Source organism: Saccharopolyspora endophytica, assembly GCF_018070075.1.
GTDB lineage: Bacteria > Actinomycetota > Actinomycetes > Mycobacteriales > Pseudonocardiaceae > Saccharopolyspora > Saccharopolyspora endophytica.
The window spans coordinates 112,629-227,971 of the sequence record NZ_JAGPXE010000011.1; the positions used below are offsets into that span (position 1 = coordinate 112,629).

At 70.6% G+C, this 115,343-nt stretch carries 75 protein-coding genes (2 of these 75 cut by a window edge); 45 read left to right on the forward strand and 30 right to left on the reverse strand.

The window, feature by feature from the left end; genetic code table 11:
* Positions 1 to 37, reverse strand: partial view of an ectoine synthase gene (locus KBO27_RS23980; RefSeq protein ID WP_210972146.1) — the 5' end (the start) only. Its footprint begins 353 nt before the window's first position; only the first 37 of its 390 coding nucleotides appear in the window; it begins with the start codon at positions 35 to 37; the stop codon falls past the left edge of the window.
* 170 nt (positions 38 to 207) lie between these two features.
* Here KBO27_RS23980 and KBO27_RS34685 point away from each other — a divergent pair, with 170 nt between their 5' ends.
* Together KBO27_RS34685 and KBO27_RS23990 are read left to right on the forward strand one after the other, a co-directional pair.
* Positions 208 to 420, forward strand: coding sequence for a DUF2188 domain-containing protein (locus tag KBO27_RS34685; RefSeq protein ID WP_132673554.1), 213 nt, complete (start codon positions 208 to 210; stop codon positions 418 to 420).
* 163 nt (positions 421 to 583) lie between these two features.
* Positions 584 to 796, forward strand: a complete 213-nt coding sequence (locus tag KBO27_RS23990) for a hypothetical protein (protein ID WP_210972147.1) — start codon at positions 584 to 586, stop codon at positions 794 to 796.
* Positions 797 to 918: 122 nt separating this feature from the next.
* Here KBO27_RS23990 and KBO27_RS23995 read toward each other — a convergent pair whose 3' ends face one another.
* Positions 919 to 2,019: a glycoside hydrolase family 172 protein gene (locus KBO27_RS23995; RefSeq protein ID WP_307870583.1), complete on the reverse strand. Its 1,101-nt coding sequence runs from the start codon at positions 2,017 to 2,019 to the stop codon at positions 919 to 921.
* 251 nt (positions 2,020 to 2,270) lie between these two features.
* Between KBO27_RS23995 and KBO27_RS24000 the strand changes: the two genes are divergently transcribed.
* The 5 genes from KBO27_RS24000 to KBO27_RS24020 all read left to right on the forward strand — a co-directional run bounded on the left by KBO27_RS24000 (position 2,271) and on the right by KBO27_RS24020 (position 6,726).
* On the forward strand, positions 2,271 to 2,504 hold the full coding sequence (locus KBO27_RS24000; protein WP_210972148.1) for a hypothetical protein: 234 nt from the start codon (positions 2,271 to 2,273) through the stop codon (positions 2,502 to 2,504).
* A 10-nt stretch (positions 2,505 to 2,514) separates the two neighbouring features.
* Complete coding sequence (locus KBO27_RS24005; protein WP_210972149.1) at positions 2,515 to 3,315, forward strand: MBL fold metallo-hydrolase; 801 nt, start codon at positions 2,515 to 2,517, stop codon at positions 3,313 to 3,315.
* 109 nt (positions 3,316 to 3,424) lie between these two features.
* Positions 3,425 to 3,709, forward strand: coding sequence for a hypothetical protein (locus KBO27_RS24010; protein ID WP_210972150.1), 285 nt, complete (start codon positions 3,425 to 3,427; stop codon positions 3,707 to 3,709).
* Positions 3,710 to 3,862: 153 nt separating this feature from the next.
* Positions 3,863 to 6,247 carry a molybdopterin oxidoreductase family protein gene (locus KBO27_RS24015; protein WP_210972151.1) on the forward strand — a complete coding sequence of 795 codons (2,385 nt, stop codon included), beginning with the start codon at positions 3,863 to 3,865 and terminating at the stop codon, positions 6,245 to 6,247.
* Positions 6,244 to 6,726: a hypothetical protein gene (locus KBO27_RS24020; RefSeq protein WP_210972152.1), complete on the forward strand. Its 483-nt coding sequence runs from the start codon at positions 6,244 to 6,246 to the stop codon at positions 6,724 to 6,726. The genes KBO27_RS24015 and KBO27_RS24020 overlap by 4 nt, the downstream gene beginning before the upstream one ends.
* Before the next feature lie 5 nt (positions 6,727 to 6,731).
* On the opposite strand, the gene KBO27_RS24025 is transcribed toward KBO27_RS24020, so the two are convergent.
* A complete protein-coding gene (locus tag KBO27_RS24025; protein WP_210972153.1) occupies positions 6,732 to 7,607 on the reverse strand; it encodes a Rieske (2Fe-2S) protein in 876 nt (291 codons plus the stop codon).
* Between the two features lie 340 nt (positions 7,608 to 7,947).
* Between KBO27_RS24025 and KBO27_RS24030 the strand changes: the two genes are divergently transcribed.
* Positions 7,948 to 8,376, forward strand: coding sequence for an OsmC family protein (locus tag KBO27_RS24030; RefSeq protein ID WP_210972154.1), 429 nt, complete (start codon positions 7,948 to 7,950; stop codon positions 8,374 to 8,376).
* Between the two features lie 303 nt (positions 8,377 to 8,679).
* Here KBO27_RS24030 and KBO27_RS24035 read toward each other — a convergent pair whose 3' ends face one another.
* Positions 8,680 to 9,147, reverse strand: a complete 468-nt coding sequence (locus KBO27_RS24035) for an Lrp/AsnC family transcriptional regulator (RefSeq protein ID WP_210972245.1) — start codon at positions 9,145 to 9,147, stop codon at positions 8,680 to 8,682.
* Positions 9,148 to 9,324: 177 nt separating this feature from the next.
* On the opposite strand from KBO27_RS24035, the gene KBO27_RS24040 reads away from it, so the two are divergent.
* The 4 genes from KBO27_RS24040 to KBO27_RS24055 all read left to right on the forward strand — a co-directional run bounded on the left by KBO27_RS24040 (position 9,325) and on the right by KBO27_RS24055 (position 14,356).
* The gene (locus KBO27_RS24040) at positions 9,325 to 10,365 is read left to right on the forward strand and encodes a DMT family transporter (protein ID WP_210972155.1); all 1,041 of its coding nucleotides are present in this window, start codon (positions 9,325 to 9,327) and stop codon (positions 10,363 to 10,365) included.
* A 32-nt stretch (positions 10,366 to 10,397) separates the two neighbouring features.
* Positions 10,398 to 11,657 (forward strand): RsbRD N-terminal domain-containing protein, encoded by a 1,260-nt coding sequence (locus KBO27_RS24045; protein ID WP_210972156.1) that lies wholly within the window; start codon positions 10,398 to 10,400, stop codon positions 11,655 to 11,657.
* A gap of 87 nt (positions 11,658 to 11,744) precedes the next feature.
* Positions 11,745 to 13,733 carry a fatty acid desaturase gene (locus KBO27_RS24050; RefSeq protein WP_210972157.1) on the forward strand — a complete coding sequence of 663 codons (1,989 nt, stop codon included), beginning with the start codon at positions 11,745 to 11,747 and terminating at the stop codon, positions 13,731 to 13,733.
* A gap of 158 nt (positions 13,734 to 13,891) precedes the next feature.
* Entirely contained in the window at positions 13,892 to 14,356 is a 465-nt protein-coding gene (locus KBO27_RS24055; protein WP_210972158.1) for a VOC family protein, read from the forward strand.
* Between the two features lie 160 nt (positions 14,357 to 14,516).
* Here the strand turns inward: KBO27_RS24055 and KBO27_RS24060 are convergent, their stop codons facing one another.
* Both KBO27_RS24060 and KBO27_RS24065 read right to left on the reverse strand, forming a co-directional pair.
* Positions 14,517 to 15,266: a GAF and ANTAR domain-containing protein gene (locus KBO27_RS24060; protein ID WP_210972159.1), complete on the reverse strand. Its 750-nt coding sequence runs from the start codon at positions 15,264 to 15,266 to the stop codon at positions 14,517 to 14,519.
* 43 nt (positions 15,267 to 15,309) lie between these two features.
* Positions 15,310 to 16,020, reverse strand: a complete 711-nt coding sequence (locus KBO27_RS24065; protein ID WP_210972160.1) for a GAF and ANTAR domain-containing protein — start codon at positions 16,018 to 16,020, stop codon at positions 15,310 to 15,312.
* 303 nt (positions 16,021 to 16,323) lie between these two features.
* On the opposite strand from KBO27_RS24065, the gene KBO27_RS24070 reads away from it, so the two are divergent.
* From KBO27_RS24070 to ilvD, 3 genes are all read left to right on the forward strand, one after another.
* Positions 16,324 to 16,962 carry an alpha-ketoglutarate-dependent dioxygenase AlkB family protein gene (locus KBO27_RS24070; RefSeq protein ID WP_246537903.1) on the forward strand — a complete coding sequence of 213 codons (639 nt, stop codon included), beginning with the start codon at positions 16,324 to 16,326 and terminating at the stop codon, positions 16,960 to 16,962.
* A gap of 295 nt (positions 16,963 to 17,257) precedes the next feature.
* Entirely contained in the window at positions 17,258 to 18,049 is a 792-nt protein-coding gene (locus tag KBO27_RS24075) for an acetoin reductase (protein WP_210972162.1), read from the forward strand.
* Between the two features lie 213 nt (positions 18,050 to 18,262).
* The gene (gene ilvD / locus KBO27_RS24080) at positions 18,263 to 19,933 is read left to right on the forward strand and encodes a dihydroxy-acid dehydratase (RefSeq protein ID WP_210972163.1); all 1,671 of its coding nucleotides are present in this window, start codon (positions 18,263 to 18,265) and stop codon (positions 19,931 to 19,933) included.
* 126 nt (positions 19,934 to 20,059) lie between these two features.
* On the opposite strand, the gene KBO27_RS24085 is transcribed toward ilvD, so the two are convergent.
* Positions 20,060 to 21,664, reverse strand: coding sequence for a BCCT family transporter (locus KBO27_RS24085; protein WP_281420855.1), 1,605 nt, complete (start codon positions 21,662 to 21,664; stop codon positions 20,060 to 20,062).
* A 467-nt stretch (positions 21,665 to 22,131) separates the two neighbouring features.
* On the opposite strand from KBO27_RS24085, the gene KBO27_RS24090 reads away from it, so the two are divergent.
* The 4 genes from KBO27_RS24090 to KBO27_RS24105 all read left to right on the forward strand — a co-directional run bounded on the left by KBO27_RS24090 (position 22,132) and on the right by KBO27_RS24105 (position 27,410).
* Positions 22,132 to 23,439 carry a hypothetical protein gene (locus KBO27_RS24090; protein WP_307870584.1) on the forward strand — a complete coding sequence of 436 codons (1,308 nt, stop codon included), beginning with the start codon at positions 22,132 to 22,134 and terminating at the stop codon, positions 23,437 to 23,439.
* Between the two features lie 259 nt (positions 23,440 to 23,698).
* Complete coding sequence (locus KBO27_RS24095; protein WP_210972165.1) at positions 23,699 to 24,853, forward strand: alkaline phosphatase PhoX; 1,155 nt, start codon at positions 23,699 to 23,701, stop codon at positions 24,851 to 24,853.
* A gap of 394 nt (positions 24,854 to 25,247) precedes the next feature.
* Positions 25,248 to 26,150: an AurF N-oxygenase family protein gene (locus KBO27_RS24100; RefSeq protein ID WP_210972166.1), complete on the forward strand. Its 903-nt coding sequence runs from the start codon at positions 25,248 to 25,250 to the stop codon at positions 26,148 to 26,150.
* A 303-nt stretch (positions 26,151 to 26,453) separates the two neighbouring features.
* Positions 26,454 to 27,410 carry a DUF6454 family protein gene (locus KBO27_RS24105; protein WP_210972167.1) on the forward strand — a complete coding sequence of 319 codons (957 nt, stop codon included), beginning with the start codon at positions 26,454 to 26,456 and terminating at the stop codon, positions 27,408 to 27,410.
* A 283-nt stretch (positions 27,411 to 27,693) separates the two neighbouring features.
* Here the strand turns inward: KBO27_RS24105 and KBO27_RS24110 are convergent, their stop codons facing one another.
* Positions 27,694 to 28,278, reverse strand: coding sequence for a PadR family transcriptional regulator (locus KBO27_RS24110; protein WP_210972168.1), 585 nt, complete (start codon positions 28,276 to 28,278; stop codon positions 27,694 to 27,696).
* Positions 28,279 to 28,388: 110 nt separating this feature from the next.
* On the opposite strand from KBO27_RS24110, the gene KBO27_RS24115 reads away from it, so the two are divergent.
* The 3 genes from KBO27_RS24115 to KBO27_RS24125 are packed head-to-tail and all read left to right on the forward strand — an operon-like array spanning position 28,389 to position 31,895.
* On the forward strand, positions 28,389 to 29,522 hold the full coding sequence (locus tag KBO27_RS24115) for an aromatic ring-hydroxylating dioxygenase subunit alpha (protein ID WP_210972169.1): 1,134 nt from the start codon (positions 28,389 to 28,391) through the stop codon (positions 29,520 to 29,522).
* On the forward strand, positions 29,522 to 30,523 hold the full coding sequence (locus KBO27_RS24120) for a PDR/VanB family oxidoreductase (protein WP_210972170.1): 1,002 nt from the start codon (positions 29,522 to 29,524) through the stop codon (positions 30,521 to 30,523). Before KBO27_RS24115 ends, KBO27_RS24120 begins: the two co-directional genes overlap by 1 nt.
* A gap of 37 nt (positions 30,524 to 30,560) precedes the next feature.
* Positions 30,561 to 31,895, forward strand: coding sequence for an MFS transporter (locus KBO27_RS24125; RefSeq protein WP_210972171.1), 1,335 nt, complete (start codon positions 30,561 to 30,563; stop codon positions 31,893 to 31,895).
* Between the two features lie 209 nt (positions 31,896 to 32,104).
* On the opposite strand, the gene KBO27_RS24130 is transcribed toward KBO27_RS24125, so the two are convergent.
* The 3 genes from KBO27_RS24130 to KBO27_RS24140 form a co-directional block, all read right to left on the reverse strand.
* Positions 32,105 to 32,518, reverse strand: coding sequence for an arsenate reductase ArsC (locus KBO27_RS24130; protein WP_210972172.1), 414 nt, complete (start codon positions 32,516 to 32,518; stop codon positions 32,105 to 32,107).
* A gap of 319 nt (positions 32,519 to 32,837) precedes the next feature.
* Complete coding sequence (arsB, locus tag KBO27_RS24135) at positions 32,838 to 33,932, reverse strand: ACR3 family arsenite efflux transporter (RefSeq protein ID WP_246537904.1); 1,095 nt, start codon at positions 33,930 to 33,932, stop codon at positions 32,838 to 32,840.
* Complete coding sequence (locus tag KBO27_RS24140) at positions 33,929 to 34,306, reverse strand: ArsR/SmtB family transcription factor (protein ID WP_210972173.1); 378 nt, start codon at positions 34,304 to 34,306, stop codon at positions 33,929 to 33,931. The genes arsB and KBO27_RS24140 overlap by 4 nt, the downstream gene beginning before the upstream one ends.
* Before the next feature lie 100 nt (positions 34,307 to 34,406).
* Between KBO27_RS24140 and KBO27_RS24145 the strand changes: the two genes are divergently transcribed.
* Positions 34,407 to 35,498, forward strand: coding sequence for an ArsO family NAD(P)H-dependent flavin-containing monooxygenase (locus KBO27_RS24145; RefSeq protein ID WP_307870585.1), 1,092 nt, complete (start codon positions 34,407 to 34,409; stop codon positions 35,496 to 35,498).
* Between the two features lie 4 nt (positions 35,499 to 35,502).
* Here KBO27_RS24145 and KBO27_RS24150 read toward each other — a convergent pair whose 3' ends face one another.
* Together KBO27_RS24150 and KBO27_RS24155 are read right to left on the reverse strand one after the other, a co-directional pair.
* On the reverse strand, positions 35,503 to 36,711 hold the full coding sequence (locus KBO27_RS24150; RefSeq protein ID WP_210972174.1) for an MFS transporter: 1,209 nt from the start codon (positions 36,709 to 36,711) through the stop codon (positions 35,503 to 35,505).
* Between the two features lie 4 nt (positions 36,712 to 36,715).
* Positions 36,716 to 38,050: an FAD-dependent oxidoreductase gene (locus tag KBO27_RS24155; RefSeq protein WP_210972175.1), complete on the reverse strand. Its 1,335-nt coding sequence runs from the start codon at positions 38,048 to 38,050 to the stop codon at positions 36,716 to 36,718.
* A gap of 176 nt (positions 38,051 to 38,226) precedes the next feature.
* Between KBO27_RS24155 and arsM the strand changes: the two genes are divergently transcribed.
* The gene (gene arsM, locus KBO27_RS24160; RefSeq protein WP_210972176.1) at positions 38,227 to 39,111 is read left to right on the forward strand and encodes an arsenite methyltransferase; all 885 of its coding nucleotides are present in this window, start codon (positions 38,227 to 38,229) and stop codon (positions 39,109 to 39,111) included.
* 109 nt (positions 39,112 to 39,220) lie between these two features.
* Positions 39,221 to 40,060, forward strand: a complete 840-nt coding sequence (locus KBO27_RS24165; protein WP_210972177.1) for a helix-turn-helix domain-containing GNAT family N-acetyltransferase — start codon at positions 39,221 to 39,223, stop codon at positions 40,058 to 40,060.
* Positions 40,061 to 40,125: 65 nt separating this feature from the next.
* On the opposite strand, the gene KBO27_RS24170 is transcribed toward KBO27_RS24165, so the two are convergent.
* Both KBO27_RS24170 and KBO27_RS24175 read right to left on the reverse strand, forming a co-directional pair.
* On the reverse strand, positions 40,126 to 41,565 hold the full coding sequence (locus tag KBO27_RS24170; RefSeq protein ID WP_210972178.1) for a carboxylesterase/lipase family protein: 1,440 nt from the start codon (positions 41,563 to 41,565) through the stop codon (positions 40,126 to 40,128).
* The gene (locus KBO27_RS24175) at positions 41,558 to 42,481 is read right to left on the reverse strand and encodes an MBL fold metallo-hydrolase (protein WP_210972179.1); all 924 of its coding nucleotides are present in this window, start codon (positions 42,479 to 42,481) and stop codon (positions 41,558 to 41,560) included. Before KBO27_RS24175 ends, KBO27_RS24170 begins: the two co-directional genes overlap by 8 nt.
* Before the next feature lie 125 nt (positions 42,482 to 42,606).
* Between KBO27_RS24175 and KBO27_RS24180 the strand changes: the two genes are divergently transcribed.
* The 19 genes from KBO27_RS24180 to KBO27_RS24270 all read left to right on the forward strand — a co-directional run bounded on the left by KBO27_RS24180 (position 42,607) and on the right by KBO27_RS24270 (position 64,059).
* Positions 42,607 to 43,515 (forward strand): helix-turn-helix transcriptional regulator, encoded by a 909-nt coding sequence (locus KBO27_RS24180; protein ID WP_210972180.1) that lies wholly within the window; start codon positions 42,607 to 42,609, stop codon positions 43,513 to 43,515.
* A 287-nt stretch (positions 43,516 to 43,802) separates the two neighbouring features.
* Positions 43,803 to 44,867: an esterase-like activity of phytase family protein gene (locus KBO27_RS24185; protein ID WP_210972181.1), complete on the forward strand. Its 1,065-nt coding sequence runs from the start codon at positions 43,803 to 43,805 to the stop codon at positions 44,865 to 44,867.
* Between the two features lie 355 nt (positions 44,868 to 45,222).
* Complete coding sequence (locus tag KBO27_RS24190; protein ID WP_210972182.1) at positions 45,223 to 45,633, forward strand: MmcQ/YjbR family DNA-binding protein; 411 nt, start codon at positions 45,223 to 45,225, stop codon at positions 45,631 to 45,633.
* A gap of 417 nt (positions 45,634 to 46,050) precedes the next feature.
* Positions 46,051 to 47,235 carry an ROK family transcriptional regulator gene (locus tag KBO27_RS24195; RefSeq protein WP_210972183.1) on the forward strand — a complete coding sequence of 395 codons (1,185 nt, stop codon included), beginning with the start codon at positions 46,051 to 46,053 and terminating at the stop codon, positions 47,233 to 47,235.
* Positions 47,236 to 47,293: 58 nt separating this feature from the next.
* Complete coding sequence (locus tag KBO27_RS24200) at positions 47,294 to 48,445, forward strand: Gfo/Idh/MocA family protein (RefSeq protein WP_210972184.1); 1,152 nt, start codon at positions 47,294 to 47,296, stop codon at positions 48,443 to 48,445.
* Positions 48,442 to 49,947 (forward strand): sugar ABC transporter ATP-binding protein, encoded by a 1,506-nt coding sequence (locus tag KBO27_RS24205; RefSeq protein ID WP_210972185.1) that lies wholly within the window; start codon positions 48,442 to 48,444, stop codon positions 49,945 to 49,947. Before KBO27_RS24200 ends, KBO27_RS24205 begins: the two co-directional genes overlap by 4 nt.
* The gene (locus tag KBO27_RS24210) at positions 49,944 to 50,945 is read left to right on the forward strand and encodes an ABC transporter permease (protein ID WP_210972186.1); all 1,002 of its coding nucleotides are present in this window, start codon (positions 49,944 to 49,946) and stop codon (positions 50,943 to 50,945) included. Before KBO27_RS24205 ends, KBO27_RS24210 begins: the two co-directional genes overlap by 4 nt.
* A 34-nt stretch (positions 50,946 to 50,979) precedes the next feature.
* The gene (locus KBO27_RS24215) at positions 50,980 to 52,032 is read left to right on the forward strand and encodes a substrate-binding domain-containing protein (protein ID WP_210972187.1); all 1,053 of its coding nucleotides are present in this window, start codon (positions 50,980 to 50,982) and stop codon (positions 52,030 to 52,032) included.
* 17 nt (positions 52,033 to 52,049) lie between these two features.
* Complete coding sequence (locus KBO27_RS24220; RefSeq protein ID WP_210972188.1) at positions 52,050 to 52,808, forward strand: ThuA domain-containing protein; 759 nt, start codon at positions 52,050 to 52,052, stop codon at positions 52,806 to 52,808.
* Between the two features lie 27 nt (positions 52,809 to 52,835).
* On the forward strand, positions 52,836 to 53,846 hold the full coding sequence (locus KBO27_RS24225) for a sugar phosphate isomerase/epimerase family protein (RefSeq protein ID WP_210972189.1): 1,011 nt from the start codon (positions 52,836 to 52,838) through the stop codon (positions 53,844 to 53,846).
* 76 nt (positions 53,847 to 53,922) lie between these two features.
* Positions 53,923 to 54,816 (forward strand): sugar phosphate isomerase/epimerase family protein, encoded by an 894-nt coding sequence (locus tag KBO27_RS24230; RefSeq protein WP_210972190.1) that lies wholly within the window; start codon positions 53,923 to 53,925, stop codon positions 54,814 to 54,816.
* A gap of 153 nt (positions 54,817 to 54,969) precedes the next feature.
* Positions 54,970 to 57,036: a PQQ-dependent sugar dehydrogenase gene (locus tag KBO27_RS24235; RefSeq protein ID WP_307870586.1), complete on the forward strand. Its 2,067-nt coding sequence runs from the start codon at positions 54,970 to 54,972 to the stop codon at positions 57,034 to 57,036.
* An 85-nt stretch (positions 57,037 to 57,121) separates the two neighbouring features.
* Positions 57,122 to 58,282 (forward strand): inositol-3-phosphate synthase, encoded by a 1,161-nt coding sequence (locus tag KBO27_RS24240; protein WP_210972192.1) that lies wholly within the window; start codon positions 57,122 to 57,124, stop codon positions 58,280 to 58,282.
* Positions 58,279 to 59,133: an SCO3242 family prenyltransferase gene (locus KBO27_RS24245; protein ID WP_210972193.1), complete on the forward strand. Its 855-nt coding sequence runs from the start codon at positions 58,279 to 58,281 to the stop codon at positions 59,131 to 59,133. The genes KBO27_RS24240 and KBO27_RS24245 overlap by 4 nt, the downstream gene beginning before the upstream one ends.
* A complete protein-coding gene (locus KBO27_RS24250) occupies positions 59,130 to 59,996 on the forward strand; it encodes a sugar phosphate isomerase/epimerase family protein (RefSeq protein ID WP_210972194.1) in 867 nt (288 codons plus the stop codon). The genes KBO27_RS24245 and KBO27_RS24250 overlap by 4 nt, the downstream gene beginning before the upstream one ends.
* Positions 59,993 to 60,640, forward strand: a complete 648-nt coding sequence (locus KBO27_RS24255; RefSeq protein WP_210972195.1) for an EboA domain-containing protein — start codon at positions 59,993 to 59,995, stop codon at positions 60,638 to 60,640. Before KBO27_RS24250 ends, KBO27_RS24255 begins: the two co-directional genes overlap by 4 nt.
* Entirely contained in the window at positions 60,640 to 61,500 is an 861-nt protein-coding gene (locus KBO27_RS24260) for a TatD family hydrolase (protein ID WP_210972196.1), read from the forward strand. The genes KBO27_RS24255 and KBO27_RS24260 overlap by 1 nt, the downstream gene beginning before the upstream one ends.
* 19 nt (positions 61,501 to 61,519) lie before the next feature.
* The gene (eboE, locus tag KBO27_RS24265; RefSeq protein ID WP_210972197.1) at positions 61,520 to 62,686 is read left to right on the forward strand and encodes a metabolite traffic protein EboE; all 1,167 of its coding nucleotides are present in this window, start codon (positions 61,520 to 61,522) and stop codon (positions 62,684 to 62,686) included.
* Entirely contained in the window at positions 62,683 to 64,059 is a 1,377-nt protein-coding gene (locus KBO27_RS24270; RefSeq protein ID WP_210972198.1) for an alkaline phosphatase family protein, read from the forward strand. Before eboE ends, KBO27_RS24270 begins: the two co-directional genes overlap by 4 nt.
* An 86-nt stretch (positions 64,060 to 64,145) precedes the next feature.
* Here KBO27_RS24270 and KBO27_RS24275 read toward each other — a convergent pair whose 3' ends face one another.
* The 3 genes from KBO27_RS24275 to KBO27_RS24285 all read right to left on the reverse strand — a co-directional run bounded on the left by KBO27_RS24275 (position 64,146) and on the right by KBO27_RS24285 (position 66,634).
* Entirely contained in the window at positions 64,146 to 64,475 is a 330-nt protein-coding gene (locus tag KBO27_RS24275; RefSeq protein WP_210972199.1) for a carboxymuconolactone decarboxylase family protein, read from the reverse strand.
* Positions 64,476 to 64,670: 195 nt separating this feature from the next.
* Positions 64,671 to 65,708 (reverse strand): LCP family protein, encoded by a 1,038-nt coding sequence (locus tag KBO27_RS24280; protein ID WP_210972200.1) that lies wholly within the window; start codon positions 65,706 to 65,708, stop codon positions 64,671 to 64,673.
* Between the two features lie 155 nt (positions 65,709 to 65,863).
* A complete protein-coding gene (locus KBO27_RS24285) occupies positions 65,864 to 66,634 on the reverse strand; it encodes an FkbM family methyltransferase (RefSeq protein ID WP_210972201.1) in 771 nt (256 codons plus the stop codon).
* A 110-nt stretch (positions 66,635 to 66,744) separates the two neighbouring features.
* Here KBO27_RS24285 and KBO27_RS24290 point away from each other — a divergent pair, with 110 nt between their 5' ends.
* Complete coding sequence (locus tag KBO27_RS24290) at positions 66,745 to 67,944, forward strand: macrolide family glycosyltransferase (protein WP_246537906.1); 1,200 nt, start codon at positions 66,745 to 66,747, stop codon at positions 67,942 to 67,944.
* A 181-nt stretch (positions 67,945 to 68,125) separates the two neighbouring features.
* On the opposite strand, the gene KBO27_RS34690 is transcribed toward KBO27_RS24290, so the two are convergent.
* The 12 genes from KBO27_RS34690 to KBO27_RS24380 all read right to left on the reverse strand — a co-directional run.
* Complete coding sequence (locus KBO27_RS34690) at positions 68,126 to 70,336, reverse strand: ATP-binding protein (protein WP_210972202.1); 2,211 nt, start codon at positions 70,334 to 70,336, stop codon at positions 68,126 to 68,128.
* Between the two features lie 709 nt (positions 70,337 to 71,045).
* Positions 71,046 to 71,840 carry an enoyl-CoA-hydratase DpgD gene (gene dpgD, locus KBO27_RS24300; protein WP_210972203.1) on the reverse strand — a complete coding sequence of 265 codons (795 nt, stop codon included), beginning with the start codon at positions 71,838 to 71,840 and terminating at the stop codon, positions 71,046 to 71,048.
* 84 nt (positions 71,841 to 71,924) lie between these two features.
* Positions 71,925 to 73,346, reverse strand: a complete 1,422-nt coding sequence (locus tag KBO27_RS24305) for an FAD-dependent oxidoreductase (RefSeq protein ID WP_210972204.1) — start codon at positions 73,344 to 73,346, stop codon at positions 71,925 to 71,927.
* On the reverse strand, positions 73,343 to 76,537 hold the full coding sequence (locus KBO27_RS24310; protein WP_210972205.1) for a non-ribosomal peptide synthetase: 3,195 nt from the start codon (positions 76,535 to 76,537) through the stop codon (positions 73,343 to 73,345). Before KBO27_RS24310 ends, KBO27_RS24305 begins: the two co-directional genes overlap by 4 nt.
* Before the next feature lie 46 nt (positions 76,538 to 76,583).
* A complete protein-coding gene (locus tag KBO27_RS24315; protein WP_210972206.1) occupies positions 76,584 to 95,186 on the reverse strand; it encodes a non-ribosomal peptide synthase/polyketide synthase in 18,603 nt (6,200 codons plus the stop codon).
* A 44-nt stretch (positions 95,187 to 95,230) separates the two neighbouring features.
* Positions 95,231 to 96,379 (reverse strand): glycine amidinotransferase, encoded by a 1,149-nt coding sequence (locus tag KBO27_RS24320; RefSeq protein ID WP_210972207.1) that lies wholly within the window; start codon positions 96,377 to 96,379, stop codon positions 95,231 to 95,233.
* A 43-nt stretch (positions 96,380 to 96,422) separates the two neighbouring features.
* Positions 96,423 to 97,730: an aminotransferase-like domain-containing protein gene (locus KBO27_RS24325; protein WP_210972208.1), complete on the reverse strand. Its 1,308-nt coding sequence runs from the start codon at positions 97,728 to 97,730 to the stop codon at positions 96,423 to 96,425.
* Positions 97,727 to 99,049, reverse strand: coding sequence for a (3,5-dihydroxyphenyl)acetyl-CoA 1,2-dioxygenase DpgC (dpgC, locus tag KBO27_RS24330; protein WP_210972209.1), 1,323 nt, complete (start codon positions 99,047 to 99,049; stop codon positions 97,727 to 97,729). Before dpgC ends, KBO27_RS24325 begins: the two co-directional genes overlap by 4 nt.
* Entirely contained in the window at positions 99,046 to 99,768 is a 723-nt protein-coding gene (gene dpgB, locus KBO27_RS24335) for an enoyl-CoA-hydratase DpgB (RefSeq protein WP_210972210.1), read from the reverse strand. The genes dpgC and dpgB overlap by 4 nt, the downstream gene beginning before the upstream one ends.
* A gap of 20 nt (positions 99,769 to 99,788) precedes the next feature.
* A complete protein-coding gene (dpgA, locus tag KBO27_RS24340) occupies positions 99,789 to 100,868 on the reverse strand; it encodes a 3,5-dihydroxyphenylacetyl-CoA synthase DpgA (RefSeq protein ID WP_307870587.1) in 1,080 nt (359 codons plus the stop codon).
* Between the two features lie 93 nt (positions 100,869 to 100,961).
* Positions 100,962 to 111,713, reverse strand: coding sequence for a type I polyketide synthase (locus KBO27_RS34925; protein ID WP_246537907.1), 10,752 nt, complete (start codon positions 111,711 to 111,713; stop codon positions 100,962 to 100,964).
* A gap of 39 nt (positions 111,714 to 111,752) precedes the next feature.
* On the reverse strand, positions 111,753 to 115,343 hold the 3' portion of the coding sequence (locus KBO27_RS24380; protein ID WP_281420862.1) for a type I polyketide synthase. 2,700 nt of this gene lie beyond the right edge of the window; 3,591 of the gene's 6,291 nt are visible here — the last part of the coding sequence; the start codon falls outside the window, past its right edge — the gene reads right to left on this strand; the stop codon is at positions 111,753 to 111,755.

Here is a 115,343-nt window from a genome sequence, read left to right on the forward strand (position 1 = left end):
CGGTGCCGGTGACGTCGTCCAGGTCGCGTACGAACACGTTCCCTCCCAGGCCGTCGGTCTTGCGCAGCACGGTTGTTACCCCGAACGCGCCGTCTCGAAACAGCAGCAGCTCACCGGCACCGCCGGTTCCGCGGCGGTGGGTTTGTGACGCGCCACGACCGGGAAACACGGCGGTGGAAGCTGACGCGATGTCGGGGAGCGAAAGTCGTGCCTGCAGGTCAACGCGAAACGGGTGAACGTCACGTGATTCCGGATCAGCGCGGAGGTGGCTGGAAGGTCACCGGTGACGGTGCTGAGTTCAACGTGCCGCGGCAATGCGACGCGATCGATGAGGCGTGCTCGCAGCTCCGCCACAACGGAGGGGGAGCTGTGATCATCCACGGCCTGTCCGGTCAGGTCCAGGACCGGCGAACCGTGTGAGAAGCGGACTGCTGCGCTGCCGGTGCTGCGGGTGGTTCGTCCCGCAGCACCGTGCGGGGTCCCCGAAGCGGTCACTCCCCGGGGTACGTCCCGGTCTCAAGCTCGTGCGGCGATGTGCCGATATCAGTGCACACCCACAGCACCGGGGCAGGACGGTGACACCATGGCTGAGGACTTCTGGGACGCTCTCGTGACCGGCGTCTGGTTCGCCGACCGCAGTCGACCCGGCGCGAACCCAGTGCTGGCCTCGATCTGGTTCGACGTCCTGGTGGCCGAGAACGGCCACCTCGCGGTCGGAGCCGTCCTGAGCGACACGGCTCCGCGCACCCGTTCCACTGGTGCGATCGCCACCCGCACCGGCCCACCCACGACGTGATCGCGCCGCGTCCACGCGCGACACCCGCAGGACGATCCGATTCGGACACGCGCTCCGGGACCACCGCGCGTTCTCCCCGGTCGGCGGAGAGCGGTCCTCGCTCCCCCGCCGCGGCGGGATGCCTACGCGCGGCGACCCAGGAGTTCCCGGATCCGAGCGGTCAGCCGTCGAGGGCCGGGCCCCTCGTTCTGCCGGGCGGGCAGCGGCGGGAACGGGGTGTGCGGTTCGGTCTGGTACCAGAACGCCGTCGTGGCGATGTCGGCGTCCACCAGCGGCAGGTACCGCCGGCCCGCCTTCCACCCGAGCGCCTGGACGGTGACCCGCAGATCGCGCTCGAAGCAGATCGGGTCGCGCAGGTGCCAGCGGTACATGCCGAACCGCTGGTGCGGCCGGTAGACCTCCTTCGGCGGCAGCACTTGGTGCAACCCCAGCTGCGCGGTCGAGAAGGTCCCGTAGCGACCGCCCACGTCGAAGTTCCAGGCGCCGCCGAAGTAGTCCTCCGTGCCGGTCCCGCAGATCGTCGGGTGCTCCCGATCACCGTCGAGGAAGAACTTGACCTCGCCCTCGCCCCACCAGCCCGGGGCACCCGGTCGGATGGCCAGGTAGGTCCCCACGTACCGGCCGGTGCCGCCGACGCCATCGAGGATCGTGTGCACCGCGGGATCGCCGAGCGGGTTGCTGCGGCGCCAGCTCGCGTGGAAGAAGCCGACCTGCTCCGGCAGGCCCGTCTCCTGGTAGGTCACCTGGTAGTAGACGGGAAAGCTGCGGCTCGTCGTGTTCTCCAGCGTGATCGTGGCGCGCCTGCGGAACGGCATCGGCCAGTAGCTGTTGAACCCTCCCGCAGGGGCGACGACCACGACCTCGGAGTCGACCGGCGCGAGTTCCGCCCACCCGTTGCAGAAGAAGTCGCCGAGCGGCACCTCGACGGACGGGTCTCCTTCGCCGTCCCAGTACATCCGCAGCACCAGCTGCCGCACGCCGGCCACGTCGGTGGTCAGCCAGATGTGCTGGATCACGCCGGGGCCGGCGACGTCGGCCAGCGTCTCGGTTCGTCCCGCGGCCAGCTCGATCGAGGGCGAGACCTTCCACCCGACGCCCAGCTCGCGGGCCGCCGAGGCACCGGTGCCCTCGACCGCCTGCGCTCCCCCGCCCTTCGCGCCGGTCGGGTTCTCCGGGGAGACCGACCGCGTGCGCATGTTCTGCAGCTTCCAGAGCTCGTCCACCACGCCTCCCGTCACGGCTCGTACAAGGCTGGCCGGGCGATCCGACCTTCGCACATCCAGATCGGGACCGAGCCGCTGAAGCTCGGTGGGCGTGCCCGCCGCGCCAGGTCATGACCTTGCGCGTGCTGCGGAGGTTCGCGCGCGGCGGACCGGGCTCGTCCTCGGCCGGGGAACTCACCACGCGCGAGCGGGATTGACCGGCCCGTGCGCGCGGGTAACCGGTGAGGACCAGAGACGAGGGTGGAGGAACGATGTCCAGCACTCCGCTGCTCGGCCGTTGGCGGGGAGACCCGGGAGAACCTGAGCAACCGGAAAAGCCCGCCAGCCCGGACAAGCCGACGGCACCGAGCAAGCCCAAGTTCCCGAACAAGCCGGAGAGCCCGGACGAACCGCAGGCACCCGACCCGGAGCAACCGGACGCCCCGGAGCTCCCGGACGCGCCCGAAGGCCCCGACGAGGACCGCATGCCCTCGCAGGTGGGGTGAGGGGGCCCGGATGCCTGGCGAATGCGCGGTCACGTTCGTGGGCACGGCGACCACGCTGCTCCGGCTCGGGCCGTTCACGCTCCTCACCGACCCGAACTTCGTGCGGCGAGGTCAGTGGATCCACATCGGGCACGGGATCGTCACCCGGCGCCGCACCGATCCGGCGATGACGATCGGGGAACTTCCCGAGTTGGACGCCGTGGTGCTCTCGCACCTGCACGGAGACCACTTCGACCGCGTCGCGGCGCGGGAGCTCGACCGCGCGTTGCCCCTGTTCACCACGCCCCACGCAGCGGGACGGCTGCGCAAGCGCGGTTTTGCCGAGTCGGTGCCGATGCCGCGGTGGAGCGAGCGGTCGACGACCAAGGACGGTGCCCGCCTCACGGTCACCTCGCTGCCGGCCCGGCACGCGCGCGGGCTGGTGGGAGCCGTCGCGCCACCGGTCATGGGGACGTTGCTGGACTACGAGCGAGCCGGGCACCGCCTCCGGTTGTACCTGAGCGGGGACACGGTCCTGCACGACGACCTCGCCGAGATCCGGCGTCGATGCCCGGACATCGACCTCGCCGTCGTGCACCTCGGAGGAACGCGGATCCTCGGCCACTTGATCAGCATGGACGGCCGGGAAGGCGCCGATCTCGTGGAGCTGCTGCGCCCGCTGCAGGCGCTCCCGGTCCACCACGATGATTACGGGTTGTTCACCTCGCCGCTCTCGGAGTTCCAGGTCGAAGTCGTCCGCCGCGGAATTCCGGGCGTGGAGTGCGTGGTCCCGGGCATGACGCTCGACGTTCCCACGCGCAAGACCGCTTGATGCCGGTCCCAGCTCGGAGCCTCGGGCTTTGCGGCCTGGAGCGTTTCCACGGCGCGGCGGACGGGTACCTCTCTCGGAGGCGATCGACGCTTTTCTGGAGGGATTTCCCATGGGCGCCGAAACCCGTACGACCTCGGACCACGACGAGATCCGCCGGTGGGTCGAAGAGCACGACGGCGTGCCGGCCACAGTGCGGGGAACCCACGACGGCAAGGACGCCGCAGGCGTGCTCCGGTTCGACTTTCCCGGTGGTGCGGGCGAGGACTCGTTGGAGCACATCAGTTGGGACGCGTGGTTCCTGAAGTTCGACGCCGAGGGGCTGCAACTGCTCTACCAGCTCGAGAAGTCCGACGGCGGGGACAGCACCTTCTTCAAGGTCGTCTCCCCGGACTGAACGCTCAACCCGGTTCGACAATCCCGATGCCCGGTGTCGGGCGGTGGGGCGGACCGCGATCGGTCGACGACCGCGTCGGCCGATCGCATCGCGAAGCGCCCGCCCGCGGCGGCACCGAGGGCGCAGCTGGTCACGCACACGAGGAGCACCCGCATGGCCGCACGAGATGGCGTATCGCAACCGTGGGGCGCTCGAACCCCCTACGCCGCGGGCGGCGCTTGGCCGTCCAGAGTGGACACCCATCTCGCGGCGGGCGTGGCCGAGGACGACGTCGACGACTGGGTACCGACAGCATCGGTCCTGCACTCCAACGGTGACGGCCTCGACATCGCCGTGCGCCGAGGCCGCATGGTGGGCGTGCGTGGGCGCGCCCACGATCGCGTCAACCGCGGAAGGCTGGACCCGAAGGACCTCTTCGGATGGCAAGCCAACCACCACCCCGACCGGCTCACCCGGCCGCTGGTCCGCGAAGGCGGGGAGCTCGTCGAAACGACCTGGGACGAGGCCATGAGCCGGATCGCCGAGCACGCCAGGCAGCTGCTCGATCGTCACGGACCCAGCGCGCTCGGCTTCTACACCAGCGGCCAGTTGTTCCTGGAGGAGTACTACACGCTGGCCACGATCGCGCGCGGTGCGATCGGCACGCACCACCTCGACGGCAACACCCGGCTGTGCACGTCCACCGCCGCCACGGCGTTGAAGGAATCATTCGGCAGCGATGGCCAGCCCGGCTCCTACACCGACATCGATCACGCGGACGTGATCGCCTTGTACGGCCACAACGTCGCCGAGACGCAGCCGGTGCTCTGGACGCGGATCCTCGACCGACTCGCCGGCACCGACCCGCCCGCCCTCGTCTGCGTCGATCCCCGGCGAACGCCCGTCGCCGAAGCGGCGACGGTGCACCTCGCACCGCTACCGGGGACCAACGTCGCCCTGGTCAACTCCCTGCTGCACGAGATCATCCGGAACGGGTGGGTCGACGAGCAGTGGATCAGCGAGCGAACGGTGGGCTATTCCGAGCTCGTGGAGCAGGTGCGCGATTGCACCCCGGCCTGGGCCGGACGGATCTGCGACGTGCCCCGGGAGGAGATCGAGGAGGCGGCCCGACTGATCGGCGGCTCCCGCCGGCTGGTCTCGACGGTGCTGCAGGGCTTCTACCAATCGCACCAAGCCACGGCCGCGTCGGTGCAGGTGAACAACATCCACCTCGTGCGGGGCATGATCGGCGAGCCCGGGGCCGGGGTCCTGCAGATGAACGGTCAGCCCACGGCGGAGAACACCAGGGAATGCGGCGCCGACGGCGATCTCACCGGTTTCCGCAACTGGGCCAACGAGAAGCACATCGAAGAACTGGCGTCGCAGTGGAACGTGTCGCCGACTCACATCCCCCACTACGCACCCCCGACCCATCTCATGCAGATCATGCGCTACGCCGAGCAAGGCAGTCTGCGCATGTTGTGGGTCAGCGCCACGAACCCCGCGGCGTCCCTCCCCGACCTCGCACGAATCCGATCGATCCTGTCCCAGCAGGGCCTCTTCCTCGTCGTGCAGGACATCTTCCCCACCGAGACGACCGAGCACGCTGACGTCGTGCTCCCCGCCGCCGCCTGGGGTGAGAAGCTCGGGACCTTCACCAACGCCGACCGCACCGTCCACCTGTCGGAGAAAGCGGTCGACCCACCCGGTGACGCGAGGCCCGATCTCGACATCTTCCTGGACTTCGCCAGGCGCATGGACTTCCGCGACCTCAGCGATCAACCACTGCCCGCGTGGAACGACGCCGAATCCGCCTTCGAAGCGTGGAAGCGCGCCAGCGCCGGCCGCCCGTGCGACTACAGCGGCATGAGCTACGCGCTGCTGCGGGAGTCCGGAGGGCTCCAGTGGCCGTGCACCGCCGAACACCCCACCGGCACCGAACGGCTCTACACCGACGGGAAGTTCTGGGCTCACCCGGACACCTGCGAGAGCTACGGCAAGGACCTGCTCACCGGTGCCCCGAACGAACCGGAGCAGTACAGGGCCATGAACCCCCACGGGAAGGCGCTCATCAAAGCAGCGGCCTACCTCCCGCCCCACGAGGTCCCGAGTCGCGAGCACCCGTGGTGGTTGATCACCGGCAGGACCCTCGTCCACTTCCACACGCGGACCAAGACAGCTCGCGCACCGCAGCTCCAGAACGCCGCACCCGAGGTGTGGGTGCAGGTCTCCGAGGCCGATGCCGCCGATCTCGGGATCTCCGAGGACGACGGGGTCGAGATCACCTCGCCCCGGGGCAGAGTGCTCGCCACGGCGCGGATCGGCGGGATCCGGGACGGCGTGGTGTTCCTGCCCTTCCACTACGGCAACTGGGACAGTCAGGACCCCCGGTCGGCGAACGAACTGACACCGACCGACTGGGACCCCGTCTCGAAGCAACCGCTGTTCAAGACCGGGATCGCGCTCGTCCGCCGGACCGATGCCGAAACCACCAGGGCCACCCGCGCAACGGTCGCGAGCAAGACGGTCGACGAGGAGATCGGCCGGGGGTCCCCATGACGTTCACACGCACGATGCGACGACTGCACCGAACCGAGGCCGCGTTCGCGCTCTCCCTCGAACAGCTCGCCGAGCGGCATCGAGCGGAGGCCGAGGTCCACCACGTGGCGAAGGACCTCGCACCGTGGTCGCGCCGGCACCTCCACGACCTGAGCTCCGATGCCCGGCGGCACGGGCTGCGCCTGGCCCGCCACCCCGGGCTGGCGGCCAGGGCACGAGTCCACCTCGCACGACTCGCTGCCGACGCGTCGGATCGTGGGCTCCCGGAGAGCGTGAAGCTCGTCGCCGACCTGCGTCGCGCGTACGTGCACGCCACCGAGGTCAACCTGTACTGGGAGATGGTGGGTCAACGCGCGCAGGCGATCGAGGACGCCGCTCTCGTCGACACCGCCGCGGTCACGCGAACCGAGGTGGTGCGCCAGCGCCAGTGGCTGGACTCGATGATCAAAATGCTCACCCCGCAGGCGCTCGCGAGCTGACGCGCTCAGGGCTCGACGCGTCGGATGGAGATCCGCCCGGCTTCCACGCGGGTCTCGTAGCGCGGCTGCGGGAAGACGGCGGGGCCGTCGACGACGTCGCCGGTCTCCATCTCGAAGCAGGAGCCGTGCCACGGGCACACCACCCGATCACCGTCCCGCTCGCCCTCCTCGAGCGGGCCACCGGCGTGACTGCACACCGCCGCGATGGCCATCGGCGCACCCGCGCGCGAGCGCGCGAGCAGCACGGACTCGCCCGCGACCTCCACTCGCCTCAGCTCGTCGGATCCGAGATCCGCCTCCGCGAGGACGTCGGTGAACTCCGCAGGTCCGGTGTGCGCCGCGTCCTGGTTGACCCGGACGCCCATGCCGTAGCTCAGCTCGCCTCCGATGTGGGCCGCGATCGAGGACAGCGCGAACGCCGCTCCGGAACTCGCCTTGGCGCATCGGCGACTGCCCCGCGCGCGTCCCACGACGGAGGCGATGTTCAGCACGAGGCCGCCCACGTTGAGCAAGGCGTGCGCACTGGCGACGCGCCTGGACTCACCCAGGAGGTCTCGCCAGTCGGAAGTGCCGGTGAGCGCCGCGGGCAGGGTCGCCAGCACCCCCACCGCCAGCGCGCCGTCCGCGGCCATGCCGCACCGTTGCGATCCCGACAGCGACTCCGCGGAGTCGAGGATGAGCGCCGTCGTCATCGCGCCCACCGGGATGTCGGTCAACGCGGGGTGCAGCGGAGCGCCCAGCCAGGTCCCGTCGAGGAAGTTCCGCAGCGGCATGGTCTTCCGGAGCGCGCTGCGCACCAGCGGTTGGAGCTTGTCCTCGACCGGGTCCAACCAGGTCAGTCGTCGCGCCAATCGTCGGCCGAGCATCTCCTGCTGTGGCATCGTTATCTCCTCGTTCGACATCCGCTCCGGGCTCCCACGTCGCCCACCCATGGTGGGCGCAGGGCCGCGTTCGAGCGAACCGATCGCGGTGCTGGTCAGGCGAACGAGGAGACCGTCACCGACACCACGACAGCCCCGGGTGCTCGGATCACCAGGACCAGAACGGAATTCACGATTCCGCGTTCGAGTTCACGAACCCCCTCGCCGAGCACGACCGAGCCGACCCGGTTCGGCGTTCAGCCCGCCCCGCGTTCTCGGCGTGCGGGCGTCAGATGTGATCGGATGCCGGGTGGCGCTCACCGACCGGAGCGCCTCACCGTTCGACGAGGAAGGAACCGGCATGGCCACAACACGCACCGCGCACACCGTCTGGCAGGGCACGCTGCTGGAGGGCACCGGCGAGGTGACCCTGGATTCGTCCGGCGTCGGGCAGTACCCGGTGTCCTGGCCGTCCCGCGCGGAGGACCCCAACGGCAAGACCAGCCCCGAGGAGCTGATCGCCGCCGCGCACTCCAGCTGCTTCTCCATGGCGCTCTCGAACGGGCTCAGCCAGGCCGGCACTCCGCCCACCAAGCTCGAAACGCACGCGGAGGTCACCTTCAAGCCCGGTGACGGCATCACCGGCATCCAGCTGACGGTGCGGGGCGAGGTGCCCGGAGTCGACGAGGCCGCCTTCGTCAAGGCCGCCGAGGACGCCAAGGCCAACTGCCCGGTGAGCCAGGCGCTGGCGGGCACGACGATCTCCCTCTCGGCTTCGCTGGCTTCCTGAGGCCGCGCTGCTGCCGCCGTCCGCGATCCGGGCGGCGGCAGCGCCGTCACTCCTCAGGCCGAGGGCGCCGTGAAGTCGAACGACACCCGCCCCGGATGGCCACTCCGACAGCGGACCAACTGGTTTCACAGTCCCCTTTGGACTGACTTCCCCCGGCTCGTGCGGGTCGACGGCCACCCGAATATTCTGGCGATCACGGTCTCGCCGCGTCCGACCTCGGCGACAATCACGCGCTCTCAGCAGGTTTCGATCGCCTCACTCCGAGCGACCGCACGCCTTCAGAACCGATGGGTCGGGCAGACGTCAACTCCCGCCCTGGTCGACGGGGAGGACCGTGGTGCTGCGGATGTGCTCGTAGACGATCGAGGTCCGCACGTCGGCGACCTCGGGCTTCCCCGTCAGCCGGTCGATGACGAAGGCGTAGAGGTGGTTGTTGTCCGGAACGGCGACGTGGATCAGGAAGTCCTCGCCGCCGCTGGTCACGAACACCCCCAGCACCTCGGGCAGGTCAGCGGCCCACTCCCTGAACCCCTCGATGTTGGCGCGCGTCGGCGGACGCACCCGCACCGCGACCAGCGCCTGCACGGGGCGGCCGATCTTGGCAAGGTCGACGTCCAGGCGAGCGCCGGTGATGATCCCGCGCTCCTTCAGCGACCTCGTTCGGTCGAGGGACGTGGTCGGTGCGACGCCGACCACGGCGGCGACATCTCGGTTGGTGCGCCGTGCGTCGTGCTGGAGTTCCCGCAGGATCGCCGTATCAAGTTCATCCAGGTCAGCCACACGAGCATCGTACCCGAATTAAGTACGAATTCGTATTCACATCACGTATCTGTCGATACGCTTGCGCTCATATCCCGTATTCCATTCGCGCTGAGAGGCGATTTCGGTATGAGTGACCAACCCGCGCTCGCAGGTGGATCGGATCGTCGGCGGGCTGGGATCGCTGCCGTGACCGACACCGCCGACGAGGCACCGACAACCCGCGCGGGCAACACGACCATCGGGGCCGCCGCCGTGCTGACCGCCGCGGCGCTGTGGGGCACCGTCGGCCCCGCCCAGGTCCTGGCCGCTTCCGCCGCCGACCCCGGCGCACTGGGAGTCGCGAGGTTGCTCCTGGGCGGGCTCGGGCTCGCGCTGTTCTGCCGGCGACCCGCTGCCTGGCGTGCTGTGATGCGCCGGGACGTGATCGGCTGGGTGTTCCTCGCGGCGCTGGCCACCGGGGTGTACCAGATCGCGTTCATGCACGCCGTCGACGAGCTCGGCGCGGCTCTCGGCACGACCATCGCGCTCGGCGTCGCACCGATCACCACCGGCCTGTGCGCGCACTGGTGGGCCCGTGAGCACCTCACCCTCGGCTGGACCCTCGGCACCGTCGCTGCGGTAGCCGGGTGCGTCGTCCTGCTCAACCCGTGGGGAGCCGAGCGGATCAGCGCCACCGGTGTCGGCATCGCGCTGATCTCCGGGAGCTGCTACGGCGTCTACACCGTCGCGGCGAAGCGATTCCTCCAAGCGGGCGCGCCCGCTCTTCCCGCCACCACCATCACCCTGCTCATCGCCGGCATCGCGCTGTCACCACTGCTGTGGCTGCACGGCGGCCACCTCACCGACGCCAACTCGTTGCTGCTCATCGCCTGGATCGCGCTCGCCGGCACCACGACCGCCTACGCGGCCTTCGTCCACGGCCTGCACCGCACCACCGCGCCCACCGCCGGAACCCTGAGCCTCGCCGAGCCGCTCCTGTCCGCAGTGCTCGGCGTGCTCGTCCTGCACGAACGGCTCTCGCTACCCGCAACCCTCGGATGCCTCATCCTCCTGGCCGGCCTGGCGACGGTCACCCTCGTCGATGCCCGACCTCGCAGCACCCGTGGCCGTGACACCGGCCGGCGAGCTGAACGCCGGATGGCGCAGGCGATGGTCGCGCGGAGCGGACCAGGTGCCCCGCCGCGCAGCACGAGCACCCGGATGCCCGAGGGACCTCCGAGCAGCTGACTTCCGCCGTGACCGCCCGATAGGCTCCCGGCATGGGCGTGAGCGCGGGCGGGTCGGCAGGCGTTCCCGAGCCCGTGGCGACCGAGATGCGCCGCACCGCCGCCGAACTGCTGGGACACGTCTCGTCGTACGCCGACGACATGCTCGACTACATCCTCGAACGCATTCCGGAAGCCGGGGCTGACGACGATCTCCTCGGGCTGACGCTCGGGTCCTGCTCGTCGAACCTGGAGGCCGCGCTATCCATGGTGCGCCACGGGATCGACGTGAGCGCCGCGACCGCGCCGGTCACCGCCCTCGAGCACGCGCGGGCGATGGCCGCGCGCGGCTACAGCGTCGACGTGATGCTGCGCTTCTACCGGACCGGTCACGCCTACTTCAGCGAGCGCGTCCTGGCCGGGCTGTCCGATCTCGTGAGCGACCCGGCTCTCGCGCTCGCGGTGGTGGCCGGCCTGCAGCGCTACGCGTTCGCCTACATCGACCGCATCTCCAGCGAGGTCGCCGCCGAGTACGTCGCCGAGCTCGAGCGGATGCAGAACCGGGCGCGCGCGGCCCGGACCGATGCGGTGCGCGGGTTGATCGCCGGCGATCACCTCGACCTCCGGCGCGCCGAGCTGACCTTGTCCCACCGGCTCACCGGGTGGCAGACCGCGTTCCTCTGCTGGACCGATCGCGAGGACGCCGACCTCGTGGGTCTCGGCACGGCGATCGGCAAACACCTCGGTTCACCTCATCCCCTGCTCGTCCCGGACGGCGCGCAGGCGCTGTGGGGCTGGGTGTCCACCACGCGCGCTCCCGAGGTGACGGCCGAGGAGATCGCGCGGCTGTCCGAGCGGGTCCCCGAGACCGTCCGGATCACCATCGGGACGCCGGCGCAGGGCGCTCAGGGCTTTCGCAGCTCCCACGCCCAGGCGCAGCGGGGCCGTCGGATCGTCGAACTCGCCGACCGGGCCTCTCCGGTGACCTCGTACCCCGACATCGCGTTGGTCGACACGATGAGCGGCGATCTGGACCTCGCCCGCGGGTTCGTCGCGGCCGAGCTCGGCGCCTTGGCCGTCCTGGGGCAGCGGGAGGACGAGGAACGACGGGCGATGCTGGCGGTGCTCGACGCGCAGGGAGGACTCGCGGCGGCAGCCGAGGAGCTGGGGGTGCATCGCAACACCGTGCTCCAGCGCGTCCGGCGAGCCGAGGAACGGCGCGGGCGTGCTGCGAACGAGCGCGTTGCCGAGCTGCACGCTGCGTTGCGCCTCGTGCACGCGCTCGGCCCGGTGGTGCTGGTGCCGAAGGCCTAGCGGACTGAACGGCGATGTGCTGCGCGCACATCGGCATGGGCTCGGCACCCCTCGCGGGGCGGGTTCGCGGTTCGTACGTTTCGGTCCATGCCAGTGATCACGGAGAAACCCGCAGCCGTCCCTCACTCGCTCCCCGACCCGGGCGAGAAGGTCCCGACGATCTCGTGGCCCATCGTCGCGATCTTCTCCGGTGCGATCGCGGTGTTCGCCTTCTCCACGTGGGCGGCGCTGGGCGGCAGGCTGCCCGTCCCGGTCACGGTCCTGCTCAGCGCGATCGCGATCTTCGTGCTCTTCACCGTGCTGCACGACGCCGCGCACTACTCGGTGAGCACCCGCCGCTGGGTCAACGTGGCCTTCGGCCGGGTCGCGATGCTCTTCGTCTCGCCGCTCATCTCGTTCAAGTCGTTCGCGTTCATCCACATCGAGCACCACCGCAACACCAACGACGACGAGAACGACCCCGACCACTTCGTCAGCGGTGCTCCGCTGTGGCAGGTGCCGGTGCGGTTCGCGCTCATGGACGTGCCGTACCTGTCCTTCCTGGTGCGCAACGTGCGCCGCCGTCCTCGGGCGGAGGTGCTGGAGACGTCGTTCCTGCTCGCGGTGAGCGCCGGTGTCATCGTCGCGTGCGCTCTCACCGGTGATCTGTGGACGCTGGCGGTGCTGTACCTCATCCCCGAGCGCGTCGCGATGTTCGTCCTGGCCTGGTGGTTCGACTGGTTGCCGCACCACGACCTGCAGGACACCCAGCAGCAGAACCGCTACCGCGCCACGCGCAACCGCGTCGGTTCGGAGTGGATCCTCACGCCGTTGCTGCTCTCGCAGAACTACCACCTCGTCCACCACCTGCACCCCTCGATCCCCTTCCACCGCTACGTCGCCGCGTGGCGACGCAACGAGGAGGCGTACCTGGAGCGAGAGGCGGCCATCGGCACCGTGTTCGGCCGGCAGTTCGCCCCGGACGAGTACCGCGAGTGGAAGCGGTTGAACGGCAAGCTGACTCGCCTCCTCCCCGTCCGCGCGCCGAAGCGCTCGACGGCCGGTGCCGCCGAGTTCCACACGCTCCGGGTCGCCCGCGTCGACCGGCTGACCGAGGACAGCGTGCTGGTCGGGTTCGACGTGCCCGACAACCTGCGCGACCGGTTCTCCTTCGAGCCCGGGCAGCACATCACCCTCCGCGCCGAGCTCGGTGGGGAGACCGTGCGGCGCAACTACTCCCTCTGCTCGGCGGCCACCTCCGACGCCCTGGAGATCGCCGTCAAGCACGTCCCCGGCGGCGCGTTCTCCAGCTTCGCGACCGAACAGCTCCAGGCCGGCGACACCCTCGAGGTGATGACACCGACCGGCTCCTTCGGCACGGAGCTCGACCCGATCGCCAGGAAGAGCTACGTGGCGATCGCTGCCGGGAGCGGGATCACCCCGGTGCTCTCGATCCTGCGGACGACGCTCGCCGTCGAACCCGAGAGCGAGTTCACGCTGGTCTACGGCAACCGCGACGCAGCAGGCACGATGTTCCGCCACGAGCTGGACGACCTGGAGACCCGCTACGCGGACCGGCTCGCAGTCGTCCACGTCCGCTCCCGCGATCCCCGGCACCCGGAACACCTGCGCGGTCGCATCGATCGCACGAAGCTCGAGTCCTGGCTACCCGACGCGGTCGATGACTGGTTCCTGTGCGGACCGGTCGAGATGGTGACCGGCCTGCACCAGCTGCTCCTCGAGCGCGGCGCAGATCCGCAGCGCGTCCACCTGGAGCTCTTCCACGGCCACCGCGAGCACGGAATCGCCGATGGGTTCGGGCCGGCGAAGGTCGACCTCACCCTGCGCGGCCGTCAGCACCACGTCCCGCTCGCAGCCGGCGACACCGTCCTGGAGGCGGCGCTCAAGGCCGACGTGGAAGCGCCGTACGCCTGCCTCGGCGGAGCCTGCGGCACCTGCAAGGCCAAGGTGCTGACGGGGTCGGTCCAGATGGAGCAGAACTTCGCCCTGCCGGCCGCCGACCTCGAAGCCGGCTACGTGCTCACCTGCCAGTCCCACCCGACCGGCGACGAGGTCCACATCGACTACGACGCCTGAACAGCAGGCCGATTTCGGGTCACCGCAGTGATTCCGGGTCGGCGGCAACCGGCGGCGATGTCGACCGGAGAGCAGGCCTCGTCTGAGCGGCGTAGCCTCGCACTCGGCGCCCCCGAAGCGCCCAGCGCGGGGCCACGCCGCTCAGACGAGGGGGAACCATGACGGATGTTCAACCGATCCCGCAGGATTTTCCGCGGGTCACGCCTTACCTGTTCGTCGACGACGCCAATGCCGCGATCGATTTCTACTGCCGGGTGCTCGGCGCGACCGAACGCATGCGGATGCCGATGCAGAGCGGCAAGATCGCGCACGCGGAGATCGCCATCGGCGACGCGGTGATCATGCTCGCCGACGAAGCGCCTGACATGGGCGCCCGCAGTCCGAAGTCCGTCGGCGGGACGCCGGTCCTGCTCTACGCGTACGTCGAAGACGTCGACCGGGTGTTCAACGACGCCGTCCAGTCCGGGGCGACGGTGCTCAACTCGGTGGAGGACAAGTTCTACGGCGATCGAAGCGGCGAGTTCGAAGACCCCTTCGGGCACTGCTGGAGCATCGCCACGCACGTCGAGGACGTGTCCGACGAGGAGATGTCTCGGCGCATGACCCAAGCCATGAGCGGTTGAGCCGCTCCTGAGCGCACCGCGACCGGCGAAGCTGCACCGCGACCCGACGCCTTCTCAGCTACCGCCGCTGATCACAGCGCGCCGGTTTACGCGGATGCGGCGAGCCGGGGTCTCGATGCCCGGCCACGTCGGCCGCACCGGGGAAGCGAACGTTCTCCGTTCAACCAGACCTGCGTCGCAGAACATCGGCCGCCACAGCCCGGTCAACCCCGACGCTGCGCGCGACATCGCCGAGCCTCATCCGGTGATGCCGAGCGTAGTCACGCAGCAGCACGAACGCCGCATCGATATCGATGCCGCCTCGCTCCGCCAGCACGCCCTTGGCCTGCTCGATCGTCACCCGGCTGTTGAGAGCCCCTTGGAGCTGCTCTATCACGGTTTCGCTGCGTGCCAGCGCGCGCTGCTGCAGGATGCCGATGGTGGCCACATCGGCCAGCGCCTGCCCCAGCCTCCGGTCATCCTCGGTCAGCGATGTGATGTCGTTGCTGAACAGGCTCAGTGCCCCGACGGTCTCGGTCCTCAGCCGCAACGGCAGCACGTGAACCGCCCGGATTCCCTGTCGCCGCGCCTCGAAGGCGAACGCGGGCCAACGCCCACCGTTGCTCTCCAGATCATCGACCAGGACGGGGTGGCCCGTGTGGAACGCCTCCAGACACGGCCCAGGTTGATCGGTTTCGAGCTGGTACAGCTCCAGCAGCCGGGCCTGCTCGTTGGACGAGGCCAGCATGCGCAGATCGCCGTGCTCATCGATGAGCAGCAGGCCTGCCGCAGCCACGGGCAGCAGATCCACGCAGTGCGAAGCCAGCCTGTGGCTGAGATCGACGACGTCGTAATCGGCCACCAACGTGTCTGCCATCTCCACGAGCGCCTCGGTCAGCGCCCGCTCGCGCCGCGGGGGGCTGGTATTCATGGCCACTCTCCTTGATGCGATGCGAACGTGGTGAGCCCGGCTCTTACTGCGGCACGTCGGTGAAGCGCAGCCTGCGCGCGACGACATCTGCGCCGACTTCGTCCAGCGACCGATCGTGCCGATAGGCGTACGCACGCAGCCGCACGAACGCCTCCTCGATGCTGATGTCCAGTTGCACCGAGACCATGCCAGTGGCCTGGTGCACAGCCGCATGGTGCCCGACAGCCATGTCGGCCAATCCGCGCCGGTCCCCGTGCGCCTGCGCGTGCAACAGCGCCAGCGTCACCGCCTCGGCGACGACGAGCGCCTCGGTCACCTCGTGCAACGGGCCGGGCCGAGTCCGATAGCAGTCCATCGCGCCGATGCTGATCGCGCCGATTTGCAGCGGGAAGGCGAACAGGGCCCGCGCTCGAGTCGTTTCCGCCTCGTGGATGAACATCGGCCACCGCCCCTTGGCGTCGCCATCACCGAGGTCGGGGACCAGCACCGGTTGTCCATCGGCGAACGCGGACGCGCACGGACCCTCGCCGAGGTTGAACTGCAGCTCTTCGAGGCGGGCCCCGGTCGAGTCGCTCGCACCCAGCAGAGCACGCTCCCCGAGGTAATTCCCGCCCATCAGCGACAACCCAACTCCATCAACAGGCAACGCGGCCAGACACGCACGGCACAACCGTTCCGGCAGCACATCGAGGTCGGAGCTGTCCTCGATGATGGCGAAAAGACCGTCCGCGAGACGGCCCCGGTCCACGGCCATTGGTTTCCGCCCCCTCTGAGCTGCCTGAACACAGCCCGACGCCGGGTACGGAAACGGATGTCCCGGTCAACGCATCCGACCCCGCCAATACGCGCGCAACCCTACTCGCCCCGGCCGCACGCCGATGAAGACCCGCCTGAGATCCGGGCCGAAATCGTAGCGCTGTGCGCAGGGATGCGAGGCCGAAGCAGACCTTCGCCGTCTCCAAACCCACCTCCCAGGGCAGCAGGCCGACGACCGCCTTGCCCGACGAGGCGACCCGCCCGGCTCCGAGGTGCGAGCCCGACCGTAAAATCGCAGGTGATGGAGCTCTTCCCGCGTCCGCGCACTGAGATCGCTCCGGGGGCGGTGCACGTCCCCGGGTGGCTGTCGCCGCAGTGGCAGCGGCGATTGGTGAGCGCCTGCCGGGAATGGGCCAGACCACCCGCCGGACTGCGGGCCGCTCGGTTGCCCAACGGCGCGCGGATGTCGGTGCAGACGGTGTGCCTGGGTTGGCACTGGTACCCCTACCGCTACTCGAAGACCGTCGACGACGGAGACCGCGCACCGGTGAAGCCGCTGCCCGGCTGGCTCGCCGAACTCGGCAGGCAGGCCGCCGCCGAGGTCGGCCCCGACCCCTACGACCCGGACATCGCGCTGGTCAACTTCTACGACGCCGGGGCTCGCATGGGCATGCACCAGGACCGCGACGAGCTCAGCCGCGCCCCGGTGATCTCGCTGAGCTTGGGTGACGAGTGCGTCTTCCGCTTCGGCAACACCGAGAACCGCAAGCAGCCCTACACCGACGTCGAACTGCGCTCCGGCGACCTGTTCGTCTTCGGCGGCCCGTCGCGGATGGCCTACCACGGTGTGCCCAAAACCCTTCCCGGGACGGCTGATCCAGCGATCGGCATGAGTTCCGGGCGCCTCAACATCACGCTGCGCGAGTCCGGAATGGACTGAGCCCGGCCCACAGCGCGAGGTGAGGCGAAGGTCGCGGACCGGATCCGCCCCCCCAACGGCCCGACCCGAAGCGGAGAAGTGAAATCCGCTTCGGGCCGGGCCGTCTCAAACTGAGACAGCCGAGGCCTGCCCGGTGTGCAGCGCCGCTCCTAGGCTCGCTGGCGATGTGAACGGGGCCACACGTCGGGTCACGGTCTCGTGAGCCGACGCATCAGCCCCGGCAAGTCTCACGCCCTGACACCGGCCCACACCGGCGCTCGCGCATGAGAACCGCCACCAGGAAGTGGAGAACTCCATGGCTGCTCACAACAACTCCCGCGTCGTGCTCGTCACCGGTGCCGCCCGGGGCATCGGCAAGGGGATCGCGCTGCGGCTCGCCGCCGACGGCCACGACGTCGCCGTCAACGACATCGACGCCAACAGCGACCAGCTCAAGGCCGTCGCCGACGAGATCACCGGACTGGGCAGGCGTTCGGCCGTCGCGGTCGCCGACGTCGCCGACCCGGACGCCGTGCAGCACATGGTCGACACCGTGGCCACCGAACTCGGGCGACTCGACGTGATGATCGCCAACGCCGGCATCGCCCAGGTCAAACCGCTCCTGGAGGTCACACCGGAGGAGTTCGACGAGCTCATGTCGATCAACCTGCGCGGCGTCTACCTCTGCTACAACGCCGCGGCCAAGCAGATGATCGAGCAGGGCGGCGGCGGCAAGATCATCGGTGCCGCCTCGATCGTCGGCTACCGGCCGTTCCCGCTGCTGGCGCACTACTCCGCCTCGAAGTGGGCGGTGCGCGGACTCACCCAGGCCGCCGCGATGGAGTGGGCGCAGTACGGCATCACCGTCAACGCCTACTGCCCCGGCATCGTCGGCACCGCCATGTGGGACCACATCGACGAGAAGCTCGCCGAGCACGAAGGACTCCGCAAGGGCGCGGCCATCGACAAGTACTCGGAACTGATCCACCTCGGCCGGGTGTCCGTGCCCGAAGACGTCGCCTCGTTCGTGTCCTACCTCGCCTCCAGCGATTCGGACTACATGACCGGGCAATCGGTGATGATCGACGGTGGAATCCAGTTCTCCTGATCGAGACGTGCGGTCGGGACGGTGAGCCCCTGACTCCGGTGTTCCCGCGCCGGCGTTTCCGCCGGCGCGGGGCCGGTGCTCGACATGCGACCCCTAGTGCGTGTTCCGGGAACCCGGACGGCGTTCCGGCGCGTGCTCGGCGTGGGAGGCGTGCTCGCGCGCGTGAGGACTGCCATCGTGGACCTCGTCGTCCCCTTCTGCCGAGGAGGCACCATGTCCGGTCCCGAGCTCCGCTCCCGCCAGGTCACCCAGGGCATCGAGCGCACGGCCGCGCGCGGCATGCTGCGCGCCGTCGGCATGCGCGACGCCGACCTGGTCAAGCCGCAGATCGGCATCGCGTCGAGCTGGAACGAGATCACCCCCTGCAACCTGTCGCTGCAGCGCTTGGCGCAGGCGGCGAAGGAGGGCGTGCACCACGCGGGCGGCTACCCCATGGAGTTCGGCACGATCTCGGTCTCCGACGGCATCTCCATGGGTCACGTCGGCATGCACTACTCGCTGGTCAGCCGCGAGGTCATCGCCGACTCGGTGGAGACGGTCGTCGAGGCGGAGCGGCTCGACGGCACCGTGCTGCTCGCCGGGTGCGACAAGTCCCTGCCCGGCATGCTGATGGCCGCCGCCCGGCTCGACCTGGCCGCGGCGTTCGTCTACGCCGGGACGATCCTGCCCGGCCACGTCGACGGTCGCGAGGTCAACATCGCCGATGCGTTCGAGGCCGTCGGGGCCTGCGCCCGCGGCCTGATCACCCGCGAGGAACTGACCGAGATCGAGCGCGCCATCTGCCCGGGCGAGGGTGCGTGCGCCGGCATGTACACGGCGAACACGATGGCCAGCGCGGCCGAAGCGCTGGGCATGGCCCTGCCGGGCTCGGCCAGCCCACCCGCCGTCGACCGGCGGCGCGACGGCATCGCTCGCGCCTCGGGCGAGGCGGTGATCGGTATGGTGGAGAAGGGGATCACCGCCCGGCAGATCCTGACCCGGGAGGCGTTCGAGAACGCGATCGCCGTCGTCCTGGCGTTCGGCGGGTCGACCAACGCCGTGCTGCACCTGCTCGCGATCGCCGCCGAGGCGGAGGTGCCGCTGGCGCTCGACGACTTCAACCGCATCGGCGAGCGCGTCCCGCACCTGGCCGACGTCAAGCCCTTCGGCGCGCACGTGATGAGCACCGTCGACCAGGTCGGCGGGGTGCCCGTGGTGATGAAGGCGCTGCTCGACGCCGACCTCCTGCACGGCGACGCCCTCACCTGCACGGGCCGCACCGTGGCGGAGAACCTCGCCGAGATCGACCCGCCGGACCTCGACGGGACCGTGATCCACGCGATGAGCGACCCCATCCACCCGGGCGGGATCACCGTCCTGCGCGGCTCGCTGGCCCCGGAGGGTGCCGTGGTGAAGTCCGCGGGCTTCGACGCCGCCGAATTCCGCGGGCGCGCCAGGGTTTTCGACGGCGAGCAGGGCGCCCTCGACGCCGTCTCCGACGGCACCGTCGTCGCAGGTGACGTCGTGGTGATCCGGTACGAGGGTCCGCGCGGTGGACCCGGGATGCGGGAGATGCTCGCCGTGACCGGGATGATCAAAGGTGCCGGGCTGGGCAAGGAGGTGCTGCTGGTCACCGACGGCCGCTTCTCCGGAGCGACGACCGGCTTGTGCATCGGGCACGTCGCGCCGGAGGCCACCGACGGCGGCACCATCGCGCTGGTCCAGGACGGCGACCCGATCGTGCTCAACATGGCCACCAAGACCCTCGACCTCGACCTCCCGCAGGAAGAGCTGGAGAAGCGGCGCAACGCCTGGACCCCGCCCACCCCGGGAAAGCGCACGGGCGTGCTGGCGAAGTACTCGAAGCTGGTCGGTTCCGCGGCGACCGGAGCGGTCTGCTCCTGACCTCTCGTCCACAGAGGACGTTCGGAGTCCCCGCGCCGGCACTCGCCGCCATCGTCGAGGCCGCGGCGGTGCCGGTCGGCACCGCCGCGGCCTCGAACCGCACCTAGCGCAGGGGAACCGCCGAGATCACCGGCTCTCGGTGCGGGTGGGTTCCGCGCTCACCACGGCGACCTCTCCGTCCTGCGGGGCCTCCTCCGACGGGGCTGCGCGGTGAACGCTGTTCGGGCCGTGCTCGTCCCGGAGCGTCTTGTAGAACGCCGCGCAGATGCCGACCAGGATGATCGCGAAGGGCGTCCCGGTGAGCACCGAGGCCTTCTGCAGCCCGTCGAGGCCACCGGACACCAGCAGCACGGCCGCGACCCCGGCCAGCAGCACGCCCCACAGCAGCCGCACCCAGGTCTTGGGGTTCGGCTCACCGCCCGTGGACAACTCGCCCAGCACCACCGTGCCCGCGTCGGCACCCGCCACGAAGAACACCCACAGCACGATCAGCGTGATCACCGACATGATCCCGGCCATCGGGTACTGCTGGATGAACACGAACATCCCGGCCGCGGGGCTCTGCTGCACGGTCTGCGCGATGTCACCGGCCAGACCGCTGCGCGCAAGCTGCAGCGCGGCACCGCCGAACACCGCGATCCAGATCATGCTGACCAGTGCCGGCACCAGCACGGTGGCCGCGACGAACTCGCGGATCGTGCGACCGCGCGAGATGCGCGCCATGAACAGACCCACGTACGGGGCCCAGGCGATCCACCAGGACCAGTAGAAGACGGTCCAGCTGCCCATCCACCCGTCATCCGGGCTGAAGGCGTCCAGCCGGAAGCTCATCGGGACGATGTCGCCCAGGTAGGCACCGAGTCCTTCGGTGAAGGCGTTGATCTGGGTGATGCTCGGGCCCACGACGAAGTAGAAGATCAGCAGGACCGGGGCGATGAGCATGCTGATGTTCGACAGCCACTTGATGCCGTGCTCGATCCGCGTCGTCGCCGAGCCCATGAAGGCGGCCGTGGTCAGGGCCAGCACGATCAGCTGCACGACGATTCCGGTGGGCAACCCGAAGGTCTCGCCCAGCCCCGCGGTCATCTGCAGGCCCGCCTGCCCCAGCGCCACGGCGATGCCGAACACCACCGCCAGCACCGCCAGCACGTCGATGACCTTGCCCAGCGGTCCGTCGACGCGATCGCCGAGCAGCGGCCGGAAGATCGCGCTGAGCAGTCCCCGCTCGTTCTTGCGGTGGGTGAAGTAGGCGACGGCCAGGCCCGCGACCGCGTAGATCGCCCACGGGTGCAGCGCCCAGTGGAAGAACGAGTACTTGATCGCCACCCCGGCGGCTTCGTCGCTGCCGGGCGGAGCGAGACCGAAGGGGACGTCGACGTAGTGCGACAGGGGTTCGGCCAGGCCCCAGAAGATGATCGCCGGACCCATCCCCGCCTGGAACATCATGGCGAACCAGGACATTCGGCCGAATTCCGGTTCGTCCCGATCCGCTCCGAGCTTGATCCGCCCGTAGCCGCTCAGACCCAGGTAGATGACGAACACGAGGAAGATGTTCGCGGTGAGCAGGAAGAACCAGCTCAAATCCGATACGACGTGATTGAACAGCTGCGTCGTCACGGTCCCGAACCCGTTCGGGTCCACCGCTCCCCACAGGACGACCAGCGCCGAAACGGCCATCGAAACCGCGAAAACGGTATGATCGGTCGCCCTTTTGTTCTGCGATTTTTTCATTGTGAAACCCTGATTCACCAGCTTGGAGAACTTCGGCACGAGCGGAATGCTCGCCACTCCCGTTGGGAACGACGAGTTTCGACAGGCGTGATGAACCTCCTCACAGGACACCCGCACCGGGCGTCGCCGGCTGTCGATGCGCCGGCATCACGACTTCATCCTGCGCCGCGGACTCAAGCTCGGCGCTGCCCGCGCCCAAAGCGATGTGCCACGTCCCGCACCGTGGCAGCAGGACCTCTTTCGTTGTGTGCTTCCGCAGAGGTTCTCAGCTGCGCACCGCTCGATCAAACGGATCGGGAAATCTGGCTAGACGAATTTTGAAAGGCTCCGATAAAGAACCTCTATCAGCGCTGCCAGCCGGCCATGGCCCTCCGGCCTGACGGACGCGAACGATGACCTTCGACTCTGGTCCCCTGCTCGCGCAGGCGTTGGACTGGACCGGGACGAGACGGCGGAGGTGATCAGTCGTGGTGAGGTTCGACCCGATGGTGCCTGCCGGGACCGAGGCGATGGCGGACCTGGCGGCCTTTCCACTGGTGGAAGCGCTCTTCGGTCGACGCTCCCGGCGCTTCGCCCTGGGCGACGAGATCCCCGACGGCCCCCTCGCCTACCGCTCCCGGCACGAACCCCTTCCGCTCACGGAGCTCGAACGGATGCTCGTGCTCAGCGCGATGGGCGGAACGACGGGCTGGCACTACTCGATCACCCGACACGCCCGCTACGCACCGCACGTCTCCAACTACGCCGGAGCAGCCGCCGGGCGCACCTTCCCCTCCGCGGCCGGGTTCCACACCGCCGAACTGTTCTTCACCGACGATTCAGGGCTCTACTACTTCCCCACCCGCGATGCGGGTGCACTCGTCGACCCGGCGGTCGAGGAGGTCACGCCGGAGCTGATGGTCGAACGCCATCGCGAGCGGTCACAACAGCTCTCGACCGGCAGGCTGCACCTTCCCGCCGAGGAGCCCTATCTCGAGGGGCACAACACCTGGTGCGTCAACGTTCCCGGTTCGCTGCTGGTCATCCCGGTGGCCGACCTGGCTCAGCACCTGATCGCCGTGCTGTGCTTCTTCGTCCAGAACGGCTACGCGGTCTACGACGACATCCACGACCGCAGGATCCCCGGCCTCGACGAGTTCAGCGGGTTGATCGACGTCGACGAGCCGTTCCCGCTGACCTTCACCGAGCAGTACGCGCTCACCGAAGCCACGGCCGAGTTGGCGACCGCCTGCTACGCGGGCGTGCTGATGCTGCAGGCGATGGGCCTCGGCGGCTGGATGTTCGACGGGATCGACCGATTCTCGATGCTCGGCGCCTCGGGCAACCCCGACGTACCAGGCCTCGGTTTCCGCTACGACGAGGACGAGCGCTGGTCGACGCCCAACCCCACCGGCCGCGAAGGCGTCTTCGAGGCCTGCTGCCCACCCCACCACCAGGACATGAGGGCAGCGGTGGACGCCTTCGCCGAACGCAAGTTCGGCCCAGGCGGCCCGTTCCACCGCGACACACCGGGCGCCTGGACCGACAGCCCCGGATTCCGCGCGAGCGCCCAGGTCCACGACGACGCGTTCAAGGCCTGCGTCGGACTCCAGGCCCAGTACATCTTCGACACCTTCGGCAAGTTCCCCGCAACGGTGCCGACTGTGTTCATCCTCAACTACGTCCAAGCCCACCACCTCGACCTGGACTTCTACGACCACTTCTTCAAACCCGGCGCCTACCTGCGCACGCACGCCACCCACATGCACGACTGGCACGACCACGAATCCCGTTGAGCCTCGACGTACCCACCAGGTGGTGAGCGCGAAGGAACGCGCCACGAGCGAGGAACGACTCCCCGATTGGCGACGAACTTCGCCATGGGAATGAAATAGTCCGCTTAGCAGAGCGGATTTTCACCATCATTGACCGGTTGAGGAAAGTTCACCGTCCCGGCACTCACCGGACACCGCTCACCCCATAGGTTTCCCGATGGCCGCAGCGCTTTTCTCCTGCGGCTCACCTTGTTCCGGCTTCTGACTGAAGGAGAACGCCGTGGAACGTCGGGATTTCCTCCGCGCCGCCGTCGTCGGTGGCACTGTGGCGACCCTGGGATTCAGCGTCACCCGCGAATCCATCGCCTATCCAGCCAAGACCGGCCCGAGCCCCTACGGAGCCCTGCAAGCCGCTGACGCCAACGGGATCGAGCTGCCCGCGGGCTTCACCAGCCGCGTGATCGCCCGCTCCACCGACACGGTCCCCAACACCGGCTACGCCTGGCACAGCGCCCCCGATGGCGGCGCGTGCTTCGCCGACGGCACCGGATGGATCTACGTCTCCAACTCCGAGATGAGCAGCGGCGCAGGTGGCGTCAGCGCCATCCGCTTCGACGCCAACGGCAACACCACCGGCGCCTACCGCATCCTGGGCGGCACCACCCGCAACTGCGCCGGTGGAGCGACTCCGTGGAACACCTGGTTGTCCTGCGAGGAGACCGACTTCGGATACACCTGGGAAACCGACCCCTGGGGCGTCAAGGCCGCAGTGCGGCGTGACGCCATGGGCCGGTTCAAGCACGAGGCCGCCGCCTGCGACCCCGACCGCAAGGTGATCTACCAGACCGAGGACACCAGCGACGGCTGCTTCTACCGGTTCATCCCCACCACCTGGGGAGACCTGTCCGCCGGCGGCGTCCTCCAAGTCCTCGTCGAGAGCGGGACCGCCCTGTCCTGGGTGGACGTTCCCGACCCCGACGGCAGCCCCACCCCCACCCGCGACCAGGTCTCCGGCGCCAAGATCTTCAACGGCGGTGAAGGCGCCTTCTACCGCAACGGCACCTGCTACTTCACCACCAAGGGCGACAACCGCGTCTGGGCGTACGACGCCGCCAACAACCAACTCCACGTCGCCTACGACGACAACCTGACCAGCAACCCACCGCTGACCGGCGTGGACAACATCACCGGCGCCACCGTCGGCGACCTCTACGTCGCCGAAGACGGCGGCAACATGGAGATCTGCATCATCACCCCCGACGACATCATCGCGCCGTTCCTGCGCGTCACCGGCCAATCCGCCTCCGAGCTGTGCGGCGTCGCGTTCAACCCCGCGGGCAACCGCATGTACTTCTCCTCGCAACGCGGCACCACCGGTTCCAGCAGCGGCGGCATCACCTACGAGGTCACCGGCCCCTTCCGCACCACCCTCTGACAACCCGCGCGCAGGTCGCTGGTGCCACAGCCGTCGGCACCAGCGACCTCTTGCTTTCCAACTCACCCCGGCAGCAGCCCTTGGACGATGCACCACAGCTGACCACGTCCGACGTCCCGACCAGCGCCGATCCATTGCGGACGGCCGGACTTCTCACCAGCGCCCTCCACAGCATCAACCGCCTGCCCAGGTCCCCGATTACGGCAGTAATCCGGGTTCGCCCCCACACCGCACAGCTCCTGGGCCACCTGATGCTCCAGTCGTCCACACGCCCTGCCGTTGATGCGCTCACCAGCGAAGTTCCATCGTCGGGGCCAAGCGACTCCGCGATCGCGCATTTATGGGGTACAGTCTGTTCCTGTTACTTCGAGTACCACGAACTGCGGAGGTGCGCATGACCGCCGTCGGTGTTGCCGGCCAGGGCGCTGAGCAGGACTTCTCCAGCCGACTGCTGGAGTCGTCGCAGACGCTCTCCTACGACCCCAGCACGGAGATCGACTGGGACGCACCGCTGCCCACCGATCAGTACGGGCTGAACCCCGAGTGGAGCACGCTCTACGGCACGCGGCTGTGGGACGAGCTCACCGAGGAGCAGCGGATCACGCTGACCAGGCACGAGGTGTGCTCGATCATGAGCACCGGCATCTGGTTCGAGATGATCCTGCAGCAGATGATCCTGCGCGACCAGTACGTGCAGGACCCCGCGAAGTCGGAGTTCCAGTTCGCGCTGACCGAGGTCGCCGACGAGTGCCGGCACTCGATCATGTTCGCCCGCATCTGCCAGAAGCTCGACGTCCCCGCCTACTTCCCCAGCAGGACCGTCATCGAGCTCGCACGCGGGCTGAAGAGCCTCGCAGGCGGCGAGGTCGCCTACGGCGCGGGCCTGGTCGCCGAGGAAGTGCTCGACGTCATGCAGCGCGACTGGATGCGCGGCGAGAACGTGCTCGACATCGTGCGCACGAGCTCGAAGATCCACGTGGTCGAAGAGTCCCGGCACATGAAGTTCGCCCGGGAGGAGATCAAGGAGCACATGCAGCGGGTCGGTCGGATCAAGCGCCACCTCAGCGCCACCGTGATCTCCATCGCCGCCTACGTCATCGTCAACGCCCTGGTCAGCCCGAAGGTCTACGCCGCGGTCGGGATCGACACCGAGCGCGCGCTCGCCGAGGTCAAGGCCAACCAGCACCGCAAGTCGCTGATGCGCAACGCGAGCTCGGGCCTCATGGAGTTCCTCGACGAGGCCCGCCTGCTCACCCCTCCGGCAATCGCGTTCTACAAGCGCGTGCACATGTACTGATCACACGGCCCTGCGCGTGCCGGTGGACGCGGCGTTCCCGCTCGGCGGGCCCACCGTCGAGCGGGCGCTCCGGCGTCCGCGCGTTCTTCCCACGGCCCATGCGTGGCGACCTCCTTCCCGCGCCGCCGGCACGTGCGGAAGCGGTGGCCGTTGCTCGTACGAAGCAGGTTCCGCAACTGTTCACGTGCGAGCCGTGGAGTTCGGCTCGGGCTTTGCATCGAATTGCTGCGAAGCCCCCATACGGGTGATCGCAGGCGCCGCGTCGCGCGCGGTCTCCCGACCCGAACGAGCCGGAGGACATGGATGAGAACCGCAGTCGTCGGCGGCCTCGCGACGGCCTTCCTCGGAGCGGTGATCGCTCCTTACGCGTTGGGAATCGCAGCGACCCATGATTCCCCAGCGCGTGATGACGCCGTCGTGGACGCCTTCCAGCACACGAGCCGCTCGACCGAGTGGCAGTTGGAGCAGCGGATTCCACTTCGCTTCCCGTCCCACCACCCGCAGGGACTGGCCTCCGTCGGCGACCGCCTGTTCCTGTCCACTGTGGAAATCATCGAAAAGCCGCAGAAGTACCCGGAGCCCGTCGACGGGTACGACCGCTCGCCGGGTCGGGGTGTGGGGCATGTCCTCGTGCTCGACCGGCAAGGAAACCTGATCCGCGACGTCGTGCTCGGCGAGGGCACCATGTACCACCCGGGCGGGATCGACTTCGACGGCGAGTCGCTGTGGGTGCCGGTGGCCGAGTATCGCCCGAACAGCAGCTCGATCGTCTACCGCCTGAACCCCGGCACGCTGCAGGCCGAGGAAGCGTTCAGGGTCTCCGACCACGTCGGCGGAACCGTTCGGGACCGCGTCACCGGCACCGTGCACGGAGTGAGTTGGGGATCGCGCACGCTCTACCGGTGGACCGCCGCAGGACGCGAGCTCTCCCGGCAGGACAACGCCGGTCACTTCATCGACTACCAGGACTGCGACTACGCGGCGAGCCAGGCGATGATCTGCGGCGGTATCGCTGAATTGCCCACCGCTGACGGCGGCGCCTTCGAACTCGGCGGGCTGGCGCTGGTCGACCTCCGGGACAACCGGATCCGGCACGAGGTGCCGATGCAGCAGCGATCCGCGGCCGGTCACGTCACCACCCGCAACCCGGTCCACCTGGAGCACGACGCCGGAACGCTCCGCCTGTGGTCGGCACCCGACGACGGCGACGAAATCGGCGGCACCGAACTCCTCGTGCACCGGGCCACGACGGACCGCTGAATCTCGTCACCCAGCGTGGCTTTCGTTGCCCGTGGTCGTGGTCCGCTGACCATCCATCCCGATAGCGCGGATCGAGGGTGACCGACGCTGTTCCGTGAATTCCTTGGCGACGTCCTCGACCGGCCACAGTGGGCCGACGTCGCAGCGGATACCGGAGCGCACCACAAGGCAACCCAGAGCGGCAGAACTAAGACCGACAAGGCTGTTCAGCCGGAAGCCTTGTCACCCTGGACACCTCCACGCTCGTGGAGAGCACCGTTGACCCGCTCGCGACCGCGAGTCTTCAGGTGCTGTGCAGTTCGTCGAGGAGGGTGAAGCCGTCCTGGATCCACGCCAGTTCGGTGCGAGCGCGGGCGATCAGTCCGTCGTAGGCGTAGATCTTGCAGCGGACGGACAACTCGGCCTCGCGCTCGTCCAGATCGGCGATCCGCGCCGCCAGGGTGGGGTGGGTGCGGTCGGCGAGGGTCGCCCGGGTGTCCTCGAGCGTCGCCAGGTGCTCTTCCCAGTACGCCTGCTGCTGCCGCAGCTGCTCGCGCACCGCCGCGGGGTCGGCGAAGTCGAAGTACGCGGCCTTCAGATAGGCGGGGTCGCGCTGCCACTGCGGCACCAGGGGTGATTCCATCCACTCCCGGAACTCGGCGAGGCCCGCGTCGGTGACGTGGTACTCCTTCTTGGTCCCCTTCTTGCCCCAGGGGACCTCGACCGAGGTGAGCAGCCCGTCGCGCTCCATCCGGTTGAGCGCGGGGTAGATCTGCGAGTCCGGGGCGTGCCAGACGTGCGCGACCGAGCGGCTGAAGCTCTTGGAGATGTCGTAGCCGGTCATCGGACGACCCGTCAGCAGCGCGATCAGCGCATATCGCAGCGACAAGATGGCCTCCCCTCCGGATCGGCCACGCTATCCACCCTTGCCAACTCACTATATCCATAGATAGCTTGTGGCTCACGCAACAGATACCTCTCTTCATAGGGAGTTGGCCAATGACGCTCACAACCCCCGCACCGGTGGACACCGCAGCCCCGACCACGGCCGCGGCGAAGATCTTCAACCACCCGCGCAACGCCTGGTACGTCGCCGCCTGGGATCACGAGGTCACCGGAAAGCAGCCGCTGGCGCGCACCGTCGCCGGTGTACCGCTCGCGCTGTGGCGCAACGCCGAGGGGCGCGCCGTCGCACTCGCCGACGCATGCTGGCACCGGCTCGCACCGCTGTCGCAGGGCAAGATCCTCGGCAACGAGCTGCAGTGCCCCTACCACGGCCTGCGCTACAACTCGACCGGTCGCTGCACCGGCATGCCCGCGCAGGAGACGATCAATCCGAGCGCGACCGTCCCCTCCTACCCCGTCGTCGAGCGCTACCGCTACGTCTGGGTGTGGGTGGGCGACCCCGACCTCGCCGATCCGGCCACCGTGCCCGACATGCACCAGATGGACGACCCGTCCTGGGCGGGTGACGGCGAGACGATCCACGCCGACTGCAACTACCAGCTGGTCCTCGACAACCTGATGGACCTCACCCACGAGGAGTTCGTGCACTCCTCGAGCATCGGCCAGGAGGAGCTCTCCGAGTCCGAGTTCGACGTGACCCACGAAGGCGACACGGTCACCGTCACCCGCTGGATGCGCGACATCGACGCCCCGCCGTTCTGGTTGAAGAACATGCGCGACAAGTTCCCCGGTTTCGAGGGCAAGGTCGACCGCTGGCAGATCATCAGGTTCCAGGCGCCGGGCACGATCTGCATCGACGTCGGTGTCGCCAAAGCCGGCACCGGTGCGCCCGAGGGCGACCGCAGCCACGGCGTCAACGGGTACGTCATGAACACGATCACCCCCGAGACCGACCGCACCTGCCACTACTTCTGGGCGTTCATGCGCAACTACCGCCTCGACAGCCAGACCATCACCACTCAGCTGCGCCAAGGCGTGCACGGCGTCTTCGGCGAGGACGAGGACATGCTGCGCGCCCAGCAACGCGCGATCGACGCCAACCCGGAGCACGAGTTCTACAGCCTCAACATCGACGCGGGCGGGATGTGGGTCCGCCAGATCCTGGAGCGGATGCTGGCGGCCGAAGGACGGCCGTCGGCGGCTCCCGCTGCGGGCAGGGGTGCCTGATGGCGGCCCACTCCCGGTCCCGCTGGCAGCGGGCGCAGGTCGTCGAAGCCGACCTCGTGGCCGACGGCGTCCGGCGGATCGTGCTGGAGGTCGAGCACCCCGAGCACGCGGCGCCCGGTACCCACATCGACGTCGCTCTGCCCGTCCACGGCCGACGGCAGACCCGCTCCTACTCCGTCGTGCGCTCCGAGGACGGGGGCCGCCGGCTCACGCTCAGCGTGCAGCTCTCCCCCGCCTCCCGAGGTGGTTCGGAGGCCGTGCACGCGCTGGCCGTCGGTGACGAGCTCACCGTCACCGGGCCGGTGCAGAGCTTCCCGCTCGCGGTCGGCGCCGGTCGTTACGTCCTGGTCGCCGGCGGCATCGGCGTCACCGCACTGGTCGCGATGGCCTCGGCCCTGCGCCGCCGCGGCGCCGACTACGAGCTCGTGCTCGTCGGCCGCAGTCGCCGTGTCATGGCCTACCTCGACGAGCTCAGCGCCGAGCACGGCGATCGGCTCCGGGTGCACGTCGACGACGAGGCAACACCGCTGTCGGTACCCGGCCTGGTCGGCGAGATCGCCGCAGCACCGAACGCCGCCACGACCGAGCTCTACATGTGCGGCCCGCTCGGCCTGATGGACGCGATCAGGTCGAGCTGGACCGAGCACGGGCTCGCCCAGACCAACCTGCGGTTCGAAACCTTCGGCTCCAGCGGCCGGTTCGAGGCCGAGGAGTTCCTGGTCCGCCTCCCCCAGCTCGACCGGGAGGTCGCCGTCGCACCCGACACCTCGATCCTGGACGCCCTCAACGCGGCCGGGGTCGACACGCTGTCGGACTGCCGCAAGGGCGAGTGCGGACTCTGCCTGGCCAAGATCGTCGAGGTCGAGGGCACCATCGACCACCGCGACGTCTTCCTCAGCGAAGCGCAGAAGCAGCGCTGCACGAACCTGTGCCTCTGCGTCTCCCGCGCGGCGGCCCGCACCACCGGCGACCGCGCATCCGTCACCCTCCACCTCACCTGATCCGGGCGCAACGGATCCCTCACCACTGGATACCTCAATGACCCTCACGGCTCGCATCGGCGCGGCGCCCATGTCCGGCTACCAATGGCTGATCGTCGCGCTCTGCACCTTCATGAACTGCCTCGACGGCTTCGACGTCATGGCGGTCGCGTTCACCGGCCCCTCGGTCACCGAGGAGTTCGGTCTCAACGGTTCCCAGTTCGGGCTGCTGGTCTCGGTCGGTCTGATCGGGATGGCGCTCGGTTCGATGCTGCTCGCACCCTTCGCCGACCTGATCGGGCGTCGCCCGCTGATCCTGATCAGCCTCGTGCTGGGCACGATCGGCATGTTCGGCGCCGCGATGGCCCCGTCAGTGCTGGTGATGGGCCTGTTCCGGCTCGTGACCGGCATCGGCGTGGGCGGCATCCTGGCCAGCACCAACGTGATCGCCAGCGAGTTCTCGAACGCGAAGAACCGCGGGCTCGCCATCGGCATCTACACCGCCGGGTACGGCATCGGCGCGACCCTCGCGAGCCTCGTCGCGAAGACGACGGTCGGCGGTGACTGGCGGATCGTCTTCTACGCAGGCGGTTTCGGAACCCTGCTCGCCCTGGTCGTCATCGCCGTGCTGCTGCCCGAGTCGATCGCCTTCCTCGAGCAGCGCCGTCCCCGCGGCGCCCTGGAGCGCATCAACAGGACCCTGGCGCGCATGGGGATGGAGGCCATCGGCTCGCCCGACCTCGACCAGGCGAGCGCCGCCCGGAAGGACGCCGGGCAGGCCGGTTCGGGTTGGCTGAAGCAGCTGCTCGCGCCCACGATCCTGCTCTGGATCATCTTCATCACCATCATGTTCGGCTTCTACTTCGTCAACAGCTGGACCCCCACCCTCCTGGCCGAGGAGGGGCTCTCGAAGAGCGCTGCGGTCACCGCCGGGATGGCGATCTCGATCGGTGGCACCGTCGGCTCCGTGCTCTACGGCCTGGCCGCCCGGCTCCGCCCACCGCGGGTCGTGCTGATCGGGTTCTCGCTGCTGTCGGCCGCGATGATGGTCGTGTTCATCCTGAGCACGTCGTTCCTGTGGCTCGGGTTCGCCATCGGCGTCATCGTCGGCGCGCTGATCAACGGCTGCATCGCCGGTGCCTACACCGTCGGGCCACCGCTGTACCCGTCCCACGTCCGCAGCATCGGCATGGGCTGGGCGCTCGGCATGGGCCGGATCGGCGCCATCCTCTCCCCGACCATCGCAGGGCTGCTCAAGGACGCGGGCGCCTCGGCGACCCAGCTCTACGTCGGCGCCGCCGCAGTCGTCGCGCTCTGCGCGCTCGCCCTGGTCGCGGTGCGCAAGCACGACCCGGAATCCACCCCGGCCACCCCGGAACCGGCCACGACCTGACGTCTCCTGCGGGACACGCGACTCCGACCTGCGGAGCCGCACGACCTTCATCCACAACGTCATATCTCGGCACCACTGCCGAAAGCGATGGGGGTGTGCGGTTTTCCGAACCGCACACCCCCATCGACCAGTTGGCCTCGAATCACCGGCAGCGGTTCACGCGCGGCCGTCCACCTTCGGCAGAGGCCCTGGGAGACCGACCTGGTCGATCACTGCGCGTCTTCCGGCACCAGCTCGGCCAGCAGAGCGCGGACGCGCTGGTCGATGTCGTCGCGGATCGGCCGGACGGCGTCGACGCCCTGTCCGGCGGGGTCGGCGAGCTCCCAGTCCAGGTAGCGCTTGCCGGGGAAGACCGGGCAGGCGTCGCCGCAGCCCATGGTGATGACGACGTCGGCGGCTTCGACGGCGTCGGTGGTGAGCTTCTTCGGGAACTCCTGCGACAGGTCCAGGCCGAGTTCGTTCATCACCTCGACCACGGCCGGGTTGACCGTCTCGGCCGGGGCGGAGCCGGCCGAGCGGACGGCGACCTTGCCCCGGGCGTGGTGGTGCAGCAGTGCGGCGGCCATCTGCGAGCGTCCGGCGTTGTGGACGCAGACGAACAGGACCTCGGGGGTGGAGGACACGGGGACTCCTCGGTTCTCGTCGGCCGGCCAGGCCGAGGTGGTCAGGTGGGTGCGCACGCGCGCGAGACGTGGTCGAGGAACAACGCGACCGGCTGATCGCTCGGCCGGTGCTCCTCGGCCTCGTGGCGACTAGGTGGTGGTGCGGAATGCGGCAGAGCCGCTGTTTCAGGTGTGGGACTCAGCTCGCACCGCCGCGGGTTCTGATCGGCTTCGTGGCGAGTACGGCGGGACGCCGTGTATTGGAGCGGCGCACGGAATCCACGGAGCCGATCAGGTTCCGCCACCCGCACCGCCACGCAAAGCAATTCATCAACAGCCTCTAGGTGGTGGTGCGGACGTGGTCGGCTTCCGAGGTGGAGGGCTGCGCGAACCAGCGTCGAGCCGCCAGCGAGACGTAGACCAGACCGACCAGGACCGGCACCTCGATCAGCGGGCCCACCACACCGGCCAGGGCCTGGCCGCTGGTGACGCCGAAGGTCGCGATCGCCACGGCGATGGCCAGCTCGAAGTTGTTGCCCGCGGCGGTGAACGACAGCGTCGCGGAGCGCTCGTAGTTCAGGCCGATGGCCTTGCCCAGGCCGAACGAACCCGCCCACATCACCGCGAAGTACACCAGCAGCGGCAGCGCGATCCGCACGACGTCCAGCGGATTCGAGGTGATGGCCTCGCCCTGCAACGCGAACAGGATCACGATCGTGAACAGCAGCCCGTACAACGCGATCGGACCGATCTTGGGCAGGAACCGGGACTCGTACCACTCACGGCCCTTGGCCCGCTCCCCGAACTTCCGCGTGAGGTAACCGGCCACGAGCGGGATGCCGAGGAAGATCAGCACGTTCTTGGCGATCTCCCACGCCGAGACCTCCAGCCCCACCTGGTCCAGACCCAGCCACCCGGGCAGCACCGACAGGTAGAACCAGCCCAGCCCGGCGAACGCGATCACCTGGAACACCGAGTTCAACGCCACCAGCACGGCAGCCGCCTCGCGATCCCCGCAGGCCAGGTCGTTCCAGATGATGACCATCGCGATGCAACGCGCCAAGCCCACGATGATCAGACCCGTCCGGTACTCCGGCAGGTCGGGCAGGAACACCCAGGCCAGCGCGAACATCAGCGCCGGGCCCAGCACCCAGTTCAGCACCAGCGACGAGGCCATCAGCCGCTTGTCTCCGGTGACGGTGTCCAGCCGGTCGTAGCGGACCTTGGCCAGCACCGGGTACATCATCACCAGCAGCCCCAGCGCGATCGGCAGCGAGACGCCATCGATCTGCACCGCGTCCAGCGCCGATCCCAGCCCGGGGATCCAGCGACCGGCCAGCAGGCCGAGGACCATCGCCGCGCCGATCCACACCGGGAGCAATCGGTCCAGTGTGGACAGCTTCGCCACGACGGCGTTGTTTTGCGTCCGCGTCATGCCGTCACCGCCACGTCCGGAGCCGGGGCGAGCGATTCCGACAGCAAGCGCAACGTGTCGGGCTTGACGCGGTAGTAGATCCACGTGCCGCGCCGGTCGCCCTCGATCACCCCGGCCTCGCGCAGCACCTTGAGGTGGTGCGAGATCGTGGGTCCGGACAGCTCGAACGCGTCGGTGAGGTCGCACACGCAGGCCTCGCCGCCGGCGTGCGAGGCGATCAGCGACAGCAGGCGCAACCGCACCGGCTCGCCGATCGCCTTGAACACCTTGGCGAGGTCAGCCGCCTGATCGACGGTCAGCGGCTCCCGCATCACGGCGGAGGCGCACGGCTCGGCCTCGTCCCGCGAGACGAGCAGGACGTCTTGTTTCGGCATGCGTCTAACTTGACATCCATCAAGACAGGAACGCAAGCTCGACGGCGGGTTCCCCGTCGCGCTGTGAGCGGTGCCTCACGGCACGGGTGCTCCGACTGAAGTGCAGGCAGGTCAGGAGGTCGTGGTGCCCGAGGCCCGGGACGTGGTGGTGATCGGCGGCGGTCAGGCGGGCCTGGCGGCCGGGTACTTCCTCCGCCGCGCGAAGCTGGATTTCGTCATCCTCGACGACCAGCCCGAGCCCGGCGGGGCCTGGCAGCACTACTGGGACTCGCTGCGGCTGTTCTCGCCCGCGGAGCACAGCCCGCTGCCCGGCTGGTGGATGCCTCGCCAGCCCGGGGAGGAGTTCCCCACCGCCGAGCACGTCGTGGACTATCTCGCCGCGTACGAGCGGCGCTACCAGCTGCCGGTGCAGCGGCCCGTGCGCGTCGACGGTGTCCACGACACCGGTGCGCGGCTGGCCGTCGACACCGACCGCGGGACGTGGCGGGCGCGCATCGTCGTCAGCGCCACTGGAACCTGGAGCCGGCCGCACCTGCCCTCGTACCCGGGAAGCGAGCTCTTCGCCGGACGGCAGCTGCACACCGAGTCCTACCGGTGCCCGAAGGACTTCGCCGACCAGCACGTCGTGATCGTCGGAGGCGGCAACTCCGCAGCCCAGATCCTCGCCGATGTGTCCACTGCGACCCAAACGACCTGGGTCACCGCGCGGCCGCCGCGATTCATGCCCGATGACGTCGACGGCCGGGTCCTGTTCGACGTGGCCACTCAACGCGAGGCCGCACGCCGCGCGGGACTGCCCGACGACGGAGGACCCCAACAGCTGGGCGACATCGTGATGGTCCCGAGCGTGATGGAGGCTCGTCAGCGCGGCGTGCTGCACGCCGAGCCGATGTTCGACCGGCTCACCGAGCGCGGCATCGCCTGGGACGACGGCCGCGAACTCGCCTGCGACGCGATCATCTGGTGCACCGGCTTCCGCCCCGCGCTGCACCACCTCGCGCCGCTGGGCCTGCGCACCGAGAACGGGACGGTCCCGACCGAAGCAACGCGCAGCGTCGCCGAACCACGGCTGCACCTGCTGGGTTACGGGGACTGGACCGGGTGGGCCTCGGCGACCCTGGTGGGCGCCGCGCGGACCGCGAAACCAGCGGTCGCCGACATCGCTCAGCACCTCTCCCGGACCGCCGGCTGATCGGTCACGCGGCGGGTCGGGTGGCCAACGCGAGCACAGCGCTCACCCCGGTCATGGCGCCCAGCACGAGGAACAGAGCGGGGAACCCGCCCAGGGCCGCCGCGATCGCCGAGCCTCCCCACGGTGCCAGCGCGATGGCGATCATCAGCGGCGCCGACAGCAGACCGCTCAACCTCCCGTAGGCGGCGGTGCCCCACCGGTCGCTGACGGCGGTGGCCTGCAGCAAGGTGAACACGCCGCGGGCCATGCCCACGAGCATCGCCGCGACGATCAGCAGCCCTGTCGGCCCCGGAATCACCGCCAGCACCAGCGTGGTCGCCGCGCAGGCCAGCAGGATGACGACGGTGCGGCCACGGGCCCCGGTGCGTCGTTGCAGCGGCGCGTAGCCCAGGCGTCCGAGGACCTGCCCCACACCGCCGAGCCCGAGCGCCCAGGCAGCCAGTTGGGAGTCGAAGCCGCGTTCGGTCAGCAGCGGAACCTGGTTGATCACCACCGCGTACACCCCGAACCCGCCGAGGGCCATCGTCGCCAGCAGCGCCAAGAACGGGCGGCTGCGCGCGATCTCGGCCGCGTGCCCGTCGGTCGAGGAGCGCTCGTCGTGGGCGAGGTGGGGCCACGGCAGCCGCAGCCCGGCGTGCAGCGGGATCGTGACGACGCCGACCACGACCGCCAGCACCACGTACGTGCCGCGCCAGTCGAGGTGGTCGTTCAGGGCCGCGGTCAGCGGCGCGAACACCGTGCTGGCCAGGCCCGCCACCAGCGTCAACGCAGTCAGCGCACGCACCCGATCAGGCCCGTACCAGCGGGTCAGCGCGGCGAAGGCAGGCGGGTAGAACGTCGCCGCCATCGCCACACCCGCGACCGACCACGCCAGCAGGAACCACCCGTAGCTCGGGGCGTGCGCGATCCCGAGCACGGCGGGCACGGCCAGCACCGAGCCCGCGGTCATCACCGCACGCGGGCCGCGGCGATCCAGCCACCGACCGACCCCGATGCCGACCAGGGCGGACACGATCTGGCTGGCCGAGAACGCCCACGTCACGGCCGGCAGCGACCAGCCGGTATCTCGTGCGATCGCCGGGGCCAGCACCGGGAAGGCGTAGTACAGCACGCCCCAGCTGGTGATCTCGGTGATGCACAGGGCGATGAGCGCGCGACGCCGCCGCACGGCCTCGACGGGCGGTGCGGCGGTCGTCAGGCGGCCGGAGTGCATGCGGTCAGCGCTCAGCGGCTCCGGGCGCCGCCAGCTCGACGGTCTGCTGCGGTCCGGCGCAGCAGCCGCCTCCCTGCTCGACCTCGGGCTCGTCGAACAGCCCGGCCCCGCCGCACACCCCGGTCTCCGGCAGGACGAGTTCGACCCGCTCGGCGGACTCGGTGTCGCCGGCGATCGCGGCGGCCACGCTGCGGACCTGCTCGTAGCCGGTCATCGCCAAGAACGTCGGCGCCCGCCCGTAACTCTTCATGCCGACCACGAACACCCCCGGCTCGGGATGAGCCAGCTCCTTGGCCCCGTGCGGGTAGACGGTGCCGCAGGAGTGCACGTTCGGGTCGATCAACGGCGCCAGCGCGGTCGGAGCCTGCAACACCGGGTCCAGATCCAACCGGATCTCCGAGAGCCAGGACAGATCCGGTCGGAAACCGGTCAACACCACGACCTCGTCGACGGGCTCGCTCTTGTCCCCCTCGAACGAGGTCAGCACCAAGCCGCCGTCCCCGTCGGTCTCGACCGCCGCGGTGCGAAAACCCGTCACCGCGCGGACGTGCCCGGCATCCACCGCCTGCTCGGCGCGCTGCCCCAGCGCCCCGCGCTCGGGCAGCTGGTCGGCCTCGCCACCACCGAAGACATCCCCCGAGCGGCCCCGGCGCAGCACCCACACGACCTCCGTGCCCGGCACCTCCTCGGCCAGCGCAGCGAAGGTCACCAACGCGGTCAGGGCCGAGTGACCGCTGCCGACCACCGCGATGCGCTTGCCGGCGAACCGAGCCCGGACCTGCGCATCGGAGACGTCCGGCACCTCGTAGCTGATCCGGTCACGCGCGGCGCGCTCTCCGGCCGCCGGGAGCCCGTCGCCGCCCAGCGGGTTCGGACTGCGCCACGTCCCGGAGGCGTCGATCACCGCCCGGGCCGCGATCCGCTCCTCGCCAGCTGCCGTCTCGACGTGCACCGTCAACGGCTCGGACTCTCGCCCGGCATCCACGACCCGATCCCGGCCGCGGCGAGCCACACCCACCACCCGGGAACCGAAGCGCACCCGCTCACCCAACGCCGCCGCCAACGGCTGCAGGTACTGCTCAACCCACTCCGCACCTGATGGGTAGCCCTCCGGTTCCGGCGCCTGCCACCCCTGCTGTTCCAGCAACCGGCCCGCGGCCGGGTCGATCAACTCCGACCACTGCGAGAACAACCGCACGTGCGACCACTCCCGCACCGCACAACCGGCTTCCGACCCAGCCTCCAGCACCAACGGCTGCAGCCCCCGTTCCACAACCTCCGCCGCAGCCGCCAGACCCACTGGGCCCGCACCCACCACCACAACCGGATTCTCGTCCACGACGATCCCCTTTGCATCGATCAGCTTCGATGAAGTTACCTCGACTTTATCGACGGGGATCGATTGACGCAAGCATCGATCCGGGTCGATACTTGGAGAGCGGGGACGAATCGAGCCGACATCGATGAGGCCGTTCAGGCGCTTCCGGCGTCGCCGCGGCGAAGAGGGGATCGACGATGAGCGAACAACCTGCAGAGCTGCGCAACACCGTCCGACAGCGCTACGCCGCCGCAGCCACGGCAGCCGGCCGAGAGGACACCACCGATGGCTGCTGCGGCCCGGAGCAGGTCGAGGTCGGCGACGGCTTCGGCTCCAGCCTCTACGCAGCATCCGAACGCCGCCAGCTGCCCACCGCAGCCATCGCGGCCTCTCTCGGCTGCGGCAATCCGACCGCAGTCGCCGAGCTGGGCGAAGGAGAACGCGTCCTCGACCTCGGCTCAGGCGGCGGCATCGACGTGCTGCTGTCCGCCCGCCGCGTCGGCCCCACCGGCAAGGCCTACGGCCTGGACATGACCGAGGAAATGCTCGCCCTCGCCCTGAGCAACACCGAAAAGGCGGGCGCCACCAACGTCGAATTCCTCAAGGGCACCATCGAGAACATCCCGCTTCCGGCGAACACGATCGACGTCGTGATCTCCAACTGCGTCATCAACCTCTCCGTCGACAAGCCCGCCGTGTTCGCCGAAACCTTCCGCGTCCTGACCCCGGGCGGACGCATCGGCATCACCGACGTGGTCGCCGAAGACCACCTCAGCTCTCAAGAACGGGCCGACCGCGGCTCCTACGTCGGCTGCATCGCCGGATCCCTCACCTTCGCCGAGTACCGCGAACAGCTACGGGCAGCGGGTTTCACCGATGTCGAGATCACCTCAACACACCAGGTCGCCGACCTCATGCACTCGGCGATCATTCGCGCCACCAAACCTGCCATGCCGGAAGCAGAGGACGCCTGCTGCGGCGTGACCGCGTGCTGCACCACCGCAGAACAGTCCGCCGACCCGCGAACCACGATCACCGAGGCCAAAGACGCCGCAGGCTGCGCCTGCCGGGACGCCCACTGAGCCAAGGTCGCAAGCCGACCCCACTGAGCGTGATCTAGGGCTGGCGGAAGTCGGGTTCATCGATGTGAATCGATTGACTAAACCATCGATGTGCGTCGATACTCAGGGCATGACGACGACGGCTCCTGAGACCGGACTGCTGCCCGCCGAGAACGCGGCCACCTACGCCGAGTGGTTCGCGTGCCTGGCCGAACCGACCCGCGTCCGCCTGCTGCACGCCGTGGCGGCGGCAGGCACGATCAGCGTGGGCACCTTGACCGACCAGCTCGGCATCAGCCAGTCCACCTGCTCGCACCACGTGCGCAAGCTCGCCGACGTCGGGTTCGTGCTGCTGCACAAGGAACGCACCACCACCTTCGTCTCGGTCAACACCGCCTGCTGCACCGGCCTGCCGCACGCCGCCGACGCGGTCATGGGCGTCGTCGCCCGCCCGTGCTGCCCGGACGACCTCCCCGAGGACGTCACGATCCGGCAGCTGGAATCCCGCGACTGGGCGGACGTGCGTCGCATCTACGCCGAAGGCATCGCCACCGGCAACGCCACCTTCGAAACCGACGTCCCGGCCCGCAAGTCGCTGGAGGCCAAGTGGCTGCCGGACCACCGGTGGGTCGCCGAGGTCGACGGGCGGGTCGCCGGGTGGGCCGCCGCGACTCCCGCGTCCCACCGGGACTGCTACTCGGGCGTGGCGGAAACCTCGGTCTACGTCGGCGAGGACTTCCGCGGGCGCGGCGTCGGAAAAGCGTTGCTGCACAAGCAGGTCACCGCCGCCGACGCCGACGGCCTGTGGACGCTGCAAACCTCGATCTTCCCGGAGAACCGGGCCAGCATCGCCCTGCACTACTCCGCCGGCTTCCGCACCGTCGGACTGCGCGAACGCATCGCCCAGCACCACGGCGTCTGGCGCGACACCGTCTTCCTCGAACGCCGCCGCACCTGCGACGACGACTGACCCGTCGTCCGGTCAGTGCGAGCCGTACGCCCCGGGTCGATCGAGGCGCGCTCGTCACGGCAGGGTCACCACATCGAAAGGTCGCGGGAGGTGGTGGTTTCCGACACCGCGTCGAAGCGACGGATCCTGCGCTGCGCGCCGAACCGCGGCCAGCCGGGATCGCCGGTGGTCGCGAAAGACACCCACGCCCCGTGCATCTCCGTCGCCAACCCCGCCGGCGGTTCACCCGCACCCAGCAGCGCCTGCGGTCCCCGCAACATCGGGAGGTCGAGCAGGTCGAAGACGAACGGGAGCTCGACCGAATGCGCCGCGCCGAGCCGCCCGCCCACAGCGGTTGAGCGCCAGGCGAACTCGTAGACGTGCGCGTTGCCGCGAGCGTCGGCCAACTTGCGGCCACCGGCGGTGAACATGGCGTCGCCGAGGATCGCGGCGCGCAGCTGCCCGTGAACGGCACCCGGGCGTTGCGCCCGGTAGGCCGCGACGAGCGCGTCCGGATCCCGGTGCACGCGTGCGGCCAGATCCCGCACGTCCTCGGCGGTCGACGTCCCCAGCTCGCCCTGCGGAGCGAGGTAGAGGTTGCCCTCCTCGGCGTTGGACCCCACCAGCAGGTCCACCTCGGCCACGTCGCTCTCGGCGGGCTGGCGCTCCAGCACCACGTCGAACGGGGTGAGCCCGACCAGCGGGTCGAACTCAGCCCCTGTTCGCAGGTCCAGGCCGGTGAGCCCGGGCATGACCTCGACGAGCCGCTCATCGGGGACGGCGCTGAAGCCCGCCACCGTCGGATCGACGCCGAGCGCGGAGGCCGCCGCACGGGTCACCACCGCAGCCTGGTTCGGCGAGAACGCGCCGGTCCCGCTGCCGCTCTGCACGATCGCGCGGCGGAACAGCCCGGTGGCGTCGTCGGTCGCCAGCAGCGCCGCGACGAGCGTGGCACCGGCGGACTGGCCGACCAGCGTGAGGTTGCCGGGGTCACCCCCGAAGGCGTCGGCGTTGTCCTGCACCCACCGCAAAGCGGCGATGACGTCGAGCAATCCCCGATTGCGCGGCGCGCCGGGCACATCCAGGAATCCCGGGATCCCCAGCCGGTAGTTGAGGGTCACCAGGACCACGCCGTCGCGGGCGAAGGCGGTGCCGTCGTGCAGTGGTGAGCGGTTCGAGCCGGCGACGAACCCGCCACCGTGCACGAACACCATCACCGGGCGGCGCTCGGCGTGCTGCGGTGACCAGACGTTGACCGTGAGGTAGTCCTCGCCGCGGACCCAGCCGGGCCCGAAGAACGGCGACATGTCCAGGGTGGCGAACCCGTCCCGGCGCGGTTGCGGCGCGGTGGGCCCGGGCCGGGTCGCGTCGCGAACCCCCGGCCAGCCGCGATGCGGTTCCGGAGCTGCGAACCGGCCGGTACCGCGCGGCGGCGCGGCGTACGGGATGTCCAGGAAGCGCCGCACACCACCGCTGGTGCTGCCGCGGACCGCTCCCCCGGTGGTCGTCAGGGTGACATCAGGCATCGGCGTGCTCCTGTCCGATCCGGTCGAACGGTGCCCACTCCTTGATGGCGAACTTCTCGCCCTCGCGCACGACTTCGGCGCCGCCGTGGCCACCGAGGTGCGCGGGCAGCACCAGCGTGTTGGTGTCGGCGGCCTGGCTCAGCAACCGGCGGCGGGTGGACCGGGCCTCGACCGGGTCTTCGCAGAAGCAGCTGTTGGCGTCGGGCTCGACGAATTGCGCAGCGGTGTGCAGCAGATCTCCGACCAGCAGCGCCCGGTCGGTGCCGGACTCCACGCTCAGCACGGAGGATCCGGGGGTGTGCCCCGGTGCGAGGAACAGGCGCAGGTCGTCGTCGATGACGTGCTCGTCCTCCCACAGCAGGGTCTGCCCGGCTCGGAACACCGGGGCGACGCTGTCGGCGAACACGTTCTCGCTGCCGCTGCCCAGTGCGGGGTCGTGACCGTCCGCGGGGTTCCAGAAGTCGAAGTCCGCGCGCGGCACCAGGTAGGTGGCGTTGGGAAAGGTGGGCACCCAATCGCCGTCCTGCAGCCGGGTGTTCCAGCCGACGTGGTCGACGTGCAGGTGGGTGTTGACCACCAGGTCGACGTCCTCGGGCTGGACCCCGGCGCGCGCGAGGTTGCCGAGGAAGTCGGTCTCGAGGCCGTGCCACACCGGGGCGTTCGGCCGCTGCTTGTGGTTGCCGACACCGGTGTCGACCAGGATCGTCTTGCCACCGCTGCGCAGCAGCCAGGTCTGGATGGCGCACACGCACACGTTCGCGGCGGGGTCGATGAAGTCCGGGACCAGCCACGGCTCGTGGGCCCGCCAGGTCCGCTCCGGCACGTCGGGGAAGAAATCGGCGGGCGCTATCTCGACCGATCCGTAGTACTCGACGACTCGGGTGATGGTGACATCACCCAGCGCGATCTCCTGCATGGTTGCTCCGCTCGTTGAGGGGTCTCGCCCAATCTGCGCGTCGGAGCGACCGGTGAACCAGCCTCGGCGGTGCCTACCACTGACAGTGTCAGGCTCGTCGTCGGCGCCGAGGGCATAGTGGGGACATGAGCAGGTCCGGACACCTCGGCGAGTTCCTACGATCCCGGCGGGCTCGCCTGCAACCCGCAGACGTCGGGCTGATCACCCCGCTCGGACGCCGCCGAGTCACCGGGCTGCGGCGCGAGGAGCTCGCCCAGCTCGCCGGCGTCAGCGTCTCGTACTACACGCGGCTGGAGCAGAACCACTCGGTCAACGCCTCCGATGGGGTGCTCGACGCGCTGGCCACGGCACTGCGCCTGGACGACCACGAGCGCGCTTACCTGCGCGAACTCGCCGCCCCGCGCCCGCGCCAGCGCAAGCGCCCACCGGTCGAGCGCGTCAACGGACTCACTCGCGAGCTGCTGCGGTCGCTGGAGGGCGTGCCCGCGCTGGTCGTCGGGCGGCGCACCGACGTGCTGGCGTGGAACCCCCTGGGCCACGCGCTGCTGGCCGGGCACATCGACCCGACGGCACCGGAGCGACCGGGCGATCGCCCGAACCTGGTCCGGATGCTGTTCCTGGACCCGCACACCCGCGAGCTCTACCGGGACTGGGACCGCAAAGCACGCGGACTGGTGGCCAGCCTCCGGCTCAGGGCGGGCCGACACCCCGACGACGCATTGCTGGCCTCGCTGGTCGGCGAGCTGTCAGTGAAGTGCCCGGAGTTCGTCGCGATGTGGGGCGACCACCGCGTCAAACCCTGCGAAGGCGACTCCTTCCGGCTGCACCACCCGCTGGTCGGCGAGCTCACCATCACCCAGCAGAGCCTCCAGCTCAACCACTCACCGGAACAGTCCATCGTCGTGGTCACCACCGAACAGCCATCCGGTTCCGCGGACACCCTGCAACTGCTCCGCCAGCTCGTTCCAGCGGACCGCCCCGGGAAAGCCGCTGACGCACAACCGATTCCCACCCGCGACGCAGCGGACGCCTGACGAGGCAACCGCGGATTTCGTCGGGAAGGACCGCGGTGATCTGCTGCTCGGCTTGCCCCACAGCCTGAGCGAACAGTGGACGCGGGGTCGTGGACTGGCTATTTCGTCATGCCGGTGACCTTAGGAGACCCCACCGACCGTGTGCCGACACAAGATCGCACCGTGAACGGATGCCTCATGCGCGCCATCGCGATCGCACAGGCGATCACCTCAACCGCCAGGACCGAGACAACCTACCTCCACCTGGACGTCACTTTCCGGACACCGTGGTCGGATGCGCTCTCCGCATGATGAAGACGTGCGCTCCGGGCGTGGTGCTCGCCACGAGTTTGCTGGTGGCTGCGCAGCCAGCCGCCGCGGACGACGGACAGGTCGAGTTGGTCGGCGAAACGACGCTGCCCCACGCCATGCAGTTCAACGGCACGACGGTAGGTGGCCTGTCCGGCCTGGACTACGACCCGAGAACCGGCCAATGGGTCGTGATCAGCGACGATCGTTCGGAGCGGCACCCTGCGCGGTACTACACCGCTGATTTCGACGGCACGCGGTTCGAGCTGACCGGCACCCGCCCGCTGCTACGCCCGGACGGCACGACCTACCCGGCGGGATCGGTCGATCCCGAAGACATCCGCTGGGACCCTCTGGCCGAGGGCTTCTGGTGGACCAGCGAAGGGGATCGCGGTGCGCAGCTGATCGACCCGTCGATCCGCAGTGCCGGTACCGACGGCAGCTTCACCCACGACCTCCCGCTACCAGCCAACCTGCGCATGGCGCCAACGACCGGACCCAAGCGGAACGAGGTCCTGGAAGGCCTGACCTTCGCAGCCGGCGGCACCGAGGTGGTCACCGCCATGGAAGGACCGCTGCTCCAGGACGGCGAGTCGCCGACCACCGAGCACGGCGCGCTGTCCCGACTCACCACGCAGTCGCGGACCGGATCCGTACTCGCCCAGCACGCCTACCCGCTCGACCCGGTGTTCGCCGCCTCCCCGACCGGTGGCTACGCCAACAACGGCGCGACCGCGGTCCTGGCTGACCAGGGCGACCAGCACCTGGTGCTGGAACGCGCATTCGTCAGCGGAGTCGGCAACTCGATCCGGATCTACCGAGTTGACACCCGCGCCGCTACCGACGTGCAACACGTCGAGTCCCTGACCGGCACCGATGTCCAACCGGCCCGCAAGGAACTGCTGGTCGATCTCGCCGACCTGGCCCCGAGCACGATCGACAACATCGAGGGAATGACCTGGGGACCACGCCTTCCCGACGGCCGCCGCAGCTTGGTCTTGATCAGCGACGACAACTTCTCCCCCGACCAGACCACACAGATCCTCACGCTGGCGATGAAGTAGCGGTACCGGCCCGCGCGACGGCGTTGCCCGGTCGGGACAGCGCGATTCGAAACCACTAGCCCGCACCCCCGGCGATCCCGCGCCTTCTCGAGCTCGTTCACGAGGAAGCGCTGCGTGCGCCCGTGCCGTGGACTTCCACCGCACAACCGCGCGATTCGCACGGTCGCGGTGCCGCCGCGGAGCCGTGCGCGTTCGGTGGCGCCGGAGCTGCGGACGGGGTTAACGTGCCTGGTGGTTCTCACAGCGAACACACAAAGGGAGCTGTGGAGTGGCCGTGAGCGAGGAGAGCGCACGCCCTCCCGACTCGCGGCCACGAGTCACGACCACCGCGGGTGCGTTGACGAGGAGCACGACGATGAACGGCGAGGCCCTGCAGGAAGCGGCTCGACAGCGCGCGCAGAACCTGCCTGGCGCCACTCTCTACACCTTCGAAGAGGGGTGGCAGGCCGCCAGGGTGCACACCAAGTGGTTCATGCTCATGACCCGCGTTCCACAGCACCCCCGCGCACGGGATGCAAGAGCGGTAGCCGGGCAACCGGTCGTCATCGTCAAGGCGGAGCCTAACGATGCGAAAGCTCTCCGCGACGCTCACGCGGACATCACCACCGGCTACCACATGAACAAGAAGCACTGGATCACCCTCGGGCCAGGAGACTCGCTCAACGAGGAACTCGTCGACGAGCTCGTGACCGACTCCTACCGCCTCGTGCTCGAAACGCTCCCCCGCGCACACCGCCCCGTCGACCCCGACGACATCAGCGCATGACCGCACCGGCTGCGGACCGGCACGGAGGCTCCGACTCCGGCCGCACCGCGCGACCATCCGGACGGCCTCGTGCCGGTCGCGCGCGGATGGAGCAGTCGCAACAGCGCCGTCCGGCCGACGTGCGCGCTGCTGCGTTCCGCGCAATCGGTTAGCACTCGCGGCCTTGCCGCTGCGTGCGGACTCATGGGCCAACTCGGGACGTCCACCCAGGTCGGACCAGCTTCCGCTGCGGCCGAAAGAGTTTCGGCAGCGTCCCCCATTCCCTTGCCGCGCTGGACCATTCGGCACTTCGGAAGGTTCGACGAGCGCGATGCGGCCGTTGGGGTGACAACGTTGCTTCTCCCTTGACCGCAAATGCGGCATTTAACCTACTCTGTGACGAACTTCATTCGCTCTGTGCAAGAAGTGGAGTAGCCGGTGCAACCGGAAAACGCTCACCAAGCCAGGGTTCTCACATCGTTGCGGCGCAACGGGCCGCAAGCGGCCGTCGAGTTGGCCGCGCAGCTTTCGCTGTCGCGCTCCAAGATCGGGCAGGAACTGGCCCGACTGGAGGAGATCGGGTTCGTCGAACGCGCCGGCAAGGCCGAGTCACGAGGCGGTCGCAGGTCAGGGCTGGTGCAGCTCTCGGAGCGACTCCGATTCGTCGGAGTGGACATCGGTGCCACATCGCTCGACGTCGGCGTGATCGACGGCCGGCTCGACATCGTCGCGCAGACCAGCGAGGTCATCGACATCGAAGCCGGACCGGAGCCGATCCTGGCCCGGGCCGTGGAGGTGATCGGGAAGTTGCGCGCAGGTGGGCATCTGCCGACGCTCGACGGCATCGGTGTCGGCGTGCCGGGGCCGGTCAGCTTCCGGGACGGGTTCACCGTCTCCCCGCCGATCATGCCCGGTTGGGACCGCTTCCCGGTGCGCGAGCACGTCATGCAGCAGTTCGACTGCCCCGTTCTGGTCGACAACGACGTCAACCTCATGGCCGTGGGCGAGATGTACAGCGGTCTCGCCCAGTCGGTGGCCGACTTCCTCTTCGTCAAGATCGGAACGGGCATCGGCTGCGGCATCATCACCGGGCATCGCGTGTTGCGCGGCAGCAACGGCAGCGCCGGAGACATCGGGCACATCGCGTTGCACGACACCGGCCCCGTGTGCCGGTGCGGCCGAACCGGTTGCCTCGAAGCGTGTTTCAGCGGCGCGGCGCTGTCGCGCGATGCCACCGCGCTCGCTCGAGGCGGAGAATCACCCGGACTGCGCGACCTCCTCGTCGACCGCGAGATCCTCACCGCCCACGACGTGGGCGTCGCCATGCGCGCCGGGGACCCGCAAGCTCTCGGACTGGTCCGCGATGGCGGACGTCGACTCGGACGTGTCTTGTCCGGGCTTGTGAACTTCTGCAACCCCGCGATGATCGTCGTCGGCGGCGGCGTGTCGAAGCTCGGACACGCGCTGCTGGCCGAAGTCCGCAGCGAGCTGTACCGGCGCTCGACCCCGCTGGCCACGAGCAGCCTCCCGATCGTGCTGTCCGAACTCGGTGACAGCGCCGGAATCATCGGTGCCGCCGCGATGATCAGCGATCACGTTCTCGGCGTTTCTCCGGAGTCGTGAAACCCCCTTTCGTTCGGCGGATTTCCGCGTCGCGGGTCCGCGTGCCCCAGGAGGACGGATGAACACACTTGGAGTCGCACTGGTGGGCCACGCGTTCATGGGCGCGGTCCACTCCCAGGCCTGGCGCACCGTGGGACGGGTCTTCGACCTTCCGGCGCGGCCGGAACGAGTCGTGCTCTGCGGGCGCCGCAAGGACGCCGCAGCCCCGGCCGCGGCACGGCTGGGCTGGCATGAATGCAGTGACGACTGGAAATCGGTCCTGATGCGCGACGACGTGCACATCGTCGACATCTGCACCCCTGGCGACAGCCACGCCGAGATCGCCATCGGCGCGTTGGAGGCGGGCAAGCACGTGCTGTGCGAGAAACCGCTGGCCAACTCGGTCGCCGAGGCCGAGACGATGGCCGAGGCCGCCGACCGCGCCCGACGCAACGGGATTCTGGCCATGGTGGGCTTCAACTACCGGCGAGTACCTGCGCTCGCACTGGCCCGGACGCTGGTGCAGCAGGGTCGCCTCGGCCGGATCAGGCAGGTCCGGGCGAACTACCTGCAGGACTGGCTAGTCGATCCCCAGGCGCCGTTGAGCTGGCGGTTGCGCGCCGAACGCGCCGGCTCCGGAGCCCTCGGCGACCTGGCTGCGCACATCGTCGACCTCGCCCAGCACCTCGTGGGCGAGGAGATCGTCGCGGTGTCGGGCTCGGTCGAAACCTTCGTCGGCGAGCGCCCGCTGCCCGAGGACCCCGCACGAACCGGCGCGGTGACCGTCGACGACGCCGCGCTGTTCACCGCCCGGTTCCGCGAAGGCGCCCTGGGCACCTTCGAAGCGACCCGCTACGCCACCGGCAACAAGAACGGCCTGCGCATCGAGGTGAACGGGAGCGAGGGAAGTCTCGCCTTCGACTTCGAATCCATGAACGAGCTGGCCTTCTACGACGGCACCGAACCCGCGGACGTCGCCGGTTTCCGACGCATCCTGGCCACCGAACCCCAGCACCCCTACCTGGAGGCGTGGTACCCGCCGGGACACGTGCTCGGCTACGAGCACACCTTCGTCCACGAACTGCGCGATTTCATCACCGCAGTGGCCGAACGGTCGACGCCGAGCCCGGACTTCGCCGCAGGGTTGCACGTGCAGCGGGTGCTCGACGCCGTGCAGCGCAGCGCCGCGCAGCACAGCCGGTGGACCCCGGTCTTCCAGGGGGACAGATGACCGAGAACACCGATCTGCTGGTGATGTCCGGGATCGTCAAGGTGTTCCCCGGTGTGCGCGCGCTCGACGGCGTCGACCTGCGCGTTCGCTCAGGCGAGGTGCACTGCCTGCTCGGGCAGAACGGCGCCGGCAAGTCCACCTTGATCAAGGTGCTCTCCGGAGCGCATCACCCCGACGGCGGCTCGATCGAGTGGCGTGGTGAGTCCGTCGCGCTCGGCTCACCGGCCGCGGCGCTGCGGCGCGGAATCGCCGCGATGTACCAGGAACTCGACCTCGTGCCCGGCCTGAGCGTGGCGGAGAACATCTTCCTCGGTCATGAACCCGCCACCGCGGGCTTCACGCAGCGCGGCAAGACCCGGCGCGCCGCGGCGGAGCTGATGGCGAGGTTGGGGCATCCGGAGATCGACCCCGACGAACCCGTCGGCGAGCTCTCCGCGGCCGCGCGACAGCTGGTGTCGATGGCCCGCGCGCTGGGGCACCAGGCGAAGCTGATCATCATGGACGAGCCGACCGCAGCGCTGTCCGCGGGAGAGGTCGACAACCTGTTCCGGATCATGGGGGAACTGACCGCCGACGGTGTCGCCGTCGTCTACATCTCCCACCGCATGGACGAGATCCGGCGCATCGCGGACCGGATCACCGTGCTGAAGGACGGACGCACGGTCTCCGCTGCTCTGCCGGTCGCCGAGACCTCGACCCGCGAGCTGGTGACGCTGATGACGGGAGGAGAACCTCCCGAGGTGGCGGCCGAAGGCAGCACCGCGACCGATCGGCCGGTGCTGGAAGTGCGGGGGTTGCGGCGGCGCGGTGAGTTCGACGAGATGAGCTTCACCGCGCACGCGGGTGAGATCGTCGGGTTGGCCGGGCTGGTCGGCTGTGGTCGCAGCGAAGTCCTGGAGACGATCTTCGGAGCCCGCGTGCCCGACTCCGGTGACGTGCAGGTGGACGGCCGCTCGGTTCGCACCGGCAGCATCAGCGCAGCGGTGTCCGCCGGTATCGGTCTGACCCCGGAAGAGCGCAAGAGCCAAGCGCTGCTCCCCCAGATGGCGCTGGCCGCGAACGTGACGCTGGCGTCGTTGGCCCGGCACAGCAGGTGGGGGTTCACCCGGTGGGGCGCCGAGCACGCCGGTACCACCGAGGTGGCCACCCGGCTCCAGCTCCACCCGGCCGAGCCCACCCGTCTCATCGCCACGTTCTCCGGCGGCAACCAGCAGAAGGCCGTGATCGGACGTTGGGTCCTGCGCGGGTGCCGCGTTCTCCTGCTCGACGAACCCACCCGAGGCGTTGACGTCGGCGCGAGGGCGGAGATCTACGCGCTCATCCGGCAACTCGCCGCCGACGGGCTGGCGATCGTGGTCGTCTCCAGCGACATCCCGGAGGTGCTGGCGCTGGCCGACCGGGTGCTCGTGCTGCGCGACGGCGCCGTGGTGCACACCGCCGCGGCAAGTGACATCACCGAGTCCCGCGTGCTCGACCTGGTCATGGAGGCACCGTCGAGATGAGCGAACGCACCCTCACCGCACCGACCACGACCGCGGCGTCCAAGCTCGGCCGTTGGTGGTCGCGCGCAGACATCCGCTTGACCGCGCTGTTCCTCGTGCTCATCGCGCTGTGCGTGGTCGGCTACGCGACCAGGCCGGACGCCTTCCTCACGGAAGGCAACATCTCCACCGTCCTGCGACTGGCCGCCGCGATCGGCGTGGTCAGCGTGGGCATGACCTTCGTCATCTCGGCAGGCGGCATCGACCTGTCGGTCGGTTCGATCGTGGCTCTGTCCAGCGTGTGGATGACGACGTGGGCGACCCAGTCCTTCGGCGCGGGCGTGATGGTCCTGTGCGCGTTGCTGGTGGGCGCCGGCTGCGGCCTGGTGAACGGGCTGCTGATCGCCTACGGGCGGGTGGTGCCGTTCATCGCCACGCTGGCGATGATGGCCACTGCGCGCGGCCTGGCCGAACGCATCAGCGGACGGCAGACCCAGGTCGTCGACGCCCCCGGTTTCGGGGCGCTGTTCAAGGGACACCTGCTGGGCGTGCCGGTGCTGGTCTGGATCTTCGCGATCGTGTTCGTCGCGGGCTGGATCCTGCTCAACCGCACCACGTTCGGCCGTCGCACGCTCGCCGTCGGCGGCAACGCCGAGGCGGCCAGGCTGGCCGGGATCAACGTCCGCAGGCACACCGCCCTGGTGTTCGCGCTCGCCGGTCTGTGCTGCGGCATCGCCGCGCTCATGGTGGTGGCCCGAACGACCTCCGGTGCCTCGACCAACGGTCTGTTCTACGAGCTCGACGCGATCGCTGCCGTGGTCATCGGCGGCACCCTGCTCTCCGGCGGGCGCGGCAGCATGGGCGGGACCCTCCTGGGCGTGCTCATCTTCACCACGCTCAGCAACGTCTTCACCCTCAACAACCTGGAAACAGACATCCAGAACATCGCCAAGGGCGCGATCATCGTGCTCGCCGTGCTGGTCCAAACGCGATCTCGGCGCCGATCCGGCACCCCCTGACAAGCCCATCCCACCTCAGTGTCGAGGAGGAACCATGTCCGTTCCCGAAACGTCCCGCCGAAGACTCCTGTTCGGTTCATCCGCCATCGGCGCGTCCGCAGTGCTGACCGGATGCCTGGCCAACACCCCACCGCAGCAGGAGAACCAGGCCGCCGTCGCCGCGGGCGGTGACAACGCCGCCCCCGGAAAGCACGTGACGATCGGGTTCTCGGCGCCGGCCGCCGATCACGGCTGGATGGCGGCGATGACCACCTACGCCCGCGCTCAGGCCGAGAAGCTGCCGGACGTCACCTTCCGCCCCACCGAGGGCGGCTCTGACGTCAGCCAGCAGATCGCCCAGGTCGAGACGCTGATCAACGCCAAGGTCGACGTGCTCGTGGTCCTGCCCGCCGACGGCAAGGCGATGACCGACGTGGCCCTGCGCGCCACGCGCGCGGGGATCCCTGTGGTCAACGTGGACCGCGTCTTCGACTCGCCGGACGCCTACCGGGTGTGGATCGGTGGCGACAACTACGGCATGGGTGTCAACGCCGCCGACTACATCGCCGCCGAGCTGCGAAAGGCCAACGTTGCCAACCCGGTCATCGCCGAGATCGCGGGCACCGATTCGCTACCGCTCACCCAGGAGCGCAGCGCGGGCTTCCGCGATGGGCTGGCCCGGCACGGCTTGGAGGTCACGCGCCGGGTGGCCGCCGAGTTCACCGCCGAGACCGGTGAACGACAGGCCACCAACCTGCTGCAGGCGGCCTCGCACCTGGACGCCGTGTGGAACCACGACGACGACCAGGGCATCGGGGTGGTGTCGGCGGTCGAGTCCGCCGGCCGCGACGAGTTCTTCATGGTCGGCGGCGCGGGATCGCGGCAGATGATGGACCGGATCAAAGCGGGAAACGGCGTGATGCGCGCCACCGTGCTCTACAGCCCCTCGATGTGCTCCTCGGCGATCTCGCTGGCGCGGCTGCTCGCGCAAGCGCGCGGTGTGTCCGACCTCGCCGAGCACGAGGTGCCGCGTTCGGTGACGACCTATTCGGCCGTGGTGACCCGGGACAACGTCGACCAGTACCGCGACATCGGGTTCGCCTCCTGAATCGAGAGGAGTTCGACATGCGAACCACCGCACGCGCCCTTCTGGGAATCCTCCTGGCCGGCGCGATGGCCACCCCCGCCTGGGCTGCAGCACCGGAACCCGACGACCCGCCCAGCGTGCTGGTGTTCTCCGAGACCGCCGGTTATCGCCACGCCTCCATCGAGTCGGGGATCGCCTCGATCCGGAAATTGGGTCGGAAGAACGGGTTCCGCGTCGAGTCCACCGAGGACTCCGCGCGGTTCACCGACCGGGAACTGGCCCGCTACGACGCCGTCGTGTGGTTGTCCACCACCGGTGACGTGCTCGATCAGCCGCAGCAGGACGCCTTCGAGCGCTACATCCGCTCCGGCGGCGGCTACGTCGGCGTGCACGCCGCCGCCGACACCGAGTACGACTGGCCGTTCTACGGTGAGCTCGTCGGCGCGTACTTCGCCGGCCACCCGCACATCCAGCCCGCCACGGTGCGCGTCGAGGACCACCGCAACGATTCCACCGCGCACCTGCCGAACCGCTGGGATCGCACCGACGAGTGGTACAACTACCGCGCCAACCCGCGTCCCGACGTGCACGTCCTGGCCGCGCTGGACGAGCGCACCTACGATCCCGGCGACACCGCCATGGGCGGAGACCACCCCATCGCCTGGTGCCACGAGGTGGACGCCGGTCGCGCCTTCTACACCGGTGGTGGCCACACCCACGAGTCGTACTCCGAACCCGCTTTCGTGCGCCACGTCCTCGGCGGCATCCGCGTCGCCCTCGACCGAGCGCCGTGCTGAGAATCATCGACGACGAGGAGTGAGCAGATGGGACGTTCGGTCACGCTCTTCACCGGGCAATGGGCGGACTTGCCGTTCGAGGAAGTGGCCCGACTCGCCTCGGAGTGGGGCTACGACGGCCTGGAGATCGCCTGCTGGGGTGATCACCTCGACGTCTGGCGCGCCGTGGCGGACGAGGACTACCTCCAGTCGCGCGTGGACGTCCTCGACCGGTACGGACTCGGCGTGTGGGCGATCTCCAACCACCTCACGGGGCAGGCGGTCTGCGATGACCCGATCGACGTCCGCCACCGCGCCATCCTGTCCGACCGGGTGTGGGGCGACGGCGATCCCGAAGGCGTGCGGCAGCGGGCCGCCGAGGAGATGAAGCACACCGCGCGGGTCGCTGCCAAGCTCGGCGTGCGCACGGTCGTCGGCTTCACCGGATCGGCGATCTGGAAGTACGTCGCGATGTTCCCGCCGGTGCCCGCCGAGCTGGTCGAGGCCGGCTACCAGGACTTCGCCGACCGGTGGAATCCGATCATGGACGTCTTCGACGCCGAAGGCGTGCGGTTCGCCCTCGAAGTGCACCCCTCGGAGATCGCCTACGACTACTGGTCGACCGTGCGCACCCTCGAAGCCCTCGGGCACCGGGAGGGCTTCGGCCTAAACTGGGACCCGAGCCACATGATCTGGCAGGACGTCGACCCGGTGGGCTTCCTCGTCGACTTCGCCGACCGGATCTTCCACGTCGACTGCAAGGACACCAAGCGCAACCTCGGCAACGGCCGCAACGGCAGGCTGGGATCGCACCTGCCCTGGGCCGACCCCCGACGCGGCTGGGACTTCGTGTCCACCGGACGCGGTGACGTGCCATGGGAGGCGTGCTTCCGCGTGCTCAACTCGATCGGCTACGAGGGCCCCATCTCCATCGAGTGGGAGGACGCGGGCATGGACCGCCTGCGCGGCGCACCGGAAGCGCTGAGCTTCGTGCGCGATCAGCTCTTCGACCCACCGGACGCGGCATTCGACGCGGCCTTCAGTTCTCCGCAGCAGTAGAACGAAGGAGTGCAAGACGATGTGTTTCGGTTTCAACGGTGAAGCAGCGTTAGCCCAGTCCCTGGGTGCCACACGATTGACCCGGCGCGGCGCGCTGCGCACCGCCGGCGCGCTCGGCGCCGGCCTGCTCGCAGCGGGCACGGCCACCCCGGCAGCCCAGGCGACACCACGACCGGTCGGCGCGCCGCTGGTGCCGCCTGGACAGATCAGCATCCAGCTGTGGACCATGCGCGCAGCGCTCCAGGGTGACCCCGGTTTCGACGAGTCCTTGCGCGCCCTCGCCCGAACGGGCTACCCCAAGGTCGAGCAGGCGCTCGGCTACTTCGGCCGCACCGCCGCCGAATTGCGGGCCTTCTACGACAGCATCGGCATCTCGGCGACGTCGAGCCACGACGGGATCTCCGACAGCGAGAAGTCGCTGCAGACCAAGATCGACAACGCCCGCACCCTCGGCCAGTCGTTCCTCGTCGTGCCGTACCTGGACTCGCCCCACCGGGACGACTGGAAGCGGTGGGCCGAGCAGATGAACCACGAAGCCGAGGTCGCCAGGGCGGCCGGGCTGCGCTACGGCTACCACAACCACGCCCACGAGTTCACCACCGATCTGGGCGGCGCGACGCCGTGGCAGGTGCTGACCTCCGAACTGGACCCGGCGCTGGTGCACCTCGAACTCGACCTGTACTGGGCCGTGCGCGGTGGCATCGAAAGCGGCCGAGGGGCAGGAGATCCCGAAGGTTTCGCCATCGACGTCATCCGGTCCGCTCCGCAACCGGTGCTGCAGTACCACGTCAAGGACCGCCACCCGGAGGACGGCGACATGGCCGACCTCGGCACCGGGCACATCGACTTCGCCCGGATCTTCCGGGCGCACGCGGTGCTGGAGTACATCGTGGAGAACGACACTCCCGACGTCACCCCGCAGCAGACCGCCGAGGTCGGCTACCGCTACCTGCGCGCGCTGAGCATCTGACCGACGCATTCCCCCACTTCGCCGGACTGGCCGTTCCGCCGACGAATTCCCTTCGGCGGCGGGATCAGCGCGCCCGCGTTCCGACCCGCACGATCAGCGAACCGATGAGAGGTTGCCATGCGACGTGTCCCCTTACTGGCGGCGGTGGCCGCAGTGACCACCGCCTTGATGAGCGCACCGGCGGTGGCCGCCGAAGGCCCACCGCCGGACGAGGAATTCCAGAAGGTCGTGCTCAACGACCACCCCGGCGAACCGATCGACCTCGCCGTCCTCCCCGACGGCAGGGTCCTGCACACCACCCGCCAGGGCGAGGTCCGGATGCACCACCCGGACACCGGCCGCAACACCGTCGCGGCCACGGTGGACGTCTACCAGCACGACGAGGAAGGCCTGCAGAGCGTCGCGGTGGATCCCGGCTTCAACGGCACCACGAACCGGTGGGTCTACCTGTACTACTCGCCACCGTTGAACACGCCGACCGACGATCCGTCCACACCGGACATCAACGAGGGCGATGCGCCGGAGTCGGGCACGCCCGAGCAGTTCGCGCCCTTCAAGGGCGCCCTGCAGCTGTCGCGCTTCCAGCTCAACGGCGACCAGCTCGACCTGTCCACCGAGCAGAAGATCCTCGACGTCGGCGTGGACCGGGGCCTGTGCTGCCACGTCGGCGGAGACATCGTCTTCGACGGCGACGGCAACCTCTACCTGTCCACCGGTGACGACACCAACCCGTTCGCCTCCGGCGGCTACGCGCCGATCGACGAGCGGGCGGGACGCAACCCCGCCTTCGACGCGCAGCGCTCGTCGGCCAACACCAACGACCTGCGGGGCAAGGTGCTGCGGATCAAGGTGGAGGAGAACGGCTCCTACACCATCCCGGACGGGAACCTGTTCGCACCCGGCACACCGAGCACGCGTCCGGAGATCTACCTGATGGGCTTGCGGAACCCGTTCCGCATCGAGGTCAACCGGACGACCAACGAGCTCTACGTGGCCGACTACTCGCCCGACGCCGATCACGCCGATCCGGACCGCGGCCCTGCCGGCACCGGTAAGTGGTTCGCCGCCCGCGAGGCGGGCAACTACGGCTGGCCCTACTGCGCGACCGCCGAACTCCCCTACGTCGACTACGACTTCGCCACCGGCACGTCCGGCGCGCCGTTCGACTGCGCCGCCCCGGTGAACGAGTCGCCGAACAACACCGGGCTCACGCGACTACCACCGGTCGAGCAGCCGCAGGTGTGGTACGGCTACGGCCAGTCCGAGCAGTTCCCGGAGCTGGGAGCCGGTGGCATCGGCCCGATGGCCGGCCCCGTCTACCACTACGACGACGGTCGAGGCCGCGCGCCGATCGCCTGGCCGCAGCACTACGACGGCATGCCGCTGTTCTACGAGTGGACCCGCGACTACATGAAGGGCTTCCGCCTGGACGACTCGGGAGCGCTCACCGGCATCGAGGACGTGCTTCCCTCGATCCCGCTGTCCGGCCCGATCGACATGGAGTTCGGCCCCGACGGGGCGCTGTACGTGCTCGACTACGGCAAGGGCTACTTCGGCGAGAACCCCGAGGCGGCGCTGTCGCGGATCGACTACATCGGACCCGGCGGCAACCACAGCCCCGAAGCCAAGGCCTCGGCCAGCGCGACCAACGGACAAGCGCCCCTGACGGTGTCGTTCTCCAGCGAGGGCACCGGCGACGCCGACGGCGACCGCTTGATCTACGAGTGGGACTTCGACTCCAACGGCACGGTCGACTCGCGGGAACCGAACCCGACGCACACCTACACCGACAACGGCGTCTACACCGCGATGCTGCGGGTGACCGACACCGGCGGGCCGAACACCGGCAAGACCGGCCTGGCCGAGGTCAACGTCGTGGTCGGCAACGTCGCGCCGACGGTCCGGTTCGTCACGCCGGTCGACGGGCAGCAGTTCTCCTTCGGCGACGTCATCAACTACGAGGTGGCGGTGACCGACGATCAGCCCGTCGACTGCTCGAAGGTCGAAGTGACCTACATCCTCGGGCACGACGATCACGGACACCCGCAGACGACCGCCTCCGGTTGCTCCGGGTCGATCCAGACCACGGTGCCCGAAGGCCACGACCCCGCGACCGACAACCTGCGCGGGGTGTTCCAGGCGACCTACACCGACCCGGGCGTCGACGGGCTGCCGTCGCTGACCGGTGAGCACGAGGTCGTGCTGCAGCCGACGAGCTGATCAGCACCTGCCCCGGATGCGGTCGCCGCTCCGACCGCGTCCGGGGCCCGCTCCATCCCGCAACACCGAGGGAGGCACGGCAAAGATGGCACCTAGGACCGGACTGTGGTTCATCGGCGCTCGCGGCTCGGTGGCGACAACGGCCACCGTGGGCGCGCTCGCCATGACAACGGGGTTGGCCCCGCGCACAGGTTGCGTCGCTGACCTCCCCGAGGTGGCGGTGGCGGCACCGCCGGGCGTGGACGATCTTCTCATCGGCGGCCACGACGTCGTCGGCGACGCGCTGCCCAAGCGCGCCGAGGCTCTCGCCGCCGGAGGGGTTTTCGGTCACGAGCTGGCCCGGGCGGTGCACAGCGGGCTGGTGGAGGTCGACGCGCGGATCCGCCCGGGCATCACCTCGAACGGAGACTTCCAGCGCGACGCGATCGAGCAGGTCAGCCGCGATGTGGCCGGTTTCCGCGCCGCGCACGGGCTCGACCGGGTGATCGTGATCGACGTGTCCACCACCGAACCCCCGCTGGAGCTCACGCCGGAGCACCGCGATCTGGACGCACTGGATCGAGCGCTGGCCGCGGGCGAGTCGCCGCTGCCTGCCAGCGGGGTCTACGCCTACGCGGCACTGCGCGCCGGATGCCCGTTCGTCGCGTTCACCCCGAGCCCCGGGCCGCGATTGCCCGCGATCGACCAGCTCGCGCGGCGCACGCAGCTCCCGTGGGCCGGCACCGACGGCAAGACCGGCGAGACGCTGATCAAATCGGCGCTGGCGCCGATGTTCGCCACCCGCGCGCTGCGGGTCCGCTCCTGGGCGTCGTACAACCTGCTCGGTGGTGGGGACGGTCAGTCCCTCGCCGACCCGGTCACAGCGGAGAGCAAGACCCGCTCCAAGAACAAGGGATTGGGGTCCATTCTCGGGCATCCGGTCGACGGGCCGATGCACATCGACTACCTCCCCGACCTCGGCGACTGGAAGACGGCCTGGGATCTCGTGTCCTTCGACGGATTCCTCGGGACCAAGATGTCGATGCAGTTCACCTGGCAGGGGTGCGATTCGGCGCTCGCGGCCCCGTTGGTGCTCGACTTGGCCAGGCTGATGGCGCGGGCTCACCGAGCGGGCGCCGTCGGCGCCGTCGAGGCGCTCGGCTTCTTCTTCAAAGATCCCGCCGGGGACACCCCGCACGACCTGGCCGGTCAATGGCGCGCGCTGCTCGACTGGTGCGGCCAGATCGGCTCCGCGGAGCAGCGATGAGGGCCCGGGATCTCGCCGAGCTGGTTCGCTTGCCCGCCGTGCTCACCGCTCCCGGCGACAGCCTCGTCGGGGCCGCGGCGGCCGGCTGGCCTCACGGCAGGCGCAGCTGGGCCATGCCGGTGACCTCCTGCTGCTTCTACCTCGCCGGCATGGCGCTCAACGACTACGCCGACCGGGAACTGGACGCGCGGGAACGTCCCGAACGACCGATCCCGTCCGGCCGGGTCCGGCCCGGCACCGCTCTGGCCCTGGCCACCGGACTGACCGCAGCCGGTTTGGGGATCGCCGGGGCCGCAGGCGGCCGCAACGCTCTGCGGGCCGCCGTGCCGGTGGCCGCCGCGGCCTGGGCCTACGACCTCGCGGCCAAGCAGACCCACGCCGGGCCGGTGGTCATGGCACTGGCACGCGGGTTCGACGTCCTGCTCGGCTCCGGAGGGCACCGTCGAGCCGCCCTCCCCGCCTGCGCAGTCGCCGCGCACACCCTCGGGGTCACCTGGCTGAGCCGCGGAGAGGTCCACGGCGGTTCACCACGAGCGGGCTGGGCGGCGCTGGCGACCACCTCCGCCGCCGCGGCATCGACCGCGCTGCTACCCGGCTCTTCGCGCCGCGCGAACGCAGCCGGCTTCGCGTGCGCTGCCGGATACGCCGTGACGGTCGGTGGGGCTCAGGCCCGAGCCGCGCGTCACCCGGATGCGGACACCGTCCGCGCCGCGACAGGCGTCGGGGTGCGTGGCGTCATCGGACTGCAAGCGGCGCTGGTGGCCGGCACCGGTGCGCTCGGCGTCGCCGGCGCACTGCTCAGCGCCGGTCCGCTGGCTCGGTTGGCGTCGAAGGCGGTGTCGCCGACATGAGCCTGCGGTTCGGCTACGGCACCAACGGATTCGCAGGACACCGCTTCGAAGACATCGTGACCGTTCTGGCGGATCTCGGTTACCACGGGGTCGCGCTCACCCTCGACCAACCACATCTGGACCCGTTCGCACCCGATCTCGCCAGGCGCACCGACGCCGTCCGCCGTCGGCTCGAGTCCCGAGGACTGGCCGTCGTGGTCGAAACCGGTGCCCGCTACGTCATGAACCCCTGGCACAAGCACGAACCGACGCTGGTCTCCGACACCGACCGGGAAAGGCGCATCGAGTACCTCCGACGCGCGGTCCGGATCGCCGAAGAGCTGGGCGCGGAGGCGGTGTCGTTCTGGTCCGGCACGCTGCCCGAGGGGGTGTCCGCGCAGCAGGGATGGGACCGGCTCACCAGCGGAGTCACCGACGTGCTGGACGAGGCGGAACGACGCGACGTGCGGTGCGCGTTCGAACCCGAACCAGGCATGTTCGTGGACACGCTCGCCGGTGTCGCGGAACTGCGCCGCATGCTCGGCCATCCGTCCCACCTCGCCGTGACAGTCGACATCGGGCACTGCGTGTGCAACGAACCGGCACCGCCGCAGGACTGCGTGCACCAAGTGGGCCACCTCCTCGGCAACGTCCAAGCCGATGACATGCGCCCCGGCGTGCACGAGCACCTGGAGTTCGGAGACGGCGACGTCGACCTCCCGGCCACGCTCGGCGCGCTCCTCGACGTCGACTACCACGGACTGGTCAGCGTCGAACTCCCCCGCCACTCCCACGCCGCGCCCGCAGTTGCCGCGCGCTCGCTCGAAGCGCTGCGCGTCGCGGCCGAGCGAGCGCGCACGACCGCGACGGAGGCGAACCGATGAGTTCAGCGCGGGACGTGCTCGGCCCGACCGCCCGAACGCGGTTGGCCGAACTGATCGACGAGGTCACGACGAATCCGACCCGGCTCGCCGTGCTGTTCCCCGCCGCTGCCAGGACGATCGCCCGCGGGCCGGTCGACCCGGCCGATCCCGACGGACTGATCACACCTCGCATCGAGGACGAGGTCCGAATCGGCTTGCTGCGGGCTGCCGAGCGACGCTTCGACCGCTCCGAGCTCGCGGTGGAGATCACCGCGCTGTACCGGCACGGCGACGCCGAGGAGAAGCGCGCGGTGCTGCGCGCGCTCGACAACCTCGATCTCGGCGACGCGTTGCTGCCACTGGTCCACGACGCGTTGCGCAGCAACGACTCCCGTCTGATCGCCGCAGCACTGGGCACGTACGCGGCTCGGTACCTCGACGACCACGCCTGGCGCCACGGTGTCCTCAAGTGCGTGTTCACCGGCGTGCCGCTGGACGCGGTCGTCGGCGTCGCCGAGCGGGCCGATGCCGAGCTGTCCCGCATGGTGCATGCCTACATCGCCGAACGACTCGCTGCCGGACGACCCGTACCGCAGGACGCGCACCGCCTGCTGCAACTGGACAGCGAGGACGCACCAGCAGGCGACCAAGCCGAGGAGGAATGATGCGCATCTTCGATCCGCACATCCACATGAGTTCGCGCACCACCGACGACTACGAAGCCATGTACGCCGCGGGCGTTCGCGCGGTCACCGAACCGGCGTTCTGGGGCGGTCAACCCCGAACCAGCGCGGCGTCGTTCTACGACTACTTCGACACCCTGGTGGGTTGGGAGCGATTCCGAGCGGCGCAGTTCGGCATCCGCCACCACTGCACGATCGCGCTCAACCCGAAGGAGGCCAACGATCCGCGCTGCCGCGAGGTGCTCGACGCGCTTCCCCGCTACCTCGCCAAGGACGGCGTGGTCGCCGTCGGTGAGGTCGGGTTCGACTCGATGACCTCGGACGAGGAGAAGGTCTTCGCCCGACAGCTCGAACTGGCGGCCGAGCACGAGCTGCCGGTGCTGGTGCACACCCCGCATCGCGACAAGGCGGAAGGAACCCGCCGAAGCCTCGATCTGGTCGCCGCCTCCGGCATCCCACCCGACCGGGTGCTCATCGACCACCTCAACGAAGTCACCATCGACCTCGTGGCCGAAACCGGATGCTGGATGGGGTTCTCCATCTACCCCGACACCAAGATGGACGAACACCGCATGGTGCGGATCTTCGCCGAGCACGGCCTTGACCGGATGATCGTCAACTCCGCGGCGGACTGGGGACGCAGCGACCCGCTCAAGACGGCCACGACCGGCCGAGCCATGCTCGACGCCGAGTTCACCGAGGACGACGTCGACCGCGTCCTGTGGCGCAACCCGGTCGAGTTCTACGCCCAGAGCGGCCGGTTGCTGCTCGACCCGGTCGAGACGGACCAGACGGCGACCTTCGAGGGCAACTCGGTGCTGCGCGGCCAACGACCGAAGTGAGCCACGAGGAGACTCAGACATGCGCTTCACCCACCGCGACGGCACCCGGATCCACCTCGCCTACTGCACCAACGTTCACCCCGCCGAGGACCTGGAAGGGTTGCTGCGCCAACTGCGCGTCTTCGGGGGTGGCATCCGCGCCGAACTCGGCGTCGAGCAGCTCGGCGTCGGGCTCTGGCTTCCCGCACCGCTGGCCGCGCACCTGGTCGACCACCCCGATCTCAACCGGCTGCGGGAGGCACTGGCGGGTCACGGTCTCGAAGTCGTCACCCTCAACGCATTCCCGTACCAGGGTTTTCACGAAGCAGTGGTCAAACGAGCCGTCTACCAACCGAACTGGACTGATGAGCGCCGACTCGCCTACACGCTCAACTGCGCACGCGTGCTGGCACGGCTGCTGCCCGCCGATGTCGCTTCCGGCAGCATCTCCACGCTGCCAGTCGCGTGGCGGGAACCGTGGTCGTCGCAGCAACGACGGCACGCCATCAACTCGATGCACCGACTCAGCGAGGGGCTCGCCGAGCTGGCCGACGAAACCGGCAAGCACATCCGCGTCGGGCTGGAACCGGAACCGGGGTGCGTCGTCGAAACCACCGACGAAGCGATCGAGCTGCTCGGCGATGTGGACACCGACCACATAGGACTGTGCTTGGACGCCTGCCACCTCGCGGTGGGGTTCGAGGACGCCGCCGCCTCGGTGCGCCGCCTCACCGAGGCCGCGATCCCGATCGTGAAAACTCAGGCCTCCGCGGCGTTGCACGCCTCCTCCCCCTCCGATGAGGCAACCCGGAACGCTCTGTCGTGCTATGCCGAAGACCGCTTCCTGCACCAGATCCGCGAACGCGGAACCTCCGGCATCACCGCGCTCGACGACCTGCCGGAGGCGCTGCACGGCGATCACTCCCTGCGCGGCGACGGGCCGTGGCGAGTCCACTTCCACGTGCCGATCCACCGCCAACCCGAGCCGCCCCTGACCTCCACCCAACAGGAGCTCGACCACACCCTGCGCGCCCTGCTCGGCGGGCGCACCGCACTCACCGACCACGTCGAGATGGAGACCTACACCTGGTCGGTGCTGCCAGAACGCCAGCGACCGCGCGACAATGCCGAGCTGACGGCCGGCCTGGCAGCCGAACTGCGCTGGGTCGCCCAGGCGTTGCGACGCGCCGGATTGGAACCATCGTGAACAAGATCCTGCTCCTCGACGTGGTGGGACTGACACCGCGCCTGCTCCAGCACGCCCCTCGGCTGCGCGCGCTCGCAGAGCAGGGCTGGCAGGCACCTCTGGAGACCGTGCTGCCCGCGGTCACGTGCTCCGTGCAGTCCACCATGCTCACCGGACTGCCCCCGCGCGAGCACGGCGCCGTCGGCAACGGCTGGTACTTCCGCGATCTCGGCGAGGTCCACCTGTGGCGCCAGCACAACCGGCTCGTCACCGGCGAGAAGGTGTGGGAGACGGCCCGGCGCGCCCGCCCCGACTTCCGCGCAGCCAACGTGTGCTGGTGGTACGCGATGGGCGCCAGCACCGACTGGACCATCACCCCGAGGCCCGTCTACCACGCCGACGGCCGCAAGTCCCCGGACTGCTACACCTGGCCACCGGAACTGCACGACGAGCTGACCCAGGCGCTAGGCGCTTTCCCCCTGTTCCACTACTGGGGCCCGACCGCGTCGCTGCGCTCCACCGAGTGGATTGTCAAGGCCTCCCGACAGCTGCTTCCCGAAGCCGATCTCACCCTGGCCTACGTCCCGCACCTCGACTACGACCTGCAACGACACGGACCCGACAGCACCCAGGCGATCGCGGCCGTGCGCGATGTCGACCGAGCCGTGACACCACTGCTCGAGGACGCGCAGGCGCAGGGCGCAACGGTCGTCGTCGTGAGCGAATACGGCATCACCCACGCCGCACACCCCGTCGACATCAACCGCGCGCTCCGCGAATCGAGCCTGCTGGAGGTCTACACCCAGCACGGCATGGAATACCTGGACCCGTGGACGTCGCGCGCTTTCGCGGTCGCCGACCACCAGGTCGCGCACGTCTACGTCCAGAACCCGGCCGATCTGCCGCCCGTGCGCGAGCTCTGCCAAGACCTGCCCGGAGTCGACCTGGTGCTCGACAGGGCCGCGCAACACGACTTCGGCGTAGACCACCCCCGCGCCGGCGAACTTGTCCTCGTCGCCGAACCGCGCGCCTGGTTCACCTACTACTACTGGCTGGACGACGCGCGGGCCCCGGACTTCGCGCGCGGCGTCGACATCCACCGCAAACCCGGTTACGACCCGGCCGAGCTGTTTCTGGACCCGTCCGATCGGACCGTGAAGCTGCGCGCCGCGCTCGGCCTGGCCCGCAAGAAGCTCGGCCTCCGCTACGCCATGAACGTCGTCCCGACCAGCGGACGCTGGGTCAAGGGCACGCACGGCCGACTACCCGACGACCCGCTCGACGGCCCGGTCCTGCTGTGCAGCGACCCGTCCTCCCAACGCGACCGCATGAGCGCGGCCTCGGTTCGCGATCTCATCCTGGACCTGGCAGAGGTCCCGCAGTCGACGAGATGAGACCCCAATCGGGTCGCACGCGGCCATAACGCGTTGGTTCGAGCTCGCTCCCATCACCAGGTCGGCATCTGGTGCGAGCAGCGGTCCTACTCGTGCTCGGCGATGCTCTTCATCGCCTTCCACCCGTGCGTGATGCCGCCACCGGCGCGCAAGGCAGCGGCGACCATGACGGCCTCTGCGACGGCAGCCTTGGACGCGCCGGCCTTGACCGCGCGCTTGCCGTGATCCTCGATGCAGTAGGAGCACTGCGTCGTCACCGCGACCCCGACGGCGATCAGCTCACGCGTGGCCAGATCGAGGTTGCCGGTGTTCTTGTCGAACACGACCTTGTCGAACCCGAAGAACGCCGACACCATCTCCGGCGCAGCCTCTTTGAGATCGGGCATGAACTTCGCTTCGTCGTCGTGGGAGTGCATCGACCCACCTTTCCTCGCGCACGCGTGACATCGTTGGGCGCCGCCTCCAGTGGCACCACTCTATCGAATATACCCCCTGCCGGTATGTGACCTGCGAGCACGGGGAGCAGGCGGATGCGCAGCGCCGTTGGCGAGATCGACCACTGCGCAGCAGCGGCCGTGCGTCGGCCACCGCCGCGCAATGTTGCCGGGACGTCAGTTCACGATCAGGTCCTGCGGGACCGGGTCGTCGGTTTCCATCGCCTTGAAGAGCCGCAGCGCTTTCTCCTTGTCCCACTGGTGGGCCTTGGAGTCGGTGACCGGAACCGTCGTCGTCACCACGCCGCCTGAGGACATGCCGCGCATCGCCCAACCCAGCGACAGCAGGTCGCCCGGGCCGTCCGAGTCGAGCATCGTCAACGCGCTCGCGCCCTGGTCCGCCAGCGCGTACGCGCGGAACGGGTTGATCAGGGTGGTGATGCTCGAGGCCTCGGCGGCCAGGGCCCCGATGAACTTGCGCTGGTTGGCGACCCGGTCCAAGTCCGATCGCGGGGTCGCGTCGCTGTAGCGCATCCGCACGAACGTGAGGGCGTCCGGGCCGTCCAACGTCTGGCAGCCTGCTTGGAGGGTTTGACCTGTCTTGACGTCGTGCATCTCCTGGTCCAGGCACATCTCGACGCCACCGACCGCATCGACGAGACCCGCGAATCCGCCGAACCCGACCTCGGCGTAGTGGTCGATGCGCAGCCCGGTGGCCTGCTCCACCGTTTGCGCCAGCAGCGGCGGGCCGCCGACCGCGAAGGCCTCGTTGATCATCGTCCGGCCCCGTCCCGGGACCGGGACCCGCGAGTCGCGTGGGAGGCTGATCAGCGTGGGGGTCGTGGAGTTGTCCGGCAGGTGCGCGATGAGGATCGTGTCCGTGCGCTGACCGTCAGCATCTCCCACGTGCAGGCCCGCCGCCGTCTCCGGATCCAGCCCTTCCCGGCTGTCCGAGCCCACGACCAACCAGTTCGTGCCCGCGGTGGCCTCCGGTCGGCCCGGGTAGTCCGGGAAGGCGTCGATCCGGCGGACCGACGAGTCGACGTGGAACCAGAGCCAGCCCGCGAAAACCACCGGGAGCACCAGCACGGCCACCAGCAGCGGAATGATCAGGCCCTTCCGGCTCCGCCGTGGCGCCACCGGCCCCCGCCGCGCCGGGCTGATCACCGGTCGCTGCCGCGCGTTCCAGTCGCGCCGCGTCTGATTGGTGTTCATATTCGACAAGACGCTCCGAGCGGCCGGAGGTTGTCCGCGTCACCGGAAAAGACGGCGTTCTCGTGTCGAACCCGGGGAACGAGTTCGGATCACGACCGAACCCGCCTGCCCTTCGCCCGGCATCACGCGCACCACCGGCCACTCCCGCGTCCGCACTACCGCGTGGCGTACACCATCGATTGGCGCAGGACGTCCGGGATGTCGGGCGCGCTCTCCGTCGTCGCGGTGAATCCGTGGGCGTCGAGAAGTCCGAGGACCGCGTCCAAACGGCCGTCCAGATCCTGCACTTCGAGGACGCACTGCCGCACTCGCCGCCAGTCCGACGGGTCGAGGCCCTCCAAGACCTCCAGCTCCGCGCCCTCCACATCGACCTTGAGCAGATCGATCGGGCCCTCGGGCGCCCAGTCGCGCAGCGCGTCGGACAGCCGGCGCACCTCGGCCTCGACCTCGACGCCTCCCATGATGCGGTCCACGGCCTCCGGGCCGATCTGCTCCACGATCAGCTCCTGGTTGATCTTCTTCTGCTCCGGGTATCGCGTGGAGTTCCCGTGCAGCGCGGGGTAGAAGGTGAAGCTCACCCGCGCTTCGGGCCGCCCGCCGAGCGCTGCCCGCACCACTTCCACACCTGCCGCGCCGTGGTTCTCCAGGTTCTCCACGAGAGCCCGGTGGGTCGCGGGGATCGGCTCGAAGGCCAAGATCCGCGCGCCCGGGAACTCCTGCTTGACGAACAGGGAGAACAGCCCCACGTTCGCACCCACGTCCACGATCCGCGCGGATTCGGACAGCCGGATGCCGTGCTTGAGATAGGTGCGTTCGACGAAGATCTCGTTGTAGATGAACTCGACCTCGGAGAACAGCGCGTCTTCCGGCTGCGGCACGGAGACCGAGAAGCCTTCGGCGACCTGGACTGATCTGAGTTCGGTCATGGATTCCTCCTGGACGTGGTTGGTTCCCCGCGCGCCGGACGGCCGCGAGCGGATGCACTAGTGAATCGGCCGGTTGTGCGGCGCTCGCCGTGTCGCTTAACGTCGGCGCCATGGCCCATCTCGCGATGGTGAGCATCGCCCACCACGGTCACGTGAACCCGAGCCTGGGGGCGGTGCGAGAGTTGGTCGCGCGCGGTCACCGGGTCAGCTACGCCATCCCCGACGAAGGCGACTTCGTCGCGAAAGTGCGCGCCACCGGCGCCGAACCACGGGTGTGGGAGTCCACATTGCCCGCAGCCGGAGACCCGCCGGAGGCCTGGGGCGAGTCCCGGCTCGACCTCGCCGAGTTGTTCCTGCGGGACGCGATGCAGGCACTGCCGCAGCTCGACGCGCTGTACCGGGACGACCTTCCCGACCTGGTGCTCAGCGACATCTCCGGTTGGGCGGCGCGGGTTCTCGCGCATCGCTGGGACGTGCCGTACGTGCAGTTCTGCCCCAATCTGGTGCCTTGGGAGGGGTACGAGGACGAGATCGGCGCGCGGTTGGTGCAGGAGATGAAGTCCTCCGCTCGCGGCCGCGCCCACTACGCGCGGTGGAACTCCTGGCTCGCCGCGAACGGCCTCGCGGGCACCGATCCCGACGACTTCATGGCTCATCCCCCGCGTTCGCTCGTGCTCATCCCCCCGGCGCTCCAGCCGCACGTGGACCGGGTCGACACCCGCCGGTACAGCTTCGTCGGCGCCTGCCAGGACGACCGGGTGGACCAGGGCACTTGGCAGCGTCCCGCCGAGGCAGAGGGCAAGCGGGTCGCGCTGGTCTCGCTCGGCTCCAACTTCACCAAGCAGCCCGCCTTCTACCGGGCCTGCGCGGACGCCTTCGCCGCACTGCCCGACTGGCACCTGGTGCTCCAGGTGGGCAGGCAGGTCACCGAGCGGGAGCTGGGCGCGATACCGGACAACGTCGAGGTGCACTCCTGGGTGCCGCAGCTGGACGTGCTGCGGCAGGCGGACCTCTTCATCACCCACGCCGGGGCCGGCGGCTCCCAGGAAGGCCTGGCCACCGGCACCCCGATGCTCTGCGTACCGCAGGCCGCCGACCAGTTCGACAACGCCAACCTCCTGGTCCTGCTCGGTGTCGCCGAGCGCCTCGACACCACCGACGCCACCGCGGAGGCGTTGCGCGCCGCCGTTCCCCGGCTCGCCAACGACCCGGACATCGCCGCGCGCTGCGCCGCGGAGCGGGAGCGGAACGCGGTGGAAGGCGGCTCCCGGCGCGCGGCGGACCTGATCGAGGCGGAACTCCCCGGCTGACCGGGACCGACGGCACTGACCTGCCACTTCGATCGCGTTCATGCCGCGGGAACGAAGTGGCAGGTGTCGCGCCCGAGGAACCGGCCCGACGGCTCGAACACGAGGGAATCAGCGCACTCCACATCGACGGTGCGTCGATCCTCGAGCTTTCCGGGGAACGAATCCAGCGCACCCGGAGGCATCAGACGCGCTGCTGCTTGTAGTGGCGGGAGTACCAGGCGGCCAGGTGCGCTCTCGTGTTCAGCCCACGTGCCGTCCGAATGTTGCGCAGGTGCGTTTCCACCGTCCGCACCGACAAGTACATCTGCGCCGCGATCTGCCGGTTCGTCAGCCCCTTCGCCACCAGGCTCGCGATCTTCTGCTCCCGATCGCTCAGCGGCCTGCGTTCCCGCTTCGGCTGGGCCGCGTGGTCCACTGCCTCCCGTCGTGCGAATCGGACGGCTTCGGTGCCCTTCAGCGCCAACCCCGCTGCCAGGGCCTCCTCGGCTGCGGCCTCCGAAAGTCCGGCCCGCGCAGCGGCCTCCGCCTTGGCCAGCCGCTCCGACAGCCACTCGACGCCGGTCAGCGCCTCGTCGAGCCCGTGCGACTCGGCGGCCACCAACAAGGTCAGCGTGCGGGCGTACTCGGCCCGTCCCAGCGCGGTCAGCACGAACCCGGCGAAGACGCTGGTCACGTTCTCGTCGAGCAACGCCGAGAACCGTTCCTCGGCCTCCTCGTACCGCTCCTGCTCGCACAGCAGCAGGCCGTGCACGAAATCAGCGCACCGCGTCGGACCCGTGAGCCCGGATTCCCGGACCAACTCCAGAACGCCGAGAACGGCCGACGACCGCCGGGCCATCAGGTCCCAGTCGGCGACCACGCTGCGCATCGACGCGTACAGGCACAACACCATGATCATCCTGTCGCCGAGCTGAGTGGTCACGCGAAGGCGCGCCCGCAGGTCGCTCGAGTCCGTCGAACAGGCGGACAGGAAGTACGCCATCACCGACATGCGGCTGGTGAGGTAATCGTGCGGTGCGGCAGCCGAAGTCGCGATGGCCTGCCGGGCGAAGGATTCCGCCCGCTCGAAATCCGCCGCCGCGCCCGACACGACGGCCGCCGTCGACAGCGCGACACCTCGGTGCGGGTTCGCGGCGCTCGCCGACTCGAGCGCCTCCGCCGCGCGACCGCAGACGGTCGGCCGCCTGCCCTTCATCAGATCGGCGGCGTCGGCCGCCGCGGCGAGCAGGAGCTCCCGGTCGTCGCCTCGCGAGCGCAGCCACGTCAGGACCTGGTTCACGTGCTGGTGCTCGATCCAGAAGAACTCCGCGGTCTCACCGTCCATCACGCCGTGCTGCGCGAAGTCACCGGTCGCATCGACGATCCAATCGGCCAGCAGCTCGCGCGCACGATCCTCCTCGCCGCGGTCGGCGAGGTGCTCGCGGGCGAAGTCCCGGACGCTCCCGGTCATCCTGAAGCGCGCCTCGTCGGAACCGGACACGGCAACGAGCAACGACTTCGATTCGAGGGTGGCCAGCAGCTCCGGCACCGCCGTCGCCTCGACCCCTGCCGCGGCGGCGACGGTCGCGGCGGCCTTCACGCCGAACTCGCCGGACAGCGCGGACGTCGTGCGCGCCAGAGCCCGTTCCGGCTCGGCGAGCCGGTCGTAGCTCCACCCGACGGCGGCACGCAGGCTCTGATGCCTCGGAGCGGCCGTCGCCCAGCCGGTCGTCAGCAAGCTCGCGCTGTCGCCGAGCCTGCGGACGATCTCGGCGACGGGGAACGCGCGCACCCGCAGCGCCGCCAGCTCCATCATCAGCGGGAGCCCGTCGAGGCGGGCGCAGATCTCCCGCACGTCGGCGGCGTTGTCGTCGGTGAGCTCGAAGCCCGGCACCACTGCGCCCGCGCGCTCGACGAACAGCCGCACCGCGGCATCCTCCCCGCGAGTCCACGGCAGGCCCTCCACGACGTGGACGACTTCGCCGGGCAGGCGCAGCGGCTCACGACTCGTGACCAGCACCCGGAGGTCGGGATGGCGGGACAGGAGCGCGTTGACGGTCCGGCTGCACCCGCTCAGCACGTGCTCGCAGTTGTCCAGGACGAGCAGCCGCGCATCGCCGTCCTGCTCGCAGCCGGCCAACTCCGCTTCGACGCGCGGCATCACCTGAGCGGGATCGCTGACGGAGGCCAGCTCGACGTAGACGACCTGGTGCCTCGCCCTGCGCTGCTCGACCGCGGCGGCTTCGACGGCCAAGCGGGTCTTCCCAGCGCCGGGTGCGCCCGTCACGGTGACCAACCGGTCGTCGCGGATGAACCTGCTCAGCGCGAGGAGGTCGTCTTCGCGGCCGACGAAGCTGCCCAGCTGCTCCAACAGACCGACGGTCGAGGCCGCGCCGGCCCTGCTCTCGGACACCCGCTGCCGATAGGCGCGTTGCCTGCACGCGTTCGAGCAGAACTTCGCATCCCGCCGTCCGCCTGCCGCGTGCGCGACGATCTCGCACCCGCACGCACGGCAGGTCTGGCCGCCTGTCACGCCGGAGGTTCGCCTCACCAGCCGCACCTCTCGGGAGCGCAGCCGAACGGCGGCACCACGGAGCCGAACGATGTTTCAGGACACCACGCCATACCTACGCCTCTTTCACGCCCAGCTGAGCGGATTCAAGCGGATTCGAGAGGTTGTGCCGAAGAAAGGACGATTTCAGATGACAAGCCGATAAAACCCGCAACCCTCGGCCGAGTCAACGCCGCAAGACTAGTGTTTTCATTGAAGAAAATTCGCTAACCGAGATTGTGCGCGCCCGATCACCCAAAGTGTTCGCGTCGATTCTCCCGGCCATGATCAAATGTTAAACTTGCGTAATCTTGACCCAAAAGACCAGCGCATGCAATGCTCATACGCCTCCAATAAAATGATTCATCCCCTCCTCGAATCGACGCTGGAGACGAGATCGATTCGGATGTCGAAACTCACACTCCCGCCGCGCGGGGAAATCCATCTGCATGCGCACGAATCGGCGTGCTGTACAACACGACTTCCGAATTCGCGTCTTTCGATATGATAGAGCGGAATCTCGACAACACCGGAAGCCCGCTCACGGCGTCGTCGACAGCGCGGATCCTCGCTATTCACCACGCCACGCGGGATCACGTTTCTCCGCGAACGCGCGCGGCCCCTCCACGGCGTCGTGGCTCGCCCGCCTGCGGGACTCCTCCGGGTACTCCGCGGTGAAGGCGTCCTCGATCGGCATGTCCACCGACCGCAGCACGGCTTGCTTCACCGCGCGCACGGCCAGCGGGGCGGCCGCCAGCAGGTCGGCCACCCAGCCCTCGACGCACGCGTCCAGCTCTGCCGCGGGCACGACCTCGTTCACCAGACCGAACCGGGCCGCCTCGGCAGCCGACATTCGCCTGCCCGTCAGCAGGTGTCCCATCGCCTTGCGCAGCGGCAGCTGGCGCGCCAGGCGAAAAGCACCGCCGGCGCCGGGAACGAGGCCCAGGCGCACCTCCGGCAGGCCGAAGACCGCGTCCTCGGCCGCGACCACGATGTCGCACGCGAGCAGCAGTTCGAACCCGCCACCGAGCGCGTAACCGCGCGCAGCCGCGACCAGGGGCTTGGTGAGCTCGAACCGCTCGGTCAGACGCGGCCAGCCCGGCAGCCCCCGGCTGCCGAAGGACGTCCGCTGCGCCCCGCCGGCGTCGAGCGCGGCCCGTTCCCGCAGGTCCTGGCCCACGGAGAAAGCGCGGTCACCCGCCCCCGTCAGGACGACGACGCGGATCTCGTCGTCGGCCTCCACGTCGTCCCACACCTCGCCGAGTTCGGCGTGCATCTGCAGGTCCATCGCATTGAGCACCTCCGGCCGGTCGAGCGTGACCCGCGCGACGTGACCGTCCTTGCGGTAGCGAACATGGGGCGCCATGCGGGTACCTCCGTCGCGGATGCGCGCACTGTCAGCGCGAGGCTAGGAACCGGGTCAGCTGCCCGGCATCCGCGCTGCCCGCCGTTACACCGACGCCGCGCTGCGCTCCCAGTGCATGCCGTCCTGGCTGGCGATCAGGCCGTCGGCGCTGAGCGGAACGTCGTCGGTGGCTTCACCGAAGGCCGCTTGCAGCTGGATCCGGTGTCCCTCCCAATGGACCCCGCGGGACAACTCGTGCAATTCCTCCTTGCGCTTGTCGCGGTACGACTCGGCGGTCAGCACCGCCTCGTCCGACGCGCCACCGCCGACCAAGCCGACGAACGCCTGCGCGGCGGGTGCGGTGTCCCGCGTGACGCGCTTCGCGTCCTCGAAGTACTGCTGCTCGTCGCGGTTGATGTCGTAGAAGGTGACCAGGAAGTCGTGGAAGGTCTGGTACTCCTTGCGGTACCTGGCCGCGTACTCCGCGAAGCACTCCCGCTCGTCCAGCTCTCCGCGGAGCGCGGTGTTGATGGAGCGCGCGGCCAGCAGTGCGCTGTAGGTGGACATGTGCACGCCCGAGGAGAACAGCGGGTCGATGAAGCCCACGGCGTCGCCGACGAGCACCATGCCGGGCCGCCAGAAGGTATCGTGGAGGTAGGACCAGTCCTTGCGGACGCGCACCTCGCCGTAGCGGCCCTCGGTCACGCGCTGGGCGTCGGAGAGGTACTCGGCGACGATCGGGCAATCGGCGATCATCGCGGCCAGGGCTTCGGCCCGGTCGCCGCGCAACCGGTCCGCGCTGTCCTTCCGGACCACGGCGCCGACCGAGGTGAGCGTGTCGCTCAGCGGGATGTACCAGAACCATCCCGAGGGGAAGGCCACGCAGGTGATGTTGCCGCTGTTGGGTCCGGGCAGCCGCCTGCCGCCCTCGAAGTAGCCGAACAGCGCGATGTTCTGGAAGTGCTCCGAATAGCGGCGTTGACCGCCGATGGACCGCTGGAGCTTGCTCTGGTTGCCGGTGGCGTCCACGACGTACCGGGCGCGCGCCGTGCGCTCGGCACCGTCGGAGTCGGTGTACCGGACGCCGCGGACCCGGTCGTCTTCCTCGATGACCTCGCCCACCGCGCACCGCTCCCGCGCCTCGACGCCCTTGCGGCGGGCGTTGTCGAGGAGCAGCTGGTCGAACTTGGCCCGTTCGACCTGGTACGCGTAGGAGGTCGGACCGGCGAACTTCTTGGAGAGAGCGAAGTCGAACGACCACGGCTCGGAACCGGAGCCCCAGCTGAAGGTGCCACCGCGCTTGCGCACGAAACCCGCGTTCTCCACCTCGTCCGTGACGCCCAGCAGGCGGCAGATCCCGTGCACGGTGGACGGCAGCAGGGATTCCCCGATCTGGTAGCGGGGGAACTCCTCCTTCTCCAGCAGCAGGACCCGGTGGCCCTGCATGGCCACGAAGGTCGCCACGGACGCCCCGCCCGGGCCACCTCCGGCGACCAGCACGTCGTACTCCTCGGCGGGATGTGTCATGGGAGATCGGCCTTTCGTCCGGGAATGGATGACTGCTCGCCGTCGCCGACCGGCAGCACGTGGCCCGGCAGTGCGATGGGGTCGCCGAGGACGACGGCGATGTCGCGGCGTCCGTCGTGCGGCTCGCGGGCGTGTGCCGTGCGGATGTTGTCGACGAGCAGGACATCGCCTTCCCGCCATCGCTCGCCGACGGTGAACCGGTCGTAGACGGTGTTGATGCCGTCCACCACGGCGGCCGGAACGGGGGTGCCGTCCCCGGCGGCGGTGTCGAAGGGGAGTCCGCCGGGTCCGTAGACGTCGGTGAGGTACTCGCGGACGGCCGGGTCGACGGTGAGCCCGTTGAGGAAGGCGATCTGGTTGAACCAGCAGGGTTCCCCGGTGCTCGGGTGGCGCACGACGGCGGCGCGGCGCTGCCGGGTGACGAGCCGGTCCTCGGACAGCCAGGTGTTCTCGATGCCGGCGGCGGCGCAGTAGGCGTCGACGGCCGAGCGGTCGCTCGTGCCGAACGCCTCGGGCCAGGCGACTCCCACGTCGTGGTACGCGCGTCGCAGCAGCCAGCCGTGCCGTTCGAACGGGGCGACGAGCTCGGAGGGCAGAGCGCCGAGGACGCGCTGGGAGTCGGCGACGGTGGTGCGGCCGCCGCTGCCGGGGGCGGTGAGGCAGCCGAACACGAGGGTGCCGGGGACGGTGTCGGCGTAGCTCAACTCGTGGTGCATGCACATCGGCTCGTCGGCGGGCCAATGGCTGCCGGAGTAGACCTCGCGCGGGTAGGCGGTGCGGGGCGCGAAGCTCTCGCGTTCCGCCATCGCCTCGATGCCCAGCGCGGAGGCGACGTCGGCGACATCGGCGGGCGTGCGGACGCCGAGGCCGCGCAGCAGGACGGCGCCGGACTCGGCGAGCGCCGCGCGTGCCGCGGCACGCGCCGTCGCTGCGCGCCCCACGGGATCCGGGCCGTCCCCGGTGTCGAGCACGCGGAGCGCTTCAGGCTCGGTCGCGACGACCTGCGGTCGAGTTCCCGGCGCCGGTGCGGGGTTTGAGACTTCCGCACCTGTCGCCGACTTGCGGTCGACGAGGGCCGCGACGTCGGCGACCGTGGGGGTGTCCTTGAGGTCGGCGACGCTCACCACGCGGTCGAGCGCCATCGACAGCCGGATCGCGGACAGCGAGGTGCCGCCGAGTTCGGCGAAGCGGGACTCCCGGCCGATGCGCTCCACGGGCACGTGCAGCAGGTCGGACCACAGGGCGGCGATGCGCCGTTCGGTGTCCGTGGCCAGCCCCGGTGCGCCGGTACCGGCTCCGTCGGTGCCCTCGGTGTCGCGAGTGCGGGCGGTGAGAGCGATCTTGTCGATCTTCCCGTTGCTGGACAGGGGAAGTTCGGGGAGGCGGTACAGCCGAGGCGGCACCATGTAGTCGGGCAGGGCGGTGCCCAGCGCTCGGGCCACGCCGGCGCCGTCGGGGGCGTCCTCACCGGTGTAGTAGGCGACGAGCTGGGGATCGTCCTGCGTTCCGGCGACGACGACCGCGCCGGAGAGCACGCCGGGCACCTGCAGCAGCCGGTCCTCGATCTCGCCGATCTCGATGCGGAACCCGCTGATCTTCACCTGGGAGTCGCGCCGCCCCAGGTACTCGAAGTCGCCGGAGGGCAACCGGCGGCCGAAGTCGCCCGAGCGGTAGAGGCGGTCGTCAGGGCGGTACGGGTCGTGCCGGTAGACGGCGGCCGTGCGGTCGGGGTCGTTCAGGTAACCGCGGCCGACGCAGACCCCGGCCATCACGATCTCGCCCGGTGCTCCGATGGGCACGAGGTGCAACTGTTCGTCCACGACGTACACGCGGCAGTTGCGGATGGTGTCGCCGAGCGGGATCGACCGGTGCCCGGGCAGCGCGTGCATGACGCCGTGGTTGGAGTCGTCGCTGACCTCGGTGAGCCCGTAGCAGTTGACCAGGGGGACGTCGGGGAAGACGGTGAACCAGCGGCGCACGAGCTCCTTCTTCAGCGCCTCCCCGGTCACGGCCATGACCCGCAGGTCCGGCAGCGCGGCCGCGGCGTCGGGCCGTTCCGCGAGCAGGAGTTCGAGGTAGGTCGGCACCAGCTGCGCCACCTCGACGCGATGCCGGGCCAGCAGGTCGACGAACCGGTGCACGTCGACCACGGCCTCCTGCTCGACGAGGAGGGCGCGACCGCACAGCAGCAGCGGTGCGACCAGCTGCCACAGGGAGATGTCGAAGCACTGCGGTGCGGTCTGCGCGACGGTGTCGCCCTCCCGCATGCCGAGATCCTCGATCTTGGCGTAGACGTGGTTGAGGAAACCGTCGTGCTCGCACAGCGCGCCCTTGGGTTCACCGGTGGAGCCCGAGGTGAAGTAGACGTAGGCCAGTTGGTCACCGGCGACGGAGATCGCCGGGTCGTGGGTGGGTCCGTCGCCGTCGATCACCTCGCGCACGTCCAGGCGGCGGACCGCGTCGCGGTCGGCGAGCGCCTCGTCCAGCGGCGGCACGTCGCGCTCGGCGAGCACCCAACGGCATTCCGCGCGGGTGAGGGTCCTCGCCATGCGCCCGCCGGGGAAGTGCGGCTCCAGCGGCAGGTAGCAACCGCCCGCCTTGAACACGGCGAGCACGGCGGCCAGCCAGTCCGGGGTGCGCTCGGTGACGACGGCGACCACGTCCTCCGCGCGCAGCCCCTGCCGGTGCAGTGCCCAGGCGATCTTGTTGGCGTCCTCGTTGACCTCGCGGTAGGTCCGGGTGGCCGCGCCGTGCACGACGGCGACCGCGTCGGGGTGGAGCCGGACGCGCTCCTCGACGAGTTCGTGGAGGCGCCGTCCCGGCAACGGTCTCACGGGACCGGAGCCGGCGGCGATGACCTCCTCGGCCTCCGCCTCCGAGAGCAGCCCTTCCCGCGTGTGCGGCGCGTCGGGAGCCTCGATCGCCAGCTGCTGAGCGCGTCGGACGTAGCGCTCGAGGCGGTCGGCGGCGATGTGCGGTTGGGCAACGGCACCGTCCCACGCTTCGTCGGCCGCCGCCCGTCCGTCCGCTGTGGACACTCGCAGGACCAGGTCGCGCCACGTCGCCTCGGACGGCAGCACCGGCGTTCCCACGACCACCGACGCGACCTTCAGCCGTGCGGCGCGCAGCACCGCCTCCTCGTCGGTACCGCAGGAACGGGCCAACTCGGCGCCGGATGCTGTGTCCCGCATGGGTTCTCCTCTTTCTCGCTCGGTGAAGCGGCGGACGATGCCGGTGCTACTGCGGCGGTGTCCTGTCGAGTTCGGCGGCCAGGACGTCCCAGATCCGCCCGGCGACGTCGGGATTGATCAACATCTCGCGGTGGGAGCAGTCGAGCTGGTGCTCCCTGACCTCGCCCGCGACGAAGGGCTCCCACAGGTCGGCCTTCGAGGACGAGTCGGCGGAGATCAGCAGCAGGTCGCCGTCGGTCTTCCGCGTCCGGTGCGCCAGCAGGATCTTGGTGTTGTTCCGCACGATCCGGACGTAGGCGTCGTGCTCCTCGCCGGTGAGCACGCCGGCCACCGCCTCCTCCTGCTCGGCGAAGCCCGCCCGCTCCTCGGCGGTGGGGCCGCCGTCCATCGGGCTGGCGTCCAGGACGACCAACAGCGAGACCTCCTCGCCCGCTTCCTGCAGTTGAGCGGCCATCTCCTGGACGACGTTGCCGCCGAAGGACCAGCCGAGCAGCTGGTACGGGCCGCTGGGCTGCACCGCGCGGATCTGCGCGACGTAGTCGGCGGCCATCCGCGTCAGCGAATCGGGCAGGTCGCTGGTGGCCGAGTCCGCGCCCCGCGGCCGCAGGGCGTACAGCGGGTAGTGGTCCGACACGCGGTTGGCGAGCCAGCCGTACTCCCACCCGAGACCCAGCACGGTGTGGGCGCAGAAGATCGGTGTCCTGTCGCCGCTCGACCGCATCGGCACCAGCACGTCCGCGGACTTGCGCTGCCCGCCCCGCGCGATCCGGTCGAGGAGTCCGGCGACGGTCGGCGCCTGGAAGACCGCGCGGATCGGCACCTCCGCGTCGAGGACCGCCCTGATGCGGTTGACCAGCCGCACCGCCAGCAGCGAGTTCCCGCCCCGCTCGAAGAAGCTCTCCTCGACACCGACGGACGGCACCTCCAGCACCTGCTCGAAGATCGAGCAGAGCAGCTGTTCCCGCAAGGTGACCGGGCTGCGCCCGCCCGCTCCGGGGCCCGCGGACTCGTCAGGGGCCGGCAGCGTCGCGCGATCCAGCTTGCCGTTCGCCGTCAGCGGCAGTTCGTCCAGCACGACCACCGCCGAGGGCACCATGTACTCCGGCAGCTTGCTCGCCGCGAACTCCCGCACCGCCGCCGCCAGCCGCACCCTGTCGTCGACGGCTCCCGCATCACCGACGACGTAGGCCAGCAGCCGCGGCGACCCCGGAACGTCCTCCCGGACCACGACCGCGGCCTGCGCCACGCGCTCGTGCCCGGCCAGCGCCGCCTCGATCTCACCGAGCTCGATGCGGAAGCCGCGCAGCTTGACCTGATCATCGATCCGGCCGACGAAGTCCAGCTGCCCCTCGGCGCTCCACCGCGCCACGTCGCCCGTGCGGTACATGCGCTCGCCGGCGGACCCGAAGGGGCAGGCGACGAACCGCTCGGCCGTGAGCGTCGGACGCCCCAGGTAGCCCCGGGCCAGCCCGTCGCCGGCCAGGTACAACTCCCCCGCCACGCCGGGAGGCACCGGCCGGAAACCGTCGTCGAGCACGTAGGCCCGGACGTTCCAGAGGGGCGCTCCGATCGGCACGGTCGGGCCGTCCCGCTCCGGATCGCATTCCCAGGCGGTGACGGCGATCGAGGCTTCGGTGGGCCCGTAGAGGTTGTGCAACGGCACTCCGAGCACGTCCCGGCAGCGATCGCGCACCGAGGCGGGCAGCGCCTCGCCGAGGCACAGGACCGTGCGCAGGCTGGTGCACCGCTCCAGGGCCGCTTCCTCCAGGAGCGTGCGCAGCACGGAGGGGACGAGCTGGACGACCGTCACCTGCTCCCGCTCGATCAGGTCGACCAGGTACCGGGGATCCCAATGCCCGCCTTGGCGGGCCAGCACCACCCCGGCGCCGTTGAGCAGCGGCCAGAACAGCTCCCAGACCGAGGCGTCGAACCCGAAGGAGGCCTTCTGCAGGATCCGGTCCTGCGGGACGAGGCGGTACTCCGCCTGCATCCACGCCAGCTGGTTGACCACCCCGCGGTGCGGGACGACCACGCCCTTCGGGGTGCCGGTGGATCCGGAGGTGTACATGACGTAGGCCGGGTGATCGGAGCGCAGCGGTGCCGTCCGGTCGGCGTCGGTGATCTCCCGGGTGTCCGCCGCGGCCACCGCTGCCCGCACCGCCTTGTCGTCCAGGCTGATCCACTCCGGCTCGAACTCCCACGGCCGGGGCCGCCCGAGCCAGGACGCGGAGCTCGCCGTGGTCAGAACGGCCACCGGCGCGGCGTCGGCGAGCATGTGGTCGACGCGCTGGAGCGGCTGGTCGGAGTCGATGATCAGGTAGGCGCCACCGCTCTTGACGATGGCCAGCAGCGCGACGACCTGCTCCACCGACCGGTCCATCGCCACACCGACCACGGTGTCCGGCCCCACCCCGCGCGTGATCAGGTACCGGGCGAGCCTGGTGGTCCGCGCGTCCAGCTCCGCGTAGGAGACCCGCTCCTGCCCGGCCAGCACGGCGAGGGCGTCAGGGGTGCGTTCGGCCTGGAGGTGGAGCAGTTCGGCGAGCGTCCGGTCCGGCACCGGGTGGGACGTGTCGTTCCAGTCCCGGAGGACCCGCTTCTGCTCCGCGGGGTCGAGCAGGTCGACGGTGTGCGCCGGCGCGGCGGGGTCCCCGGCGATGGCCTCCAGGACGCGGACGAGCCTGGCCATCAAAGTGTCCACAGTGGACTTGTCGAACAGCTCGGCTGCGAACACCACGCCGCCGTCCATCCCGGCGGGCGCACCCGCTTCGTCGAACTGCTCGTGCACCTCGATGTCCAGGTCGAACCGCGCCGACAGCAGTCCGGTGGGGTCCTCGGTCACGTGCACGCCCGGCAGCTGCGGCACCGAGCGGGGGTTGTTCTGCACGGCGAGCATGACCTGGAACAGCGGGTGCCTCGCCATCGAACGGGCGGGCGCCAGCTCCTCCACGAGCCGTTCGAAGGGAACGTCCTGGTGCTCGAACGCCTCCAGGACGGCGGCACGCACCCGGTGGAGCAGTTCGGTGAAGTCCGGCTCGCCCGACAGGTCGGTCCGCAGCACCAGGGTGTTGGAGAAGTACCCGACCAGCCCGTCGAGCCCCTGGTCCATGCGTCCCGCGACGGGGCTGCCGAGCACGATGTCCCGCCCCGCACCGCTCTTCGACAGCAGCACCGAGACCGCGGTGTGGAGCAGCATGAACATCGTCACGCCCTCCGCCAGCGCCAGTTCCGCCAACCGCGCGTGCAGTCGCGCCGGGATCCGCAGCGCGGCCCAACCCGCCTCGCGGTCGGACACGGTCGGGCGCGCCCGGTCGACGGGGAGGGCGAGCTCCTGCGGGGCCCCGCTGAGCTTCTCCTTCCAGTAGTCGATCTGCTGGGCGAGCACGCTGTCCGGGTGGTCGGTGTCGCCCAGCAGTTCCCGCTGCCACAAGGTGTAGTCGGCGTACTGCAGCGGCAACGGCGCCCAGCCCGGTTCGCGCCCCGCGCGCCGGGCGGCGTAGGCATCCGAGAGATCCCGCCACAACGGGCCCATCGACCAGCCGTCACCCGCGATGTGGTGCACCACCAGCGACAGCGCCCACTCCTCGCCGACGGACGATCCGCCTTCGGTGACGCAGAACAGGTCGGCCTTCACCGGCGGTTCGACGGCGAGGTCGAAGGCGTGGGCGGCCAGCTCGTCGCGACGCCGCGCCAGCTCCGCCGCCGTCACGGTGGTCGTCGGGAGGTCGACGGTCACCTCGTCGACGGGGTGGACGAACTGCGACGGCTGATCTCCCACCTGGGGGAAGGTGGTCCGCAGGCTCTCGTGCCGGGCGATCACGTCGGCGAGCGCGGCCCGCAGCGCCCCGGTGTCCAGCGGTCCGGAAAGCCGCAGCAGCAGGCAGATGTTGTAGAGGTGGTTGGGGCCTTCCAAGCGGTCCAGGAACCACAGGCGGCTCTGCCCGTAGGACACCGGCAGCACCGGCGGCCGGGACATGGGCACCACCGGCGGCCGGACCGGGCCGCGGGACTGGGCCAGCTTTCCGGCTAGCCCGGCCACGGACGGTTCCTCGAACACCGCCCGCACGGAGATCTCCGCGTCGAAGACCGCCCGGATGCGGCTGACGAGCTTCACGGCCAGCAGGGAATGCCCGCCCAGCGCGAAGAAGTCGTCGTCGAGACCGACGCGGGGCACGCCGAGCACCTCGGCGAACAAGGTGCACAGGAGTTCCTCGCGCGGGGAGGCAGGTGCGCGCCCGAGATCGGTCGACGCGGCGGGCTCGGGGTCGGGCAGGGCGGCGCGGTCCACCTTGCCGTTGACGGTCAACGGCAGCCGGTCGAGCACCGTCACGTACGACGGCACCAGGTGGTTCGGCACCCGCTCGGCCATGAATTCCCGCACCTCGGCGGCGAGCTCATCGCCACCGGTGCGGCCCGACGGCACCACGTACGCCGCGAGGCGCTTGTCGCTCGCGCCGTGCTCGCGGACGACGACCACGGCCTGCGCCACGTCCTCGTGGGCGGACACGACGGCCTCCACCTCGCCGGGTTCGACGCGGAAACCGGCGATCTTGACCTGGTCGTCGGCGCGTCCGACGAACTCCAGCACCCCGTCGGCACGCCACCGCACCACGTCACCGACGCGGTACATGCGGGCGCCCCCGTCCTCGAACGGGCAGGCCACGAAGCGCTCCGCCGTCATCCCGGGACGTCGGGCGTAACCGCGGGCCACCCCGTCACCGGCGACGTACAGCTCACCCGGCACGCCGACGGGCACCGGGCGCAAGGCGCTGTCGAGGACGTAAGCGCGGGTGCCGGCCAGCAGACGCCCGAGCGGGATGTCCCGGCCGCTGTCGACGTCCTCGCGGCCGACGGGATGGGTGTGGGTGTAGGTGGTGCTCTCGGTGGGGCCGTAGCCGTTGGACAGGACGGTGCCGGGCAGCGCGTCGAGCAAGGCGCGCGAGTGCTCGACGGAGAGCTTGTCGCCGCCGGTCAGCAACGAACGCACCCCGCGCAGCGCGTGGACGTCGACGTCGATGACGTGGTGCAGCAATCCGGTGGGCAGCATGGCGACGGTGACCCGGTGCGCGGCGAAGAAGTCGCTCAGCGACGCCACGGACGGCGACCCCGCGGGGCCGACGGCGAGGGTGGCCCCGTTGAGCAGGGCCGGCCAGATCTCGAAGGTGGCGGCGTCGAACGACACGGACCCGACGTGCGCCACCACGTCCCCGGCGCGCAGGTCGGCGTAGTCGGCGGGGTGGGCCAGCCGGTCGATGGCGCGATGGGTGACGGTGACGCCCTTGGGCCTGCCGGTGGAACCGGAGGTGTAGATCGTGTAGGCGGCGGAATCCAGGTGCGGCACCGGTTCCGGCGGTGTGGCGTCCTCGGCGTCCACGGCGGCACGGGTCGCCGGTTCGTCCAGCACGACACGAGCGCCCGAGGCGGGCGTCGCGGGCAACCGCGACACCACACCGGTGGTGGTGAGCAGGACGGCCGGGCCGCTGTCGTCGAGCATCATCTCGATGCGGGCGGCCGGGTACTCGGTGTCCACGGGGAGGTACGCACCACCCGTCTTCAGGACGGCCAGCAGCGCGATGACCATCTCCGGTGAGCGTTCCATGACGACCGCGACGGACCGCTCCGGCCCTGCGCCGTGGCGCAGCAGGTACCGGGCGAGCCGGTCGGAGCGGGCGTCGAGTTCGGCGTAGGTCATGCGGAAGCCGTCGGCGACCAGTGCGGTGGCGTCCGGGGTGCGGGCGGCCTGCGCGCGGAAACTGGCGGTCACGGTCTCGGCCGGTTCGGGCCGGTCGGTCGCGTTCCACTCGCGCAGGACTCGGCCCCGTTCGGCGGCGTCGAGGGGGTCGATGCCGTGGACCCGCTGCCGGGGGTCGGCGGCGACGGCGCCCAGGACGTGCAGCAGCCGAGCCACCAGTGCCTCGGCGGTGGCGCGGTCGAAGAGCTCGGTGGCGTAGGTGAGGCCGCCGTCGACGCCTGCTGGAACGCCCTGGTCGTCGTACTGCTCGGCGGCTTGGAAGTCGAGGTCGAACTTGGCGCCGGGCACGTCGGTGTCGAGCCGTTCGAGGTGCACGCCGGGCAGATCGGCCGTGGCAGCGGGCACGTTCTGCACGGAGAGGATGACCTGGAACAACGGGTGGCGGGCCGTGGACCTCGCGGGCGCCAGTTCCTCGACGAGCCGCTCGAACGGCACTTCCTGGTGGCCCAGCGCGCCCAGCGCCGACTTGCGCACGCGGCCGAGCACCTCGACGAACGTGGGATCGCCGGACAGGTCCGTGCGCAGCACGAGGGTGTTGACGAAGAAGCCGACCAGGTCGTCGGCGGCCTCGTCGGTGCGGCCCGCGATGGGGCTGCCCAGCGGGATGTCCGAGCCCGCACCGAGCCGGGAGAGCAGCACGGACAGCGCCGCCTGCCAGACCATGAACATCGTGACGCCCTGCGCGGCGGCCAGCTCGGCCAGCGCACCGTGCAATTCGGCCGGCGCGTGCAAGGGCACCCAGCCGCCTTCGTTGCTCGCGACCGCCGGCCGCGGCCGGTCGGTGGGCAGGGGAAGCTCCTCCGGGATGCCCGCCAGCGCGTCCTTCCAATAGGCGACCTGGTGGTTGAGGGGGCTGCCCGGGTCGTCCGAGTCGCCGAGGAGTTCGCGCTGCCACAGCGTGTGGTCGGCGTACTGCACCGGCAGCGGATCGAAGCGCGGGGCACTCCCGGCGCGGCGGGCGGTGTAGGCGGCGGAGAGGTCGCGCAGCAGCGGGGCCATGGACCAGCCGTCGGAGGCGATGTGGTGCGTGACGAGGACCAGCACCGCCTCGCCCGTGTCCCCCTCGATGTCGAACAGGGTTGCCCGCACGGGGAGTTCCCCGGCGAGGTCGAAGACGTGCTGGGCGGCTTCGGCGATCCGCGCGTCGAGGTCGGCGCGAGCGACGGACTCGACGTGCAGGCGCGCATCGGCTTCGTCGGCGGGAACGACCTGCTGGTAGGGCTGCCCGTCGTGCTGCGGGAAGCGGGTGCGCAGGCTCTCGTGCCGGGCGACCACGTCGGCCAGCGCGGCATCGAGCGCGGCGACGTCGAGATCGCCGGTCATCCGCGCCGCGAGCGGGATGTTGTAGAGCGCGCTGGCGCCTTCGAAGCTGTCCACGAACCACAGGCGGCGCTGGGCGTAGGACAGCGGGAGCAGCTCCGGCCTCGACCGGGCCGTGAGGGCGGGCCGGGCCGGCGCGTCACCGGCCTCGCCGATCGTCGCGGCCAGTCCGGCGACGCTCGGCGTCTCGAACACGGCCTCCACGGGGATTTCCGCGCCGAGGACGGTGCGGACCCTGCTGACGAGGCGGACGGCGAGCAGGGAATGCCCGCCGAGCGCGAAGAAGTCGTCGTCGACACCCACCCGCGGCACGCCCAGCACGTGCGCGAAGACGGCGCAGAGCAGCTCTTCGCGCAGTGACGGCGGTCGGAGCAGGTCACCCGCAGCGAGCGCCTCCGGGGCCGGCAGGGCCGCACGATCGACCTTGCCGTTGCCCGTCAGGGGCAGTCGGTCGAGGCTCACCACGGCGCTCGGCACCAGGTATTCCGGCAACCGGGCGGCGACGTGCTCGCGCAGCGGCTCGGTGTCGTCGCCACCCGTCCAGACCACGTAGGCCACGAGGCGCTTGTCGCCCGGGACGTCCTCGCGGACGGTGACCACCGCCTGCGCCACGGCCGGGTGCGTGGCCAGCACCGACTCGGCTTCGGCGGGCTCCACCCGGAAGCCCCGGATCTTCACCTGGTCGTCGACGCGGCCGACGAACTCCAGCACCCCGTCGGCCCGCCACCGCACCACGTCGCCGGTGCGGTACATGCGGGAGCCGCCGTCCTCGAACGGGCAGGCCACGAAGCGTTCCGCCGTGAGCCCGCTGCGTCCGGCGTAGCCGCGGGCCAATCCGGCCCCGGCGAGGTACAGCTCTCCGGAGACTCCCACCGGGACCGGGTCCAGCGCGCTGTCCAGGACGTAGCAGCGGGTGTTGTCCATCGGCCTGCCGATGGGGACCACGTCGCCGATGTCGGCGGGGTCGGTCAGCGGAATCTGGGTGCCGATGACGGTGATCTCGGTCGGGCCGTAGCTGCTGCGCACGACGATGCCGGGTGCCGCGTCGAGAACCCGCCGCACGGCGTTCTTCGGGACGACGTCGGCACCGGTGAGCACGTCGCTCGCACCGGCGAAGGCCTCGGGGTCCTCGTCCGCGATGACGCGGAACAGACCGGCCGTCAGGTGCACGTGGGTCAGCCCGTGGTCGGCGATCAGCGCCCGCAGCCGCGCGGCGTCCATGCGGCCCGGCGGCACGACGAGGATGTCGCCGCCGGTGAGCAGCCGCACCCACAGTTCCACTGTGGACCCGTCGAAGGTGTGGGGCGCGGCGAACATGCCGCGGGCCTTGCCTCGGAACCGCCAGCAGTCGTCGCCCGCCAGGTCGACGATGTCGCGGTGGGTGGTCGCGATGCCCTTCGGCTCCCCGGTGGAGCCGGAGGTGAACATGACGTAGGCGAGCTGGTCGGGCAGGCTGCGCCCGGACACGGCGGTGACCGGCTGGTCCGCCCACGCGGCGGAGTCCCCGGCGCGGACCACGGTGGCGACCTCCCCGCGCAGGTCCTCGGCGTAGCTGTCGTCGGCCACGCACAGCGAAGTTCCGGCGCGGTGCAGCACCTCGGCGATGCGGGCAGCGGGCTGGTCCGGGGAGACGGTGACGTAGGCACCGCCCGCCTTGAGGATCGCGAGCAGCACGACGACGACGTCGATCGAGCGGTCCATGACGACGCCGACCGGCGTCTCGGGAACCACACCGAGGTCGATGAGGTGGTGGGCGAGCTGGTTGGAGCGGTGGTCCAGCTCGGCGTAGGTGAGCTGCTCGGGCTCCTCGGTGAGCGCGGTGGTCAGCGCGATGGCCTTCGGCGCGCGGGAAGCGCGGATCGCGAACAGCTCGGGGACGGTGAGCGCCAACGTGTCGCTGTGGGTGGCGTTCCACTCGGTGAGCAGGCGTCGCCGTTCGGTGGGGTCGAGCAGGTCGACGCGGGCGACGGGGCGGTGCGGGTCCGCGGTGACGGCGTCGAGGACGCGCAGCAGGCGCGCCACCAGGGTTTCGGCCGTGCGGTGGTCGAACAGGTCCGCGGCGTAGGTGAGGCCGCCGAGCATGCCGTCCGGTTCGCCCGCGTCGTCGAAGAGCTCGACGACCTGGAAGTCGAGGTCGAACTTGGCCATCGCCGGCGCATCGGGGCGGGAGTCGACGTCGAGGCCGGGCAGCGTCACGTCGCGCTGCGGGATGTTCTGGACGGCCAGGATCACCTGGAACAGCGGATGACGCCCCTTCGAGCGGGATGGCGCCAGTTCTTCCACGAGCCGTTCGAAGGGGATGTCCTGGTGCTCCAGCGCACCGAGCGCGGCTTGGCGCACCCTGGCCAGCACCTCGGTGAAGTCCGGGTCCCCGGACAGGTCGGTGCGCAGCACGATGGTGTTGACGAAGAACCCGACGAGGTCTTCGACCGCCTCGTCCGCGCGTCCGGCGACCGGGCTGCCCAGCGGGATGTCCTCCCCCGCACCGAGGCGGGACAGCAGGAGCGCGAGGCCCGCCTGCCACACCATGAACATCGTGACGCCCTCGGCGCGCGCCAGCTCCGCCAACCGCTCGTGCAACTCGGCGGGCACCTCGATGTCGGCCCAGCCCGCGATGCGGCTGTCGACGTCCGGTCGGGGCCGGTCCGCGGGCAGCGCGAGTTCCTCGGGTGCGCCCTCCAGCGCCTTCCGCCAGTAGGAGACCTGGTCGTGCAGGAGGCTGTCGGGGTCGTCCGGATCACCGAGGAGATCTCGTTGCCACAGCGCGTAATCCGCGTACTGCACGGGCAGCGGCCGCCACTCGGGCGCCAGGCCGTCGCACCGCGCCGCGTACGCCACCGACAGGTCCCGCCACAGCGGGGCCATCGACCAGCCGTCACCGGCGATGTGGTGCACCACCAGGACCAGCGCGGAACTCTTCGGGCCGGTCGTGAACAGCACCGCCCGCAGCGGCAGCTCGGTGGCCAGGTCGAAGACGTGCGCCGAGGTCTCGGCGATCCGCGCGTCCAGATCCCCCGCGGCCACCTCGACGACGGGCAACTCCACCACTGCCTCGCCGACGGGCGTGATCTCCTGGAACGGCTCGTCGTCGACTTCCGGGAACCGGGTCCGCAGCGTCTCGTGCCGGGCCACCACGTCGCCGAGCGCGGCCCGCAGCGCGTCGACGTCGACCCGCCCGGTCAGCCGCAGCACCAGCGGGATGTTGTAGAGCGCGCCCGCGCCCTCCAGCTGATCGCTGAACCACAAGCGGCGCTGCGCGAACGACAGCGGCAGCCGCTCCGGCCGCGCACCGGCCGACACCGCGGGCCGCACACCGGCGCTTCCCGACTCGGCGAGCCGTGCCGCCAGCTGCGCTGGAGTCGGCGCCTCGAACAGGGTGCGGATGGGGAGTTCGGCGCCGAGGACGGTGCGGATCCGGCTGGCGAGGCGCACCGCTTGCAGCGAATGCCCGCCGAGGGCGAAGAAGTCGTCGTCGACACCCACCCGCGGCACGCCGAGGACCTGGGCGAACACCGAGCACAGCAGCTCTTCGCGGAGGCCCGCCGGACGGCGCTCGAGCGCCGTTGCGGGGGTGTCGACGGTGTCGCCGGGTTCCGGGTCCACGAGGTGCACACGCCCCTCGCGGTCCCAGCGGGCGCGGCGTCCGGTCGGGCGCATGGGGCTCCCGTCGTCGGTGAAGGGACAAGGAACGGAGGCGTCGTCGTCCCGGGCCGCGCCGTCGACGACGTGCAGGTCGCCGAGGACGCCCGGGGCCACGGGAGAGCGGCCGGCGTCCAGGACGTAGACGGCGGCGCCCTCGTAGTGCGGCTGCCGGTGGGGCCACTCGGTCAGGACGTGCCGTCGCTCGGCCGAGTCGAGGACGTCGACCTGGTGCACCGCGCGACCGGGTTCCCGCGCCATGTCGCTGAGGACGCGCAGCAGGCGCGCCACCAGTGCTTCGACGGTCTCGTGGTCGAACAGGTCGGTGGCGTAGCCGAGCACGCCCGTCATGCCGTCCGGCACGCCCGCGTCGAAGCGCTCCGCGATCTGCAGGTCCAGGTCGAACTTGGCGTCGCCGGTGGCCGACCGGAGCGGTTCGACGTCGGCGCCCGCCAGTGCGGGCTCGGTGCGCGGAGTGGACTGCGCTTCCGCGATCACCTGGAACAGCGGGTGGCGACCGGTGTGGCGAGCGGGGGCCAGTTCTTCCACGAGGCGCTCGAAGGGGACGTCCTGGTGCTCCAGCGCACCGAGCGCGGCTTGGCGCACCCTGGCCAGCACCTCGGTGAAGTCCGGGTCCCCGGACAGATCGACGCGCAGCACGACGGTGTTGACGAAGAACCCGACGAGGTCTTCGACCGCCTCGTCGGTGCGGCCCGCCACCGGGCTGCCCAGCGGGATGTCCTCCCCCGCCCCGAGCCGCGACAGGAGGACGGCCAGCGCCGCCTGCCACACCATGAACATCGTGACGCCCTCGGCGCGCGCCAGCTCCGCCAACCGCTCGTGCAACTCGGCGGGCACCTCGACGTCCACCCAGCCACCGCCGTGCCCGGTGTCAGCGGTGCGCGGCCGGTCGAGCGGCAACGCGAGCTCGTCGGGGGCACCGGCCAGTTCCGCGCGCCAATGGGCGAGCTCACCGGAGAGCAGGCTGCCGGGGTCATCGGCCTCGCCGAGCAGATCTCGTTGCCACAGCGCGTAATCCGCGTACTGCACCGGCAACGGCCGCCACCGCGGTGCCGCGCCCGCGCACCGCGCCGCGTACGCCTCCGAGAGATCCCGCCACAGCGGGCTCATCGACCAGCCGTCACCGGCGATGTGGTGCATCACGAGCACCAGCACCGAAGTCTCCGGGCCGGTCGTGAACAGCGCCGCCCGGAAGGGGAGGTCGGTGGCCAGGTCGAAGACGTGCCCGGCCGCCTCGGCGATCCGCGGGTCCTCCTCGCCCTCGGCCGCCAGCACCGGCAGTTCCACCGTCGCGGCGCCGACCGGGACGATCTCCTGGTGCGGCTCGCCGTCGATTTCCGGGAACCGGGTCCGCAGCGTCTCGTGCCGCGCCACCAGATCACCCAGCGCCGCCCGCAGCGCGGCGACGTCGACCTTCCCGGTCAGCCGCAGCACCAGCGGGATGTCGTAGAGCGCGCTGGCGCCCTCCATCCGGTCCAGGAACCACAACCGGCGCTGCGCGAACGACAACGGCACCCGCTCCGGTCGCGCACCGGCCGACACCCCGCGGCGCGCGGGGGCACCGTCGGCCTCGGCCAGCCGAGCCGCCAGCGCCGCCACCGTCGAGGCCTCGAAGACGGCCCGCACCGGGATCTCGACGCCGAGCACGGCGCGAACCCGGCTGACCAGGCGCACGGCGAGCAGCGAATGCCCGCCCAGCGCGAAGAAATCGTCGTCGACACCCACCCGCGGCACGCCCAGCACCTGGGCGAACACCGAGCACAGCAGTTCCTCGCGCACACCCGCCGGCCGGAGAGCGGAGCCGGTGGCGCGCTCGGGCACCGGCAGGGCCGCGCGGTCGAGCTTGCCGTTGACCGACAGCGGCAACCGGTCGAGCACGACGAAGGCGGACGGCACCAGGTGCGCGGGGAGCCGGGACTCCACGTGGCCGCGCAGCGCGGTGGGCAGCTCCTCCCGCTCGGGCCCGGCGGGAACGACGTAGGCCGTGAGCCGCTTGTCCCCGGGCGCGTCCTCGCGGACGACGACCGCGACCTGAGCCACGCGCGCGTCGTCGGCGAGCTGCGCCTCGACCTCCCCCGGTTCGATGCGGAAGCCGCGGATCTTGACCTGGTCGTCGGATCGGCCGACGTAGAGCAAGCGGCCGTCGGCCGTCCGGCGAACGGTGTCGCCGGTGCGGTACATGCGGGAACCCGCCGGCCCGAACGGATCCGCGACGAACCGCTCCGCGGTGAGCCCGTGCCGGTCCAGGTAGCCGCGAGCGACGCCACCGCCCGCCACGTACAGGTCGCCGTCGACGCCGTCCGGCACGAGCCGCAGGTGGGCGTCGAGGACGTAGAGGCGCACACCGGGCAGCGGGCGGCCGATCGTCGGGGCGTCACCGGGGCGCAGCGGGCCGTCGGCCGCCGCGATGACGGTGATCTCCGTCGGTCCGTAGGCGTTGCCGAACCAGCGCTCGGCGCCCCATCGGTCGACGAGCGCGGAGCCCAATGCCTCCCCCGCCACGAGCACGGTCTCCACGCCGGCCAGCCGCTGCGCGTCGTCGACCATGCCGAGGACCGTCGGCGGCAGCTGCAGGTGGGTCACGCCCTGCTCGGCGACGGTGTCCTCCAGGCCCGCGCCGGGCAGGAGTTCGGCGGCGGGGGCGACGACGAGGCAAGCGCCCGCGGCGAAAGCCGTCATGATCTCCCAGGTCGCGACGTCGAAGCCGAGCGAGGCGAACTGCAGGAGCCTGCTGCCGGGGGCCAACCCCGGCCAGCGGAAGGCGAGCAGGTTCACCGCGCCCGCGTGCGGGACCACGACGCCCTTGGGGGTGCCGGTGGAGCCCGAGGTGTAGATGACGTACGCCGGGTGCTCGGGACGCAGCGGGACCGTGCGGTCGGCCTGCGTGAGCGGATGGCCGGGACGGGCGGCCACGGCGGCGCTGACCGAGGGGTCGTCGACGACGATCGGGGCCGGTCCGGGCAGCGGGACGGCCTCGGCGATCGAGGCGGTGGTCAGGACGGCCACCGGGTCGGCGTCGTTGCACAGGTGGGCGATGCGTTCGGCGGGCTGGTCCGGGTCGATCGGCACGTAGGCGGCGCCGGATTTCAGCACGGCCAGCAGCGCGACGATCGTCCCCGGTGAGCGGTCCATGAGGAGCACGACCCGGCCTTCGGCTCCGACGCCGTGACCGATCAGGTGGCGGGCCAACCGGTTGGCCCGCTCGTCGAGCTCGGCGTAGCTGAGGCGTTTGGCGCCGAAGGCGAGGGCGTCGGCACCGGGGGTGGCGGCGGCCCGGTCGGCGAACACGTCGGCGAGGGTGCGGGTGCTCTCGGGAACGCCGGTGTCGTTCCACTCGACGAGGACGCGGTGCCGTTCGGCGGCCGGCAGCACGTCGATGTCGGCGAGCGGGGTGAGCGGGGCCTGTTCGAGGGCGGTCACGACGCGCTCGGTGGTGGCCTGCAGCAACCCGATCACGACGTCGGGGTCGATCCCGGCCGCGGCCTGCACGTCGAAGGCGATCCCCTGGCCTTCGTCGTCGACCGACACCAGCAGCGGGTAGTTGGTGCGTTCCCGCGCAGCGAGGACGTCGGCTCCCGATGGGAGAACGGTCGCGCGGTCGTCACCCGAGGTGTTGTGCCGGTAGTTGAGGACGGCGGTGAACAGCGGAGCGGGCACGGGGACGCCGCTGGCGCGCTGGGCGTCCGCGAGCGAGGCGTGTTCGTGCACCAGCAGCTCGGCCAGCTGGGCGTGCATGTCCCGCACCGCGCCGACCACACCCGCGTCGCCGATCGAGGCCCGCACCGGCAGCGTGTTGATGAACATGCCGGGGACGTGGTCGGCACCTGCCTGCATGCGTCCGAACAGGAGGGTCCCGAACACGACGTCGTCGCCTCCGCAGAGCGCGGCGAGCACCCGGGACCACACGACGTGCAGGACGGTGGCGGCGCTCGCCCCGGCGCGCCGGGCCTGCTCCCCCAGCCGGGTGGTGACCTGCGGGTCCAGGACGGCGCGGCGTTCGGTGACGTCGCGGCCGTCGCCGCGCACCTCCAGCACCCCGAAGGGGGCGGTGGGTTCGGTGACGTCGCCGAGCAGGCGCGCGAAGTGCGCTTCGTGCTCCGCGGCGGGCGTGCCGAGCAGGGCTTCGCCGACGAAAGTGCGGTAAGGCAACGGGTTCGGCAGGTCGTCGCCGTGGCCGCCGAGGAAGGCGGTGACCTCCCGGAGGACCAGTTCGAGGGTGGTGTGGTCCTGGGTGATGTGGTGCATGCGGATCGCCAGCAGCCAGCGATCGGTACCGGGTTCGGCCGCGGTGAGCACGTCCAGCAAGGGGGCGCGACGCAGGTCCATCGGGCCGTCGGCGAGGGCCAGCAACCGCTCCGCGCCGTCGTCGGCCGCGTCGAGTTCGACCTCGGTCACCGGCAGTTCGACGTGCCGGTGCACGACCTGCACGGGATGCGGGAGCCCCTCCCAGACGAGACCCGTGCGCAGCACTTCGTGGCGCTCGATGACGCGCGGCCAGGCGGCGAGGAACGCCTCCAGCAGCGCCCGGGTGTCGAACCGCAGGACGTAGCGCACGAGGTACGGGTCGTCGGTGCCGTTCTCGGCGTGCAACCGGTGGTGGAAGAACAGGCCCTCCTGCAACGGGCCGAGCCGGTAGATGTCGGCGACGTTGGCGGCGCCGCCGGGAACGCCACCGGTGACGGTGTCCAGCTCGGCGGCGGTGAGCCCGGCCAGCGGCACCATCTCCGGGGTGATCCGGGTGGCGCCGGCCGGCGGGCTGCCCTCCGGGACGTCGACGGGTGCGCGACCGGCGACGGCGGCGAGCCCGGCCGGTGTCGGCGCGGTGAACAGGGTCCGCACGTCGACCGGCACACCACGGGCGCGCAGTCGCTCGACGAGCCGCACCGCGAGCAGGGAATGCCCGCCCAGCGCGAAGAAGTCGTCGTCGACGCCCACCCGGTCCACGCCGAGGACCTCGGCGAAGGCGGCGCAGAGGACCTCCTCGCGCACCGTCGAAGGGCCGCGACCCCCGGAGGTGACGAACTCGGGCGCGGGCAGCGCGTCCCTGTCGAGCTTGCCGTTGACGGTGAGCGGCAGCCGCTCCAGCGGGACGACCGCCGCGGGCACCATGTGGGCGGGCAGCAGTCGGGTGACGGCGTCGCGGACCGACCGCGCCAGCGCGTCGCCGTCCTCTGCGGGAACGCGGGGGACGACGTAGGCGATCAGCCGCTGGTCGCCGGAGGTGTCCTCGCGCAGGACGACCGCGGCGTGCGCGACGCGCTCGTCGGTGAGCAGGGCGGCCTCGACCTCACCGGGTTCGATGCGGAAGCCCCGCAGCGACACCTGGTCGTCGGCGCGACCCAGGTACTCCAGGGTGCCGTCGCTCCCCCACCTCGCGAGGTCGCCGGTGCGGTACATGCGGGCACCGCCGGGCTCGAAAGGATTGGCCACGAACCGGTTCGCGGTGAGCGCGGGCATGCCGAGGTAGCCGCGCGCGACACCGGAGCCCGCGACGTACATCTCACCGACCACGCCGGGCGGTACGGGTCGCAGGTGGGCGTCGAGGACGTGGACGCGGGTGTTGTCCAGGGGCAGGCCGATCGGGCTGGCGCCGTGCGGGCCGGGCCGCGTCCCTGGGCCGATGTCGAGGTGGGTGACGTGCACGGTGGTCTCGGTGATGCCGTACATGTTCACCAGCGCCGGGCCGTCCCGGCGGACGAGCCGGTCGGTGTCCAGCGCCTCGCCGCCGAGGACGACGAGGCGCAGCGGGGCGTCGAGAGCGGTGCCGGGTTCCTGCTCGTCGGCGTGCTCGAGCTGGTGGAACGCCGACGGGGTGTGGCTGAGGACGGTGACGCCCTCGGCGACGACCAGGCTCCGGAACTCGCGCGGCGAGCGGGACGTGTCGTGGTCGACGACGACGAGCCGACCACCGGTCAGCAGACAACCCCACAGCTCCCACACCGAGAAGTCGAAGGCGTGCGAGTGGAACCAGGTCCACACGTCCTGGCCGTCGAACGAGTACCGCGCGGCCGCGGTCCGCAGCAGGGCCGTGACCTGGGCGTGGGTGACGACGACGCCCTTCGGGACGCCGGTGGAACCGGAGGTGTGGATGACGTAGGCCGGGTGGTCGGCCAGCAGCGGGCAGGACCGCTCGTCCTGGGTGATCGGCTCCGACCTGCACGCTGCGACGGCGGCGCGGACGGCCAGGTCGTCGAGGACGACGCGGTCGACATCGGCGGGGAGTCGATCGGCGAGTCCGGTGGTGGTGAGCAGGACGGCGGGCTCGGCGTCCGCGAGCAGCGCGCTGATCCGGGCGTCCGGGTGCGCGGGGTCGATCGGCACGTAGGCACCGCCCGCCTTCATCACCGCGAGCAGCGCGACGACGAGGTCGGGGGTGCGCTCCATCGCGACGGCGACCCGCGTCTCCGGGCCGATGCCTCGCCCGATCAAGTGGCGGGCGAGGCGGTTGGCGGCGGCGTCGAGGTCGGCGTAGGTGAGGCTCGCGGTGACGGCGCTCGCTTCCCGGCGGGCCGCCGCCTGCTCCGCGAAGAGGTCCGGAACGGTCGCCGAGGGCAGAACCCGGGTGGGGCCGGCGGTCGCGCTGAGCGCGCGGTGCTCGGCCGGGTCGAGCACGTCGAGGGCGTGCAACCGGGTCCCGGGATCGGCGGCGACGGCCTCCAGCACCCGCAGCAGCCGGGCCGCGAACGACTCGACGGTCGCGCGGTCGAAGAGATCGGCGGAGTAGGTGAGCTCGACCTCCACCCCGGCGCGGCGTTCCCACACCTGGAAGTCGAGGTCGAACTTGGCCAGCGGAAGCTCCGCGACGTGGGCGGTGGCCGTCAGGCCGTCCAACCCGACGGCGGTCTCGGGGACGTTGTGCAGCGTCAGGTTGACCTGGAACAGCGGGTGCCGGGTCAGGGAGCGGTGCGGGTCGAGCTCCGCCACGAGCCGTTCGAAGGGAACGTCCTGGTTGCGCAGCGCCTCGACGGTCGTCTCCCGGACCCGGCCGACGACGTCGGTGAAGGCCGGGTCGCCGCTGAGGTCGGTGCGCAGCACGAGGGTGTTGACGAAGAACCCGACGAGTCCTTCCAGCCCGGCCTCGTCGCGGCCGGCGACGGGGGTGCCGACCGGGATGTCGTCCCCAGCGCCGAGTGCGGACAGCAGGACGGCGATCGCGGCCTGCCACACCATGAACGGGGTCGCGCCCTCGGCGCGCGCCAGCTCCGCCAAACGGTCGCGCAGACCGGCGGGCACGTCGAGGCGAACGGTGCCGCCCTCGCGCGCCGAGACCGCGGGGCGGGTCCGGTCGGTGGGCAACGACAGCTCCCCCGGTGCGCCCGCGAGCGCCGCGCGCCAGTGCGACAGTTGGGTGGCCAGCACGCTTTCCGGGTCGTCGGCGTCGCCGAGCAGTTCGCGCTGCCAGAGCGCGTAGTCGGCGTACTGCACGGGCAGCGGTTCCTGCTTCGGCGCGCTCCCAGCCTTGCGGGCGGCGTAGGCGACCGACAGGTCCCGCCACAGCGGGTCCGCCGACCACCCGTCGGCGGCGATGTGGTGCAGCACCAGCACGAGCACGGCGTCCTCGGGGCCCGAGGTCAGCAACCGCGCGTGGCACGGGAGGTCGTGGGCCAGGTCGAAGACGTGCCGAGCGGTGTCCGCGATCTCCGCTTCCAGCCGGTCCGCGGGCACCTCGGTGACGAGCAGCGGGTCGCCGATGTCGTCCGGGGCCACGATGTCCTGGACGGGTTCGCCGTCGTGCTGCGGGAAGCGGGTGCGCAGGCTCTCGTGCCGGATGAGCACGTCGGTCAGCGCCGCTCGCAGCGCGCCGATGTCGAGCGAGCCTTCGAGCCGCAGGACCAGCGGAATGTTGTAGAGGGCTCCCGCCCCGTCCAACTGGTCCAGGAACCACAGCCGACGCTGCGCGTACGACGCAGGAATCACGGACACTCCTCTGGTTTGTTCGGGTCGCCCGATTCGCGGCCGGATCAGCCGAGGTAGTCCTCGGCACCGCCGGTGCGCACGGTGTCCAAGGTGAAGCAGTGGAAACCGCCGCCGAAGAGCCGCCGGTGCCGGTGCCGGATCGGCACCGCGTCGAAGCCGTGCTCTTCCAAGGTGGTGATGAGCGTCTTGCACGCGTCGTTGACCAGAACCGTGTTCTCGTCGACCGACAGCACGTTGAGGTCGATGTAGGGGCTTGCCGGGATCGGGTCGCCGTTCTCGTACTGCGGGTAGTCGTCGATGCCGGGCGGCGGCGGGACGATGATGTCCCAGCTCCGCAGGGCTTCCGGCAGGTAATCGGCGACGCCCGGGTCGCGCAGCAGCAGGGTGCCGGGGCGCAGCGGGACGACGACGCTGTCGATGTGGCTCTGCGTGAGCTTGTCCATGCGGTGCACGCGGAAGCGCCCGCGGAGGTGCCGTTCCAACCACTCGTAGGCGAGCGCGTGGTTGGCGTTGGACACGTTGACGATCAGGTCGCGGCCGAGGCGGAGGCAGTTTGCGCCGTCGATCATCAGCTCGGCCCCGACGTCGTAGGCCGAGTCCTGCGGGTCGAGGGGGACTTCGATGTTCGGAGCGGCGTGGGCCACGTTCTCCGGGTCGAAGGAGTGGTCGGTCATCATGGGGCGCGGCATGGTCGTCCAGCGGGCGCCCTGCCGGAAGTAGTCCTGGAAGACCGGTTTGAGGAACTGCGTCTCGAAGTACCGGTCGCGCAGCATCGGCGGGCACTCGACGATCTCGTCACCGAGGATCAGCGTGTTGTCGCGGATGTTGAGCGGCGGTGTGACCGTGGCTTCGAAGGCGGGAGTGGCGACCCTGGTGACGCCGGGGTCGAGCCGCAGCGGGCGGTGCACGGTGACGCCGAGCGCGGCCAGCTGGTCGGCGACGCCCTCGACGTCTTCGACGAGTTCGCCGAGGAACCGCTCCTTCATCTCCAGCCGGTGCGGGGTGTTGCGCTCACGACGTTCCTCGCTGTCGCGCCAGGTGGACAACGAGGGGTAGTAGCCGCGGGCGCCGGAGATGTTGTCGCTGATGAACATGTCGAAGGACATGTCCCGCACGCGGTCGAGGTAGCCCTCCGCGGAGCCGACGATGACCTCTTTGAGCGGGGTGAAGTCGTCGTAGCAGTTCAGGCGCATCGGCGGTGTCCTTTCGCGACGGTCCGGGGGGCTTCGAGCCGGGTCATGCCGCGGTCTTCTCGCGGAGGAAGGCCGCGAGCCGCTTGACGCCCTGCTCGATCTGGTCGGGGTCGAGGTAGCTGCACGAGAGCCGGAGTTGGCGATCGCAGCGGTCGGTGAGGGAGAACTGGCCCATCGGCGTCCACAGCACGCCGTGCTCGGCGGCCGAGACCTCCAGCAGCGCGAGGTCCGCGGGGACGGGGATGTCGATGCGGACGAAGAAGCCACCGGCGGGCCGCTGCACCGTGATGCCGGGCGGCAGGGCGTCGCCGAGGTGCCGGTCCAGCGCGTCCAGCAGGCATCCCAGGTTGCGCCGGTAGCGCTGCGCCTTGGGGCGTCCGAGTTCGGCCAGCGAACGGCCGTGCTCCAGCAGCAGGCCGCCGACGACCGCCTGGGCCAGCGGCGGGGTGTTGACGGTGGTCATGGTCTTGAGGACGGCCAGTTCCTCGGCCAAAGCCCGTTCGCCGGCATCGTGCTGGACGCGCTGGTCGGCGACGGCGTACCCGACGCGGGCGCCGGGGAAGCCCACCTTCGCGAACGTGCCGACGTGCACGACGCGACGACGGCCGTCCAAGGCCTTGAGGCCGGGCAGGCCGTCGTCCTCCGGCGCGGTGAACCCGTACGCGTTGTCCTCGATGAGCAGCAGGTCCTCCCGGTCCGCCAGGTCGAGCAGCGCGTGCCGGGTGGCCAGTGGCATGCGGGCGCCGCCGGGATTGGAGAAGTCGGGAGCGACGTAGCAGGCCCGGACCCGGCGACCCCCCTGGCGGGCCTCGCGGCACTGGGCGGCGAGGTGATCGACGTCGAGTCCGGCCTCCCCTTCGCGGAGGGGGACGACGGGGATGTCGAGCAGCCGCGCGGCCCCGGTGATGCCCGCGTAGCAGGGGTCGGCGATGCCGAGGACGTCGCCGCCGCCGGAGTGCCGGAACAGCGCGCGCAGCGTCAGCAGCAACGCCTCTTGGGCGCCGACGGTGACCACGATCGCTCGGGGATCGGCGTGGATGCCCTGGTCCGCGCCGATCGCCTCGGCGACGAGATCGTTGATCAGGCCCTGCGCGGGGCCGTACTCGTAGAGCGCGCGCTGCGCGCTGTCCGGGGTGAAGCCGCGTTCGTCGACGAGGTGGGCGACGAACCGGTCGGTCAGCGCGCGGGTGTCGATGTCCCGCATGAAATCCGGGTGCGGGGCACCGGGAGCGAAGGAGATGGCCTCGGGGTACCGGCTCATCACCTCGTTGAGGAAACCGATGGCGCCGAGCGCCGGGTCCCGCACTGAAGCGTGCAGGTCGTCGGCGTGCAGGTCGGGTGTGCCGGTCATGATGCGCTCCGCTCCGCGGCGCGACGCCGCTCCCGCTCCCGCCACCTGCGTTCGACCTTCTCCAGCACGTCCGGGGCGTAGGCGCGTTCGGCCTGCGCGACGGCGAACTCGGCGAGGTAGTCACGGAACAGGTCGAGGGGTTCCTCCGCGACGGCGAGCATGTGCCGGTTGGCCGCGACGGCCGGTGCGGACAGGGCTCGCGCGGCGCGGTCGAGGGCCTCGTCCACGCCGTCGGGCGGAACGATCTCGTCGCAGACGAGCCGCGCCTCGGGGTCGGCCGCCGCGATCCGCCGCCCGCCGAGCAGCACCTGGCGGGCCAGGCGCGCGCCGGTGTGCCTGGTGAGCCTGAGGTTGCCGAGACCGGGCACGATGCCCTCCTCGGCGGCGGGCAGGCTGACGTAGGAGTTCTCCGCCGCGATCACGTGGTCGACGACGAGCAGGAGTTGCATGCCGCCACCGATGGCGAACGCGTCGACGGCACCGATCCACGGTTTGCTGGTCATCCGTTGCGCCACCGCGCCGGGCGCCGGGTCGGTCAGCAGGCCCCGCAGGATCTTGTTCAGGTAGCCGAGCTCGCGGCCGAGGAGGAACTCGACGAACGGGATCCGCCCGTCGCGCAGATCGGTGAGGTCGATGCCCGCGCTGAACACGCGCCGCCCTCGGTACTTCGGGTGGTCGACGGTGCCGCCGCGCAGGACGCCGACCGCGACCGCGTCGTCGAGCAGGACCAGGTCGACGGCCGTGTCGAGGTCGGCGATCAACCGCTCGTCCTCGGCGTTGAGCCGTGCGGCGTTGCGGAATTCGACGTGGGCCGTCGTGCCCCGGCGGGTCACGAGCACCGTGTCCAGCTCGGCCCGGCCGTCGGCGCGGAAGGCGTCGACGAGGTCGAGGGCGCGCGGCGTCGGCCGCAGCATCGTCTCGACGAGGTGGCGGCCCACCGTGGGAGAGCGCAGCACGGCACCGCAGAACAGGCCCTGGTCGATCTCGCGGCCTTCCTTGTGCGCCTGGACGTGCGCGCGTTCGGCGGCCATCTGCTCGCGGGTCGGCACCAGACCGGGGAAGCGCTCGGCCGCCGCGACGACGAGTTCCGGCAGCCGGACCGGACGGGTCAGCCCGTCGGTGAGCAGGCCGTAGATCGTCTCGGTGTGGCGGGCGAGGAAGGCCCGGCGGACCTGGCGGGCGTCCGCGTGGATGCGGGCGGCCTGCTCCTGCTCGTCCGGGGTGCGGTCGGGTCGTGGTGGCAGCGCGGCGAGCCGCCGCTCCCCCGCCTCGGTGAACGTGGCGAGGCGGGCGACGTCCTGGTCGAGCGAGTCGGTCATCCGTCGGCCTCGCTCTCCGAACCGTCCGCCGCGGCGACCGCGCGCAGCCGTCGCAGCTCGCGGTCGCAGGCCGCGAGGTGCGCGCCGAGCGCGTCGTCGTACTCGGCGGACGCGGCTTCCTCCAGGAGGCGCCGCCGGATGCGGGTCTCGTGGTCGGACAGCCGTCCGCGCAGCACGACGGCGGCCTGCACCGCCTCCGCGAGGTCGTCGCTGACCTGGTCGATGATGCCGAGCTCCAGGGCTTCGGCCGCCGGGATGTCGGTGCCCCACATGACGAGTCGGCGCGCCCGCGCCAAGCCGATGTGGTGCACGAGCCGGTAGAGGGACATGCCCGGCCAGTAGTGACCGTCGTTGACCGGCAGCATGAGCGTCAGGTCGGGAGTGCCGATGCGGAAGTCCGCGGTGAGCATCAGATCGAGGACCGGCCCCCCGCAGGTGCCTTCGGCGACGGCGATGTTGACGGCGTCGAGGCGTTCCAGCCGCCGCACGGCGCGCTCCCAGCGGTTGACGTCCTGGATCGAGACGTCACCGGGCCACTCGCGCGGCTGGGCGGGGGCGGGCGGGAACCGCAGGACGGCGACCGTCCGCTCCCGCTGGTCCTCCACCTGCTCGCACACCTCGTTGACGGCGGCCGTCAGCTCGGGAAGCGGCATCCCGCCGTCCAGCCGGGCCGAGACCCCCAACGCGTCGGGCAGCTCGATCCTCGTGTCCGCATGCATCTCCGCAGCCACCCCTTTCCTCACCAGCGCACCAGGGCCGTCTCGAGGGTCGATCCGGGCCCCATCGTCATCAGCACTCCGAGATCGCCTGGTGCGGTGGCCTTCTCGGCTCGCAGCCGCTCGTAGGAGAACAGGAACGAACCGCTGGAGAGGTTGCCGTGGTCCCGCAGCACGCCGGTGGTGTGCCGCACGTCGTGCCGGGACAGGCCGAGGTTCACGCGCACCGCGTCGATGACCTTCTTGCCGCCGGAATGCACCACCCAGTGCGCGATCTCGCCCGCGCGCACCCCCGTGCCTTCGAGGAGCCGCCCCACAGCGGTCTCGGCGTTCGCGCCGACCACGTACGGGACTTCGGGATCGAGGTAGAAGCTGAACTTGCCGTGGTCGTCGTCCCAGTCGTAACGCATCGCGCCGACCGCTTCGGGGATGATGTGACTGGTGAACCGAAGCAGGGCCGGGCCCCGCTCCTCGGCTTCGGGCCCGGCGGCGCGCACGGCGACGGCCGCCGCCCCGTCGCCGAACAGGCTGTTGACGATCGCGGAGCGCATCGTGGAGTCGAAGACGTACGCGGCGGAGCACGCCTCGACGCACACCATGAGCGCCAGCTCGCCGGGATGACCGGCGGACCAGCCGGACACGGCGTTGAGCCCGTTGAGACCGGCGTTGCAGCCCATGCCGACCACGTCGAGCCGTTGGCACGACGGCTCGATGCCGAGCTCCTTGATGAGCAGCGCCGAGAAACCCGGGGTGACGAACCCGGTGGAGGTCACGCAGCACAGGTATCGGATGTCGCCGACGTCGGCACCGACATCCTCCAGGCAGCGCTCGACGGCCTCGCGCCCCATCCGCACGCCGGTTTCGGTGTGCTTGGCCAGCAGCTCGCCCTGGGTCTCGAGGACGGGCGTCCCGTCGGGACCGAGCGGCGGCAGGGTGAGGTTGCGCCGCTCGATCGAACCGCTGAGGAACGCGGAGCGGACCTTGGCGTCGGTGATGCCGTAGGTGCTGAGGATTTCGTGCTGCGTGTAGGAATTCGGCGGCACCGCGGTACCGACACCGACGAGGTTCGGGGCGTGAGCTTCCGGTCTGGTGGCTACTACCACTTCGTCCTCCGTCCTCCGCCACATCTCGGTGTCCGGGCAATGCTTTCCGAGCGCGCCGCGCGTGACACCAGTACTCACCGCCGTTACGGGCCTTCAGCTCCTGCTGCGGGGTCGCAGCGCGGGGCGTGGCCGTGCTTGCGGGGTGGCGTACATCTCGAGCAGCCGCTCGGTCAGCGCGTTCGGCGTGGGATGGCTGAAAACGGTGGCCGCGCTGACGTGCAGGCCGGTCGCGGTGGCGAGCCGGTTGCGCAGCCGGGTAGCGGTCAGGGAGTCGAAGCCCATGTCGACGAAGCCCCGCTCGGGGCTGATGGCCTCCGCGGTGTCGTGCCCGAGGACGACCGCGGCGTGGGTGCGCACGACGCGCAGCAGTTCCGCCTCGCGTTCGGCCGGAGGCAGGGACCGGAGCCGTTTCCCGAACTCCTCCGCGTCGTGCGGGTTCGCGGCTCCCGGGGCCGCTTGCCGGACACCGGCGATGCCGGAGAGGACCCGTGCCAGCGGGCGGGCCCGGGGGTCGTCGGCGAGGTGCCCGGCGAAGCGCGGCCAGTCGGCGTCGACGACGGCGATCCGGCTGTTCCCAGCGGTGATTGCGCGCTCCAGCGCCAGCAGGGCGAGACCGGGTTCCATCGGGTTGAGGCCAACGCCCGTCGGTTCGGATCCCGCCCAGGGGCCCCAAGCGACGCAGGTCACCGGCAGTCCCTCGACGTCCCGTTCCTCGGCGAGGGCCTCCAGCAGGGCGCTCGCGACGGCGTCGCCGGTTCGACCGCCGGCGCCGACCGCACCGGAGAACGACGAGAACAGCACGAACGCCGCGAGGTCGGAGTCCCGCGTGAGGTCGTGCAGCTGCCGGGCGGCTCGCGACGAGGCTCGCGCCACCGCCTGGAGCCGTGCCGGGGTCATCTCGGAGAACGCGCCGTGGTCGACGACACCTGCCGCGTGCACGACGGCGGTCAGCGGTCGCTCGGCCGGAATGCCGTGGAGCAGGGCCGCGAGCGAGTCGTGATCGCCGACGTCGCACGCGACGAGGGAGACCTCGGTGCCGAGGGCGGTGAGCTCCTCGTGCAGCGCCGCCGCCCCGTCGGCGTCGGGACCGCGCCGGGAGACGAGCAGGAGGTGTTCGACGCCGGTGCGAGCCAGCCGCCGGGCCACTTGACTGCCGAGAGCGCCGGTGCCACCGGTGATCAGAACGGTGCCCCTGGACGGCCACGGATCGGATCCGGACCTCGGCCGGCCACCGGAGGCCGCGACGACGCGGCGCGCGAAGACTCCGGAGCCGCGGACGGCGAGTTCGCTCTCCCCGACGCCGCGCGCCAGAACGGCGCCGAGCCGGTAGCCCACCCAGCCGTCGAGCTCCGCCGGCAGATCGACGGTGCCCGCCCACCGGACCGTCTCCTCCAGGACGGCGACGCGGCCGAGTGCCCGCACGCCGGACTGCCCGGGCCCGCGCACCCGTTCGGCGGCGCTGACGGCCGTGGCCGCCCTGGTCACGTGCCACACGGGCGCGCGCACGTCGAACTCGTCGAGCGCCCGCGACAACGCCAGTGCGAAGGTCACGCCCAGCGGCACCGCGTCGTGCTCGGGATCGTCCCCGTCGGCGAGTGCCAGCAAGGACAGCACCCCGGAGACGGGTCCGGCGCCGGTCACTCCGGCGGCGAGGGCGCTGGGGTCCGCGACGGGGACGAGCACGGCCGTCGCCCCTCCGGCCGTCAGCGCCTCGGTGACGCCGGTGACCCACGGGTCGTCGGAGAACCGCTCGGGCAGGACGACGAGCCAGGTGCCCGCGGGTTCGGCTGCGGGGACGCTGACCGGTGTCCACGCCGTGCGGTAGCGCCAGCCGTCGACGAGGGCTTCGTCGCGGCGGCGCTCCCGGTAGGCGGCCAGCAGCGGCAGCAGCTCGGCCGCTCTCGCCTCGTCGCCGAGGGCCAGCTCGGCGGCGAACGCCGCATCGTCGGGGATCCGGTCCTGCGCGGCGTCCTCGGCGCGCAACCAGTAGTCCCCGCGTTGGAAGGCGTACGTCGGAAGGCGCACGGATCCCGGCGCCCGCCCCGGCACGACGGCGGACCAGTCCACCTCCGCGCCGCGGACGAACAGGTGGGCCAGCGCCTCGGTCAGGGACGCGATCTCGTCGGCTCCCGCGCGCATCGCGGGCACGAACTCCGCCTCGGGCGCGGAGTCCTGGCCGAGGGCCGAGAGCACGCCGTCGGGGCCGAGTTCGAGGAACGTGGTGACGCCCCGCGCGGCGAGCGCGGCCACGCCATCGGCGAAGCGGACGGGTTCCCGCACGTGGCGCACCCAGTGCTCGACCGCGCACGGCTGGTCCGCGGGAAGCGGCTCGCCGGTCAGGGTGGACATGACGAGCAGCTCGGGCACGGCGAAGTCCAGCTCGCCCACCTCGTCGCGGAACGCGGCGAGCACGGGGTCCACCAGCGGCGAGTGGAAAGCGTGCGACACGACGAGCCGCTTCGTCTCGACGCCGCGTTCGCGCAGCACGGCGACGATCCCGTCGACGCCGGCGCGCGTGCCCGAGAGCACGACGGCCTCCGGACCGTTCACGGCGGCAACGCCCACCTCGTCGCGGTGGCCGTCCAGCAGCGGCAGGACATCGGCCTCGGCCGCCCGGACGGCCACCATGACGCCGCCGTCCGGCAGCTCCTGCATGAGCCTGCCGCGCGTCGCGACGAGCGCGCAGGCATCGCCGAGCGAGAGCACCCCGGCGACGTGCGCGGCGACGATCTCACCGATCGAATGCCCCGCCACGGCATCGGGCCGCACGCCCCAGGACTCGACGAGCCGGTAGAGCGCGGTCTCCACGGCGAAAAGCCCGCACTGGGCGTACAGCGTGCGGGACAGCTCGCGCTCGGCGTCCTCGTGATCGCCCAGCACGACGTCCCGCACAGCCGGAATTCCCGGCAGCCGCGCGTCGAAGTGCTCGCACGCGGCGTCGAAGGCCGCGGCGAACACGGGGTACGCCGCGTGCAGCGCACGTCCCATGCCGACGCGCTGGCTGCCCTGGCCGGTGAACAGCACGGCCATCCGGCCGGTGGTGGCGCTGCCGGTCACCAGGCGCGGCTCGGTCCGGCCCTCGGCCAGCGCCGCGAGACCCGCGTCGAGGTCCTCCCGCCGCTCGCCGAGCACGACGGCTCGGTGCTCGAAAGCGGTCCGCCGGGTCGCCAGCGCCGCGGCGAGGTCCACCGGGTCCGCCGAGCCGACCGAGTCGAGCAGGCGCGCGGCCTGCTCCCGCAACGCGGCCGAGGAGCGCGCGGAGACGAGCCACGGCACGGCTCTCACCGTCTCGGGCACCGCGGCCGGCTCGTCCACCGGTGGGGCCTCTTCGACGATGACGTGCGCGTTGGTGCCGCTGATCCCGAACGAGGAGACACCGGCTCGACGCGGCCGGTCCGCCGTCGGCCAGGCCGCGGGCTCCCGCAACAGCTCGACGTCGCCGTCGGACCAGTCGACGTGCGTCGAAGGCCGCCCGAGGTGCAGCGAAGCGGGCAGCACGCCGTGTTCCAGCGCCTTCACGACCTTGATCACCCCGGCCACGCCGGCCGCGGCCTGGGTGTGCCCGATGTTGGACTTGATCGAGCCGAGGCGCAGCGGGTTTGAGCCCTCACCGCGGTCCTGCCCGTAGGTCGCCAGCACCGCCTGGGCCTCGATCGGATCGCCGAGCCTGGTCCCGGTGCCGTGCGCCTCCACGGCGTCCACCTCCGCCGGGCCGAGCCGGGCGTCGGCGAGCGCGGCGCGGATGACGCGCTGCTGGGAAGGTCCGTTCGGAGCCGACAGCCCGTTGGAGGCGCCGTCCTGGTTCGTCGCCGTGCCGCGGACGACGCCGAGGACGCGGTGCCCGTTGCGGCGGGCGTCCGACAGCCGCTCGACGAGCAGGACGCCGGCGCCTTCGGCCAGCGACGTGCCGTCGGCGTCTTCGGAGAACGCCTTGCAGCGGGCATCGGCGGCGAGGCCGCGTTGCCTGCTGAAGCCCATGAGCGCACCGGGTCCCGGCATCACGGCCACCCCTCCGGCCAGCGCCAGGTCGCTCTCACCGCTGCGCAGCGACCGCACGGCCATGTGCAGGGACACCAGCGACGAGGAGCACGCCGTGTCGACGGTGACCGCGGGGCCTTCGAGACCGAGGACGTAGGCGACCCGCCCGGACACGACGCTGCCCGCGGTGCCGGTGAGCAGGTGTCCCTCGGCGCCGTCGCCCGCCTCGTGCAACCGGGGCCCGTACTCCTGGTAGTGCGCGCCGACGAACACGCCGGTCCTGCTGCCGCGCAGCGCTGCGGGGACGATTCCGGCCCGCTCGACGGCTTCCCAGCTCGTCTCCAGGAGGAGCCGCTGCTGGGGGTCCATGCTCAGCGCCTCGACGGGCGAGATGCCGAAGAACTCCGCGTCGAAGCGGCCCGCGTCGTGGAGGAAACCGCCCTCCCGCACGTAGATCCGGCCTGGCACGTCCGGATCGGGGTCGTACAACGCGTCGAGGTCCCAGCCCCGGTCCGCAGGCAGTCCGCCGATGGCGTCCCCGCCGGAAGCGACGAGCCGCCACAGCTCCTCGGGGGTGGTGACGCCGCCGGGATAGCGGCAGGCCATGCCGACGATGGCGATCGGGTCGTCGGCGACGTCGGGGCGCCGCGGCTCGGCAGTGGACTCCGCTCCGACGGCGACCGGGTCGAGGAGGTTGGTGAGCAGGTGTGCCGCGAGGGCTCCGCTGTTGGGGTGGTCGAACGCGAGGGTGGCGGGCAGCCGCAACCCGGTCGCGGTGCCGAGCCGGTTGCGGAGGTCGACGGCCGTGAGGGAGTCCAACCCGAGGTCCTTGAACGCCGACTCCGGCGCGACGGCACCCGGATCGGAGTGCCCGAGGACGGCGGCGACCTGGGTGCGCACGAGGTCCAGGACGGTGTTCCGGCGGTCGTCCGTCCGCTGGGCGAGCAGCCGCTGCCGCAACGCCGCGGACCCGTCCGCCCCGGGTGCGGCGAGCGCACGTCGGCGAGGGGCGGCCGGTTGCCGGACGAGCCCCCGCAGCAGCGGGTGCACCGGAGCGTTCGGGTCGGCCCGCGGGTCGAGGCGGGCCGCCACGAGGAGGTCCTCGGGCGAGGAGATCGCGCGGTCGAGCAGCGCCAGACCGTCCTGAGTGGACAACGCCTTCGTTCCGGTGCGGGCGATGCGGGCGAGGTCGGTCTCGCCGAGCCCTTCGGTCATACCGGAGCGCTGTTCCCACAGCCCCCACGCCACCGACACGGCAGGCAAGCCCCGCGACCGCCGGAACGCCGCCAACCCGTCGACGAACGCGTTCCCCGCCGCGTAGTTCGCCTGTCCCGCTCCACCCAGCACACCAGCGGCGGAGGAGAACAGCACGAACCAGCGAACATCGTGATCCCGGGTCAGCTCGTGCAGGTTCCACGCGCCCGCCACCTTCGCGGCCAACACGTCGGCCAACCGCCGCGGGGTCAACGACTCCACCGTCACGTCATCCAGAGCCCCCGCCGCGTGCACGACACCGGACACCTGACCATCCACACAGGACAGAGCGTTTGCGAGCGCGCCCCGGTCCGCCACATCGCACGCCGCGACCCGCACCTCGACACCGGCGGAAGTCAGCTCACGGACCAGGTCATCCGTTCCCGGAGCCTCCGGACCCCGGCGGCTGAGCAGCAACAACCGGCGCACGCCCCACTCGGCAGCGACATGCCGGGCCACCACGCCACCGAGCACACCCGAGGCACCCGTCACGACGACCCAACCCTCGGGCCGCGTCGGAGCAGGAGGCACGGTCAAGACCAGCTTCCCGACATGGTGGGCTCGGCTCATCACGGCGAAAGCCTCGCCCGCCCGTCGGGCGTCCCACACCGCGAGCGGCAGCGGTTCCAGCGCACCCGCCTCGAGGAGCCGCACCACTTCGCGCAAGATCTCACCCAGCCGGTCGCCACCGGCCTCGGCCAAGTCGAACGCCCGGTACTTCACACCGCCGTACGCCGCCGCGACCTCATCGGCATCACGCACATCCGACTTACCCATCTCCACGAAACGACCGCCCGGCCGGGTCAGCCGCAACGACGCATCCACCAACTCCCCCGCCAACGAATCCAGAACGACATCCACACCACCGAAGAGGTTCTCGAAATCGCCGTTGCGCGAGGACGCGATCCGCTCCTCAGCAACCCCCAAACCCCGCACCACCGGCCACTTCGGCTCACTCGCCGTCGCGCACACCTCGGCACCAAGATGCTGCGCCAGCTGCACAGCAGCCATGCCCACGCCGCCGGCAGCGGAATGAACGAGAACCGACTCCCCGGCCTTCAGATCCGCCAAGTCCACCAACGCGTAGTACGCCGTCACGAACGCCGCTGGAACCGACGCGGCACGCTCGAAACTCCACCCCGCAGGCACTCCGACGACCGCGCACTCCTCCACCACGACCGATGAGCCGAAACCGCCGCTCCACAGGCCCATCACACGATCACCGGGCTCGACGCTCGTGACGCCGGAGCCGATCTCGGTCACGACCCCCGCGCCTTCGCCACCCAGCACGGCGTTCTCGGCATCGGGATACATTCCCAGCGACACCAGCACATCGCGGAAGTTCACCCCGGCCGCACGCACCTCCACCCGCACCTCGAACTCACCCAGCACCCGATCGGCCGCGCCGGACGGAACGACCGACATGCCGTCGAGGCCGGTCGCCGGGTCGACTCCCAGCTGCCAGGGACCGTCGGGCAGCCGCAGCGGAGCGGGAGCCGCCACGACTCGCGGGATGCGCGGTTCGCCGCGCCGCAGCGCCAGTTGCGGTTCGCCCGTGCCCAGCGCGCCGGGCAGCGCGGTGAGCGAGGCCGGGTCGCCGTCGAGGTCGACGAGGACGAAACGTCCGGGGTGCTCGGTCTGCGCGGACCGCACCAGCCCCCAGACCGGGGACGCGGCCAGGTCGGACAGGTCCTCACCGCCATCGGCGGCAACGGCGCCCTGCGTGAGGAGCACCAGCCGGGCTCCGGCGAACGCCTCGTCGGCGAGCCAGTGCTGCACGAACGCCAGCGCGCGCTCCGCACTGGACATGGCCTCCGCCGCGACATCCGCACCGGACGGGGCGAAACCGACGAGCACGTGCTCGGGCATCGCGCGCTCTCCCGCGGTCACCTGCCCGGCGAGTGCGGCCAGATCCTCGTACTCGTCGGCGATCCGGGCCAGACCGAGCGCGTCCCCGCCCACGACGGCGAGGTGCGCCTCCCCGCCGTCCGTCGCGGACGCGGGCGTCCATTCGACGCGGTGCAGGGCATCGGCGGTGTCGCCGAGGTTCTCGCTCAGCGGCCGGGTGATCACTGCCTCGATCGTGGCCACGGGCCGGCCCTCGTCGTCCGACGCGAGCAGCGACACGCTGCCGTCGTCCGCCGGTACGAGCCGGACCCGCAACCTCGTCGCCCCGGTGGCGTGCAGGGACACACCGCTCCACAGGAACGGCAACCGAACCTGACCCGACATGTCCGCGCAGAACGACCACGCGTGCAACGCGGCATCGAGCAGAGCAGGATGCACCCCGAACCCGGCGGGCTCCGCCCCCTCCGGCAACGCGACCTCCGCGAAGATCTGCTCCCCGCTCCGCCAGACCGATTCCAGACCGCGGAAAACCGGTCCGTAGACGAGACCGTCCTCCCCCAACCGCTCGTACACACCGCCGATCTCCACCGGCCGTGCTCCCGCCGGGGGCCAGCTCGCCAAGTCGTCGGGTTCCTCGGAGTCACCGCTGCTCAGGACGGCTCGCGCGTGGCGGGTCCAGCTGCCGTCGGCGCCGCGGACGTGCACCCCGGCGGACCGGCGTCCGTCCTCGTCGCCAGTCACGGTCAACTGGACGTCCAGTGCACCGCCGTCGGCGGGGAGCACCACGGGTGTCTCCAGGCTGAGTTCGTCGATCCGGTCGCACCCGACGCTGTCCGCCGCGCGCAGGACGATCTCCACCAGCGCGGTCCCCGGTACCACGCTCCGTCCTCGCACGACGTGGTCGGCCAGCCAGGGATGCGTCCGCAGCGACCAGCGGCCCGTGAGGAGGTAACCGTCGGAGTCGGGCAGCGGCAGACCGGCGTCGAGCAGCGGGTGAGCGACGTCGTCCATGCCGCGCGCGGCAGCGGGAGCGCTCTGGTCGAGCCAGAAGTGCTGGCGTTGGAAGGCGTAGGTCGGCAGGTCCACCCGCCGAGCACCGGTCCCGTCGTAGACGCGCGCCCACTCCACCGGTGCCCCACCGACGAAGGCCTCCGCCAGGGACCGCAGCACGCGCGCCTGACCGCCTTCGTCACGGCGAAGAGTCCCCACCACCGACACCTCGGCATCCCCGGCGGTCTCCTCGATCCCCGGCGTCAACACCGGATGCGGACTCACCTCCACGAAATGCCGAAACCCCAGGTCCACCAGGCCCCGAACCGTCTCCTCGAACCGCACCGGGTTGCGGAGATTCCGGTACCAATACCCCGCGTCCAACCCCGAGGAGTCGAAGACGCCACCGGTCACGGTCGAGTGGAACGGCACCGCGCCCGGCTTCGGGGTCACTCCGAAGACCGCGTTCTCGACCGCGTCCCGAATGCTCTCCACCTGCGCGCAATGGGACGCGTAATCGACCGGGACTCGACGAGCCCGGATCTCATCGGACTCGCACCCGGCCAGGAACTCCTCCAACGCGGCATCGGCACCCGACACGACGACCGCCGAGGGGCCGTTCACCGCCGCGATCGCGAGGTCACCGCCGCTCGACGCGAGCCGCTGCTCGACCTCCTCCACCGACGCGGCGACGGAAACCATTCCGCCGCTTCCCGACAGCCCGGAGGCGACGGCGCGGCTGCGCAGCGCCACGATCCGCGCGCCGTCCTCCAACGACAACCCGCCGGCCACCACAGCGGCCGCGATCTCACCCTGCGAGTGCCCCACCACCGCTGCGGGCTCCACGCCGCACGAACGCCACACCTCGGCCAGGGACACCATCACGGCCCACAACGCGGGCTGGACGACATCCACCCGCTCCAGCGCGACCGGATCACCCAGCACGTCCGGCAACGCGACATCCACGAAAGGCCCTAGCGCTGCAGCGCACTCCCCCATCCGCGCGGCGAACACCGGTGACGACTCCAGCAACTCCGCCGCCATCCCCACCCACTGCGAACCCTGCCCCGGAAAGACGAACACGGTCCCGGCCCCGCCTCGGGCGTGACCGGTGACGAGTTCGGCGGGTGCACCACCGGTCGCGTGCTCGGTCAACCGATCGCCCGCGAACGCGAGATCGGGGGCGAGGAGCACCGCACGATGGTCGAGAACGGCGCGGGTCGTGGCCAGCGCGTGGCCGACGTCCGCGATCGTGTGCTCGGGGTGCCGCGCGACATGCGCGGCGAGCCTGCCCGCCTGGTCGCGCAGCGCGGCGGCGGACGCGGCCGACAGGACCCACGGGGCGAGCGGCAGTGCGCGCGCGGGCGCGGGGTTCGGTTCGTCGCCGGGAGCCGGAGCCTCCTCGACGATGGCGTGCGCGTTGGTGCCGCTGATCCCGAACGAGGAGACGCCGGCACGACGCGGTCGCTCGCTCCGCGGCCAGTCGAGCGGATCGGTCAGCAGGCGCAGGGCGCCACCGCTGAAGTCCACGTGCGAGGACGGTTCGGCCGCGTGCAACGTCCTCGGCACGATCCCGTGCCGCAACGCCAAGACCATCTTGATCACACCCGCGACGCCGGCCGCGGCCTGCGCGTGCCCGATGTTGGATTTCATCGAGCCCAGCCACAACGGCGCTTCCGGGCCCCGGCCCTGGCCGTAGGTGGCCGACAGGGCGCCCGCTTCGATCGGATCGCCCAGCTTCGTCCCCGTGCCGTGCGCTTCGACCACGTCCACGTCCGACGCGCTCAACTCCGCGTCCGCCAGCGCGGCGCGGATCACCCGCTGCTGAGCGGGACCGCTCGGCGCGGAGAGCCCGCTGCTGGCACCGTCTTGGTTGGTCGCGGTGCCGCGCACGACCGCGAGGACCGGATGTCCGGCGCGGCGCGCGTCGGAGAGCTTTTCGAGGCACAGCATTCCGGCGCCCTCGGCCGGTCCGAAACCATCGGCCGCGGCCGCGAAGGACTTGCAACGGCCGTCGGGGGCGATGCCGCGCTGCCTGCTGAAGCTGATGAAGGTACCGGGGGTGGACATGACGGTGACACCGCCGGTGAGGGCGAGGGAGCACTCGCCCCGCCGCAACGACCGCACCGCGAGGTGGAGGGCGACCAGGGAGGAGGAACAGGCGGTGTCGATCGTGACCGCCGGTCCTTCGAGGCCGAGGGTGTAGGCGATGCGCCCGGAGGCGATGCTCAGCGAGGTCCCGGTCCCGAGATGTCCCTCCACCCCGTCAGCGGCGGTGTGCAGCCGCGGCCCGTAATCGGGCGAGACCGCCCCGACGAACACGCCGGCATCGCGCCCCTTCAACGACGCGGGGTCGATACCGGCTCGTTCGACCGCCTCCCAGGACGTTTCGAGCAGCAGCCGCTGCTGGGGGTCCATCGCGAGGGCCTCGCGCGGGGAGATCCCGAAGAACCCCGCGTCGAAGTACCCGGCGTCGGCGACGAAGCCGCCCTCCCGGGAGTAGGTGCGCCCCGGTGTGCCGGAATCGGGGTCGTAGATCGCTTCGGTCTCCCAACCCCGATCCTCCGGGAACGGGGTGATGGCGTCGGTGCCGTCGCTCAGCAGGTCCCACAGTTGCTCGGGCGTGGTGACGCCGCCCGGGTAGCGGCAGGCCATGCCGACGATGGCGATCGGTTCGTGGGCCGCGGCTTCCAGGTCCTGCAACCGCCCGCGGGTCTGGTGGAGCTCGGCCGTCACGCGCCGGAGGTAACCCAGCATCTTTTCTTGTTCCGACATCTTTACCTCACGGGGTCGTACGGCCGGGGAGAAGGGGCGTCAGTCCGAGCCGAATTGCTGGTCGATGAAGTCGAAGAGCTCGTCCGCCCCGGCCGATTCCAGGTTCTCGGCCACGTCGTCGGATCCGTCGCCGGGTGCGACGGTCCACCGGGCCAGGAGGCTCTGGAGCCGGGCGGCCACCAGAGCGCGGGTGGCGTCGTCCGCGGCGGACGGGTCGCGCAACGCCGTGTCCAGCAGGTCGAGCTCGGCGCTCGGGGAGGTGTCGGCCGTGGAGGTCGGCGTCAGCTCCGCGGCGAGGTGGTCGGCGAGGCGAGCCGGGTCGGGGTGGTCGAAGACGAGGGTCGCGGGCAATCGCAGTCCGGTCTCGGTGTTGAGCCGGTTGCGCAGTTCCACGGCGGTCAGCGAGTCGAACCCCATGTGGAGGAAGCCTTGTTCGACGGGGATCGACGCGGCCGAAGAATGTCCGAGCACCGTTGCTGCTTGCTCGCACACGGCTCGCAGCACCACGCGTCGGCGTTCTTCCTCGCTGAGTCCGACGAGGCGACGAGCCAGCGGCGCACCGTCCGGCCCTCGTTCGCTGCCGGCGGTCGCCGCCATCCGGCGGCGGGAGGGCGCCGGACGACGCGCCAGGTCGCGGAACAGGTCCACCTCGGTGGCACTGGTGTCCAGGTGAGCCGCCAACACCAGACTGCGCACGGACGTCGTGGCCGTGTCGAGGAGCCGGAGCCCGTCCTCGGTGCTCATCGGCAGCACGCCCGTGCGGGCCATGCGGGTGAGATCCGTTTCGTCGAGTCCTTCGGTCATCGCCGAGCGCTGTTCCCACAGACCCCACGCCACCGACACACCGGGCAGACCTTGCGAACGGCGCAACGCCGCCAACCCGTCGACGAACGCATTACCGGCCGCGTAGTTCGCCTGTCCCGCTCCGCCCAGCACACCAGCGGCCGAGGAGAACAGCACGAACCAGCGAACATCCTCCGCCGCAGTCAACTCATGCAGGTTCCACGCGCCCGCCACCTTCGCGGCCAACACGTCGGCCAACCGCCGCGGGGTCAACGACTCCACCGTCCCGTCATCCAAAGTCCCCGCCGCGTGCACGACACCGGAGACACCACCCGCCACATCGGACAGGGCCTCGGCGAGTGCGTCCCGATCCGCCACATCGCACGCGGCGACCCGCACCTCAACACCGACAGCGCCCAGCTCCCGCGTCAAGTCCGCCATTCCCGGGGCCTCCCGGCCTCGGCGGCTGAGCAGCAACAACCGGCGCACACCCCACTCCGCGGCCACATGCCGAGCGACGACTCCACCCAGCACACCGGAAGCACCCGTCACGACGACCCACCCGTCGGTTCCCTCGCGGGGCATGCTCAGCACGAGCTTGCCCACGTGCCGGGCCCGGCTCATGAACCAGAACGCCTCGTCCGCCTGCCGCGCGTCCCACACCTCGTTCGGCAGCAGCTGCAGCGCGCCCGCGTCGAAGAGGCGCACGACTTCGCGCAAGATCTCGCCGAGACGCGTCCCGCCGGCCTCGGCCAGATCGAACGCCCGGTACTTCACACCGCCATACGCCGCGGCAACCTCATCGGGATCGCGCACATCCGCCTTGCCCATCTCGACGAAACGACCACCCGGGCGAACCAGGCGCAGCGACGCATCCACCAACTCCCCGGCCAGCGAATCCAGAACGACGTCCACACCACCGAAAACCCCCTCGAACTCCCCCGTCCGCGACGACGCGATCCGTTCGTCAGCAACACCCAAACCACGCACCACGGGCCACTTCGGCTCACTCGCCGTCGCACACACCTCGGCACCAAGATGGTGCGCCAACTGCACGGCGGCCATGCCCACACCACCAGCGGCCGAGTGAATGAGAACCGATTCCCCTGCCCTCAGATCCGCCAGATCCACCAAGGCGTAGTACGCCGTCACGAACGCCACCGGTACCGACGCCGCGCTCTCCCAGCTCCACCCGGCAGGCACCTCGACGACCGTGCACTCGTCCACCACGATCGACGAGCGGTACGTGCCTTGCCACACGCCCATCACACGGTCACCGACACCGACGCTCGTGACGCCGGAACCGATCTCGGTCACGACGCCCGCAGCTTCGCTGCCCAGCACGGCGTTCTCGGCGTCGGGGTACATGCCGAGCACCACCAGGACATCGCGGAAGTTCACCCCCGCCGCGCGAACCTCGACCCGCACCTCGAACTCGCCCGGCTCCTGATCGGCGACCGCCGTCGTGTCCGGCACCCAGGCGAGTCCTTCCAGCGTTCCGCTGCCGCCGGTGTCGAGGTGCCACGTCGGCTCGGCGTCCCGGGCGGTGACTGGGGATTCGTCGGGGACCAGTCGTGGGATCAGGATCTCGTCGCCCCGGATGGCGAGTTGGGGCTCGTCGACGGCCAAGGCCCGCAGCACGGCGTCGGGTGTCGTGCCACCCGGATCCACGTCGAGCAGGGCGAACCGTCCGGGGTGCTCGGTCTGCGCGGAGCGGACCAGCCCCCAGACCGGGGACGAGGCGAGGTCGGCCACGCCGTCGCTCTGCACGCCGACCGCTCCGCGCGTCACCAGCACCAGCCGGGACGCGAGGAACAGTTCGGAGGCGAGCCAGCGCTGGACGAGGGCCAGCGCGTTCCGGGCGGCCTGTTCGGCGGCCGAGGGCATCTGCTCGCCGCTCGGCGTGGGCAGCTCGACCAGAACCTGCTCGGGCACCGGGAGTTCGCCGGTGGCCAGGCGTTGCTCCAGCGCCGCGAGGTCGTGGCAGCCGGCCAGCTCGGGGTGGGAGTCCGGGAGGTCGTCAGTGTCGCCCAGCACCGCGAGCCGGGAACCCACCGCGAGCACCACCTCGGGGCCGGTCTCCGATTTCCAGTCCACCCGGTACAGGGACGGGCCGCTGCTCGGGGGCGCGGGGAAGGTCGTCTCGCTGACGGGCCGGGTCACCAGCGACCGAGCGGTGAGCACGGGTCGCCCGTCGACGTCCGCGACCAGCACGGACATCGCGTCCTCCCCCGGGGTGAGGCGGACTCGCAACCTCGTCGCCCCGGTGGCGTGCAGGGACACACCGCTCCACAGGAACGGCAGCCGCACAGCGCTGCTTTCCGCGCACGCCAGCCACGCGTGCAACGCGGCGTCGAGCAGAGCAGGATGCACGCCGAACCCGGCGGCCTCCGCCCCCTCCGGCAACGCCACCTCCGCGCAGATCTCCTCCCCGCTCCGCCAGACCGATTCCAGACCGCGGAAAACCGGTCCGTAGGCGAGACCGTCCTCCTCCAGCCGGTCGTACACACCGTCGAGCTCCACCGGGCGCGCACCCGCCGGAGGCCAGCTGCTCAGGTCGGCGGGTTCCTCCGGCGCGACGGTGCTCACGATCGCTCGCGCGTGCAGCGTCCAAGCGTGGTCCGGATCGTCCTGGGCGTGGACGGTCACCTCGCGGTCGCCGTCGTCGCCGGGCGCGGCCACCAGGACCTGAATCTGCGCCGTCCCGGTCAGGACCAGCGGGGTTTCGAGGGTCAGTTCGGCGACGTGGTCGCAGCCGACCGCGTCGGCGGCGTGCAGCACCATGTCCACGAACGCCGTGCCGGGCAGGACGACGCGGCCGAGCACCGCGTGATCGGCCGTCCACGG

Excerpts from the sequence above, each read along its gene's own strand:
- KBO27_RS23990 (WP_210972147.1), top strand. The coding sequence starts at position 584 with ATGGCTGAGGACTTCTGGGACGCTCTCGTGACCGGCGTCTGGTTCGCC.
- KBO27_RS24000 (WP_210972148.1), top strand. The coding sequence starts at position 2,271 with ATGTCCAGCACTCCGCTGCTCGGCCGTTGGCGGGGAGACCCGGGAGAA.
- KBO27_RS24005 (WP_210972149.1), top strand. The coding sequence starts at position 2,515 with ATGCCTGGCGAATGCGCGGTCACGTTCGTGGGCACGGCGACCACGCTG.
- KBO27_RS24010 (WP_210972150.1), top strand. The coding sequence starts at position 3,425 with ATGGGCGCCGAAACCCGTACGACCTCGGACCACGACGAGATCCGCCGG.
- KBO27_RS24015 (WP_210972151.1), top strand. The coding sequence starts at position 3,863 with ATGGCCGCACGAGATGGCGTATCGCAACCGTGGGGCGCTCGAACCCCC.
- KBO27_RS24020 (WP_210972152.1), top strand. The coding sequence starts at position 6,244 with ATGACGTTCACACGCACGATGCGACGACTGCACCGAACCGAGGCCGCG.
- KBO27_RS24025 (WP_210972153.1), bottom strand. The coding sequence starts at position 7,607 with ATGCCACAGCAGGAGATGCTCGGCCGACGATTGGCGCGACGACTGACC.
- KBO27_RS24030 (WP_210972154.1), top strand. The coding sequence starts at position 7,948 with ATGGCCACAACACGCACCGCGCACACCGTCTGGCAGGGCACGCTGCTG.
- KBO27_RS24045 (WP_210972156.1), top strand. The coding sequence starts at position 10,398 with ATGGGCGTGAGCGCGGGCGGGTCGGCAGGCGTTCCCGAGCCCGTGGCG.
- KBO27_RS24050 (WP_210972157.1), top strand. The coding sequence starts at position 11,745 with ATGCCAGTGATCACGGAGAAACCCGCAGCCGTCCCTCACTCGCTCCCC.
- KBO27_RS24055 (WP_210972158.1), top strand. The coding sequence starts at position 13,892 with ATGACGGATGTTCAACCGATCCCGCAGGATTTTCCGCGGGTCACGCCT.
- KBO27_RS24060 (WP_210972159.1), bottom strand. The coding sequence starts at position 15,266 with ATGAATACCAGCCCCCCGCGGCGCGAGCGGGCGCTGACCGAGGCGCTC.
- KBO27_RS24065 (WP_210972160.1), bottom strand. The coding sequence starts at position 16,020 with ATGGCCGTGGACCGGGGCCGTCTCGCGGACGGTCTTTTCGCCATCATC.
- KBO27_RS24070 (WP_246537903.1), top strand. The coding sequence starts at position 16,324 with ATGGAGCTCTTCCCGCGTCCGCGCACTGAGATCGCTCCGGGGGCGGTG.
- KBO27_RS24075 (WP_210972162.1), top strand. The coding sequence starts at position 17,258 with ATGGCTGCTCACAACAACTCCCGCGTCGTGCTCGTCACCGGTGCCGCC.
- ilvD (WP_210972163.1), top strand. The coding sequence starts at position 18,263 with ATGTCCGGTCCCGAGCTCCGCTCCCGCCAGGTCACCCAGGGCATCGAG.
- KBO27_RS24085 (WP_281420855.1), bottom strand. The coding sequence starts at position 21,664 with ATGAAAAAATCGCAGAACAAAAGGGCGACCGATCATACCGTTTTCGCG.
- KBO27_RS24100 (WP_210972166.1), top strand. The coding sequence starts at position 25,248 with ATGACCGCCGTCGGTGTTGCCGGCCAGGGCGCTGAGCAGGACTTCTCC.
- KBO27_RS24105 (WP_210972167.1), top strand. The coding sequence starts at position 26,454 with ATGAGAACCGCAGTCGTCGGCGGCCTCGCGACGGCCTTCCTCGGAGCG.
- KBO27_RS24115 (WP_210972169.1), top strand. The coding sequence starts at position 28,389 with ATGACGCTCACAACCCCCGCACCGGTGGACACCGCAGCCCCGACCACG.
- KBO27_RS24120 (WP_210972170.1), top strand. The coding sequence starts at position 29,522 with ATGGCGGCCCACTCCCGGTCCCGCTGGCAGCGGGCGCAGGTCGTCGAA.
- KBO27_RS24125 (WP_210972171.1), top strand. The coding sequence starts at position 30,561 with ATGACCCTCACGGCTCGCATCGGCGCGGCGCCCATGTCCGGCTACCAA.
- arsB (WP_246537904.1), bottom strand. The coding sequence starts at position 33,932 with ATGACGCGGACGCAAAACAACGCCGTCGTGGCGAAGCTGTCCACACTG.
- KBO27_RS24140 (WP_210972173.1), bottom strand. The coding sequence starts at position 34,306 with ATGCCGAAACAAGACGTCCTGCTCGTCTCGCGGGACGAGGCCGAGCCG.
- KBO27_RS24150 (WP_210972174.1), bottom strand. The coding sequence starts at position 36,711 with ATGCACTCCGGCCGCCTGACGACCGCCGCACCGCCCGTCGAGGCCGTG.
- arsM (WP_210972176.1), top strand. The coding sequence starts at position 38,227 with ATGAGCGAACAACCTGCAGAGCTGCGCAACACCGTCCGACAGCGCTAC.
- KBO27_RS24165 (WP_210972177.1), top strand. The coding sequence starts at position 39,221 with ATGACGACGACGGCTCCTGAGACCGGACTGCTGCCCGCCGAGAACGCG.
- KBO27_RS24170 (WP_210972178.1), bottom strand. The coding sequence starts at position 41,565 with ATGCCTGATGTCACCCTGACGACCACCGGGGGAGCGGTCCGCGGCAGC.
- KBO27_RS24175 (WP_210972179.1), bottom strand. The coding sequence starts at position 42,481 with ATGCAGGAGATCGCGCTGGGTGATGTCACCATCACCCGAGTCGTCGAG.
- KBO27_RS24180 (WP_210972180.1), top strand. The coding sequence starts at position 42,607 with ATGAGCAGGTCCGGACACCTCGGCGAGTTCCTACGATCCCGGCGGGCT.
- KBO27_RS24185 (WP_210972181.1), top strand. The coding sequence starts at position 43,803 with ATGATGAAGACGTGCGCTCCGGGCGTGGTGCTCGCCACGAGTTTGCTG.
- KBO27_RS24190 (WP_210972182.1), top strand. The coding sequence starts at position 45,223 with ATGAACGGCGAGGCCCTGCAGGAAGCGGCTCGACAGCGCGCGCAGAAC.
- KBO27_RS24200 (WP_210972184.1), top strand. The coding sequence starts at position 47,294 with ATGAACACACTTGGAGTCGCACTGGTGGGCCACGCGTTCATGGGCGCG.
- KBO27_RS24205 (WP_210972185.1), top strand. The coding sequence starts at position 48,442 with ATGACCGAGAACACCGATCTGCTGGTGATGTCCGGGATCGTCAAGGTG.
- KBO27_RS24210 (WP_210972186.1), top strand. The coding sequence starts at position 49,944 with ATGAGCGAACGCACCCTCACCGCACCGACCACGACCGCGGCGTCCAAG.
- KBO27_RS24215 (WP_210972187.1), top strand. The coding sequence starts at position 50,980 with ATGTCCGTTCCCGAAACGTCCCGCCGAAGACTCCTGTTCGGTTCATCC.
- KBO27_RS24220 (WP_210972188.1), top strand. The coding sequence starts at position 52,050 with ATGCGAACCACCGCACGCGCCCTTCTGGGAATCCTCCTGGCCGGCGCG.
- KBO27_RS24225 (WP_210972189.1), top strand. The coding sequence starts at position 52,836 with ATGGGACGTTCGGTCACGCTCTTCACCGGGCAATGGGCGGACTTGCCG.
- KBO27_RS24240 (WP_210972192.1), top strand. The coding sequence starts at position 57,122 with ATGGCACCTAGGACCGGACTGTGGTTCATCGGCGCTCGCGGCTCGGTG.
- KBO27_RS24245 (WP_210972193.1), top strand. The coding sequence starts at position 58,279 with ATGAGGGCCCGGGATCTCGCCGAGCTGGTTCGCTTGCCCGCCGTGCTC.
- KBO27_RS24250 (WP_210972194.1), top strand. The coding sequence starts at position 59,130 with ATGAGCCTGCGGTTCGGCTACGGCACCAACGGATTCGCAGGACACCGC.
- KBO27_RS24255 (WP_210972195.1), top strand. The coding sequence starts at position 59,993 with ATGAGTTCAGCGCGGGACGTGCTCGGCCCGACCGCCCGAACGCGGTTG.
- KBO27_RS24260 (WP_210972196.1), top strand. The coding sequence starts at position 60,640 with ATGCGCATCTTCGATCCGCACATCCACATGAGTTCGCGCACCACCGAC.
- eboE (WP_210972197.1), top strand. The coding sequence starts at position 61,520 with ATGCGCTTCACCCACCGCGACGGCACCCGGATCCACCTCGCCTACTGC.
- KBO27_RS24275 (WP_210972199.1), bottom strand. The coding sequence starts at position 64,475 with ATGCACTCCCACGACGACGAAGCGAAGTTCATGCCCGATCTCAAAGAG.
- KBO27_RS24280 (WP_210972200.1), bottom strand. The coding sequence starts at position 65,708 with ATGAACACCAATCAGACGCGGCGCGACTGGAACGCGCGGCAGCGACCG.
- KBO27_RS24285 (WP_210972201.1), bottom strand. The coding sequence starts at position 66,634 with ATGACCGAACTCAGATCAGTCCAGGTCGCCGAAGGCTTCTCGGTCTCC.
- KBO27_RS24290 (WP_246537906.1), top strand. The coding sequence starts at position 66,745 with ATGGCCCATCTCGCGATGGTGAGCATCGCCCACCACGGTCACGTGAAC.
- dpgD (WP_210972203.1), bottom strand. The coding sequence starts at position 71,840 with ATGGCGCCCCATGTTCGCTACCGCAAGGACGGTCACGTCGCGCGGGTC.
- KBO27_RS24305 (WP_210972204.1), bottom strand. The coding sequence starts at position 73,346 with ATGACACATCCCGCCGAGGAGTACGACGTGCTGGTCGCCGGAGGTGGC.
- KBO27_RS24310 (WP_210972205.1), bottom strand. The coding sequence starts at position 76,537 with ATGCGGGACACAGCATCCGGCGCCGAGTTGGCCCGTTCCTGCGGTACC.
- KBO27_RS24320 (WP_210972207.1), bottom strand. The coding sequence starts at position 96,379 with ATGCGCCTGAACTGCTACGACGACTTCACCCCGCTCAAAGAGGTCATC.
- KBO27_RS24325 (WP_210972208.1), bottom strand. The coding sequence starts at position 97,730 with ATGACCGGCACACCCGACCTGCACGCCGACGACCTGCACGCTTCAGTG.
- dpgC (WP_210972209.1), bottom strand. The coding sequence starts at position 99,049 with ATGACCGACTCGCTCGACCAGGACGTCGCCCGCCTCGCCACGTTCACC.
- dpgB (WP_210972210.1), bottom strand. The coding sequence starts at position 99,768 with ATGCATGCGGACACGAGGATCGAGCTGCCCGACGCGTTGGGGGTCTCG.
- KBO27_RS34925 (WP_246537907.1), bottom strand. The coding sequence starts at position 111,713 with ATGTCGGAACAAGAAAAGATGCTGGGTTACCTCCGGCGCGTGACGGCC.